The organism is Lysobacter sp. MMG2, from assembly GCF_016735495.2.
Taxonomy (GTDB): Bacteria; Pseudomonadota; Gammaproteobacteria; order Xanthomonadales; family Xanthomonadaceae; genus Lysobacter_J.
The window spans coordinates 1,252,951-1,366,051 of sequence record NZ_JAERQY020000001.1; the positions used below are offsets into that span (position 1 = coordinate 1,252,951).

Consider the following 113,101-nt stretch of genomic DNA (forward strand, 5'->3'; position numbering starts at 1 on the left):
GTGGTTCGCGTCGGAGGCGCGCGCGTTCATGCCTGCGTCGTCCGGCGCAACGCGCGCAGGCGCGGCCACAGCGCGCGCTTGGCGGCGGCGTTGCCGCGCAATGCGGAGACGTCGCCGACCATCCGTGCGAGCGTTGCTTCATCGACACCGGCCGCGGCACGCATCAGGGCCTGCATCAGCCGGTCTGCGGTGCGGGGCGCGGAACGCGACGCCGGGCGTTCCTCGCGCGCGAGCAGCGCCGCCGCTTCGCGCATGGCACCGCCACCGCGCGGAGAATCGGCCAAAGGTTCTTCGGGCCGCGATTCCGCCGCACGCGCCTCGGGTGAGGCGACGGACCACACGGCATGGCCCATGGCGTGCAGCCATTCGCGTTGCTCGGCGGTCCACAGCTCGCTCATGGCGCCGCCTCGACGGCCGGTCGGCGGATGCGTCGGAAGATCGCATAACCCGGCCCGGACAACGCATACAGCGCGCCGATCGCCAGCAGCACGCGCGGCGGATCGATCGCGATGCCGACGACCACCGCCAGCACCACGACGATGGCGAGGAACGGCACGCGATCGTGGCGCGGACCGCCGCCCTTGAAGCTGAAGTAACGCAGGCGACTGACCATCAGCAGGCCGGCGGTGATGGTCACGCCGAGCGCGAGGTAGCGCAGTTGTTCGCCGCTGTAGCCCAGGTCGTGGCACGTCCATACGAAGCTGGCGACCAGGCCCGCCGCGGCTGGACTGGCCAGGCCGATGAACCAGCGCTTGTCGACCTGCCCCACCTGCGAGTTGAAGCGCGCCAGCCGCAATGCGGCGCACGCGGCGTAGAGGAATGCCGCCACCCAGCCGATCTTGCCGGGGATCGCGCCGTCCAGCCGCATCTCCTGCAAGGCCCAGTGGTACATCACCAGCGCCGGGGCGAGGCCGAAGCTGACCAGGTCGGCCAGCGAGTCGTACTGCACGCCGAACTCGCTCTGCGTGTTGGTCAGGCGCGCCACGCGTCCGTCCAGCCCGTCGAGGATGCCCGCCACGAACACCGCGATGCAGGCGTCGTCGAACCGCCCCTGGGTCGCGGCGATGATCGCGTAGAAGCCGGCGAACAGGCCGCCGGTGGTGAACAGGTTGGGCAGCAGGTAGATCCCGCGGCCGCGCGGTCGCGGGGGCTGTTGCGTGTCGTCCATGTGGGGGGCTGTCGGCATCTCGGATGGGGCGAGGGGGCTCTCGCGGCGGACCGCGACAGGAAAGTGTAAGACGATCGGCCCTTCGACCGGCACCTTCATGCGGCGACGGGTGCCGGAACACAACGAGACCGCCTCCACATATGCGTACACTCCCGGAGGCGGGCGCTTGCCTGGGGCCCGGCGCGGTGCTGCAATCGCGCCATTCCCCCGCCCGACCGAGCCCGGAGCCCCGCATGTCCAAGACGTTCCGCCTGTTGCCCGGCCTCGTGGCCGGCCTGAGCCTGCTCCTCGCCACCCCGGCCTTCGCTGCCAAGGTCTATCAGTGGAAGGACGAGAAGGGCGTCACCCACTACTCCGACGCACCGCCGCCGGGCCAGGACATCAAGGGTCGCAACCTCGCCACCAAGGACGGCACCGCGCCGGCCGCTCAGCCGGCAGCCAAGCCGGTGGCCGCCAATGCCAACTGCACCAACGCCCGCAGCAACCTGTCGGTGCTCCAGGGCGGTGGCCAGGTCGGCATCGACGAGGACAAGGACGGCAAGCCCGACCGCAGCCTCAACGACAGCGAACGCGCCAACCGCACCGCGCTGGCCGAAGCCCAGATCAAGACCTATTGCGAGAGCACGGCCGTCTCCAGCGGCAGCTGATCCGCAGCGCATACCGTCGAAGCCGGCCCCCTCGCGGGCCGGCTTCGTCGTTTCCGGGCCTCCGGCCGGGCCGGCCATGCATGGCAGAATGGCCGCTTCCCTCACGTTCGAAAGCCCCGCCGATGCGCCTGTCGCAGTTCCACCTCCACACCAGCAAGGAAACCCCCGCCGAGGCCGAAATCGTCAGCCACAAGCTGATGCTCAAGGCCGGCATGATCCGCAAGCTCGCCGCCGGCCTGTACACCTGGTCGCCGCTGGGCCTGCGCGTGCTGCGCAAGGTCGAACGCGCCGTGCGCGAGGAAATGAACGCCGCGGGCGCGATCGAGGTGCTGATGCCGGCGGTGCAGCCCAAGGAACTGTGGGAAGAAACCGGCCGCTGGGAGAAGTTCGGCGGCCAGCTTTTGAAGATGCAGGACCGCAAGGAAGCCTGGTACTGCTACGGCCCCACGCACGAGGAAGTCATCACCGACTTCGCGCGCAACGAGCTGTCCAGCTACAAGCAGCTGCCGGTCAACTTCTACCAGATCCAGACCAAGTTCCGCGACGAGATCCGCCCGCGCTTCGGCGTGATGCGCGCGCGCGAGTTCCTGATGAAGGACTCGTACTCCTTCCACGTCAGCGACGAGGACCTGGGCCGCGAGTACAAGAACATGTACGACACCTACGGCCGCATCTTCACGCGCCTGGGGCTGAAGTTCCGCGCGGTATCGGCCGACAGCGGCGCGATCGGCGGCGCGGTGTCGCACGAGTTCCAGGTGCTCGCCGATTCGGGCGAGGACGCGATCTTCTTCTCCGACGGTTCCGACTACGCCGCCAACGTCGAGCTGGCCGAAGCAATCTCGCCCGGCCCGCGCGCCGCGGCGGGCGAAGCGATGCGCAAGGTCGACACGCCGCACCAGAAGACCTGCGAGGACGTCGCCGCGCTGATGGGCATCACGCTCGATCGCACGGTCAAGTCGGTGGCCGTCATGGGCTCCGACGCCGAAGGCACCGCGCAGTTCGTGCTGGCGCTGGTGCGCGGCGACCACGCGGTCAACGAGGTCAAGCTGGGCAAGATCGAAGGCCTGGCCGGTTATCGCCTGGCGTCGGAAGCCGAGATCCTCGAACACCTCGGCAGCGAGCCCGGTTTCCTCGGCCCGGTGCAGCCGAAGAAGGCCATCCGCATCATCGCCGACCGCAGCGTCGCGGCGATGGCCGACTTCGTCGTCGGCGCGAACGAAAAGGGCTTCCACCTGGCCGGCGTGAACTGGGGCCGCGACCTGCCCGAAGCCGACGTCGTGGCCGACATCCGCAATGTCGTGGAAGGCGATCCCTCGCCCGACGGCCGCGGCACGCTGGCGATCGCGCGCGGCATCGAGGTGGGCCACGTGTTCCAGCTCGGCAGCAAGTACGCCGAAGCACTCAAGCTCACCGTGCTCGATTCCAACGGCAAGGCCACCACGCCGGTGATGGGCTGCTACGGCATCGGCGTGTCGCGGATAGTGGCAGCGGCGATCGAGCAGAACCACGACGAGAACGGCATCGTCTGGCCGGAGGCGATGGCGCCCTGGCAGGCGGTGGTGTGCGTGATCAACCCGAAGAACGACGCCGCCGTGGCCGAGGCCGCGCAGGCGCTCTATCGCGACCTCAATGCCGCCGGCATCGAGACCGCGCTGGACGACCGCGGCCTGCGCCCGGGCGCGATGTTCGCCGACATGGAATTGATCGGCATCCCGCACCGCGTCGTGGTTTCCGAACGCGGTCTGGCGGCGGGCACGTTCGAATACCGCCACCGCCTCGCCACCGAGGCGGAAAACCTCGACCGCGCGGGCGTGTTCGCGAAGTTCGGGAAGTAATCGCCGCCCGCGATACTCAAACCCCTCTCCCCCTGCGGGAGAGGGAAAGCCGCGCAGCGGCGAGGGAGAGGGGACGGCTTTTCGCGCAGCGCCACCGCCCTTTTTGGCGCTTGGCGCCAGCCCCTCTCCGCTCTGCACTCCCTTCGGTCGCCGCAACGGGAAAGGGACACGACACGCCCCGCATTTACGCCGCGCGAGTCCGGCGACTATCATCGGGAAAACCCGCCGATTATCGACTTCGATAATCCTCCCGATAATCCGCCGAAAATCCCCGCCACCCCGGAGGCCTCATGTCGATCAACCTCGAATCCCTGTCGGCGAAGGAACTCGACGCGCTCATCAACCAGGCCAAGAAGCGCAAGACCACGCTGAGCAAGCGCAAGCCGATCGCGGTGGTTCGCAAGAAGCTCACGCAGCTGGCCAAGGCCGAAGGCTATTCCATCGCCGAGTTGTTCGGTGGCTCGGCACCGGCCGAACGCAAGCCGGCCAAGGCCGCCAAGGCGCCGTCGCGCAAGGCCGGCAAGAGCACCGGCAAGGTCGCGCCGAAGTATCGCAATCCCGCCAATCCGTCCGAAACCTGGGCTGGCCGCGGCAAACCGCCGCGCTGGATGGCGGCGCAGATCAGCGCGGGGAAGAAAATCGAGGATTTCCTGATCCGCTGATCGCAGGATCCGGTTCGAAACCGAAAACCCCGGGCGACCGGGGTTTTTTCATGGTCACGCGAAAGCGGCCAAACCCCTCAGAGGTTCCGCCGCGACGGCAGCAGCAGGTTGCCGAACAGCAGGCCGGCGATGAGCGCCAGCAGGATGTTGAGCACAGCCAGCAGTGCCGCCTGGCCGGCGTCGATGTCCTGCTGCTGGATCAGCGTCAGCAAGCCGCGCAGGCTCACGCTGCCGGGCACCAGCATGATGATGCCGGGCACGCGCAGGATCGCGCCGGGCCGGTTCCACCAGCGCGCGTAGGCGTTGCCGGCGGCCGTCAGCACCAGCGCCGCGAGGAAGATGCCCGCCGGATTGCCGAACGCCTGCCCGCCGTAACGCGAGATGAGGTATCCGCTGGCGGCGGCGGCCATCACCTTGGGATAGTCGCGCCGGTGCGCGCGGAACAGCACCGCGAAGGCGAACGCCGCCAGTACCAGCGCGCCCCACTCCACCCATTCCGGCTGCGGGCGCGAAGCGCGCACCTGCGCATGCAGGCCGATCAGGTCCGCCAGATACAGCGCGATCACCGTGCCGATGGCGAGCTTGAGCACCGTCGTCAACGCACCGGCGAATCGCGCCGTGCCCGACACCAGGTGCTGGCTGGTGAGTTCGTTCACCGCATTCGTCAGCGCCATGCCGGGCAGCAGCACGATCAGCGAGGCGATGATCACCGTGTTCTGGTTCAACGGTGCCACGAACGAAGCCACCAGCAAGGTCACGGTCGCGGCGAACATCGCCGTCACCGCTTCCAGCGCTTCCTTGAAGCGCGGATGCGTCTCCGACCATTGCACCAGCACGCCGATCAGCAATCCGTTGACGCCGGCCACGCCGATGTCGAGCCAGGGCAGTCGCAACAGGCCGGCGATGCCCGTCGCCGCCAGCCCGTAGGCCGCCACCTGCATGGCGCGGAAACGTCGCGTCGGCGGTCTGTCGAGCGCGCTCATCTGCGCATGCGCCTCGGCAAGGCCCAGCCGGCCGGCCATCACGTCCTCGGCGATGCGATCGGTTTCGGCCAGCCGGTACAGGTCGTTCTCGCCGGGCGGCAGACGGATCACGCGCGTGGTGTCGCTCTCGCCCGGAGGACGTTGCGGATCGGCGAAGGTGAGGATCAGGCCGGTCGGGTTCGACCAGGGTTCGCACTCCAGCCGCAGGCGCTGCGCGACCGCGCTGATCGCGCCCTCCAGGCGCTGCGCGGTGGTGCCGTAGGCGTGCAGGCGCTCGGCCAGCTCGATCACGAAGTTGATGCGTGCGGCGTAGCTGGCGGCGCTCAGGGGCGGCGGATTCGACATGCGCGAAGCATCGCATGCGGCCGCGCCGCTTGGCAGCGGGCGGCGCCTTCGCGTGGCTTTCGCAGCGGTCGCGATACGGAGGCTGTTATCCTCGCCGCAGCTTCCAGGGCCCGCTGATGACGGAAACGACCGCGCACCCGCCGCAGATCGACGCCGATGGCCGGGCGCCGTCGCGGTTGCGGCTGTCCGGCTCGTGGACGCTGGACTTCGCCGGGGACATCGGCGCCGCGCTCAAGTCGGTGCCCGCCGGGGTCGATGCGATCGACGCCACCGGCGTGGAGCGGCTGGACTCGGTCGGCGTGCTGCAGTTGCTGCGCTTCGCCCGGCGCAACGATCTGGACTTCGACGTGCTCACCTTCCACGAGTCCCACCAGGCGCTGGTGTCGGCGATCGAGGACGTGGCCGACGACCGCCCGCGCAAGAAACGCGAATACGGCGTGAGCGCCGCGCTCGCGCGCCTGGGCCGCGCGGTGCACAACAACTGGAAGGAAGCGCTGGCGCTGATCGGGTTCCTCGGCGAGACGCAGGTCAAGCTGCTGCGCATGTTCAAGGAACCCGGTCGCTTCCGCCCCACCGCGACCGTCTTCCACATGGAGCAGGTCGGCCTGGATGCCGTGCCGCTGGTGGCGCTGCTGTGTTTCCTGGTGGGCGCGGTGGTGGCGTTCCTGGGCGCGAACATCCTGCGCGACTTCGGCGCGGAAATCTTCGTCGTCGAGCTGGTGAGCATTTCGTTCCTGCGCGAGTTCGCGGTGCTGCTCACCGCCATCGTGCTGGCCGGCCGCACCGCAAGCGCGTTCACCGCGCAGATCGGTGCGATGGTCAGCCGCGAGGAAGTGGACGCGATCCGCACGCTGGGCATGGACCCGATCGACCTGCTGGTCATTCCGCGCATGCTCGCACTGCTGGTGATGTTGCCGCTGCTGACGTTCATCGCGATGGTGTTCGGACTGCTCGGCGGACTCACCGTCGGTGCGTACAGCCTCGATATCCCGCCGCAGCAGTACCTGGCGCGCATGCACGAGACGATGGAACTTCGGCACTTCCTCGTCGGGCTGGCGAAGGCGCCGGTGTTCGCGCTGCTGATCAGCCTGATCGGTTGCCTGGAAGGTTTGCAGGTGGAAGGCACCGCGCAGTCGGTCGGCGAACGCACGACCTCCAGCGTGGTGCAGTCGATCTCGATGGTGATCATCCTCGACGCCTTCTTCGCGATCTGGTTCATGGAGATGAACGTTTGAACGCGCTGCATCCCCGCTGCCCCAAGCGCGACGAGGAGCAGCCGATCGTGCGCGTGCGCGGCCTGGTGAACCGCTTCGGCGAACAGATCGTGCACGACGGCGTGGACCTGGACGTAAGGCCCGGCGAGATCCTGGGCGTCGTCGGCGGCTCGGGCACGGGCAAGTCGGTGTTGATGCGCGCGATCCTCGGCCTGCGCGAACCGCAGGCGGGCGAGATCGAAGTGCTCGGACTGAACGCACTGAGCGACGATGCCGACCAGCGCCGCGCGATCGAACGCAATACCGGCGTGCTGTTCCAGGACGGCGCGCTGTTCTCCTCGCTCACCGTCGGCGAGAACGTGCAGGTACCGCTGAAGGAATACCACGGCGACCTGCCCGATTCGCTGCGTTACGAACTGGCCCTGCTGAAGGTGAAGCTGGCCGGGTTACCTGCCGATGCGCTGAACAAGCTGCCCTCGCAGCTCTCCGGCGGCATGCGCAAGCGCGCCGGACTGGCGCGTGCGCTGGCGCTGGATCCGCCGCTGCTGTTCCTGGACGAGCCCACCGCCGGCCTGGACCCCATCGGCGCGGCGGCGTTCGACCGCCTGATCCGCACCCTGCAGCAGGCGCTGGGGCTGACGGTGTTCCTGATCACACACGATCTCGACACCCTTTACGCTATCTGTGACCGCGTCGCTGTGCTGGCCGACCGCAAGGTGATCGTCTGCGCGCCCATCGACGAGGTCGAACGTTTCGACCACCCGTGGGTGCAGGAGTATTTCCACGGTCCGCGTGCACGAGCTGCACGCACCACCCGCGAAGCGACGAGCTGAAGTCATGGAAACCCGGGCCAATTACGTCCTCATCGGCGCCTTCACCATCCTGGTCACGCTGCTCCTGCTGCTGTTCGCGCTGTGGGCGGCGAAGTACTCCTCGGAAAAGGAATGGCGCACCTATGCCGTGCTGTTCAACGAACCGGTGACGGGCCTGACCGAAGGCAGCTCGGTTCAATACAACGGCATCTCCGTGGGCACGGTGCAGAAGCTGAGCCTGGCGCCCGACGACCCGCGCCGGGTGATCGCGCTGCTGCGCCTGCAGGCCAATGCGCCGGTCAAGACCGACACGCGCGCCAAGCTGTCGATCCAGGGCATCACCGGCAGCCCCTTCATCCAGCTCACCGGCGGCAGCCCGGGCAATCCGTTGCTGGCCGATTCGGACCGCCGCGAAGTGCCGGTGATCCAGACCGAAGCCTCGGCGCTGCAGAACATCGCCGACACCGCCAACCGCCTGGTCGCCCGACTCGATCAGGTGCTCAGCGACGAGAACGTAAAACGCGTGTCCAACACGCTGGCGAACGTGGAATCGATGACGGCCTCCATCGCCGGCCAGCGCGAGGACCTGCGCGCGCTCATCGTCAACGCGCGCAAGTCCAGCGAGCAGCTGTCGGCCACGCTCGACAACACCAACCGCGCGGTGCAAAGCGTGGATCGCGAACTCGTCGCCAAGCTGCCGGGGCTGATCGCCAAGCTCGACAGCACGCTTACGCGACTGGATTCGGCGGCCGGCAACGCCAACGGCGTGCTCACCGACAACCGCGCCGCCATCAACAGCTTCGCCAACGAAGGCCTGGCGCAGCTCGGCCCGACGCTGGCCGAACTGCGCTCGCTGGTGCGCGACCTGCGCCGGATCAGCGACCGCCTCGACGGCAACCCGACGCGCTACCTGCTCGGTCGCGACGGCCCCAAGGAATTCGAACCCGAATGATTCCGCGCGCCGAAATGACGACGAACGCACGCACGTCCCGACACCACTCCCGCGTCCTGCTGGCCGCGACCCTGCTGCTGACGCTCGCCGGCTGCTCGATCCTGAGCGACAAGCCCAAGAGCACCAGCACCATCTACGCACCCGAACCCAAGGTGCAGGCCGATCCGGCCTGGCCGAAGGTGGACTGGCAGCTGGTGATCGCCCCGCCCATCGCGGCGCGCATCGTCGACAGCCTGCGCATGGCGGTTCGACCCACGCCGGGCGAGCTGCAGGTCTACCGGGGCGCACAGTGGGCGCGCCCGCCGTCGGACATGCTGGTGGACACGGTGCTGCGCGCGCTGGAGGACTCCGGCCGCATCCAAGGCGTCGCGCGCCAGGGTGCCGGCGTGGCGTCCGACTTCAAGCTGCTGTTCGAAGTACGCCGTTTCGAGTCCGATTACGCGCAGGGCGCGGTGCCGTCGGCGACGATCGAGGTCAGCGCCAAGCTGCTGCACGTGCGCGAACAGAAGGTCGCCGCTTCGAAGGTGTTCGTGCAGGCCACGCCAGCGGCGAGCACGGGCGTGGCCGATGTCGCGCAGGCGTTCGAACAGGCGCTGTCGACCGTCGGCCACGACATCGCCGGCTGGACGCTGGTGAGCGGCGAAGCCTACCGCCGCACGCTGCCACCGCCCGCGAAGGGTTGAGTCACGCGGGAAAGATTCGCCGGAACGTCAGGTTGACGCGCGGCCCGATGGGTCGCGCCGTGCGCGGCAGCGCGTGCCGGTAATGGCGCTGAGTCGTTCCCGACATCACCAGCAGGCTGCCGTGCGGCAGGTCGATCGCCAGTTTGCGCGACGGATCGTCGCGATGCTTCAGCGAGAACCGGCGCGTCGCGCCCAGGCTGACCGAGGCGATCACAGGCGTGGGCCCGAGTTCGGGCTCGCTGTCGCTGTGCCATCCCATGGCGTCGTCGCCGTTGCGGTACAGGTTCGCCAGCACGCTGTTGAAGGGCGTGCCCAGGTCGTGTTGCAGACGCTCGCGCACAGGGCGCAGCGCATCGGGCCACGGGCGTGGCTCGAACAAGGTGCCCGAATAGCGGTAGCGCGCCTGGGGGTCGCCGATCCAGCAGCTCCGCCGCGGCGAATCGACCTCCCGGCCGAACAGGCGGATGCGGTGGACCTCCCACGGCACCTGTCGCATCAGCGCGGCCAGCAGCGCGTCCGCGTCGGCGGGACTCATCCAGTGGGAATCCAGGCGGACCTCCCCATCGGGCAGGGGGAACGCAGACAGGACCATACGGCAAGCTAACACGGCGTATCCCGTCGGCGGCTGATTTGGCGCCGGCCCCGCAAACCCGCGACAATCCATGTCGAATTCAGCCAGCCGCTGTACGCCAGCCCGTCCCGGAGTGCCCCCGCATGAGCCAACCTGATCAGTCCGCCGTCGAACGCGACGTGATGGAGTACGACGTCGTCACCGTGGGCGCAGGTCCCGCCGGTCTGTCGTTCGCGATCCGCCTCAAGCAGCTCAATCCCGACATCTCGGTGTGCGTGATCGAGAAGGCCTCGACCATCGGCGCGCAGATCCTCTCCGGCGCCGTCATCGAACCGGCGCCGCTGGACGCCCTGCTCCCCGGCTGGCGCGACAATCCGCCGCCGATCTGCGTTCCCGCCAAGCACGACGAGTTCTGGTTGCTCACGCACAAGGGTCACCACCGCCTGCCGATCCCGCCTGGCATGCACAACCACGGCAATTTCATCGTCAGCCTGGGCGCGATGTGCGCCTGGCTGGCGCCGCAGGCCGAAGCGCTGGGCGTGGAGATCTACCCCGGCTTCGCCGCCGCCGAAACGCTGCACGATGACAACGGCGCCGTCGTCGGCGTGCGCATCGGCGACATGGGCGTGGCGAAGGACGGTTCGCACAAGCCGGGCTACACCGCCGGCATCGACATCCGCGCCAAGGTCACCGTGCTGGCCGAAGGCGCACGCGGCCATCTCACCAAGCGCCTGATCAAGCAGTTCAAGCTCGACGAAGGCAAGGATCCGCAGGGCTACTCCATCGGCATCAAGGAACTGTGGCAGGTGCCGGAAGACCGCGTGACGCCGGGCAAGATCGTGCACAGCTTCGGCTGGCCGGCGGACAACCAGATCTACGGCGGCGGTTTCCTGTACCACCTGGACAAGGGCCGCATCGCGCTGGGTTATGTCAGCGGCCTGGATTACAAGGATCCGGAATACAAGCCGTGGGAAGCCTTCCAGCAATGGAAGAACCACCCGCTGTTCGAGCCGCTGCTGGAAGGCGGCAGCATCCTCTCCGCCGGCGCGCGCGCGATCGTCACCGGCGGCTGGCAGTCGCTGCCCAACTGCGAGATGCCCGGCGCGCTGCTGATCGGCGACACCGCCGGCCTGCTCAACGTGCCCAAGATCAAGGGCACGCACCAGGCGATCCGCTCCGGCATGCTCGCCGCCGAGCACCTGGCCGCTTCGCAGCTGTCGCCGCAGGGCTTCGACGCGAAGCTGCGCGGATCGGAGGCGATGGCCGAACTGAAGAAGGTGCGCAACATCAAGCCGGGCTTCAAGCGCGGCCTGTGGTTCGGCATCCTCAACTCGGCGTGGGAAACGATGACCATGGGCCTGTCGCCGTGGACGCTGAAGAACAAGGCCGACTGGAACTCGCTCGACAAGATCGGCGACCACGAAACGCCCAGGCGCGACTACATCGACCGCAAGCTCGCCCCGCGCGATCGCCTGCAGGGCGTGTACTACGCCGCCACCGAGCACGATGAAGACCAGCCGGTGCACCTGAAGGTTCGCGACACGTCCATCTGCGTGACGCGCTGCGCCGAGGAGTACGACAACCCCTGCACGCGCTTCTGCCCGGCCGGCGTGTACGAGATCGTGCAGGACGAGGCCGGCAAGCGCCTGCAGATCAACGCGGCCAACTGCGTGCACTGCAAGACGTGCGACATCAAGGATCCCTACGAGATCATCGACTGGGTGACGCCGGAAGGCGGCTCGGGGCCGAACTACCAGAACCTCTGAGTGTTGCGTTTGCGCCGGATGCCGAGGCGTCCGGCGCTTGGTTGCCCCGCCAATCCGGTGCGGTCAGTAACGCGGCTGCCGGTGCCAGCGCCAGGCGGTCTCGACGATCTCCGCCACGTCGGTATAACGCGGCGCCCATCCGAGTTCGCGCTGCGTTTTCGCGCTGCTGGCCACCAGGCGGTCGGGGTCGCCCGCACGACGCGGCGCCAGGTCGTAGGGAATCTCGCTTCCGACCACGTCCGACGCCGCGCGGATCATCTCCAGCACGCTGAACCCGCTGCCGTTGCCGAGGTTGAAGGCATGTGCGCCTTCGTGGGTCGCCATGAACGCCAGCGCTCGCGAATGCGCGTCGGCCAGGTCGTCGACATGCACGTAGTCGCGCACGCACGTTCCGTCGGGCGTCGCATAGTCGTTGCCGAAAACCTTGAGCGACGGCCCCTTCCCTGTTGCAGCACGCAGCATGTTCGGGATCAGGTGCGTTTCGGGCTCATGCGATTCACCGATGTCGCCCTGCGGTGATGCACCGGCGGCATTGAAATAGCGCAGCGCCACCGAACGCAGGCCGTAGGCGCGTCCGGCGTCTTCCAGGATGCGCTCCACCATGAGCTTGCTCGCGCCATACGGATTGATGGGCTGCCGGGGATGCGATTCGTCGATCAGATCGGATTCGGGAACGCCGAACACGGCGGCCGTGGACGAGAACACCAGCTTGCCGACGCCGGCTTCGTGCATCGCCTGCAACAGATTGAGCGTGCCGGCGACGTTGTTCTCGTAGTACGCGTACGGCTGCGTCATGGACTCACCCACCAGCGAGCGCGCGCAGAAATGCATGACGGCATCGAAGCGGTGCTGCGCGAACAGCGCGCGCAGGTCGTCGCGTTCCAGCAGATCGCCCTGGACGAAGGGCGCATCGCCGACGGCCTCGCGATGGCCCGTGGAGAGATTGTCGAAGACGACCGGCTCGATACCGTCGCGCGACAGGCGGCGCACCATGTGCGAGCCGATGTAGCCCGCGCCGCCACACACCAGAACCTTCATCGATGCTTACACCTTTGCGATCGAGAAGCTCACGCCGGTCTTCTCGCGAAGTTCGTCCTCGCTCACGCCCGGCGCGAGCTCCACCAGCGTCAGGCCCTGCTCGGTCACGTCCATCACCGCCAGATCGCTGATGATGCGGTTGACCACGCCGACGCCGGTCAGCGGCAGCGTGCATTCGGGCAGGATCTTGTGCTCGCCGCTCTTGGCGGTGTGCTCCATCAGCACCACCACGCGCTTCACGCCGGCGACCAGGTCCATCGCGCCGCCCATGCCCTTGACCATCTTGCCGGGGACCATCCAGTTGGCGAGATCGCCCCGGTCGGTCACCTGCATCGCGCCGAGGATCGCCAGGTCGATGTGGCCGCCGCGGATCATCGCGAAGGAATCGTGGCTGCCGAAGTAGCTGGCGCCGGCACGCGCGGTGACGGTCTGCTTGCCGGCGTTGATGAGGTCGGCGTCCACTTCGGCTTCCGTCGGGAACGGGCCGATGCCGAGCAGGCCGTTCTCGCTCTGCAGCCACACGTCCATTCCGTCCGGAATGAAGTTGGCCACCAGCGTCGGCAGGCCGATGCCGAGGTTGACGTATGCGCCGTCGGTGAGTTCCTGCGCGGCGCGCTGCGCCATCTGGTCGCGGGTCCAAGCCATGTCGTTCTTCCTGTATTCGATGGGGTCAGGCGGCGCGCACGGTGCGCTGTTCGATGCGCTTCTCGGGCGAGGCGTTGACGACGATGCGGTCGACGTAGATGCCCGGCAGGTGGACGTGGTCGGGATCGATGTCGCCGATCTCCACCAGTTCCTCCACCTCGGCCACGCAGATCGCGCCGGCCATCGCGCAGGCGGGATTGAAGTTGCGCGCGGTCTTGCGGAACACCAGGTTGCCGGCCTTGTCGGCCTTCCACGCCTTGACCAGCGAGACGTCGGCCTTGAGCGCGGTTTCCATCACGTAATGGTGGCCGTCGAACTCGCGCGTTTCCTTGCCCTCGGCCACCACCGTACCGTAGCCGGTGCGGGTGAAGAAGGCGGGAATCCCCGCGCCGCCTGCGCGCAGGCGTTCGGCCAGTGTGCCTTGCGGATTGAATTCGAGTTCGAGTTCGCCGGAGAGGAACTGGCGCTCGAATTCCTTGTTCTCGCCGACGTAGGACGAAATCATCTTCTTGATCTGCCGGGTCTCCAACAGCAGGCCCAGGCCGAAGCCATCCACGCCGGCGTTGTTGGAGATGGCGGTGAGCCCCTTGGCGCCGCTGTCGCGCAGCGCGGCGATCAACGCCTCGGGAATGCCGCACAGGCCGAAGCCGCCGACCGCGAGGGTCTGTCCGTCGGCGACGATGCCGTCGAGCGCCGCCTTCGCACTGGGGAAAACCTTGTTCTTGCCGTTTTGCGTCGCGGCCATGACGGGCTCCATTCGGGATCTGCGCAATGGGCCGGAGTTTACCGTGGCGATGGCCACCTCCCCCACCGTACGTTCGGGCATGCCGGCGGGCCTGTGCGGCGGGTCGCGACCGCAGGCCGCGGCAGCGTCTAGACTCCATGGCCATGACCCGAATCGCCCTCGTGACCGCCATCGCCGCCGCCGGCCTCGACGACGACCTGGCGCCGCTGCTGGACGCCTGCGCGCGCGCCGGCCTGGCCACGCAGGTACGCGCCTGGGACGACCCTACCGTCGGCTGGGGTCGCTTCGACGCGGCGATCCTGCGTTCGCCCTGGGATTACATGACGCGGCTGGGAGAGTTTCTCGACTGGTGCGAGCACGCCTCCACGCGCACGCGACTGCTCAATCCGTTGCCGGTGGTGAAGTGGAACACCGACAAGCACTACCTGGCCGAGCTCGCCGCGCGCGGCGTGCCGGTGGTGCCGACCGTGTTCGTCGAACCGGAGACGGAGCCGCTGCCCGCATTGCAGGCGTTCCTCGCAGCGCATTCCGATACGCAGGAATTTGTCGTGAAGCCGAGCGTGGGTGCGGGCTCGAAGGATGCGCAGCGCTATGCGCGCACGCAAGAGTTCGCCGCGGCCAATCACCTCGCGCGGCTGCTCGATGCCGAACGCAGTGCGATGCTGCAGCCCTATCTGGACGCGGTGGACGAACACGGCGAGACCGCGCTGATCTACTTCGCCGGCGAGTTCAGCCACGCCATCCGCAAGGGGCCGTTGCTGCGGGCCGACGAGGGCCCGACGCCGCATCTTTTCGCCGCCGAAGCGATCACGCCACGCACGCCGTCGCAGGAGGAGATGTCACTGGCCGGACACGTGCTCGCCGCCGCCCGCGATGCACTGCAGCTGCACGAGGCACCGCTCTACGCGCGTGTGGACCTAATCGGTGATCGCGACGGCCGGCCGTGCCTGCTCGAACTGGAGCTGTGCGAGCCGTCGCTGTTCTTCGCCCATGCGGCGGGCAGCGCGGATCGGTTCGCGGCGCTGCTGGCGAAGACACTGGAACGCGCGCCGGCCTGAGCACGGCGCGCGCGAAGGACGCTCCGGTCAGGAGCGCCCGTACACGTCTTCCAGGCGGACGATGTCGTCCTCGCCCAGGTAACTGCCCGACTGCACTTCGATGAGTTCCACCGGCTCCGTGCCGCGGTTGCGCAGGCGGTGCACGCTGCCCAGCGGGATGTAGGTGCTCTCGTTTTCGTGCAGGTCGAACACGCGGTCATCGCACGTGACCTCGGCCACGCCGGACACGACGATCCAGTGCTCGGCGCGCTTGTGGTGCTTCTGCAGGCTCAGCGCCGCACCCGGCTTCACGACGATGCGCTTGACCTGGAAGCGCTCGCCCATGTCGATGGAGTCGTAGCTGCCCCACGGACGGTAGACCTTGCGGTGGAACAGGTGCTCCTGGCGACCGGCCGCCTTCAGGTGATCGACCACCGTCTTGACGTCCTGCACCCGGTCCTTGCGCGCGACGAGCGTCGCGTCGGGCGTGTCGATGATCACAAGGTCTTCCACGCCGATGGTCGCGATCATGCGGCGCTCGGAAGCGCGCACGAGGCTGCCCTTGGTGTCGACGGAGATGACATCGCCTTCATGGCGGTTGTCGTCGTCGTCGCGCTGGGCGACCGCCCACAGCGACGACCACGAACCGATGTCGCTCCAGCCGCAGCTCACCGGGACGACCGCGGCGCGCTCGGTCTTCTCCATCACCGCGTAGTCGATGGAGTCGTTGGGGTTGGACGCGAACGCGTCCTTGCCGACGCGGATGAAATCCAGGTCCTGTGCGGCCGAGGCGTAAGCGGTGCGGGTCGCCTCCAGTACCGCCGGCGCATGGCGCGCCAGTTCGTCCAGGTAGGCGCTGGCCTTGAACAGGAACATGCCGGAGTTCCAGGCATAGGTGCCTTCGGCGACGTAGCGTTCGGCGGTGGCCTGGTCGGGCTTTTCGACGAAGCGCTGCACGCGGTAACCGTCCGCGCTCAGCGAATCGCCGCGCAGGATGTAGCCGTAGCCGGTCTCGGCATAGTCGGGCGTGATGCCGAAGGTCACCAGCCAACCTTCCGAGGCCAGACCGGTCGCCGCCGCGACGGCGGTGCGGAACGCGTTCTCGTCCTCGATCAGGTGATCGGCCGGCATCACCAGCAGCGCGCCGTCCGGATCGGTCGACAGCACGTGCAGCGCGGCCAACGCGATCGCCGGGGCGGTGTTGCGCGCCACGGGCTCGAGCAGGATGCCGCCACTGGGGATCGCCACCTCCTGCAACTGCTCACCGATCATGAAGCGATGGTCTTCGCTGCACACGGTGACCGGCGGCTGCGCGTCCGGCAGCTTGCTGGCACGGATCACGGTCTCCTGGTACAGCGAGTGGTCGCCGATCAACCGGAGGAACTGCTTGGGCTGGTTCTGACGCGAGAGTGGCCAAAGGCGAGAACCGCTTCCGCCACTGAGAACTACGGGGTGAAGCATCCTGGCTCCGGGAACTTCTAGTTAAACGGGACGCCAAGAATACCGGAGCGCATCCATCGCGGCTGAACCGGGAAGCCCCGGCAAGTCCGGGCCGCCCCGGGGTCAGGCCCCACCATCCGCCTGCGTAGGGAACCCTCGCTGGGCTAGAATCGGCGGTTCTCGGCCGCCCATCGGCCGCGCAACCATAGGAACCCCCGCACGATGAAGATTCTCGTCGGCTACAAGCGCGTGGTGGACTTCAATGTCCGCATCCAGGTCAAGCCGGACGGCTCCGGCGTGGTCACCGACGGCGTCAAGCTGTCGGCCAACCCGTTCGATGAAATCGCCCTGGAAGAGGCCCTGCGCCTGCGCGACAAGGGCATCGCGACCGAGGTCGTGGTCGCCACGATCGCTCCCGCCGACGCCCAGGCCCACCTGCGCAACGGCCTGGCCATGGGCGCCAACCGCGCCATCCACGTGGTCGCCGACGGCCCGATCCAGTCGCTGACCGCCGCCCGCGCCCTGCTCAAGCTGATCGAGAAGGAGCAGCCGGACCTGGTGATCCTGGGCAAGCAGGCCATCGACGACGACGCCAACCAGACCGGCCAGATGCTGGCCACGCTGTGGGGCCGACCGCAGGCGACGTTCGCTTCCAAGCTCGAGATCGCCAGCGGCAAGGCCACGGTGACGCGCGAAGTCGACGCCGGCCTGGAAACGCTGGAAGTCGACCTGCCGGCCGTGGTCACCACCGACCTGCGCCTGAACGAGCCGCGCTTCATCAAGCTGCCCGACATCATGAAGGCCAAGAGCAAGCCGCTGGAGAGCATCCCGTTCGCCGACCTCGGCGTGGACACCGGCGACACCCTCAAGACGACCCACTACGCCGCGCCGGCCAAGCGCAGCAAGGGCGTGATGGTGAAGGACGCGGCCGAACTGGTCGCCGCACTCAAGCAGAAGGGGCTCCTGTAATGAGCAAGGTTCTGATCGTCGCCGAACACCTGGACGGCAAGCTCAATGCCTCCACCGCCAAGTGCGTCTCCGCCGCCCAGGCACTGAAGCCCGACTCCATCGACATCCTGGTGCTGGCCGCCGATCCGGCCGCCGTCGCCAGCAATGCCGCGCAGATCGCCGGCGTCGGCAAGGTGCTCACCGTCGCCAACGCCGCCAACGCGAACGCCATCGCGCAGGTGCTGGCGCCGCAGGTGGCGAAGGTCGCCTCCGGCTACAGCCACGTCTTCGGCCCCAGCACCACCTTCGGCAAGGACCTGATGCCGTGCGTCGCCGCCCTGCTGGGCGTGGCGCAGGTGTCGGACGTGATGGCCGTGGAAGGCAGCCACGTCTTCAAGCGCCCGATCTACGCCGGCAACGCGATCATCACCGTCGAGGCACCGTCGGATCACACCGTGGTCGCCACCGTGCGCACGGCCTCCTGGCCGGAAGCGGCCAAGGGCGGCAGCGCCGCCGTCGAAGCCGTCTCCGTCGACGCCACGCTGCCCACGCACACCCGCTACGTCGGCCTGGCCGCCGGCAAGTCGGACCGTCCGGACCTGCAGAGCGCCAAGCGCGTCGTCTCCGGCGGCCGCGGCGTCGGTTCGGCCGACAATTTCAAGGTGATCTACGCGTTGGCCGACAAGCTCGGCGCCGCTGTCGGCGCCTCGCGCGCCGCGGTCGATGCCGGCTACGTGCCCAACGAACTGCAGGTCGGCCAGACCGGCAAGATCATCGCGCCGGAGCTGTACATCGCCGTCGGCATCAGCGGCGCGATCCAGCACCTGACCGGCATCAAGGACGCCGGCACCATCGTCGCGATCAACAAGGACGGCGATGCGCCGATCTTCGAGATCGCCGACATCGGGCTGGTGGGCGATCTGTTCGCCCTTCTGCCGGACTTCGAGAAGGCACTGGGCTGAGCCCGCGCCCCCCTTCAACGTTCGACCATTGCAGGACGCATGCAATCGCCTTCCCTCGCCGGTAACTCAACGCCCACCGTTTCCGTGGTTTCGCCGGTGTACGGCTGCCGCGGGTGCCTGGAAGAGCTGGTCGATTCCGTGGCCGCGCAACTGCGCGGTACCGTCGACGATTTCGAGGTGATCCTCGTCGACGACGCCAGCCCGGACCAGGCATGGTCGCGCATCCAGGAACTCGCGACGACGCGCCCGTGGCTGCGAGGCCTGCGCCTGGCCCGCAATTTCGGTCAGCATTCGGCGATCTCCGCGGGCATCGAGCACGCGACGGGCGAGTGGGTCGTGGTGATGGACTGCGATCTGCAGGATCCACCCGCGGCGATTCCGGACCTGTACCGCAAGGCGACCTCCGAGAATTTCGACGTCGTCTTCGTGCAGCGTCAGAACCGCAAGGACAGCTGGAGCAAGCGCCTGTCGTCGTGGGGCTTCTTCCGGCTGCTGACCTGGCTGACCGGCTCGCAGCAGGACGCAAGCACCGCGAACTTCGGCATCTTCCGCCGCCCGGTGATCGACGCGGTGTGCCGCATGCCGGAACGGGACCGCTCCTTCCCGCTCATGGTGAAGTGGGCCGGCTTCCGCCACGGGCTGCTTCCGGTCGAGCACGCACCGCGTGCCGAAGGACGCAGCACGTACACCCTGCGCAAACTGCTGCGCCTGGCGACCAACATCACCCTGGGCTATTCGGAAAAGCCGCTGAAGCTGGTCGCCTTCGCCGGCATCCTGTGCTCGCTGGTGTCGTTCTTCATGGTGGCACTGGCGGTGGCACGCTGGATCGACGGCGACATGGCCGTGGCCGGCTACACCTCGGTGATCGCATCGATCTGGCTCGTCGGGGGCATGCTGCTCTTCAGCCTGGGCGTGGTGGGCCTGTACGTGGGCCAGGTGTTCCGCAACGTGCAGGGGCGCCCGTACTACATCCTCGCCGAGGACACCCGTCGATGAGCGCCACCGTCATCGAACATGCCGGTGGCCGCGCCGAAGTGCGCCTGACGCCCTGGGACGAACGCGCGCTGGGCATGCGGACCGCCGAGATCGTACGTCTGGAGGTTTCGGACGATCCGGCCGGGCGCCCGCTCATCGAAGAGGTTGAGCGCTGGGGCCGTGAGAACGGTGTCCGTTACCTGTTCGGCCGCGTGGACGCGGCAGCGCCATCGGCGAAGAAGGCCGTGCTCGATGCCGGCTTCGCGATCGTGGAATGTTCGATCGCACTGTCCCGCGCCGGCTTCGCCGGACTGCCGCCGGTGCCCGCGCGCATGCGACCCGCGTTGCGTCCGGCGGAAGAGGCCGACATCGGCGAACTCGAACGCATCGCGCGCGACGACTTCAATCACGGCCGCTTCCTGGAAGATCCCGCCATCGACCCCGCCCTCGCGGCGGCACGCACCGCGAACTGGATCGGAGACCTCGTCCGCCAGCGCCTCGCCTATGCGGCCACGTCGAACGGCAAGCTCATCGGCTTCCATGCCGAACGCGTCAGCGCCGACGGTCGTCATGCCGACCTGATCCTGACCGGCGCCACCGGACGCTATGCCATCATGGCAATGCCACTGTGGATTACCGCGCTGGAGTCCCTTTCCGCGCGCGGCGTGCAGGACTGCTCGACGCTCATCTCCGCCGCCAACACCGGCATCGTGAACCTGTACGCCAGGCTCGGATTCCGGTTCGACACCACTCTTTTCGGATTCAGGAAGTACCTATGAACGACAACACCGACCGCGTCGTCCAGGCGTTCTCCAGCGTGCTCGGCATTCCCGCCGATCGCATCACCGACGACCTGCGCTACGCCACGATCCCGGAGTGGGATTCGATCGCGCACATGTCCGTCATCGCGGCGCTGGAAGATGCCTTCGGCGTGATGATCGACATGGACGACGTCATCGACATGAGCTCCGTCGGCAAGGCGCGCGAGATCCTCGCCAAGTACGGCGCCGCGGCCTGACATGTCGCTGAAGGACCAGGTCATCGTGGTGACGGGCGCATCGCGCGGCATCGGCCGTGCGATCGCCCTGCATTGCGCTGGTCAAGGCGCGCAGCTGGTCCTCGTCGCGCGCGACGCGGATGCACTGCAAGGCGTGGCGGACGAATGCCTTGCCGCGGGCGGACCGGAACCGCATTGCGCTTCCCTCGACCTGACTCGCGACGACGGCATCCCGGCGCTGTTCCAGGATCTGTTCGCGCGTTACCGCAAGCTCGACGGGCTGGTGAACAACGCCGGCATCCTGCACGAAGGCGTGCTCGGCATGATCCGCCCCGACGACATCGACCGCGTGCTCGCGGTCAACGTCAAGGCGCCGCTGATGCTGATGCAGTACGCCGCGCGCCTGATGACGCGCAACAAGCGCGGGAGCATCGTCAACCTGGTTTCGATCATGGGCGTCCAGGGCGCGGCCGGCCTGACGCTGTACTCGGCGAGCAAGGCCGCGATGATCGGCGCGACGCTCTCCGCCTCGAAAGAACTCGCGCCACGCGGCATCCGCGTCAACGCGGTTTCTCCCGGCTTCATCGACACCGACATGACACGCGAGATGCCCGAGGCCGCGCACGCCGCACGCGTCGCGTCGATCGGCCTGGGCCGCGCAGGAACGCCTCAGGAAGTCGCGCAACTCGTCGCCTTCCTGCTCGACGATGCGTCGGCCTATGTCAGCGGGCAGGTCGTCGGCATCGACGGCCGCATGGTGGTCTGAGCGATGGCCTTCTGGGAACTGGAGCGGCAACGCGCCGACGCGATCGCGCTTGTCGATGCGCAGCGCTCGTGGACGTACGGCGAACTGGCGCGCCTGTCCGACAGTGCCGCGGCCGTGCTGGGACCGGGCCGAACGGTCGGTTTTCTGTGCATGCCCAGCACCGTCGACGCGGTTGCGCTGTACCTGGGCGCGCTGCGTTCGCGGCGGCATGTTCCGCTGCTCGTGCAGCCGGATGTCGATGCGACGCTGCTTGCCGCGCTGGTGGCGCATTACCGTCCCGACTGGCTCGCCCTTCCGGACGGCAGCGAAATGGCCGGCTACGCCGTGGCGCATCGCGGCGGTGGCCTGGTCGTCCTCGTCCGTGACGAACCGGTGCACGCGCAGGCACCGCATCCGGACCTTGCCCTGCTGCTGAGCACGTCCGGCAGCACCGGCTCGTCCAAGCTGGTGCGCCTGTCGTACGAAGGCCTCGCCTCCAACGCGCGCGCGATCGCGCAGTACCTCGCCCTGCGCGAGGACGACCGCGCGATCACGACGCTGCCGCTGGCCTACTCGTTCGGCATGTCGATCCTCAACAGCCATCTGGAAGTCGGCGGGTCCATCATCCTCACCGAGGAGAGCCTGGTCGGTCGCGGCTTCTGGGATCTTGCCCGCACGCACGGCGTCACGTCGCTCTCGGGCGTGCCCGCGACCTTCGAAATGCTGCGGCGCGTGGGGCTTGAGCGCTTCCAGCTCGATCGCCTGCGCATGCTCACGCAGGCCGGCGGCCGCCTGCGCGACGCGATGATCGAGACCTTCCTCGATTTGTGCGGGCGCATGGGGCTTGAGTTCTTCGTGATGTACGGGCAGACCGAGGCCGGCCCGCGCATCAGTTACGTGCCTGCCGCGCGGCTTCGCGAGAAGGTCGGCAGCATCGGCATCGCCATTCCCGGCGGCGAATTGCGCATCGACGCGGACACTGGCGAACTGATCTATCGCGGGCCGAACGTGATGCTGGGCTACGCGGAGGCGCGCGGCGATCTGGCGCTGGGCGATCAGGCGAACGGGGAGCTTCGCACCGGTGACCTCGCCCGCCGCGACGAGGACGGGTTCTTCCATCTCACCGGGCGCGCCAAGCGCTTCATCAAGGTGTCGGGCAACCGGGTGAACCTCGATGAAGTGGAATCCATGCTCTCCGCCGAGCTGCAGCGCCTGGTGGCGTGCTCCGGCCGCGACGATGACCTGGTCGTCTTCGTCCCGGGCGAGTCGCCCGTCGAGCCCACGCGCATCAAGCAATTGATCCAGCAGCGTTACAAGCTCTTTCCCGGGCATGTGCGGTCGGTGGCGTTGGACGCCCTGCCGCTGTTGCCGACCGGCAAGACCGACTATCAGGCGCTTCGCAGCATGAGCGAAGCCCAGGATGTACGAGCATGAGCGCCACTGAAGCGATCGCACCGCTGGAAGCGGACGTGTACGGCCTCGACCGGGAATCCAAACGGCGCTGGCTGCTGGACGGACTCAACGAACTGACGCGGCACCATCGCACGAACTGCCCCGAGTACGGCCGCATGGTCGATTCGCTTTGGCCGGCCTCGATCCAGGCGCAGGACCTCGAATCCGTGCCCTGGCTGCCTGTCCGGTTGTTCAAGATGCTGGACCTCAAGAGCGTTGCGCAGGAGGAAGTCTCGCGTACGCTCGTATCCAGCGGCACGACGGGAGCCGCGGTGTCGCGGATCTTCCTCGACGCCGACACCGCCCGCTCGCAAACGCGCGCGCTGACCCGGATCTTCGCCGAGTTCGCCGGCAACAAGCGCATGCCCATGCTCGTCGTGGACGACGACAGCTTCCTGCGCGATCGCACGCGGTTCAACGCGCGCGCCGCCGGCATCCTCGGCTTCGCCAATTTCGGTCGCGACCACAAGTACCTGCTCGACGAACAGCTCCGGCCCGACTGGGACGCACTGCAGGCCTGGCTGGAGCGCCATCCCGACCAGCCGGTGTTCCTGTTCGGCTTCACGTACATCGTGTGGCAATCGCTGGTGATGGCCGCACGACGCGACGGCCGCCGCTTCCGCCTTCCGCATGGCAGCCTGCTGGTGCATGGCGGCGGCTGGAAGAAGATGGAGGAAGCCAAGGTGGACAACGCCGCGTTCAAGGCGGCCCTGCATGACGTCCTGGGCCTGGAGCGCGTGCACAACTACTACGGCATGGTCGAGCAGGTCGGCTCGGTGTTCTTCGAGTGCGAACACGGCCACCTGCACTCACCGGCCTATGCGGACGTGATCGTTCGCAGCACGGACGACCTGACTCCCGTGCCCAATGGAACGTCTGGTGTGATCCAGGTGCTGAGCCTGCTGCCGCGCAGCTACCCCGGGCATAGCCTCCTGACGGAGGACCTGGGCGTCGTGCATGGCGAGGACGATTGCCCTTGCGGACGCAAGGGCAAGCATTTCGGCGTGCTGGGCCGCCTGAAGAACGTGGAAGTACGCGGTTGCAGCGATACCCGGACGGTTCCCACGCCATGACGACGTTCCTGTTCTCCAGTTCGGCCGACCCCGACCTTTCGGCGCAGCTCAAGCGGCTGCGGACGCTGGGCACGCTGCAGCCGTTCTCGCACGCCGCCACGGAGTTCGTCGGCGATTTCTCGCGGCGTGTGCTCAAGCTCCCGCAGCTTCGCGCGCACCCGGAACTGGCGACGCTCGCGCACTGGTTCCGCCCGGCCGGTATCGCTCATCTTGAGCGGCGCGCGTCCGCGGTCGAAGGCAACCGCATCCTCGCGCGCGGCCTCGTGTTCCATCTGGCTCCGGCCAACGTCGACGTGCTGTTCGCCTACGCCTGGCTGATGTCGGTGCTGTCCGGCAACGCCAACGTCGCGCGCCTGTCGCAGAAGCCCAGCGCGCAGCGCGACGCCCTGATCGGCATCCTCGGCGCGATGCGCGAGGAGGGCCTGCACGCGGAGGTCCTCGACCGGACGATCCTGCTCACCTATCCGCACGACGCCGCGATCACCGCGCAGCTTTCCTCGCACTGCCACGCACGCATCGTCTGGGGCGGGGACAGCACGGTTCGCACCATCCGCGCGATACCGCTGCCGCCGCTTGCCGTGGAGCTTGCGTTCCCGGACCGCTTCGGCGTCGCTGCGATTTCCGCGGCCGCGCTGGACGCGGTCGGCGAAGACGATCTGCAACCGCTCGCGCGGCGTTTCGCCAACGACATCCTGTGGTTCGGCCAGCAGGCATGCTCGTCGCCGCGCTGCCTGTACTGGATCGGCGATCACGAGACGATCGCGCGCGCCAAGTCCCGCCTATGGCGCGCGGTGCGTGAGGATTCGGCGCGCTTCGAGGACGAGGCCGCCGCGCTGATGAGTCGCGTGACCGATGCGCACCTGCTGGCCGCTCTGGGGCACGCCGAGACCATCGACGGCGGCTTTGCGTCTTTTCCGATCCGTCTGCAGGCCGCACATTCGGACGGCGATGTTCGCGAGCTCCAGTCCGGCAACGGGCTGGTCGTGGAAGTGGAACTGCCGTCGCTGGCCGACATGGGCGCGCAGCTCGACGATCGCGATCAGACCCTGGTGCAGTTCGGCTTCGACTCCGCCGACATCGACGCCCTGCTCGCGCAACTGCGCGGCCGCGCCATCGACCGCGTCGTGCCCTTCGGCCGCGCGCTCGACTTCCATCATGTCTGGGATGGCACCGACCTGTTCAGCGTCCTGCGCCGACAGGTGACGCTCGCCAGCGTCTGAGCCATCCGCAACCCAACGCGAGACGAACATGACCCTCTCTGCCTTCAAAGCCTATGACATCCGCGGCCGCGTGCCGGATGAACTCAACGAAGACATGGCGACCCGCATCGGCGTGGCGCTCGCGGGAATGCTCGATCCCGGTCGCATCGTGGTGGGCCGCGACGTGCGTCTGAGCAGCGTCCCGATCCAGACCGCGCTCATCGACGGACTTCGCGCCACGGGCCGCGATGTGCTCGACATCGGGGAATGCGGCACGGAAGAGGTGTATTTCCAGACCGATCATCTGGACGCGGCAGGCGGCGTCATGGTGACCGCCAGCCACAACCCGATCGACTACAACGGCATGAAGCTGGTGCGCGAGGAGGCCAAGCCCATCAGCGGCGACTCGGGCCTGTTCGCGATCCGTGACTCGGTGTGGACGCTTACGGTTCCCACCGACCGCAACGCCGGTGCGCGCCTCCCGCATCCGGACAAGTCGGCGTTCATCTCGCACCTGCTCGGCTATATCGATACCGCCGCGCTGCGTCCGCTGAAGATCGTGACGAATGCGGGCAATGGCGGCGCCGGTGCGATCGTGGACCTGCTTGCGCCGCACCTGCCGTTCGAGTTCGTGCGGGTGTTCCACGAACCGGACGGTCGCTTCCCCAACGGCATCCCGAATCCGCTGCTTCCGCAGAACCGCCAGGCCACCATGGACGCCGTGATCGCAAGTGGCGCGGACCTGGGACTGGCCTGGGACGGCGACTTCGACCGCTGCTTCTTCTTCGATCATCGCGGCCGTTTCATCGAGGGTTACTACCTGGTCGGCCTGCTGGCCCAGACCATCCTGCGCCGCAATCCGGGCGCCAAGGTGATCCACGATCCGCGGCTGACCTGGAACACGATCGAGATGGTCAACCAAGCCGGTGGCATCCCCGTGCTCAGCAAGACCGGCCATGCCTTCATCAAGGAACGCATGCGGACCGAGAACGCCGTGTACGGCGGCGAGATGAGCGCGCACCACTACTTCCGCGACTTCGCCTATGCGGATTCGGGAATGATCCCGTGGCTGCTCATCGCCGAATTGATCTCGACCAGTGGGACCTCGCTCGCCGATCTGGTGGAGGAACGCATGCGCCGTTTCCCGTGCAGCGGCGAAATCAACTTCAGGGTCGCCGATTCGCGCGAGGCCATCGCCCGGGTGATGGACCATTACCTGCCGAGGAACCCCGTGCTGGACTACACCGACGGCACCAGCGCGGACTTCGGCGATTGGCGTTTCAACCTGCGCAGTTCGAACACCGAGCCGCTGCTGCGCCTCAACGTCGAAACGCGTGGCGACGCCGCGCTGCTTGAGCGGCAGACGGCCGAACTGTCGGCACTCATCGGCACGCCGGATGCAGGCCACTAGCGCCGTCCGCACGCCGGTCCCAGAATCGCCCGGGCCGGGCACAGCCCCAGGGGCCGCCCGCCCACAGAACCAGGAAATACCGTGAGCTATGTCTTCATCGCCCTGACGATCCTGCTGACCGTGTACGGTCAGATCGTCCTGAAATGGCAGGTTGGCCTGAATCCGACGGCGACCATCGAGAACTTGACGCTGCGTCCGATCCTGACGCTGTTGTTGAATCCATGGGTCATCAGCGCCTTTGCCGCGGCGTTCGGCGCATCGCTGTGCTGGATGGCCGCCATCAGCCGATTGCCGCTGAGCAAGGCGTATCCTTTCACCGCCCTGAGTTTCCCGCTGGTGGCGCTGCTGGCCGCCTGGCTGTTCCACGAGAATTTCGACATGCACAAGGTCGGCGGCACTGCGCTGGTGATCGCCGGTGTCATCGTTCTTTCACGATCAGGAATCTAGACGTGGCACAGATCACCCATGGCGTTCGTTCGGTACTCTCCTCGGCCGTCGTCTACGATCTGACCCAGCGGATACTGGGTGCCGAACGCAGTCGCCGCATCCTGGTCCGCGATTACATCCGGCCCGAGCAGAGCGACCTCGTGTTCGACATCGGCTGCGGCACGGCCGAAATGCTGCGCCACCTGCCCGAGCACGTTCGCTACATCGGCTTCGACCTGTCGCAGGACTATATCGACGCAGCGCGCCGGCGCTTCGGTGATCGCGGCAGCTTCGAGTGCATCGACGTCGCCGACTACCAGGACACTGCGCACGACGGCGGCGCCGACATTGCCCTGGCCATCGGCCTGCTGCACCACCTCGACGACGATCGTGCGGCCGCCCTGATGCGGACGGCCTGGAACAAGCTGCGCCCGGGCGGCCGACTCATCACCATCGACGGCACCCTCGTCCCGGACCAGTCCGGCATGGCACGCACGATCATCCTCAAGGACCGAGGGCAGAACATCCGCGAACCCGGGCAGTACACGTCCCTTGCGACGCAAGTGTTCGGCTCGGTGAAGACGACCGTGCGGCATGACATGCTCTACGTGCCTTACACCCACTGCATCCTCGAATGCACGCGCTGAACGCAGCGCCCCAGGAAACCCGGAGCTTCCAGTGATTCCGTTCAACAAGCCCTACATGACGGGCCGCGAGCTGTCGAACATCGCCCAGGCGCACACCAATGGCCATCTGTCGGGCGATGGGATCTTCACCAAGCGCTGCAACCAGTGGCTGGAGCAGCACACCGGGGCCCGCCGCGCGCTGCTCACGCACTCGTGCACCGCGGCGCTGGAGATGGCAGCCCTGCTCCTGGACCTGGAGCCCGGCGACGAAGTGATCATGCCGTCCTTCACGTTCGTTTCGACCGCCAACGCCTTCGTGTTGCGGGGCGCCATACCGGTGTTCGTCGACATCCGGCCGGACACGCTCAACCTCGATGAGCGCCTGATCGAAGCCGCGATCACGCCGCGCACGAAAGCCATTTGCGTCGTGCACTACGCCGGTGTCGCGTGCGAGATGGACGCCATCATGGACATCGCCCGTCGTCATGGCCTGCACGTCGTGGAAGACGCCGCACAGGGCATCTACTCCACCTACAAGGGACGACCGCTGGGCGCGATCGGCGAACTTGGCGCGATGAGCTTCCACGAGACGAAGAACATCATCTCGGGCGAAGGCGGCGCGCTGATCGTTCGCGACGAGACGTTCGCCGAGCGTGCCGAGATCATCCGCGAGAAGGGCACCAACCGCAGCAAGTTCTTCCGCGGCCAGGTCGACAAGTACACCTGGGTCGACAAGGGTTCTTCCTACCTGCCGAGCGAACTCATCGCCGCGTTCCTGGCCGCGCAGATGGACGAGGGCGACGAGATCACCCGTCGCCGCATCGCCATCTGGGATCGCTACCACGCCTGGGCCGAACGCCACGAGGCCGATGGCCTGCTGCGCCGCCCGATCGTTCCGGAGCATTGCGGGCACAACGCGCACATGTACTACCTGCTGATGCCGAGCCTGGAGCACCGCACGCGCTTCATGGCGCGGATGAAGGAGTCCGGCGTGGGCACGGTGTTCCACTACATCCCGCTGCACAGCGCACCGACCGGCCTTCAGTGCGGCCGTGCCCATGGCGAGTTGCCGGTGACCGACACGACCAGCGATCGTCTGGTGCGGCTGCCCCTTTGGGTGGGACTGGAACCGCAGCTCGATCGCGTCCTGGAAGCGGCGGACGAAGCGCTGGGCGTCATGCTCGGCGCCTGATCGCCGCAGGCATTCGGGGCAGACGAAAAAAGGCGGCCGGTGACGGCCGCCTTTTCTTTTCTCAAGGCCTGGGCGGCTTGCCCGCGACCGGGCCGCGACGCTGCAACTGGATGCCGTACAGGCGAAGTTCGCTGGAGCCGTCGGTGAGGACGCGGAACTCCAGATCCGAAGCATCTTCTGGCAGGTCGAATGGCAGTGTGATGCGCTGTCGTCCCGCGCGCTTCGCCGAACCGGTCACCCGCACATCCGAACCCGCCTTTGCAGAGACGTCCAGCGTCGCCACTCCAGGCCCCGCCTGACCCAGCACCTCGATATCGAACGTCGCGGCGTACTGGCCCTGCTCAAGGCGAATGTAGGGTCCGAAATGAAGGAAGCCAGGCTGCCCCTTGGTCGCCAGGACACTGGCACTTCCGACCTGGAGCAGTTCGCCAACCGTGTGCAGCGATGTCGTCGAGGGCGTCAACAAGCGGGGACGCCGCACTTCGTCGTCCCATAAAGGGAGCGTCTCGGCAAAGTTCCTGGCGTACACGAGAACGTTGAAGTCGCCAAACCTGCGGATGCGCACAGGCTCGCCCGCGAGGGATGCAAGCAGGGGAAGATTGAGTTCCGCCAACTCGTCGTCCTTCAAGGCCAGGAACGTCTCGCCAGACCACGCCTTGGGCCGGTACCAGTTCTCCGACGCGAGGTGCAGCATCGGACGGGGTAGACCGTCGGCGAACCTGATCTGTCGTATGCGGACGTTTCCACCACTGAGCACAGTAGGCGCACCTGCGTTCCAGTACGTGGCATAGCCGTAGCGTAGCCCGTCAGCCTGAAGCGCTCGGACGAGCTCGGTATGCGCCGTAACCGGTCGTTTGGTGGTGGGGTGCGAAAGGATATTGGAGGGCAGGACGGCGCTGGTCATCAACACCAGCGAAACCATCAACGCCGCGAAGCGATACAGCGGAGAAGCATCAGGGCTGAAAATCCTGATGAACACCACCAGGAGTCCGAATGCGAGGGAAGGCACGAGGTAGCGTGCGGCCGCCTCCGGGGTCACCATGCTAGGAATGGTTGTCGTGCATTGGAGAAAGAAGAACAACGCACAAGAGAAGGCCGTGAACGAGGCGATGAAACGCAGCCCCGGGTTCCGATCCCGCAAACAGGCGATTACTCCCACGACGATGAGTACGAGCGCGGTGATGCCCGCGAGCATCCTGATCGCCTGGTAGGCCCCTTCAAGGCTGAGTATCGATCCACCTGGGCTGGGCACGGCGCCGAGGATGTCGAGCAATCCCTGCAGCGTGAACTTGAGATTGCGGACCATGTCCGAGAACGGCAGCCACTTGGCCAAGCCGACGTCGAAGACGTTGTTGACGTGGCCGATCGTGACTGCATGGAGGATCGCGCCCAGCAATCCGCTCACGAGAACCAGGGCCACGAGCCAGAGCGCGCGTTTGGTGTCTGCGTCCCAGCGCAACTCCTGCGTCCAGGCACGATGGACGAGCGTTGCCCCAATCGCGGCCATCAACGGCAGCGCATACGATGCCGCCGCGCGCTGCGCGTTGCTCCAGAAGGCCAGCGTCATGATGACGCCCATCAACGCGCCCCAGAGCCACAGCTTGCGGCCTTGCGCGTGCAAGAAACGCCAGGCCAGGAAAAGCATGAAGCAGGCAAGGTAGAAGACGACTCCGTACCCACCCTGGCCGTAGAACTGCTCCGCGATCTGCCATGAGATCCCGCTGGCAAACACTGCGATGCACAGCAGCCGCACCCAACGCGACGGATTGGCGATTCCTACCGCGAGCCACATGCCCGACAAGACCAGCAACGACGTCAGCGCACCCGAGATTGCATGGAGCGAGAACCCGTTGGACGCGAACGGAAGGAACGGGAGGATGAACAGTTGTCCGAAGACAACCATCAGATCGCCATTAACATAAGTCCAGTCAGGCGGAAAGAACGAGCGGCTCTCGTACATTTCCTGCGCGAGCAGGTTCTTCGTCCCCGCATCCGAGTTGAAGTCCTGGACATACCCCAGAAAAACGAAGTCGAAGAGCAGCAGCAGGTTGCATGCAACGACCAAGAGCAGGGCAACTTTGGAACAACGCACCATCAGGCCGTCGCGTCCGGACCAACTCATCCAGGAGTTGCCTTCACCGTTCATGTACCCCCCCCATGTTTCGATCTCGCTTCCCCATTGCCAGTTCAGGCTTCGTTTCGATACATCCACTCGAGCGTATCCCGCAACGGAATCTGCGGCAGCGGCCCGATCGCGCGTGCAAGTCGCCCGGCGTCGCCCCGCAAGCGCTTGACCTCGTTCGCGCGGACGAACGCGGGGTTGACCCTCACGTCCATGCGATGACCGCTGATCGACTCCATCAACGCGATGACCTCGCGCAATGAATACTCCTGCCCGGAACAGACGTTGAAGACGTCGTCCGCCGTCGCGCTTTCCGTCAGGCGCGTGTAGATCTCGGCCACGCCTCTCACGTCGTAGAAGTCCCTGGAGACGTCCAGGTTCCCCAGTTCGATGTGATCGGCCTTGCGCTTGAAATGCGAGACGATCTTCGGGATGAGGAACTTGTCCGACTGGCCGACACCGGTGTAGTTGAACGGCCGGGTGATCGTGATCGGCAGTTGCGAACGCCACAAGTTCGCCATGAACTCCATCGCCAGCTTGCTCACCGCATAGTCGTTCTGCGGCGCAGGGGCGACCTGCTCATCGACGCTGCCTTCGGCGTTGCCATAGACGTTCGCGCTGCTGGCGAGCAGCACACGACGCGGCTTGTGCTCGCTGGCGGCCAGCCCTTCCAGCAGGTTGCGGGTGCCCACGACGTTGACGCGGTAGATCTCGTCCGCGTCGCCGTGTGCGACGAATGAGATCGCCGCGAGGTGGACCACGACGTCCGGCCGGGCCTGCGCCGCAGCCGAAAGCGTCGCATCCCGATCCAGGAGGTTTACGGCTTCCCCTTCGCCGCCGCCGTGCGACCAGGCCGCGACGCGGTAACCGGCGCGCTCGAGCGAAGCACGGACGTAACGCCCCGTGAAGCCCTCGGCGCCCGTCAGCAGCGCGATGGGAGCCCGATCAGAAGGAGAAGCCACGCTCGTTCCTAGCCAGGTCGGCACGGACCATCATTTCGCACAGTTCCTCAAGCGAGGTGCGCGGCTCCCAACCCAGCTTCTCCTTGGCCTTGGACGGATCGCCGATCAGCAGGTCCACTTCGGCCGGTCGATGGAACTTCGGGTTGATGCGCATGACGACCTTGCCGGTCGCCGTATCGAGCGCCGTTTCATCCTGGTCCCGGCCACGGAACTCGACATCGATTCCCGCTCCCTTGAACGCCATGCGCACGAAGTCGCGGACGGTCTCGGTGCGATTGGTCGCCAGCACGAAGGTGTCCGGCTCGTCCACCTGCAGCATCCGCCACATCCCTTCGACGTACTCCTTCGCGAAGCCCCAGTCGCGCTTGGCGTCGAGGTTCCCCAGCTCAAGGCAGTCGAGCATGCCGAGCTTGATCTTGGCCACCGAGTCGGTGATCTTGCGGGTAACGAACTCGCGACCACGCAGCGGACTCTCGTGATTGAAGAGAATGCCGCTGGTGCCGAAGATGTCGTAGCTCTCGCGGTAGTTCACCGTGATCCAGTGCGCGTAGAGCTTGGCCACGCCGTACGGGCTGCGCGGGTAGAACGGCGTGTCCTCGCGCTGGGGTACGGCCTGCACCTTTCCGAACATTTCGGAAGTCGAGGCCTGATAGAAGCGGATCTTCGGATTAACCAGACGGATCGCCTCAAGCAGGTGCAGCGCGCCGACGCCCGTGATCTGCGCGGTCGTACCGGGCTGGTCGAAGCTGACCCCGACGAAGCTCTGCGCGGCGAGGTTGTAGATCTCGTCCGGCTGCACGCGCTGCACCAGCGCGATGCTGGAACCCAGGTCGGTCAGGTCGTACTCGACCAGATGGAGATTGGGATGCCCGCTGACGCCCAACTCGTCGATGCGCCAGAAGTTGACGGAGCTGGTTCGCCGATACGTGCCGTAGACGGTGTACCCCTTCTCCAGCAGCAGTTGTGCGAGATAGGCACCGTCCTGACCGGTGATCCCCGTGATGATTGCCTTCATGGCCATTCCCGTTAGTTAAGTAAATCTTCCAAAAACCAAGCGCGGCATCATACTTCGTCCGCGACGACGATACCTGGGCAAGCCCGCGCGCCAACCTTCTCTTGGAGCAGGACGCCGCGATCGCGCAGACGGGCGAGCGCCTCGTGCTGCCAGGCGCCGCGTTCAGCTTCGCCGAGCCAGCACACGATCACGTCGCCCCTTTGGACCTCGAGGACGTCGTCCCGGAGCGAATCGACGGGAAGACCAAGCAACGACGTGGCCAGTTCGCGAGCGTAGCGGTAGCGCCGTTCTTCCTGTCGAACATTCACCAGCTCGGTACGCCAACCGGGACGAGGATCGGCAAGAGCCTCACGCGCCCATTGCGCGAACTCGGCCCAGCCAGCGCTGCCTTCGTGCGGCGCACCGCTTACGTCGATGATCCATTGCCGCGCAGGCTGACGCGCAGGGAACGTGTTGGCCGCGGCCTCTGCGATTGCGATCAGGTCAGGTTCGCTCGCCCGATCAACGTGAGCGCCGATCTGCCTGACCATCGCAAGCTCGCCATCGAGTTGCCTGTCGTAGAATTCCTCAATGCGCTGGTGATACAGCTCGGCGCATGCCCTGGGAGCATGGATGTCCGCGATGATCCTGGCGCCATTGCGTCCAAGATCCTTGCGCAATGCCTCCTCACCCCACAGACGCTCCAACGCGCTGACAAGATCGGCATCCGCGAATTCGTCATCGATTACGACGACGGCCTCACGAGGCAGGTCCGCCATCGAACCGTTGGCATTGACGATGGTCGCCAGCCCGTAATTCATGCAGTCGTACACTGCCGCGGAAGTTTCGCCACGCGAAAGCGTGCGCAACTGGACCGCAACGTCAGCCGCAGCCAGGTAGGCCTGGTACATCTCAGTATCAGCCCAGCCGGTGATGCGTACCTGCCCGCCGAGGCGCCGCTCGTCGATCGCATGTTGCAGGCGCACACCGTACTCGCCCGTGGCGTTCTCGCCGACGAACAACAACTGCGACTTCGCCTGACGGCTCAGGGCAGATGCGGCCCATGCGTCGAGGATGCGCGCGCTCAGTTTCGTGGCAGCGACGTGACCGAAGCTGCACACAACGAAGTCGTCGCGATCGATACCCAATAGCGCGCGTGCCTGCTCTCTGTCGATCTTCGCCGGTGGATCCCGCAGGAGCGGGATCTCTGCCCATTGCTCACTGGTTCCCGGCCCATACCAGGTATCGGCAAGGCGCTTGGCATAGCGTGAATGCACAATCATGCCGACGTTGCCCGTGAGCACGTCGAAGTTGCATGGGTACTTGTAAACCATGTCGCTGATGTCGACCGACGACGCATTGTCGACCAGCGCGGGGTAACCGTGGGATTGGTAAAGCTGCCGCATCCAGATCGCTGGTGATCCCGCGATCGCCGCCAGATGCGCGCGAATGCCGCTGAGGAAGAAATCATGCAGCACGACCACGCCCGGGTACGTCTCCATTAGATCGAACATGTGCGCATGGAACTGCGAATTGCCGACCTGGTAGACGATCCGCTCGTAGTCCCCGTGGTGCTCAACGAACCATTCCACGCTGCGCACCTCTGCGCACGCGCTGACCTGGGGCGCGACGAACCCGTCCTGCGCCACGATGACGTCGATCTCGTAGAAGCGCGACAGCTCGGGCATGAGTTCCGCGCTGTAGTTCGCGATCCCGCTCCGCTCTGGCGGCAGCGGGGTAAGGAGTGCCATGCGTGGACGCCGTGCGGGAACGGCAACCGATGCCTGTTCCGACGCAGCGATGCGCCGAGCGGATTCTTCGAACGCCCCAAGGGCGCGACGCGCGCTTTCCTGCCAGGAGAATCGCTGCGCCTGTTCGTACCCATGGCCGACGAGATCGGCGCGGAATGCTTCGTTCGTCAGCACCTCGAACATCTTGGCCGTCATCGCCTGGTCGGAGCGCGGATTGAAAAGCGCATCGCGCCGTCCCACTACTTCGGGAAGGCTCGATGCATCCGCCGCGATCACGGGCGTGCCGCAATGCATCGCCTCAAGCACCGGCAGGCCGAATCCCTCATGGATGGAGGGAAACACGAACGCCTTGCTGAGGTTGTAGAGCGCAACGAGTTCGTCGTCGGACACGAAGCCTGTCAGGACGAGTTCGGATTCCTCCAGCCCTGCCGAGCGTGCGATTGCATGCAGCGTCTGCCGGCTGTCGTCCGTCACGGAGCACACGACAGCCAACTGGTGCGCGCGGCGGACATCGGGCGGGAGGGCCGCGAAGGCACGAATGAGCCCCTCGATGTTCTTCCGGTAATCGATCCCGCCGGTGTACATCACGAAGGGACGCACCAAGCCAAGCTTGCTGCGAAGTGCCAGCTCCGCTTCCGCGCTCACCTCGATGCGGCGGAACCGGTCATCGGCGGCAGAGGAAATGTTGACCACGGCGTCGGACGGAAACTCCAGGTACTCCACCGCCTCCTGCCGCGCGGATTCGGAAATCGCCAGCAGCAGGTTGGCACGCTTGAGCTGGTCGATCTTGGACAGGTACCAGGTCGCAGACGCCGGGTCCGACAGGTACTTCTCGCGATGGATGTACGGAATCAGGTCGTACAGCGTGGGGGCCACCGGGGTTCGCCCGGAGAATCGGCCGATGCTGGTGACGGCTGCGTCGCTCATGCCTTCGAAAAGGCTGGTGACATGCACGAAGTCGGGCTTGAGCCCCGTCAGGAAACACTCCCGGAGGATCTCATCGGCCACGCGACGCGCGGGCGAGAGGTGGCCGCCAGAAGGGTGCCACACGCGGATCGCATCCGATGGCAGCAGGCCGCTGAATGCTTCGCGGAGCGGCTCGATGCTGTCGGCCAGCGCGCCGTTGAGAGCGATGAGGATCTCGTGATCGCCTGCCTGCCCGGCCATCGCCTGGGCGAGTGACAGCGAGTAACGTCCGATCCCGCGGAACCGGCTGACACTCTGCGCACCCTGCAAATCGATCACGACCCTCATCACGCCGCTCCCTTTCTCGAAGCCTCACGCAAGGCATGCAAGAACTGCTGACCGCGGACGGAGAGGACTTCATCGGCCTTCACCGGCTCGCTGCTGGCCGCGACGAGCGTCTGCATCCGCGCGGTTTGCTCCCAGGCCCTGAGGCGCGCGTCCGCGCTCGGGACGAGTCCCACGATAAAACCCCTCAGTGCCGGTCGACGGTTGATCGGGCCGGCGACGGCGACGAAGAACGGGCTTGCGCCCCGCTTCACCCCTCTTTTCGCCGCGCCCACGAATTTGGCTGGCGAGCGAAACAGCATGCGCAACACGCGTCCAGTGAAACGGATCGGCCACGTCACTCGCCACGACAAGCTGCTCGCCATCAGGGCCACCTGATGTTGACCCTGCTGCGCTTCCAGTTCCCAACGATGCGCCTGCTCGCGCAGGTTGGCGATGGTTTCGTGTGACTGCTTCCACTCCCGCGCAAGCCACTGTCCCTGGGCAAGCTGTTCCTTGAGCAGTTCATCGAGCCGGTTGCGCGCGCTTTCGACGTTTTCAAGGTCACGCCGAAGACCCGCCACGTTCGACTCGGAAGCGGCCAGCTCGTTGCTCCACTTGCGCTCCTGCTCGGCCCATTGCTCGCGCCACCGCGCGCCAAAGGCGGACGTCGCCGTGCCGCTCAACGACACGCCATCGAACACGTTCGGCGGCACTGCGAATGCCGCGACGAGTTCGGGGTGCTCGGAGGAAACGTAGAAGCGGTTGAGGCCGTCGAAGTAGACGAACTCGTACCCCTTCTCGACAAGGATGGGATCCCACTCGTGGTGGTTTTCCACCTTCGTCATCGGCAGCGTGCTCTCCACGACGACGACCCAGGGCCGCACGGGCGATTCGCGCCAGCTGCGCAGCACCGAGGTCTCGGCGCCCTCGACATCCACCTTCAACCAGTGCACGTCACCGGGGGCACGCGCGAGCACTTCGTCGAGCGTAATGGAGGGCACGACGGTTTCGATGACTTCGAACTTGCTGGAGTGGCGCTCGGCCAGTGTTGGATCCAGCGTGCTCAGACCGGTCTTGGGCATCTCGTAGAACGAGAGCGTGCCCGGCGTGTTGGAGACGGCCGCATGGATGACCACTTCGTCCGGACGTGCAGCGCGCAGCTGCTGCGCGTACGTGGTGGCCGCGTCCACATGGATTCCCCGCCAGCCCTGTTCGTAGAACATGCGGCTGACCGAGTCCTCGTCGGGGCTCTGCGCGCCGATGTCGATGTAGGAGCCGTGCTCGACATGGCCGAGGGCCCGCCAGAGCATGACGTCTTCGAAGTTCTGAGCGTAGGAAATCAGTCGGGTCATGGATGAGATGTGGAAGTCGTGGGCGCGGGGGCGGAAAAGTCCGGCCTCATTCGCGCGAGTTCGCGCTCGACCCGGCGCCGCCGATGTCGAAGCGTGCATCTAGCCAGTTGCTGCCGATGAACGTCGGCGACGAAACGTTCATCACGTCGAAAACGAGCAGGTTGTCGACCCACTCGTAGTTGTTCACCAGGTGGGTGTCCGTGCTCACCAGCGCCGGCGAGACGGAGTAGGAGCCCGGACCCAGCGTGCAGGTGAAGTTCATCGCGAACTCCACCGTGTCGCCCGCCTTGAGTCCAGAGCGCACCTGTCCGGTGTGCCAGGTGTTGGTGCCCCACACCACGTGCCCCTGCCGGTCGCGGAGCATGTACCCCAGGACGAGCTGCGGGACATCGCCGTGGATCTCCGCGCGCAGGCGCAAGTTCAGGCGCTGGCCGACCGTCGCCATCGACACCTCGCTGCCGGTGTCCGCATCGAACAGGCGCAGATCGACGATGCGCGCCTCGCCGGTTCCGCTGCGGGTCTGCAGCCAGCCCGCCTCGTGGCGAACCTGTTCGATGGAGCCGGCTTCGTTTTCCTTCTCGGCGATCATCGCGTTGTAGAAATCGACCACCTCGTCGGGCGCACCGTCCTTCACGACCCGTCCCTTGTCGAGCAGGATCACCCGGTCGCACAAGGTGCGCACGTCGCCCATGCTGTGGGTCACCAGCAGGATCGAAACGCCCTGGTCGCGATAGGAACGGATGCGATCGAAGCTCTTGTGCTGGAAGTAGCTGTCGCCGACAGACAAGGCTTCGTCGACGATCAGCAGGTCCGGCTTGAAGGCCGTGGCCACGCTGAATGCCACGCGCATCTGCATGCCGCTGGAATAGGTGCGCACGGGCTCGTCGAAGTACTCGCCGATCTCGGCGAAGGCTTCGATGTCCGGCATGGCTTCGGCGATCTGCGCCCGGCTGTATCCCATCAGGCCGGCCGAATGGAAGGCGTTCTCGCGGCCGGTGAGGTCCGGGTTGAATCCCATGCCAAGTTCGAGGATCGCGGCGATGCGACCGCCGGTGGCAACACTTCCCTCGGTCGGTCGGGTCGTGCCGGTGATGAGCTTGAGCAGCGTGCTCTTCCCCGCTCCGTTCTGGCCGACGATGCCGACCGTCTGTCCGGCTTCCACCGCGAAGTCGATGCCGCGCAGGACCCAATGCTCCTCGGCAGGCCGGACCGGAGCGCCGAACCACGAAGCTGCGCGCAGCCACTCGCTGCGCCAGCGGCGATAGGCCTTGCCCAGGCCCCGGGCTTCAAGCACACCGCTCATAGCGCGTCCACGATTTCAGGGCTGGCGCGACGGAACACGACCAGCGAGACGACAAGCAACGCGATGATCCCCACGCAAAGCCACAGCAGCTCCCTCCACAGCGGAGCGGTGCCGAAAACCAGCACGTTCTGGTAGCTGGCCACCAGCGGATACAGCGGGTTGAGCTTGAACCAGAACTGGAACTTCTGCGGCATGATATTCGTCACGTAGACGATGGGCGTCAGCCAGAACAACGCCTGCAGCACTACAGGCACCACCTGCCCGATGTCGCGCATGAACACGTTCATCACGCCAAGGATCAGTCCGAGCCCCATCGAAAGGGCGAGCGTGATCAGGATCAGCAGGGGCAGCCACACGATGTGGTAGCCCGGGAAGTGGCCGAGCACGGCGAACACCAGCAGGATCGCCGCCAGCAGCAATACATTGGTGACGAGCATGGTGCCCGCCGCGATGAGCGGAAGGCAGATGCGCGGAAACGCCATCTTCTTCATCAGGTTGCCGCTGTCGATGAACAGCGAAAGGCAACGCGTGACCGTCTCCGTGAAGAGCGTCCAGCAAAGCATGCCCGCCATCAGGTACAGCGCGTAGGCGTACTTGTTATCGATGCCGGGAAGCTTGGCGGCGAGCACTTCGGAAAGGATCGTCGCAAAGATCAGCACCTGCGCGAGCGGGTGGATGACCATCCACAGCCCACCCAGCTTGCTGCGGATGAAACGCGAGCGCAGGTCGTTACGGATGGAGGACAGGACAAAGAAGCGATAGCGCCATGCGGCGAGCAGCATGTCCATGTCACTTACCCGCGAATTGCGAAGCAGCAGGCTGGTTCATCGCGCGCTTGTGTCCAGCGCCCGGTCGATGTCGTTACGCAGATCGATCTCATCCTCCACGCCCACACTCAAACGCACCAGATTGTCGGTGATGCCCAGCGCCGCGCGGCGTTCGGCCGGGACGGAGGCGTGCGTCATGATCGCGGGATGGTTGATCAGGCTTTCAACGCCGCCCAGGGATTCGGCCACGGCGAACAGCTCGCAGCGCTCCATCATGCGGCGTGCAGCGGCTTCGCCGCCCTTGACGTAGATGCTCACCATGCCACCGAAACCGTGCATCTGACGCTTGGCCAGTTCGTGCTGCGGGTGCGCGGCCAGGCCCGGATAGATCGCCTTCTCGATCGCCGGATGCGTCTGCAGCCATTCCGCCAGGGCCTGCGCGTTCTCGCAGTGCGCCTTCATGCGCAGGTGCAGCGTCTTCAGGCCGCGCAGGGCGAGGAAGCTGTCGAACGGGCCCTGCACGCCGCCGATGGCGTTCTGCAGGAAGGTCATGCGATCGGCGATCTCGGCGTCGTCGCCCACCACCGCCATGCCGCCGACGATGTCGGAGTGGCCGTTGAGGTACTTGGTCGCCGAGTGCATGACGATGTGCGCGCCCAGTTCCAGCGGGCGCTGCAGGATCGGCGAACAGAAGGTGTTGTCGACCACGACGATCAGGCCGCGCTTGCGGGCGATCGCGGCGATCTGCGCGATGTCCACCAGCTTCAGCAGCGGATTGGTCGGCGTTTCGATCCAGACCATCTTCGTTTCAGGGCGGATCGCCGCTTCGAACGCGGCTGCGTCGCTCAGGTCGACCCAGCTGAAGTCCAGGCCGGCGGAGCGGCGGCGGACGCGCTCGAACAACCGGTAGGTGCCGCCGTATACGTCGTCCATCGCGATGACGTGGCTGCCGGAATCCAGCAGTTCCAGGATCGTCGACGTCGCCGCCAGACCGGAGGCGAACGCGAAGCCGCGGGTGCCGCCTTCCAGGCCGGCGACGCAGCGCTCGTACGCGAAACGGGTGGGGTTGTGACTGCGCGAGTACTCGAAACCCTGATGCACGCCCGGGCTGCTCTGGGCATACGTCGAGGTGGCGTAGATCGGGGTCATCACCGCGCCCGTGGTCGGGTCCGGGGACTGTCCAGCGTGAATCGCGAGGGTACCTAGACCGGGCTTCTTCGCCCCGCCTTCGGCATGTCGTTCAGTCATTACGTCCTTCCAATTCCGCTAGCATGGGCGGCCGACGATTCTAGCACCGCACATGAGCCCTCCCAGGCGTTTGCCCTCGGATTTCAGCCGCAGTGCAGCTTATCCGCTGTTCGCGTTCGATCCGGCCGAAAACCGGGGCTGGGTGCTTCATTTCGAAGCAGATGACTACCGCCGGGCGAGCTTCCTCGACCGGCGCTCGCTGGGCCGCAGGGACGTCTCCGGCTGGACCGTCGACCGGGCCGAACTGGAAGCCGCGCTGGCCCGGACCGCGCCCCTGCGCGACGTGCACTGGCTGTTCCACATCGGCCACTGCGGCTCCTCGCTGGTGAGCCGACTGCTGGACCTGGTGCCCGGCGTGCTCGGCTTGCGCGAACCCCTGCCCCTGCTCACCCTCGCCCACGGCCGCGAGGATCCGGTGGTCACCGCCTGGGAAGCGCCTGTGCTGGCGTCGCTGGCGCGCGGCTTCGCCGACAGCACCGCGGTGATCGTCAAACCCACCAGCGTGGTCACGACCCTCGCCGATCGCCTGCTGCCCACCACCGGCCGCGCATGCCTGCTGTGGGTGGACCTGCGGACCTGGCTGGCGACCATGCTCCGCGACGCGCAGTTGATCGAAGGTGTGCTTTCGACCGAGCCCCTGCGCCTGGCCGGACAACCGGATCTGCCGGCGGCGGAGAGCGATGGCGCCCGCCTGGCCCGTGCCTGGCTGGTCGAGCAGCTGCGCTGGCGGCAACTGGCCGCCGAGCCCGAGCTGTCGGGCCGCCTGATCGACCTGGATTTCGCCGACGTGCTGCTCGATCCGGCGCCGACCGTCGCTCGACTGGCGGCCCACTACGGTCTGCAGGTGCCGGCGGACTGGACGCAGCGCATCAAATCGTCGGAGCTGCTCAGCCGGTATTCGAAGGACGGCGGCGCGCATTTCGACGCCAGCGCGCGACGTCGCGAACTCGCCGTTTCCGCACAGAAACATGCCGATGGCATCGGCGATGGCCTGGCGTGGGCGCAGGCCGCGCTCGCCGAAAGCGGACACGCCGACCTCGCCGCACGACTGCAACCGCGCGGCTGATCAGGCCAGGAACGTCGTCATCGCGTAACGCGTGCCGCGCTCGACCGGCCGCACTTCGTGCAGCAAAGAACACGAGAACACCAGCGCCGCGCCGGTGGGTGGGGAAAACAGGTGCGGGCCGAACTCCGGATAGCGGAATTCGCCGCCGACGTACTCGCCCTGGTTGAGGTTCACTGACAGGGCGAAGCGGCGATAGGCCACGTCGGGCGTTTCGTTGTCGCGATGCGCGCGGAAGTAACCCGCGTCTTCCGGATACGCCAGCAGCTTGAACGGATCGCGCCGGCGCACTTCGAAGTTGAACGCGCGCGCGATCTCCGGCAGCGCGCGGCGCAGCAGGCGCTCGTGCATGCGCGCCTCCAGCTGGGGGTCGCGCGGATTCACTTCGCGGCGTTGCTTGATGTCCGGATCGACCTGCAAGCGCTGTTGGCCGTCCTGCAGCACCAGCACCGCCGAAACGTCACCGCCGCCGCAGTCCACTTCCAGGTGGCGGATCAATGCCGCGCACAGCTCCGGTTCGAACACGCCGGGAATCTGCAGGACCGGCGCGATGGCGAGCGTGCGCTCGCCCGGCAGCGGCGCGACTACGCTCGCGATCTGCGGCGGCGCGTGGAGCGGCAACGGATGCGACGCCAGCAGCCGCAGGTTCGCATCGGCCTGCCAGAGCAGGCCCGCGCCGACTCCCGCGCACCAGCGGGCATCGGCGGAAAACGCGTGCCAACCGGCGGGCGCACCCTCCGTCACTTCCGCACCGACACACAGCGCCGTCACGCCCGCGGGAGGCGACGGAAGATGCGCGGCGGCCTGCGCGTCGACGGGCGTCGCCAGCCACAGCGGTGCGCCCGCGAATTCGGCGTGCAGCGTTCGACCGGAACCGTCGGCGGCGCGCAGGCGCACGTCGGGGAGGCGATCGCCCGGCAGCCAGTGCGCGGACGCCGCGGCGTTCATTACTGCACGCGCCTGCGCAGGTAGTTGAGCAGGTCGATGCGCGTGATCAGGCCGATGAACTTCTCGCCATCCACCACGATCGCCACGTGCCCGCGATCGAACACCGGCAGCAGCGACTCGATCGGCGAACGCACATCGATCTTGTCGAGCTTGCTCACCATCGCGGTCGACACCGGATCACGGAAGCGCGCTTCGTCGCCGTACACATGCAGGAGCACGTCGCTTTCATCGACGATGCCGACGATGACGTCGCCGTCCATCACCGGGAGCTGCGAGACGTCGTAGAGCTTCATGCGCTGGTAGGCGGTGACCAGAAGATCGTTCGGACCGACCACCACCGTGTCGCGCTGCGAGAACGGGCGCAGGATCAGGTCGCGCAGGTCGCCGGTGGGCTGGCGCGCGAGGAAGCCGTTGTCGAGCATCCAGAAGTCGTTGTACATCTTCGACAGGTACTTGTTGCCCGTGTCGCAGACGAAGACGAGCACCTTCTTCGGCGTCGTCTGCTCACGGCAGTACTTCAGCGCCGCGGCGAGCAGCGTGCCGGTGGACGAACCGCCGAGGATGCCTTCCTTCTCCAGCAGCTCACGCGCGGTGAGGAAGCTTTCCTTGTCGCTGATCGCATAGGCCTTCTTCACGCGGGTGAAGTCGGAGATCGGCGGCAGGAAATCCTCGCCGATGCCCTCGACCATCCAGCTGGCCGACTTGTCCGACAGCGTGCCGCGGTTGATGTACTCCTCCAGGATCGAACCGACCGGATCGGCGAGGATCAACTCGGTGTGCGGCGACTTCTCGGCGAAGCAGCGCGACAGGCCGGTCATGGTGCCCGAGCTGCCGCAACCGAACACGATCGCGTCGACGCCGCCGGCGTCGGCCATCTGCGCGAGGATTTCCGGGCCGGTGCCGAATTCGTGTGCGGCCGGATTGTCCGGGTTGCCGAACTGGTTGATGAAGTACGCACCGGGCGTTTCGCGCGCCAGTCGCTCGGCGAGGTCCTGGTAGTAGTCCGGATGGCCCTTGGCCACGTCCGAGCGCGTGAGCACGACCTGCGCACCCATCGCCTTGAGGTTGAAGATCTTCTCGCGGCTCATCTTGTCGGGCACGACCAGGATCAGCTTGTAGCCTTTCTGCTGCGCGACCAGCGCCAGGCCGATGCCGGTGTTGCCTGCCGTGCCTTCCACGAGCGTGTCGCCGGGGCGGATCTTTCCGGCCTTTTCCGCGGCTTCGATCATCGACAGGCCGATGCGGTCCTTGATGGAGCCGCCGGGGTTCTGCGATTCGAGCTTGAGGTAAAGCTCGCACACGCCGGTGTCCAGGCGCTGCGCCTTGATGACCGGCGTGTCGCCGATCAGTTCGAGTACGGATTGATGGATGCTCATCGGGGCAGTTTAAGAGCCCCGGGCGAATGGCGGGAATAGGCCGCAGGCATCAGCCCATGACGCGGTCGTGCTTGCGCGGCGCCGGCAGACGTGCGGGGGCAGGCGCCCATGGGTGGGCGCCGTGCGGAGTCAGGCGGGATCCTTCGCACCGGGGCGGCTGCTGGAGGCAGCCGCCCCGGTTCCGGGAGACGCGGGCGGAGAGACCGACGAGGAAGTCGCCGCCCGCGGCGAGGAAGTGGGTGGGCGTCAGTGGTGTTGCAGATCGTACATGCGGACCAGGCGGTCCTTCGCAGCCAGCTTTTCGCGCTTCATCTGCGCCAGCGTGATGTCGTCGATGGGGAGCACGCCCAGTTCGGCGTCCATCACCTTCTTGTCGAGATCCTTGTGGCGCTGGTAGAGCTGCTTGAACTCCGGGTTGGACTTCATCAGCGCGTCGATCTCTGGCTGCGGTCGTTCTTCGAACATGTAATGCCTCCTTCAGCGGGTAGGGAAGCCCGGACGCAGGGTCCGAGCCCGTGCAGAAGGCCCCGCAGACAAAAACGCCCCGGTCGTCAGACCAGGGCGTTGCGCGGGGTCATGGAGGAGCAGGTCACCGGCGCCGGCTTCACAAGGACCGGCCCCGGTCTGGCGTGGGGCGGCGGGGTCCTGCGAGAGGGGCGTTGACGTCATCGACCGTGCTCATCGCCGAGCGGAAAACAGGCCGCTCGGGTATTTGACCCTACTCCTCCCTCCCCCGGTCGGCAAGGGAGAAGAAGGCGGGATGTGAGCACGGTCCCGAAGGTCGCGACGAGCGGGAGGCGGCCGTGGCCGCGCCCCCCGCGGACTCAGCGTAACTACTTGTTTTACTTGGACTGAACGAGGACTTCGGTGCGATCAGTCTTGCCACTCTTGCCGCTGACCTGGACCTTGCCCTGGGGCCAGCCACCGGCCACCAGCGCGTCGCGGACGGCCTCGGCACGACGCTGGGCGAGCTTGGCGTCGACCGCCGTCACGTCGACCCGCACGCCCGGCGACGAGGACGCGTCGGCATAGGCCGCCAACGTCTTCACGGTCGTCTGCGCGCCGTCGCTGAGGCTGGCCTTGCCGGCACCGAAGCTGCCCTTGGCCAGGGCGAAAACCTCGCCCCGGTTGTCCCGCTTTGCGGCGGGCAGCTTGCCGCCGGTGACCAGTTCGGCCTCCTCGCGGGCAAGCTTGGCTTCGCGCTCGCGCGCGGCATTCAGGCGGGCGGCCTGCGCACCGGCAACGCCCTTCAGCGCGGTCTCGACGTCCTGCAGCGATGCCGCGTCGGCCTCGCTCTGCACGCGCAGGCGCTCGGCTTCCTCGGCCTGCATCTGCGCCTGTAGGCGCAGGCGTTCGCTCTCGGCCCGGGCGCGGGCGGCGTCCTGCTGGCTGGCTTCGACCAGCAGTTCGCTGCGCTCGCGATCCAGGCGATCGAGTTCGCGCTGCATCGACTGGCTGCGCGCGGCGGCTTCGGCGATCTGCACGCGCCGCTCGGCGACGTAGAGCGCGCCGGGGCGGTCGCGCTTGGCGGCCTGGTCCAGCGTCGTCACGGCCTGTCGTGCCTGCAGGCGTTCGTAGGCGGCGAAGGTGTTCATGGACGGGTCGGCGTCCAGCACGGTCAGCCGCTGCGACAGGCGCGTGGCATCGGGATTGTCGGCGGCGAAGGCCGGCGCGGCGGCGACGAGCGCGGCCAGCGCGGCCGGAAGGATGAGGCGGCGAAGGTTCACGGCTGGCCCTCCGTCTGCAGGCGGCGGCGCAACTCGGCGACTTCCGCGCGACGCTGGTTGAGTTCGGCGGTGGCCAGCGCTTCGCGGCTCCTGGCGTAGGCCAGGTCCGCGTCGGCCGCCGCCGCGAGGGCGAGGCGGCGGGCGTCGTCCTCGTCGCCGGAGCTCATCGCGGCCTGGGCCTGGGACAGGCCATTGCGGGCCACGCCCAGCTCCTGCGGCGCGTACTGGTCCGCGTCGGCACCCTCGGCGCGGGTCACGGCCTGGCGGGCCGCCGACAGCTCGCCGGTCGGCGGGGGCACGGAGGCGCAGGAGGAGAGTACGGAAGCGAGAACTGCAGCCAGCAGAGGTATTCGAATTTGTGCGAAGCTTGGGCGCATTGGGGAGGCCGTGCCTGTGGTAGACGCCCGGCCATTGTCGTAAAGCCGCCGCCGAGCTTGCAACGGGCACGACGGTGTAAGAAAAGGGGTTGCTTGCATGGACATCGGCTATTTCCTGAAGCTGATGACGGAAAAGAACGCGTCGGACATGTTTTTGACCACCGGCGCGCCGGTTTACATCAAGGTCGAAGGCAAGCTCTATCCCCTGGGCAATACCGGCCTGCCGCCGGGCATGGTCAAGAAGATCGCATACTCGTTGATGGACGAGGGGCAAGTTCCGCTGTTCGAGCGTGACCTCGAACTGAACATGGCGCTTGCCCTGCCCGAAGCCGGCCGCTTCCGCATCAACGTGTTCAAGCAGCGCGGCGAGGTCGGCATGGTGATCCGCGCCATCCGCAGCGTGATCCCGTCGATCGAGGAACTGCAACTGCCGCAGGTGCTGAAGGACATCATCATGGCCCCGCGCGGCCTGGTGCTGATCGTCGGCTCCACCGGTTCGGGCAAGTCGACCACGCTCGCGTCGATGATCGACTACCGCAACAGCAACATCTCGGGTCACATCCTCACCATCGAGGACCCGATCGAATACCTGCACAAGCACAAGAAGTCGATCGTGAACCAGCGCGAAGTCGGCCTGGACACGCACGCCTTCCACAACGCGCTGAAGAACGCGATGCGCGAGGCGCCGGACGTCATCCTGATCGGCGAAATCCTCGACGCCACTACGATGGAAGCGGCCATCGCGTTCGCCGAAACCGGCCACTTGTGCCTGGCGACGCTGCACTCCAACAACGCCGACCAGACGCTGGAGCGCATCCTCAACTTCTTCCCGGAAGCGGCGCACAAGAACGTGCTGATGAACCTGGCGCTGAACCTGCGCGCGGTGGTCAGCCAGCGACTGGTGATCGGCACCGACGGGCGCCGCCTGCCGGCCGCGGAAGTGCTGATCAACACGCCGCACATCCGCGACCTCATGCGCCGCGGCCAGGTGCACGAGATCAAGCAGGCGATGGAGGAAACGCTGGAGGAAGGCATGGAGTCCTTCGACCAGTGCCTGTTCCGCCTGCACAAGGAAGGCAAGATCGACATGGAAGAGGCCCTGAAGGCCGCCGACTCGCGCGAAGGCCTGGCGCTCAAGTTCCGCCTCTCCGAAGGCTCCAGCGGCGAGCACGATCCGTACGCGGACATCTACGACGCCGCGACGCAGTGATGGCTCTGGGCTCCTCTCCCTGCGGGAGAGGGGCCGGCAAACGAAGACGCGCCCTCAACCCACCGCGGGCGCGTCGGGCTGCTTCTCCGGCCGTGCCGCGTCGAACGCCGGCAATGCGAGGCAGGCCTTCTCGATGCGCATGATCGTTGGATACAGCGACAGATCGACTGCGAAACGGCGCGCGTTGTACACCTGCGGCACCAGACAGCAATCGGCCAGCGTGGGCGAATTGCCCTCGCAGAACGCCCCGGTCGAAGGGTGATCCGCCAGCATCGCCTCCAGTGCGGCGAACCCCTCCTTGATCCAATGCTGCACCCAGGCGTCGCGTTCGGGCTGCGGCACGTGCCAGCCGCGATCGAAGTGCTGCAGGACGCGCAGGTTGTTGAGCGGATGAATGTCGCAGGCCACCACCTGTGCGAGCGCACGCACGCGCTGGCGATCGCGCGCCGCGGCCGGCAACAAAGGCGGTTCCGGCCAGGTTTCGTCCAGGTATTCCAGGATCGCGACCGACTGCCGCATGATCCGGTCGCCATGTTGCAGCACCGGCACCAGCTCCTGCGGATTCACCTGGTGGAACGCGGGCGAATGCTGCTCGCCGCCGTCGCGGACCAGGTGCACGGGCACGGTCTCGTACGGCAGCGATTTCAGGTTCAACCCGATGCGCACGCGGTACGCCGCGCTGGAGCGCCAGTACGAATACAGCCGCAGATGCTCAGCCGCCATGCCCATCCCCCACAGACGCCGCGCGTCCGTCTGTGCGCGGCGGGATCGCCGCGCACGTTGCCTGATTCAGGCGTTGCCGCCCTTCTCGATTCGCTGCTCGATCGCCCCGAACACGCTCTGGCCATCGCGAGACAGCATCTCGATGCGCACCGTGTCGCCGAAGCTCATGAACGGCGTGATCGGCTTGCCGGTCTCCAGCGTCTCCACCGTGCGCTTCTCGGCGAAGCACGACGCGCCCAGCGAGGTGTCTTCGTTGGCGACGGTGCCGGAGCCGACGATGGTGCCGGCCGACAGCGGACGCGTCTTCGCCGCGTGCGCGACGAGCTGGGCGAAGTCGAACTGCATGTCCACGCCCGCTTCCGGCGCGCCGAACCATTCACCGTTGATGTGCGTGGTCAGCGCCAGGTGCACCTTGCTGTCCTTCCACGCGTCACCGAGCTCATCCGGCGTGACGAACACCGGGCTCAGCGCCGAACGCGGCTTGGACTGCAGGAAGCCGAACCCCTTCGCCAGTTCGTTCGGAATCAGATTGCGCAGCGAGACGTCGTTGACCAGCCCGACCAGCTGGATGTGCGAGGCGGCCTGCTCGGGCGTCGCGGCCATCGGCACGTCGTCGGTGACGATGACGACTTCGGCCTCCAGGTCGATGCCGTACTCCTCGCTCGGCACGCGCACCGGGTCGCGCGGACCGTAGAAGCCGGCGCTCACGGCCTGGTACATGAGCGGGTCGGTGTAGAAGCTCTCCGGCACTTCGGCACCGCGTGCGCGGCGCACGCGCTCCACATGCGGAAGGTAAGCCGAGCCGTCGACGAACTCGTAGGCGCGCGGAAGCGGTGCAGCCAATGCGCTCATGTCGAGATCGAACGCACCCTCGACGTTGCCGTCGTTGAGCGCCTCGTACAGCGCGTTGAGGCGCGGCGCGGTGTTCGACCAGTCTTCCAGCGCGCGCTGCAGCGTGTCGGCAATGCCGGCGGCGCGCACGCCGCGCGCGAGATCGCGCGAGACCACGATCAGCGTGCCGTCGCGGCCGCCTTCCTTCAGTGAACCAAGCTTCATCGAAACTCCCGGATTCCAGCGCTGCCGCGCGATGGTTTCAATTGTAACGACTGCGCGCGACGTGGCGAGACATCAACCAGAACGCAAAGCGAGGGCGCATTCTGACAGCGCCTCTGGAACGCCGCAGCCCCACGGCGCGCGGCCGATTCCGGTGCGCGCAGGATCGCACACGAATCACAGGCAACAAAAAACCCGCCTTGCGGCGGGTTTCTTGTTTTGTCTGGCAGCCCCGGAAGGATTCGAACCTCCGAATGTCTGAGTCAGAGTCAGATGCCTTACCGCTTGGCGACGGGGCTATGGGACAGATTGTAACCCAAAAACGATTAGCGCTTGGAGAACTGCGTAGCGCGGCGGGCCTTGTGCAGACCGACCTTCTTACGCTCGACTTCACGCGCGTCGCGGGTCATGAAGCCGGCCTTGCGCAGCTCGGACTTCAGGGTTTCGTCGTACTCGACCAGCGCGCGGGCGATGCCCAGGCGGATCGCACCGGCCTGACCGGTGATGCCGCCGCCGGCGACGGTGACGACGACGTCGAACTTGTCGGTCGACTGGGTGAGTTCGAGCGGCTGGCGCACGATCATGCGCGCGGTTTCGCGACCGAAGAACTCATCCAGCGGACGCTGGTTGACGGTGATGTTGCCAGCGCCCTTGCGCAGGAAAACGCGGGCGGTGGAGGACTTGCGGCGGCCGGTGCCGTAGTTCTGCTGGAGTGCCATGGGATGTCTCTAAGAAGGGGTCCGAATCAGAAGTCCAGCGGCTGCGGCTGCTGGGCGGCGTGCGGGTGCTCGGAGCCCTTGTAGACCTTGAGCTTGCGGTACATGGCGCGGCCGAGCGGATTCTTCGGCAGCATGCCCTTCACGGCGATCTCGATGACGCGCTCGGGATGGCGCTCAAGCGCCTGGGCGAGGGTCTCGGTCTTGAGGTTGCCGATATAGCCGGTGAAGCGGTGGTATTCCTTGTCCTGCAGCTTCTTGCCGGTAACGACGATCTTCTCGGCGTTGATGACGACCAGGTAGTCGCCCGTGTCGACGTGCGGGGTGAACACCGGCTTGTGCTTGCCGCGCAGACGGCGGGCGAGCTCGGAAGCGAGGCGGCCGAGGGTCTTGCCTTCGGCGTCTACGACGTACCAGTCACGCTGGACGGTCTCGTTCTTGGCGGTAAAAGTCTTCATGACTGGTCTTTTATGGTGTTCCGGTCGGGCTGATTCCGTGAGGGTTTCCGGCAAGGCCGGACCGGCGGAATTTCGCCACGCGTTGTCGAGGGGGTAAAACGAAGAGGCGGAATGATAGCCGGCCGGGCCGGCCGCCGCAAGTCGACCGCCCCGGGCCGCTAGAATCGCCGGATGCCGCCCGCCACCCCGTCGCCCCGTCCCGCCGTGCCTGACCCGCTGGTGGCCCTGGCCGACCGTTGCGTGCAGTGCGGCCTGTGCCTGCCGGCCTGCCCCACGTATGGGGAGGCCCGGATCGAAGCCGAATCACCGCGCGGCCGCATCGCCCTGGCGCGTGCGTGGGCGTTGGAGGCGGTGGAAGAGACCCCGGCCGGCGAGGCGCACCTGGACCACTGCCTGGGCTGCCGCAGCTGCGAGGCGGTTTGCCCGGCCGGCGTCCGCTACGGTGCCCTGCTCGTCGAAGCCCGTACCCGCCAGCGCAAGCGCCGCCCCGCGGGCCTGCGCCAGCACGCGATCGAGGCCCTGGCGGCCCGCCCGACCCTGCTGACCTTGATATTGCGCGTTTACGGCCTGCTGCACCCGCTCCTGCCCGCGGCCTGGCGCCCGCTTCCGGCGCCGCCACCTCGCCCGTCCCGACAAGCCGCACCTGCCCCGTTCCCCGGCGACACCGCTCTCTTTGTCGGTTGCGCCGCCGACGCCTATGAATCCGAGGTGCGCGCGGCGGTGTCCCGCTGCCTTGCCCAGCTGGGGATACAGGTGAGCACGCCGGCCGGCCAGGGTTGCTGCGGCAGCCTGCACGCGCATGCCGGCAACGCGACCGGGGCCGCGGCGCTCCGCCAGCAGAACCTGCGCGCCTTCGCATCCGCCCGGACCGTCCTCACTTTCGCCAGCGGCTGCCATGAAGCCGTGGCCGAAGCGATGCCCGCTTCGACGCGCACCGTCGATGCGGTGGCGTTCCTCGCCGAGCAGCTCGCCGCACGCGCCGGCACCTGGCAATGGCGCACCGGCCGGGAGCGCATCGCCCTGCACCTGCCGTGCACCCAACGCAACGTCGTGCGTTCGGCGCCTTCGTTGCGCGCGCTGCTGTCCACGGTGCCGGAGCTGGAGGTGGTCGAACTCGACGCCAACCTCGGCTGCTGCGGCGCATCGGGCACGCAGATGCTCGAAGACCCCGAGCGTGCCGCGTCCTTCCGCGCGCCCCTGCTGCGTCAACTCGCCGAGAGCGGCGCGACGCGGCTGCTCAGCGCGAACCTGGGCTGCCGGCTCCATCTCGCCAACGGCACGCGGATCCCGGTGCAGCATCCGCTGGTGTTCCTGGCCGAACGACTGGAGACCGTCCCTTCACCGCGTCCTCCTTCCGGCGACGCGTAAACTTCCGCCATGGACACGTCTCGCCAGCTCACCCCGCTCGACCGATTCCTTTCCGACACCCAGCGCGCGCTGGACACCGTGTTCGGCGCGCCCGGCGCGGAGCGCCCGAACCCCGCCCGCGACGTCGCCCAGATCGAACTCGACGAGGACGAGCGCCGCCACGCCAGCGGCCTGATGCGCATCAACCACGTCGGCGAGGTCTGCGCGCAGGCGCTGTATTGCGGCCAGGCCGCAGTGGCGCGAGACGAGACGACGCGCGCGCACCTGCTCGCCGCGGCGCAGGAGGAAACCGACCACCTGGCCTGGTGCGCCGACCGCCTGCGCGAACTCGACAGCCGCCCCAGCCTCCTCAATCCGCTCTGGTACACCGGCAGCTTCGCCATCGGCGCGCTCGCCGGCCTGCGCGGCGACGGCTGGAACCTGGGCTTCGTGGTGGAAACAGAGCGCCAGGTCGAGGCGCACATCGACGAGCACCTGGATTCGCTGCCCGCCGCCGACGCACGCAGCCGCGCGATCCTGGAAGTGATGAAGGCCGACGAGGCCCGCCACGCCGATCACGCCGAAGCCGCCGGCGCGCGCATCCTGCCGCCGCCGGTGCCGTCGCTGATGGCGGCGGCGTCGAAGGTGATGAAGGCAGTGGCGTACAGGTTGTAGTTCGGGGTTCGGGTCCGGGAATGGAGCAACAAAAAGGCCCGCAGTGCGGGCCTTTTTGCTTTCGTTCCTGGCTCTTCGCTCGTGCGAATCCCCAATCCCAAATCACGAATCCCGGCTTCAGTCAGCCAGATTGCGCCCGTGATAGAGCTCCTCGATCTCCCGCCGCAGGCGCGCTTCGATCTTCATGCGCTCCTTGAACGACAGGTTCTTGGCCTTCTCCTCGAACAGGTACGTGTCGAGGTCGAACTCCTTCAGGTGCATCTTCGTGTGGAAGATGTTTTCCTGGTAGACGTTCACGTCGAGCATCTCGTAGCGCGACTTGATGTTCTTGGCCAGGTAGTCCTGGATCGAGTTGATCTTGTGGTCGATGTAGTGCTTCTTGCCCTTGATGTCGCGGGTGAAGCCGCGCACCCGGTAATCCATGATGACGATGTCGGATTCCAGGCTTTCGATCAGGTAATTCAGGGCCTTCAGCGGCGAAATCACGCCGCAGGTCGCCACGTCGATGTCGGCGCGGAAGGTCGCGATGCCGTTGTCCGGATGCGTCTCCGGATACGTGTGCACCGTGATGTGCGACTTGTCCATGTGTGCGACGACCGCGTCGGAGATGATCTCCTTGCCGGCGTCCTTCTTGTCGATCACCGGCTCCTCGGAAATGAGGATCGTCACCGACGCGCCCTGCGGGTCGTAGTCCTGGCGGGCGATATTGAGGATGTTCGCGCCGATGATCTCGGCGACATCCGTCAGGATCTGGGTCAGGCGGTCGGCGTTGTACGCCTCGTCGATGTATTCGATGTAGCGACGACGCTCGTCCTCCGACGCCGCGAAGCAGACGTCGTAAATATTGAACGAGAGGGCCTTGGTGAGGTTGTTGAAACCTTGCAACCTCAGGCGAGGCAACGGCTTGACCACGGCAGTGAGATCCCGGTAGGGCGGCGGAGGGCCGCGATTATGAGGCACAAAGCCCCCCGGGGGAACGCGCCCGACCCGCGAGGCCATGCACGACGGCTCCCGGAGAAAGGGGCTGAATCGGATTGCCGTCACAGGTTAGAGTTCAGGGAGGGTGACGCGGTAGGGCGGATATTTGCCCAACGCGTTACTTCAGCCTAAGCTCGACCGATCACATAACCTTCACGCCCATGTCCGCAAACCCGGCTGCAACCTCATCTGTCATGCGTCGCACCAACAGCCCGCTGCTGCCGGACGGTGCAACCATTGAACGCTTCCTGGCCCACTGCCACCGCCGCCGCTACCCCTCGCGGACCGACGTGTTCCGCCCGGGCGACCCGGCGAGCACGCTGTACTACATCGTGTCCGGCTCGGTTTCGATAATCACCGAGGAGGAAGACGGCCGTGAGCTGGTGCTGGGCTACTTCGGCCCGGGCGAGTTCGTCGGCGAGCTGGGCCTGTTCATCGCCAGCGACCAGCGCGAAGTCATCCTGCGCACCCGCAGCACCTGCGAGCTGGCCGAGATCGGCCACGAGCGCCTCTACGACCTGCTGCTGACCCGCCTGTCGCTGGACGCGCCCAAGCTGCTGTACGCCATCGGCGCGCAGATTTCCCGGCGTTTGCTCGATACCAGTAGGAAAGCCGGCCGCCTAGCATTCCTCGACGTCACCGACCGCATCGTCCGCGCCCTGCACGACCTGGCCAAAGAGCCCGAGGCCATGAGCCATCCGCAGGGCACCCAGATCCGCGTCTCGCGCCAGGAGCTCTCGCGCCTGGTGGGCTGCTCGCGCGAAATGGCCGGCCGCGTCCTCAAGAAGCTGCAGGCCGACGGCAAGCTGCACGCGCGCGGCAAAACGGTCGTCCTCTACGGCACCCGCTGACGCGCGTGGGCCGTGCCACCGCACCCGACGAGGCCGCGACGCCAAGGGTGCGGTCGGCCGAACTGGGCGACGCCAGTGACGTCGCCCGGCTGCTCGGGGTGCTGGGTTACCCCTGCACCCGCGACGAGGCCGCCGAACGCATCGCCGTGGTCCGCCACGACCCGCGCCAGCATCTGCTGATCGCCGAAATCGACGGCGACGCCTGCGGCCTGATCTCGCTCTACACGCTCTACTCGGTCGTCCACGGCTGCGAACTGGCCCGCATCACGGGCCTGGTGGTGCTGCCCGAACGCCAGGGCGCCGGCGTGGGCCGCCGGCTGCTGAAGGAGGTCGAGGCGATCTCGCGCCGCTGCGGCGTGCGCCGCATCGAAGTGACCAGCAACGCCAGCCGCACCGACGCGCATGCGTTCTACCGCCAGTGCGGCTATCTCGACGGCTCGATGCGCTTCGTCAAGGCGCTCGGCGACTGACTCACCATTCCAGGGGGGAATGACCATGCAATGCCCGAAGTGCGACTCGACGATGCAGCCGCTCGACATTCCGTCCTCGCGTTCGCTGCGCTGCACGCAATGCCAGGGGCTGTGGGTGTCCGTGGGCGAGGAACGCGAACTGCACGCGCACGCCGACGGCGTGGACACCGGCGACATCGTCGTCGGCCAGCGCTACAACCAGATCGACCGCATCACCTGCCCCAGCTGCCCGGACTGCCAGCTCATCCGCATGGTCGACGCCGCGCAGCCGCACATCTGGTTCGAGAGCTGCGGCGTCTGCTTCGGCCGCTTCTACGATGCCGGCGAACTGCGCGACAGCGCCGAGCACACCGTGATGGAATTCATCCGCGACCTGGACGCGCCCGAGCGCGTCTGAGTCGCGCGGCGGTCAGCCCTTCACGGGCTCGCCGCCGCGATCCTTGCAACCCCAGTTGAGGATCGGCGTGCCCGGCGGCAACACGCGCCGGAACATCGCCACGCGCCGACGCTTGGGATTGACCACCACGGGCTTGCGCGCGGCCTTGAGCAGCGGCAAGTCAGCGCTGCTATCGGAGTAGGCGGCCGCGATCTGGTCGTAGCCGGCATCCCAGATCATCCGCATCTTGTTCTGGTGATGGCAGTGCTCGACGGTGACCATGCCGCCCAGGAACGGCCCGCTGATGCTGCCGATCACCGGCAGATCCTCGTGCGCGACGAAGTCCAGGATCGCCCGCGCCAGTTCCGGCGACGCGCCGGTGGCGATGATCACGCGATCGCCGGCATCGCGGTGCTTCTGCAGCACCTTCAGCGCGATCGGCAGCAGGCGCGCGCGGATGTCCTTCGCGTGCGTGCGCACGTAGTGGTCGATCAGCCGGTCCATGTCGTGACGCCGGTGCGTGCCGATGGTGGCGATCCACAGGTACACGGAGATCGCGCTGCGGCGCGTCGGCAGCCAGGCGATCATCGGCAGCAGCAGCGGCGACAACGCGATCGACGCGGCCACGCGCGCCCAGTGGCGCTTGATCAGCCACAGCACCAGGTGGCTGCCCGAATCGCCATCGTAGAGCGTGTGATCGAAGTCGAACACGACCAGCGGCGCGTACGGCCGCTCGCCGCCCCTGCCCTCGCCCGCCGGCGCGACGGCCGCCGCGCCCGGCAGGTGCTCGACCCGCGCGCCCTCGACCCCCATGTTTCCGGCCGGCGCGTTCATGTGGCGAACAGGCGTTGCAGCGCGGCGCCGGGCTCGGCTTCGCGCATGAAGGATTCGCCGACCAGGAACGTCTGCACGCCGGCCTCGCGCATCTTCGCCACGTCCGCCTGCGTGGCGATGCCGCTCTCCGTCACCAACGTGCGGTCGCGCGGCACGGCGTCGCGCAGCGCGAGCGTGGTGTCCAGCGAAACCTCGAACGTGCGCAGGTTGCGGTTGTTCACGCCGATCAGTTCGCAGTCGGTCTGCAGCGCGCGCTCGAGTTCGTCGATGTCGTGCACTTCCACCAGCACGTCCATGCCCAGTTCCATCGCCAGATTCGCCATCTCCACCATCGGGCCGTCTTCCAGCGCGGCGACGATCAGCAGGATGGCGTCGGCGCCGATCACCCGCGCCTCGTACACCTGGTACGGATCGATGGTGAAGTCCTTGCGCAGCACCGGCAGCGAGCACGCACCGCGCGCCTCGCCCAGGTAGAGGTTGCTGCCCTGGAAGAAGTCCACGTCGGTCAGCACCGACAGGCACGCCGCGCCGCCTTCTTCGTAGCTGCGCGCGATCTGCGCCGGGTTGAAGTCCTTGCGGATCAGGCCCTTCGACGGGCTGGCCTTCTTCACCTCGGCGATCACCGCCGCTTCGTTCGCGGCGTGCTTGCGGCGGATCGCCTCGACGAAGCCGCGCGTGGGCGGTTGCTGCAGCGCGCGCACGCGCATGTCGTCCAGCGGCCGCACGCGGCTGCGCTGCTGGATCTCCTCGGCCTTGCGGGCCAGGATGGTGTTGAGGATGTCGCTCATTCGTCGTGCTTGGGTGTCGTGTTCGGCTTGCCGTAGGCGCGTTCGACCTTGGCCACGCGCAGTTCGTAATGTTCGTACCAGTGCACGCGGCCATGGGCACGCGTGGCGGCGTGTTCGGCGTGCTGGCGCCACGCCGCGATGGAGGCTTCGCTGTCCCAGTACGAGACGGTGATACCGAAGCCGTCCGCGCCGCGCGTGGATTCCACGCCCAGATACCCGGGTTGCGATGCGGCCAGTTCGACCATGCGCTGCGCCGCCTCGCCGTAACCGGCGTCGTCTTCGCCATTGCGGCGCGACGAGAAGATCACCGCGTAGTACGGCGGCGACGGCAGCCGGGCGAACGCATCGTTCGTCATGCGCCCACCGCTTCGCCGGCCAGTTCGCGCGTGGTCGCGACGAACTCCTCCAGCTTGTGTTTCGCCGCGCCGGAGGCCAGCGCCGCACGTGCGCGCTCGATGCCTTCGGCGATGCTGTCGGCTACGCCGGCGGCGTAGATCGCCGCGCCGGCGTTGAGTGCAACGATCTCGCGCGGCAGGCCGGCTTCATTGTTCAGCGCCTGCATCAGCAGGACCTTGGATTCGGCCGCGTCGTTGACGCGCAAGTTGCGGCTGGCGGCCATGGCGATGCCGAAGTCTTCCGGGTGCACTTCGTACTCGCGCACCACGCCGTCGCGCAGTTCACCCACCAGGCTGCCGGCGCCGAGCGAAAGCTCGTCCATGCCGTCGCGGCCCCACACCACCAGCGCACGTTCCGCACCCAGCTCCTGCAGCACGCGCACCTGGATGCCGACCAGGTCCGGATGGAACACGCCCATCAGGATGCTCGGCGCGCCGGCCGGATTGGTGAGCGGGCCGAGGATGTTGAAGATCGTGCGCACGCTCATCTCGCGGCGCACCGGCGCGACCACCTTCATCGCCGGATGATGCACCGGCGCGAACATGAAGCCGATGCCGCAGCGCTCGATGCAGCGCGCCACCTGCTCCGGCTGGAGCTCGATCGCCGCGCCCAGCGCTTCCAGCGCATCGGCGCTGCCGGACTTGGACGAGACGCTGCGATTGCCATGCTTGGCGACCTTCGCGCCCGCGGCGGCCACCACGAACATGCTCGCCGTGGAAATATTGAACGTGTGCGCGCCGTCGCCGCCGGTGCCGACGATGTCGACCAGGTTCGCCCGATCGGCCACGTCGACCGGACGCGCGAACTCGCGCAGCACGGTCGCCGCGCCGGCGATCTCGCCGACGGTCTCCTTCTTCACGCGCAGGCCCGTGAGGATCGCCGCGGTCATCGTCGGCGACACCTCGCCGCGCATGATCATGCGCATCAGCTCGACCATCTCGTCGTGGAAGATCTCACGGTGCTCGATGGTGCGCTGGAGGGCTTCTTGCGGAGTGATGGGCATGGGGGCGGAGGATTCGGGCGTCGGGGCGGGCGCGGATGCGGGGAAACCGGAACGATATCAGCTGCGGACGTGGCTTCGTTCCTTCGTGCCGCTCCGGGCCGCAGCAGGTCACCGTTCCAGGAAATTCTTCAGCAGCGCGTGGCCGTGTTCGGTGAGGATGGATTCGGGGTGGAACTGCACGCCTTCCACCGGGTGCTCGCGGTGGCGCAGGCCCATGATCTCGTCGAATTCCACCCGGCCGTCGGCGCCGTCGTCCTCGGTCCAGGCGGTGATCTCCAGGCAGTCGGGCAAGGTTTCCCGCGACACGACCAGCGAGTGGTAGCGCGTGGCCTCATAGCCGTCGGGCAGGCCGGCGAACACGCCCCGGCCTTCGTGGCGGATGCGCGAGGTCTTGCCGTGCATGATCCGTTTGGCGCGCACCACATCGCCGCCGTAGGCCTGGCCCAGGCTCTGGTGGCCCAGGCACACGCCGAACACGGGAATGCGCGGGCCGAGTTCGCGGATCACGTCCACCGACACGCCCGCCTCGTTGGGCGTGCACGGGCCGGGCGAGACGACGATCCGCTCGGGGGCGAGCGCCTCGATCTGGGCGACGCTCAGCTCGTCGTTGCGGACCACCTTCACCTCTGCCCCGAGCGCCTGCAGGTACTGCACGAGGTTGTAGGTGAAGCTGTCGTAGTTATCGATCATCAACAGCATCGGTGCGGGCTCGGGATTCGTCGGGGCACGGTGGCGAAGACGCGATTATCCCGCGCGGCGGCGGGCCGGCGGGAGCGTCGGGAAGGAGATGCGGCGGGGTGGAGCGCGGCGGCGTGGGCCGGCGGTGGATCAGTGCGTGGGGCGGGAAACACTCGGCAGTTCCTCGGACGACGGGGACGGGCGGACGGTAGCCAACGGCCACCATCGCCAACCCTGGTCGGCTTTGCGGAACTGCGGGAAGGAACGCACGGACATGGCCCTACTGTAGCGGCTCCACGCGCCCGACGCGACCGCCGTACCTCAGGCGGCGGGCCACCAGACCTGCACCCGCAGCCCGGGCGCACGGTCGAGCAGTTCGATCCGTCCGCCGTGCCGGTGCACGATCGCCCGCACGAGGCTCAAGCCCAGGCCGCTGCCCGGCGTGCCGCGATGCGATTCCAGGCGCTGGAAGCGGTCGAACACCCGTTCGCGGTCGGCTTCGGGAATGCCCGGCCCTTCGTCGTCGATGCACAACACCACGCCGCCGGGCCCCGCCTGCAACGACAGTGCGACTTCGCTGCCGGCCGGTGCGTACTTCAGCGCGTTGTCGAGCAGGTTCACCAGCATCTGGAAGAGCTGGTCGCGGTCGCCATGCACGCTTGCCGGTTCCAGCGAGGTGCGCAGGCGCACGCTGCGTTCGGCGCCGATGGGCGTGTACAGCTCGGCCGCATCGGCGGCCAGTGCGGACAGGTCCAGCACGGGACCGCTGCCCGCCGGCGGCTGGGCTTCGATGCGTGCAAGCCTCAGCAGCGCGCCGAAGGTGGTGAGCAGCTGGTCGGTCTCCTGCACGGCGCCGTCGAGTGCGGCGCGCTCCGGCGGCGTTGCGCCGGGCCGGTGGCGCAGATCCTCCAGGCGATTGCGCAATCGCGTGAGCGGCGTGCGCAGGTCGTGTGCGATGTGGTCGGTGGCGTGGCGCACACCGCCGAGCAGATCCTCGATCCGGTCGAGCATCGCGTTGAAGCGGCGACCGAGGCGATCGAACGCATCGCCGCTGCCGTCCAGCGGCACGCGCAGCCCGAGCTCGCCGCCGCCCACGCGCGCGGCGGTGAGGTCCAGGCTGCTCAGGCGTCGCGATACCCAGCGCGAAGTGAACCAACCCACTAGCACGCCCAGCGACGCGGCCACCGCCAGCGCCACCAGCGCCGTGCGCAGCATCAGATGCAGGAAACGGTCCTGCGATTGCAGGCGCAGCCCCGTGAGCAGCGTCTCGCCTCCCGGCAGCGGTTGCAGTTGCGCCAGCACGCGCATCGAATGCGCGCCATCGCCCGGTGCGTCCGGATCCGCATGTTCGAATGTCGTCCAGCGTGCGCCTTTCGTGGCGCTCATCGCGGACACGTCGCCGATCTCGGCCTTGCCGTTGGCCGCGATCAACGCGTACACCGCATCCGGATCGTCCGGCGCATCGAGCCGGTCGCGCAGTTCCTGCGCCAGCGCCGCGCGTCCGCCATCGCGATACAGCTGCATCAACCCGGCGGCGTCGGTACGCACCAGCTCGCGCGCGTCCTGCAGCAGCAGCGTCGATACCGCCACATACACGCCTGCGCCCAGCAGCACGAACGCCAGCAGGAACGAACCCGCCACCGCCAGGGCGAGCCGCGTGCTGGTGGAACGCAGCGGGCGGCTCATTCGCCCAGCCGGTAGCCGGCGCCGCGCACCGTGTGCAGCAGCGGGCGTTCGAATCCGTGGTCGATCTTCTGCCGCAGCCGGCTGATGTGCACGTCGATGACGTTGGTCTGCGGATCGAAATGGTAGTCCCACACCGCTTCCAGCAGCATCGTGCGCGTGACCACGCGGCCGGCCTGGCGCATCAGGTATTCGAGCAGGCGAAACTCGCGGGGCTGCAATTCGATGCGCTTGCCGTTGCGGCGCGCATCGCGGGCGAGCAGGTCCAGCTCCAGATCGTTCACCTGCAACCGCGTCGGCTCGCGCTGCGCATCGTCGCGATGACGACGCACGATGCTGTCCACGCGCGCGCTCAGTTCGGAATACGCGAACGGTTTGACGAGGTAATCGTCGGCGCCGGCACGCAATCCCTCGACGCGGTGATCGACTGCACCCAGCGCGGTGAGCAGCAGCAGCGGCGTGCGATTGCCTGCGCCGCGCAGCGTCTGCAGCAGGACCAGGCCGTCCAGTCCCGGCAGCATGCGGTCCAGGACGATCGCGTCGAAGGTCTCGGTGGTCGCCAGGAACAGGCCCTGCTTGCCGTCGCCGGCATGGTCGACGGTGTGCCCGTCCTCGCGCAGGCCCTTGTCGATGAAGGCGGCGGTGTGGGGATCGTCTTCGATCAGCAGGACGCGCATGGCAACTCCGGACGGCTGAAAAAGGATACCCCGCCGGTGCGCACCGACGGGGTATCCGCCCGCGTTGCGCGGGCTCCGGGGATCGTCAGCGCTCAGCTCTTCTTGGCGTCGCTCTTGGTGGAAGCCGGGGCAGCCTCGGCCTTCTTGGCATGCTTGTGCTTGGAGACCGTGGTCTTGGCCGGCGCGGCCGGCGCAGTGGCCGGCGGAGCGGCCAGCGCGGAACCGGCCAGCGCGGTCAGGGCAACGGCGAACAGGGACTTGCGCAGGTTCATGGGTGACTCCTTGGATAAGACGGGGATGACTTGGACGAGGGTTTCAACTCGGGCGGGGACTCGCTTCCCGACCGCAGGAACAGATTGCGCGCGCAGGGTTCTCCGCAGGATTTCCGGCGGATTAACTATCGGTAATGTTCGGGAGCGGTTTTGGAGGGCGGCGTTGGCGTGCTTCGCACACGCAGGCGCCCTTCGAACACGCAGGCGTCATTCCCGCGAAGGCGGGAATCCAACCGTCAGTGCATCACGCCTTCCGGAGAGCGAAGAAGGTCGGGGCGTTGGATCCCCGCCTTCGCGGGGATGACGGCTTCAAACGCGGAGTCTGGCGACACTCTCACGCTGCCCCGCTGCCCCGACGCAACGGCACCGGCGCCGTGGCGATGCGCGCCTTCAGATCGCTCATCGTGCCGGGCAGCACCACCAGGTAGGTGATCAACTGCTCGGCCAGTTCCAGCAGCAGTTCCGCGGTGGCCTTGTCGATCGTCGCCTCGTCCTCGAACTGTCGCCCGAACGTCCCGCCCGGCGCGAGCAGTTGCGCGACGTCCTGCAGCGGACGCGACAGGTCCACGTCCTGCTGCAGCGCTTCGAGCTTGCGCGAGAGCGACAGGTCGCCCTTGTCTTCGGCGAGCATGCGCGCGGCCAGTCCGCCCAGCAGGTGGCGCACGACCAGCGAACTGGCGCCCCACTCGGCGCGGTTGTAGAGCTTCAGCGCCGACTCGTAACTGCGCGCCAGCGGCGCCGCCAGCGACTGCAGATGATCCACCCCCGCCATCGCCTCCCGCCCGCCCGGGCCGGGATGGCAGAACAGGCCGGCGTCCTTGCGGGTGCCGTCGCTCTCCAGCAGCTGGATGAAGAGCACCTCGCGTTCGCAACGCGCACATTCCAGCTCGCTCGCCGCCACTTGCCGGCCGTGTTCCTGCCAGGTGCTCGCCTCGAACACCGCCTCTTTGAGGCAATGGGGGCAGAGCATCTCGACCGTGCGAGGGAAGGTGTTCGAGAAACGGGACTGGACGAGAGCATCGTGGACCAGTTGCATGGCCGCCTCCTCTTCCCGCGGCGCTGCATCGCCGCCGTAGTCCGCAGTGAATACCGCCGTTTGTGAATAAAACGTTGTGGCGGCGCGCATGCGGTCACGCGCGTGCGAGATGAAGGCGGCGTGGAGGCGGCTTTACGCGATCCTCGTCACAGTCCGCGTGCGGCCTGCGCCACCGCGCGAAACAGGGCCCGGCCCTTGTTCATCGTTTCTTCCCACTCCATCGCCGGATCGGAGTCGTAGACGATGCCCGCGCCGGCCTGCACGTACAGGCGCCCGTCCTGGATGACGGCGGTGCGGATCGCGATGGCGGTGTCGGCATCGCCGCTGCGGCCGGGCTCGCCCCAGCCGAGGTAACCGATGGAACCGGCGTAGACGTTGCGCTTGATGGGCTCCAGTTCGCGGATCACTTCCAGCGCGCGGATCTTCGGCGCACCGCTGACGGTGCCGGCCGGGAACGTCGCGCGCAGCACGTCGGCGTAACTCAGGCCCGGCTTCAACGTGCCGGTGACCTCGCTGACGATGTGCATGACGTGGCTGTAGCGTTCGATCACGAACTGCTCGCCCACTTCCACCGTGCCGGCCTCGGACACACGACCGACGTCGTTGCGGCCCAGGTCGATCAGCATCAAGTGCTCGGCGCGTTCCTTCGGATCGGCCAGCAGCTCGGCTTCCAGCGCGGCGTCCTGCTCGGGCGTTTCGCCGCGCGGGCGGGTGCCGGCGATGGGGCGCACGGTGACATGGCCGTCCTGCAGGCGTACCAGGATCTCCGGCGAAGAGCCCACCACCTGCGTGCCGCCGACATCGAGGTAGTACATGTACGGCGACGGATTCAGCGCACGCAGCGCGCGGTAGACATCCACCGGACGCGCCTTGAAAGGCACCGACAGGCGCTGGCTCAACACGACCTGGAAGATGTCGCCGGCGCGGATGTATTCCTTCGATTTCTCCACCGCGTCGATGAAGCCCTCGCGGGTGAAGCCGGACACGAAATCGCCCTCGTCCAGCAGGCGGCCTTCCAGCGTTTCCGGATAGCCCGGCCCGCCCTGGCGCAGTCGGTGCACGAGTTCGTCCAGGCGGCGGTTCGCGCGCGCCATCGACCGCGGCTCCGACGGGTCGGCGTGGACGATCAGGTACAGCCGGCCCTTGAGGTTGTCGAACACCGCCAGCTCATCGCTCTGCATCAACAGGATGTCGGGCGTGCCGAGTTCGTCGGGCTTGTCGCTGCCGGCAAGCCGGGGCTCGATGTACTGGATGCACTCGAAGCCGAACCAGCCCACCAGCCCGCCGGTGAAGCCCGGCAGCCCCGGGATGTTGGGCACGCTGTGCATGGCGCGCAGGCGTTCGACTTCGGCGAAGGGATCGTCGACGAGGCGGCTTTCGATCAGCTCGCCGTCCTCGGTCACGAACAGCGTGTGCCCGGCGAACGCGTACACGCGCCGCGCCGGCAGGCCGATGATCGAATAGCGGCCGAAGCGCTCGCCGCCTTCGACCGACTCGAACAGATAGGTGTGCGGGCCGTCGGCAAGCTTGAGGTAGACCGACAGCGGCGTGTCGAGGTCGCTCAGGACCTCGCGCACGACGGGAACGAGGGTGTGGCCGTCAGCGGTCTGCGGCTGGAAGGGATCGTTGGACACGCAGCATTTCCTTGGAAGTCGACGAGAGGTGGGCAATGGCGGGCAGTCGCCATCGCCAACCCGCGCCGGCGCGGAAATGCGGGATCGTCCTGGAGGGTGCGGGCTCGCGGCTCATCACCCGTACTGTACCGGCTCAGCGCAGCGGCAGGCGAGCCGTCGCCAGCAGCGGACAGTGTTCGGGCAGATGCATGCGCAGCCGCGCCGGCACGCAGGCGATCTCGAAACGCCGTGCCTGCACGGGCTCGCCGTCGAGGTTGAGGGCCATCGGCGTTTCGGCTTCGATGACGAGCGCGCGCATGCGGGCGCGCTCGCCCACGCGCTCCAGTGCCGCGCCGCGGCCTTCGCGCACGAGCGTGCCGACGGTGGTGGCCAGCTCGCCGGAGAGTTCGGGAATCACCGTCAGGTCGAGCAGGCCGTCGTCGATGCGCGCGTCCGGGCACAGGACCTGCCCGCCGCCGGCCTGGCGTCCGTTGCCCACGCCCAGTGCGATCAGTGCGCCGCGCCAGTCGAAGCCGTCCGCGTGCAGGTGCGCCACGATCGGTTCGATGCGGCCCACGCGCGCGATGCCCGTGACCAGATAGGCCAGGCCGCCGAGCAGCTTCTTCAGGCCGTCGTCGGTCTCCACGGTGACTTCGGTGCCGAAGCCGCCGCTGGCGAGGTTGGCGCACCAGTGGCGTTCGCCGTCGGCCGCCACACGCAACAGGTCGATCGCGTGGGGCGTGGTGCCGCGTATCAGTCGCAGGGCGTCGAGCGGTTCCTGCGGGATCGTCGCGGCAGTGGCGAAATCGTTCGCCGTGCCCAACGGCACGAGGCCGAGGGCGGGCAAGGCGTCGGCGTCTTCATCGCGATCGGCGAGCGCCGCGGCCACTTCGCCCAGCGTGCCGTCGCCGCCCGCGGCGATGACGCACGATGCGCCGTCGGCCAGGGCTTCATCGACGTGGCGCTTCGCATCGCCCCGCTCCCAGCTCACGCGCACGTCGAGCGCGACGCCGGCTTCGCGCATCGAGGCGACCGCCTCGCGCAACGCGTCGTCGGCCGCGGATTTTCCGTTGAGGAGCAAGCGCCAGTGATCGGCCATCGCGTCTGTGTTCGGGGACCAGCGCGCAGGCTACGCAATGCGGGCGCGAGCGGTCGTGAACATGCGATCTGCGTGCACGCGTGCGAAATCCCGGGACGCGTCACATCTCCGTCATCGAAGATCGGGAGAATCAGAGTCCATCTTCAAGGACGACGGGCGGAGGCGGGATTGCCTCCAAGTATTCCGCGGCAGGCCAGCGATGGCCTGCCGTTTTGCTTTGCGAAGATCAGCGCAAATCGGTATCGGCCACGACCACGCCGTCTTCGTCCGCGCACAGCCAGTCGCCCGCGCGGATGCGTACGCCGCCGAATTCCACGTCCACGTCGCGCTCGCCCGCGCCGAGCTTGTCGGTCTTGCGCGGGCAGGTGCCCAGCGCCTTCACGCCCAGGTCGATCACGCCAATGGCGTCGCTGTCGCGGATCACGCCGAACACCACCACGCCGGCCCAGTTGTTCTCCGCGGCCTTGGCGGCGAGCAGGTCGCCGAGCATCGCGCGGCGCGTGGAGCCGCCGCCGTCGATCACCAGCACGCGGCCCTGCCCCGGTTCCTCGACGGCTTCGCGAACACGCGAGTTGTCCTCGAATGCCTTGACCGTGCTGACCACGCCGTTGAACGCGATCCGGCCGCCGAAATCCATCAGCGGCAGATCGACGACGCGCACCTGCGCGTCGTGCAGGTCACACAGGTCGCAGGTCTTCATCCGCGCACCTTCGTCACGGCGTCCTTCATTCGCTTGATGACGTCGGCATAGTCGGAGGCATTGAAGATCGCCGAGCCGGCGACGAAGGTGTCGGCGCCCGCCGCGGCGATTTCGGCGATGTTGTCGGCCTTCACGCCGCCGTCGATCTCCAGGCGGATCGGCTTGCCGGTGGCGTTGATCTTCTCGCGCACGCGGCGCAGCTTCTCCAGCGCGGAGGGAATGAAGCTCTGGCCGCCGAAGCCGGGGTTGACCGACATCAGCAGCACCATGTCCAGCTCCTCCAGCACCCAGTCCAGCACGTCGATCGGCGTGGCGGGATTGAGCACGAGCCCGGCCTGGCAGCCGTGCGACTTGATGAGCTGGATCGTGCGGTGCACGTGCGCGCTGGCTTCGGGGTGGAAGCTGATCAGCGTGGCGCCGGCCTTGGCGAAGTCGGGCACAATGCGGTCCACCGGTTCGACCATCAGGTGCACGTCGATCGGCGCGGTGACGCCGTGCTTGCGCAGCGCCTCGCACACCATCGGGCCGATGGTCAGGTTGGGGACGTAGTGGTTGTCCATCACGTCGAAGTGCACCCAGTCGGCACCGGCCTTGAGGACGTTGTCGACCTCCTCGCCGAGCTTGGCGAAGTTGGCCGAGAGGATGGACGGGGCGATGACCGTGGATTGCATGAGGGAAGTCTCGGGAGCGGGGAGAACGGTGGAGCGGACGCTATCGACCACGACGCATCGTCTTGATGCGGTCGTAGGCCTGGTTGATCTCGCGCGCCTTGAGCTCGGCGTGCTCGCGCAGTTCGGCCGCGGCGCCGGCCATGCGGTCGGGGTGGTACTGGGCGATCAGGCGCCGGTAGGCCTGGTCGACCTCGGCATCGGTCGCATCCGACGTCAGGCCCAGCGCGGCATACGGGTTGTCCCGGCGCAGCTTGAACCAGTCGGTGTCGAAGGCATGGCCGATCAGCAGCCCGACCAGGGCCCCGAACAGCGGGTTGGTGCGGAACAGGGCGGCGCCCGCGAAGAAGCCGAGCAGCTTGCCGTACCAGCGTTTCATCGTCCTCCCGCGGGGTCGCGGCCGCCTGTTTAGGTCCATCGACAGTGTACCTGCACGCCGCCGCCGGCCGGCGTACACTGGCCGGCCCTGTCGCGCACGCGCGCGAGGCAAGGCGAGCGTCAGGCGGGGACTCCATGCACCCATCGGGGATTCCTGCGTTGTCCACGACCCTGCTCCAGTCCGACCTTCCCGGCCTCCACCTGCGCCATCGCGGCAAGGTCCGCGACGTATTCGACCTGCCCGCCGACCGACTGCCCGCCGGCGCCGGCGAATGCCTGTTGATGGTCGCCACCGACCGGCTCTCGGCCTTCGACGTGGTGCTGCCCGACCCGATCCCCGGCAAGGGCGAGATGCTCTGCCAGATCAGCAACTTCTGGTTCGGCAAGACCGAGCACATCATCCGCAACCACCTCACCGGCATCGACGTCGCTTCGGTCCTGCCGCAGGGCGTGGACGCCGCGCTGTACGGCAAGCGCGCGGTGGTGACCAAGCGCCTGAAGCCCGTGCCGGTGGAATGCATCGCGCGCGGCTACCTCATCGGCAGCGGCTGGAAGGACTACCAGCGCACCGGTCGCGTCAGCGGCATCGCCCTGCCCGACGGCCTGCGCCAGGCCGAGCAACTCGCCGAGCCGATCTTCACCCCGTCGACCAAGGCCGCCGTCGGCGACCATGACGAGAACATCGACTTCGACACCGCCGTGCGCACGGTCGGCGCAGACCTGGCCGAACAGGTGCGCGACGCGACGTTGCGCCTGTACAAGTTCGCCCGCGATTTCGCGGCCGAGCGCGGGATCATCCTGGCCGACACCAAGTTCGAGTTTGGCCTGGATGCCGACGGCCGCCTGTACGTGATGGACGAGATGCTCACGCCGGACTCCTCGCGCTACTGGCCGGCCGATCAGTACGAAGTCGGCACCAGCCCGCCGAGCTACGACAAGCAGTTCGTGCGCGACTACCTGGAAACGCTGGACTGGAACAAGACGCCGCCGGGCCCGAACCTGCCGGCCGAGGTCATCGATCGCACGCGCGCGAAGTACGCCGAAGCGTTGATGAAGCTGGCGGGGATTTCGGTCGATTGAGCCCATGAAGGAGCCGCCGATCTGCGAAGAGGCGGCACTGAGGGATCTGATCGCGGCGGCGTTCGGCGAGCGTCCGGATCCGCCGACGATCACGCTGCGCGGAAGCAATGCGCTGGACGACTACGGGCCGCCTGCGCCGTGGGATGCGGCGCTCGACACGCCCGACGCGGCGTATCTCGAGGAAAACTGCTGGGGACAGCACCACCTCGACCCGGCGTCCTGGCGGCACTACCTGCCGATCCTCATGCGCCACGCGCTGGATCGATTCCGGGATCACGCTCCGTCGCCATCCACCGACACGCTGCTCTTCTCGCTGAGGCCGCCGGATCGCGTTCCTCCGCGATTCGCGACGCTCTCGCCCGAACAGGAGGCTGCGGTGTTGCAGTTCCTCGACCTGCTGGCCTTCGACCCCCGTTCGACGTACACGGACGATGCGATGACGGCACTGGAGGAATACTGGGCACCGGGCGCCACCTATCGCTGAGGCATCCATGACCCCCGGCTACCTCTACCTCGCCATCGCGATCGCCGCCGAGGTCATCGCCACCAGCGCGCTCAAGGCCTCGAACGGCTTCACCCGACCCGGGCCCTCGCTGGTCGTCGCCGCCGGCTACGCGATCGCCTTCTACTTCCTCTCGCTCGTGCTCAGGACCGTGCCGGTCGGCGTGGCCTACGCGATCTGGTCGGGCGCCGGCATCGTCCTGATCGCCCTGATCGGCTGGGTCGTCCTTAAGCAGCCGCTGGACCTGCCCGCCCTGGCCGGGATCGGCCTCATTGTCGCCGGCGTGGCGGTGATCCAGTTATTCTCAAGGTCCTCCGCGCACTGAGCGCGGACGTCCATGGGCCTTGGGAGGGGTCGCCATGAACACCGCCACCGAATCGCACTCGTCCGTCGAACGCCCCATCGACCGCTGGTTCGCCCACTACTCGGCCGACCATCGCAATGCCACCAACCAGATGATCCATGTGATCTGCGTGCCCGCGATCCTGTGGAGCGTGATCGCGCTGCTGTGGTGCATCCCCGCACCGGGCACGTGGTTCAGCGCCGGCTTCTGGGCCGGCGCGGCGATGCTGGCCACCGTACTGTTCTACTACCGCGCCTCGCGCATGCTCGGCCTGGCCATGCTGGTGATGTACGTGCTGATGGGCCTGCTCACCAAGTGGATCCACGACAGCTTCGGCACCGCGACGCTGCTGTGGTTGGCCGTCGGCGTGTTCGTGGTGGCGTGGATCGGACAGTTCATCGGCCACAGCAAGCGCTTCGAGAACAAGCGCCCCAGCTTCCTCACCGACCTGACCTATCTGCTCATCGGTCCGGCGTGGGTGCTGTCCAAGCTGCTGCGCAAGGCCGGCATCCGCTACTGAGGCCAGGTCAGAGCCGGTAGTCCGCCGGCCCGACGAGGTCCACGCCGCACTCCAGGCCTTCGAGCCAGTCGAGGAAGCTCGCCATTTCCTCGCCGCGCATCGGCAGCCCGTGCTGCGGCACGATCATCGCAGGCGCAAGTTCGCGCACCATCCGCGCCCACAGGCGCGTGACGCGATTGGACGCCATGTAGCGCCGATGGAAGCCTTCCATGCGCGGCACGTGCGCGTGGAAGTCGGTGACGAACGCATACGGCGTGCGGCTGGGCACCATCGAGGCGCCGACGTCGCCTGAAAACAGGATCCGGCTGATCGGATCGAAGAAGCTGAAATTCCCCACCGAATGCATGAAGTGCGCCGGCAACGCGCGCACGAAGCTGTCGCCCATCGGGATGCGACCGCCTTCGTCGGGCAGCAGCAGGTAGCGGTCGCTTCCGGTATTGCGAAGGTAGCCCGGCACCACGTGCGGCACGAAACGGCCCCACAGCTTCGAGCACACCACGGTGGTGTTGGTGTAGAGCAGCCACTTGTCGACCGAACCGATGATGTCCGGGTCCTGGTGGGAACACAGCAACCAGGTCACATCGGTCGGCGCGACGAACTCGCCCATCGCCAGGATCAGCGGGTTGTAGAGCAGCGCACCGCCGGGATCCAGAAGCGCGTTGTGGGCGCCGTGCTGGATCAGGAACTGGTTGGCCTGTACGCCGTCGTCGCCGCGCACCAGATCGCTGAAGGCGATGCAACGGTGGCCGGGCTGGTCGAAAAGAATGGTCGCCATCGCGCCCCCAAAAACAACGGGACTCTAATGACGGCCGGAACCGAAGGTTTGAGGTGGATCAATTCTCGCCAAACGCGTGCGATGCCGGAGCAGCAGGCGCCGCTCCGGCATGCCCGTCAGCGGGTCACTCGCACTTGAGCATCGCGGCGGTTTGCGCGAACTGGTCGTTCGCGGCCTTGCACGACGGGACCAGGCTGGCCTTGTCGGGCGTGGCTTCCCACTGCGCCTTCGACTGGTCCAGCATCTGCTGGAACTGGGCCGCCGCCGCCTCGCCGCCCGACTTGGCCACGCAGGCCTTCACGCGGTTGATGTAGTCCTCGCACTCGGCGGGCAGGCCGGTGTTGGCGGGTGCAGCGGCGGCGGGGGCAGGCGTGGCGGTGGGGTTGGCGGCGTTGGTGTCTTCCTTCTTCGCGCAGGCGGTCAGCGCGAGGCCGCACATCAAGGTGATCAGCAGGTGCTTCATGGATTCTCCCGGGAGTGATGGAAATGCAGGACCGCCTGCGTGGCGTCGAACGACGGCGCAGACGACCCGCTTCACAGGCTGTGCGTGCCCGCCCCGCCCCTCCATCAGAGTCGTCTGGAAATTCCGCATGCGAAGCTGAAATACTCGCAGCGCGAAAGCGCTCTCCCCCGCCGCACGAACCTCCGTCGGCGCACCTCCCCAGCCCCCCATGCCCGCCCGCGATCTCATCCTGGTCCTCATCGTCGTCCTGTCCTGGGCGGTGAACTTCCTCACCTCCGCGCTGGCGATGCGCGAGATCCCGCCGTTCCTGTTCACCGCGCTGCGTTTCGCGCTGCTCGCGCTGCCGCTCATGTGGCTGGTCAAGCGACCGGCGCCGGGGCAGTGGCCGCGCCTGCTGGCGGTGTGCCTGTGCATCGGCGTGCTGCATTTCGGGTTGAGCTTCACCGCGCTGAAGCTGGCCGGCGACCTCTCCTCGCCCGCGATCGTCATGCAGAGCTACGTGCCGATGACCACGCTGCTGGCGTGGTGGTGGCTGGGCGAGCGCTTCGCATGGCGCACGGGATTGGCGATCGCGATCAGCTTCGCCGGCGTGCTGGTGCTGGGGTTCGATCCGATGGTGCTCGACCATCCGATGTCGCTGCTGCTGATGCTGGTGTCGGCGGCGTTCCTGGCCATCGGCACGGTGCTGATGAAGGGCCTGCGCGACATGGACGTCTACAGCCAGCAGGGCTGGACGGCGGTGTTCAGCGTGCTGCCGTTGCTGGCGATCAGTGCCTGGCTGGAGCCGGGCGCGCTGGCGCGATTGCCGGAGGTGAGCTGGGTCGCGTGGACGGGCGCGGCTTACGCCGCGTTCGTGTCCTCGCTGCTCGGGCACGGTCTGTACTACGTGCTGGTGCAGCGTTACCCGGTCGCACAGGTCACGCCGTGGCTGCTGCTGGTGCCGGTACTGGCGATCGGGCTCGGCATCGCGTTCTGGGGCGACCGGCCCGGCCCGCGGCTGTTGCTGGGCGGCGTGATGGTGCTGGGCGGCGTGCTGCTGATCGCACTGCGCGCACTGCGCCGCCAGCGGCCCGCGCCGGCGGCGGAAGAGATCTGACGCGCTTGCGGGAGCGGCGATGCGCCGAGCGCGCATCCGCACCGACGGCACGTAGAATCCGCTTCAAGGACGGAACCGATATCGCACGCCAATGACTGGACCCGCTCGACACCGCAAAGGCCCGCTTCTTGCGGCCACGCTGTGCACCCTCGCCTTCGCACTCGCGTTGCCGACGTCGGCAATCGCGGCCACCACCTGCCCGCTGGCGGCCGCGCAGGCACCTGCATCGCCATCGCAGGCACCGCTGGCGCCCGAGGACCGAACCTGCCTGATCGATGCGCGCGCGCTTGGCGCGAAGCCGGTGCTTTATGACCTGCGCAGCCGGAGCGACTACGCGTCCTTCCACATCCCCGACGCGCAACACGCCAGCGTGGCCGAAGTGTCCCGCCTGCTTCGCGACCGTCCCGGCGCGGTCGTGCTTTACGACGGCGGCAAGTTCCGCTCCGACGCCTTCCTGCTGTGCAAGCGCCTGCGCGATGAAGGCCTGAAGAATTTCAGGATCATCGACGGCGGCATCGCCGCGTGGGCGCAGGTGCAGCGTCGTGCGGAACGACTGGAAGTGAGCCGCCTGTCCGATGCGGAAGTATCGGCCGCGCTGTCGGACCGCAACGTTTCCGCGGTCGCGCTGAGCGACGGCTATGCCCCGGTGCTGTCCGAACACCGGATCCGGCAGGCCACCAAAGGCTCGACCGGAAGGAAGGTCCTGATCGCGGACACCTTCATCCCGAGCGCACGGCTGGAAGCGTCACTGGATGGCAAAGGCGGGCCGGTGCTGTACTGGACCGGCGACCGCGATCGACTCGTCGCCCTGATCCATACGCACCTGCGCCAGGACCAGAAGCGGACCGCCGGTCCCGCGCAGTCAACCGCCTGCAGCGCGCTGTGATGACGGCGGCCGGCCCGGCAGGCGCATTTCGGCCGGGACGGGACTCGCCCTGAACACCCAGTCGGCGTAACGCAGCGCGTTCTCGAAGTCCGCGTCATCCGGATCGAAGCCGGAGACCTTCAGCGGGACGCGTTCGGACAACGAGTGGACGCCCACGATGGCCCCCTGCTCCAGCACCAGGCCCCACTCCGCCTTGCCGGTCAGGGGGTCGGCGTAGATCTTGCGCAGGTGGCGCTGGTTGCGGCCCATGCGACGGTCGAGCAACAACTCTTCGAGCGTGCGCGGATAAGCACGCGGCATCCCGGCATCGCGATAGCGGATGATCGCGCGCCTGAACTCGTCGCCGATGCGCAGCAGCTCGGCCTCGTTGGAACGGACCCGGTCGATGTGCTGGATGCTTGCCAGCGCCAGCGCCGAGACCGCCATCAACGCCAGCAGGAACAGCAGGAACAGGTAGGCGAATCCCGACTGCCGTCGCACGGTCACAGTTCCGCGTAAGCCACGCCATCGGGCGTTGCGCCCTGCGCACCGCTGCGGACGTCGACGATGCCATCGACCTCGCCTTCGGGATCGTCCACCAGCACCCAGCTCTGCGCGCTTTCGCTGACCGGATCCATCGGCACGCCCTTGAGGTAATTGGCTTCCACCAACGCCTGCAGCGATTCGGGATAGACGCCCTTGTCCTCGTAATACCGGTCCAGGCTCGCGCGCAGGATGCGCAGGTTTTCCTTGAGCGCGGTCAGGCGGGCCGTCTGCACCGACGCCTGGTAGCGCGGCATGGCAATCGTCACCAGCGCGGCGATGATCGCCATCACCACCAGCAGTTCGATCAGGCTGAATCCACGTCGACGCGAAGCATCCATCGCTCACCAGTCCTTGTAGGCAACACCGTTGAGACCGACGCCGTCGGAAAGACTGTGCACGTCGAACACGTCATCGCCGGGAGCCGGATCGTCGGGAGGACTGTCGTAACTGCGCAGGCCCCAGGTGTCCTCCGGCGATGCTTCGCTTCCCGCGTAGAACGGGTCGCGCGGCAAACGCCGCAGGAAGTACAGCTGTTTGCGCTCCGGCGTGCTCACGTCCTCCACGCCTTCCACCAGCACCGTGAGGTCCGGCGGATAGCCGCTGGCGCCGCTTTCGACCTCGACCCTGCCCTGCTCGGCCGCGCGCTTGTAGCGATCGATCGCACCGCGGATCTGCGCCAGCGCGGTGCGCAGCTCGGCCTCGCGGTAGCGCTGCGTCGCCATGCGCGCCGCCGGCACCGCGATGAGCAGCAGCACCGCCATGATGGCGAGCGACGCCATCAGTTCGATGAAGCTGAAACCCGCGGCGCGGCGCCGGCTCATCGGACCTTGATCGCGACGCCGGCGGTGCGCGCAGGCCCGACCTGTTCCGGCGCGGGCGTGGCCGACAGCACGCGCACGTCGGTGCGGTCGGCCGCGGCCAGCGCCTTGAAGTTGATCTGCAGCAACGTGCCCTGGCCCGATACCGCCGTGCCCTGACGGGTCGCGGTGGCGACGATCTTTCCGTCCGACAGGTTCACCTGCTGCGTCAGCGTGCTCTGGCCGCCGCCCTGCGACATGAACATGCCTTCCTCGATGCCGACCACCTGCAGCACCTTGGGATCGAAACCGATCAGCACGGGGAGCTGCTCGATCGCCTTCAACGCGCTGATGTTGAGCACCGCCGTGAACTGTTCGCCGGCGCGCACCTCGCCGGGCACTGCCCAGTCCAGCAGGACGTTGGACGAAGGCGGCAAGGGCTGCGCCTGCGCGGGCGCATCGGACGGCAGCGCCGACGGAACGGCGGCGCCCGGTGACGCCGCGCCCGCGCCGGTCGGCGCCGTCGCGGCAGGCGCCTGGGCTTCCGGCTCGGCCGGCGGCGGCGCGCCATTGCGGCCACGCAGATACGAAGCCGTGCCGCTCTCGAACTCCATCTCGTCCAGCCCGGCATGACGCACGCCACGGACCAGGCGCGGCCGGATCGACAGCACGATCTCGGTGTTCTGAACGTCGTCCTTCTGCGTGCCGAAGATGCGGTTGAGGATCGGGAAGCGCGAGATGAACGGCCAGCCGTTGGCGACCTGTCGATCCTCCTTGTTGATCAGGCCGGCGAGGATCTGCATCTCGCCGTCCTTCAGGCGCAGCACGGTCTGCGCGTTGCGCGTGCCGATCTGGTAGGACAGCGTGCCCGACTTGGTCACGATCTCGCGCACCAGGTTGCTGACCTCCAGGCTCACCTTGATCGAAACCTCGTCGCCGGCATAGACGGCGGGCTCGACCTCGAGCTTCAGGCCCACGTCCACGTAGTTGACCGTTTCCGACACGAAGCCCGTCGAAGTGGACGTGGAGGTGATCACCGGCACCTTGTCGCCGATGAGGATGCTCGCCTTCTCCTTGCTCTTCACGCGGATCTTCGGATTGGCGAGGATCTTCGCGTCCGAGCGTTCGTCGTGCAGCTTCACCGTGGCATTGGGCACGGTGGCGAAGATCGAATCGGAGTTGAGGTTGCGCAGCTGGCTGATCGGCAATGCGGTGTTGGTCTGCCCCGGCCCGACCACGGAGAACGCGATCTCGTCCGGCAGGCTGATGCCCATGTCGAGCAGCGAAGAGCGCTTGACCTCCAGCACTTCCACATCGAGCACCACCTCCGGTTCGCCAATGTCCTGCAGCGCGACCAGGCGTTCGGCCAGGCGGATGGCGTCCGGGCTGTCGCGCATCACCAGCATGTTGAGCTTCTCGTCGACGACGAGGTTCTCGCTCTTGAGGATGGTCTTGAGCGTTTCCGCCACGGTCTTGGCCTGCGCATTGGCCAGGTAGAACGTGCGGATGTTGAGCTGGCGGTAATCGCTGATCTTCTGCGGCGTGCGCGGAAAGACCATCACCGAGTTGTTGTTGAGCGGCCGCGTTTCCAGGTTCGTCGACAGGCCGATCATGCGGATGGCCTCGTCCAGCGGCGTCTTGCGCAGGAACACGGTGACTTTCAGGTCCGGGCGGATGTCCTGGTCGTAGACGAAGTTGATGCCCGACGCGTTGGACAGCACTTCGAACGCGGTCTTCACCGGCACATCGCGGAACTCGAGCGTGACGGGCTTGCGGAACTGCTCGCCGAGGGTGTCCTCCCGGGCCTTCTTGCTCGCCACCGCGGTGCGGATGCGGTCCAGGCTGTTCTGCGCGCGCAGGTTGTCCGGCGCTTCGGCCAGCACGTCGCGCACGCGCTCCTCGGCCTGGTCCAGCTCACCGGCGGCAATCAGCTCGTCGATCTTCATCAACTCTTCGTTGTGCCGACGCATCGCCGCCAGGCGACGCAGCCATTCCTGCGCCGCGCTGTTGCCGGGCTCGATCTGCAGGATGGTCTGATACGCGCCCTCGGCCTGCGCGAAATTGCCCTGCTGGCGCGCGCGCTCGCCGTCGCGGAACAGGGTCTCCAGGGCAAGGCGCTTCTTGAACAGATACTGCTGGCGGTAGCGCACATCGTGGGGACTGGCCGCGGAGACGGCCTCGTACTGGGCGACCGCCTGCACGTAGTCGCCGTCCTCGAACAAGCGGTCGGCCTTGCGGAACTGTCCCGCCGCGCCACAGCCGGCCAGCAGCACGGCGGCCGCCAGCACCAGCATTCCCCGCGCGCGACGCGCATAACGTGTGTGCATCCTTACCTCGATCATTCCAGCAGCGCGGGGTCGCTCACGGCATAGCGCCGCGATTCCCCCGTGGGCATATAGGTGAAGTTGGCGAAGCCGCCGCCGATCTCGTCGAAGCGGTACAGGTCTTCGACCATCTCGGTGCGCTTGAGCGTGTAGCTGGTGTCGTTCCATTCCACGAACACGTGGGGCACCGACCCGGACTGCATCCAGCCCAGCACTTTCAGGTCGGCCGGCGCGGCGGCAACGGGGGCCGCAGGCGCAGCTGGCGCGGGTACGGGTGTCGGCGGCGCGGCGTCAGCCGCGAACAACGCAGCGGGGAACGCATCGCTCTCGCGCTCCTGCACCGTGGGCAGTTCGGACTTGCGTTGCGCGCGCGCGATCGGGGCCGTCGTCGTGCGCACCGGCGCCGCTTCCACCGTCGTGGTGTCGGCCGGCGACTCGCCGCCGAACAGCGCCAGCGCCGCCAGGACGATCGACGAATACGCCATTGGCCGGAAGTAGCGCTTCACGGCGCCTGATCTCCCTCGCTTGCCGGCGTGGTCAGCGCGACGGCGACCTGCAGCTCCGCGGTGACCAGCGGATCGCCGGGCTGCTCGCGTTCCAGGCGCAGTCGGGCGATGTAGAGCGAGCGGTCCGAGGCCTGCAATGCCGCCAGCGCCTTGGCGATCTCGCTCCACGGCGCCTTGAGCGTGAACACCGCCGTCTGCCGCACGAAGCCCGCGTCGTCGACGTTCTCGAACTTGAAGCGGATCTGCTCCGGCGCCACTGCCGCCGAGCTGAGGGCATCGAGGATGCGGCGGTTGATGTGGAAACGCTGCGAGAGCTCCGGCAACGGCAGGGCATCGTCGGGAGCCTGCTGGGCGATCGCTTGCGGTGCGGCGCGAAGCGCTTCCAGGCGTGCGCTCAGGGCCTGCTCGGTACGGTGCAAACGCAGGGCGTCCAGCGCGAGCGAGAGCATCAGGCCCAGCGCGACGACGGCTCCGGCCACCGCCAACACGAACACCGCACCGTGGCGAAGGTAGCCACGGTTGAGCGCCCACACCAGTTTCCGCGGGTCTACTGCGCCCATCGCGCGCTCACTTCGAAATGGATGCCGCCGTTCTTGCGCTCCAGCAACAGCAGCCGCACGTCGTGCAGCCCGTGCCCGCGCGCCTGCAATGCCTCCGCGTAGGCGTTCGCTTCGGCCGAATCGCCGGCATGTCCGGTGATGCGGATCGCGGCGGTGGTTGCGTTGACGTCCACGCCCAGCAGGCGCACCGCGCCCTTGGCGGGAACGATCTCCTGCAGCAGCTTCACCCAGTCGCGATTGAGCAGCGCGATCTGCGACTGGAGCTGACGCACCTGTGTCGCACTGCGCTGTTCGCTCGGCGGAGCGCGACGCGGAGTCGCCGCCGGGCGGCGCTGCATCGCTTTGTCCAGTTGCCGTTCGCGATGCTGCAATCGTGCGTCCACGCCGGAGCGCGCATAAGCGAGCACGCCGATTGTCAGCACGACGCATGCGAGCAGAGCGCACGCCAGGGCACCCGGCCGCTGCGCCCCCAGGCGCCATTCGATCCGCGGCAGAAGACTCATGCGCATGCGGCCACCAGTGCATGACCGGCCGATGCCGGCGCATCGCCTTGAACGGGCAACAGCGTGCCGGCGAACGCGTCCGGCGGCGCGGCCGAACCCAGCCAATGCAACGCGTTGTCGTCGGCAAACGCGAAACGCTTGCGCGACAGCCACAGCGTCGCATCAGCCAGCCCGTGCCCCTGCGCGGACAGGGTTTCCACCTGCACCAGCCGGCCCCGCTCCAGGGTGATGCCGGTGATGCCGTCGTCCTCGGCATATGCGAGCAGCGCGCTCGCCGTCGATGCGAGCGTGCCACCGTAGCGCCGCAGCACCGGCACCACGCTGGCGACCGTGGACTGCACGCGGCCGCCGCCGGTCTGCAGCGCGTTGCGCACGGTTTCGACCAGCGCGCGCGGATAGGCGACCGCGGGCACCGGCTGCCCGTAAGCGGGCCAGTCGATCTCGACGTGGTGCGAGGTGTCGCTTACTTCGTGTCCGGCGAACATCGCCATCACCGATGCGCGGATCGACGCGCCGGTGAAACAGTCCGACACCCACGGCGCGACGAGGAAGCGGCACAGCCGCGCCGACAGCACCAGGCGCACCGTGCCGATCGCCTTGAAGTGCGTCGACAGCGTCTGCACGATGCGCGCCCACTCCGCCGCATCGGGTTCGCCACCGCCGTGCTCGCCGGCGATCGCGCCGCCCGCGTCGCCGGGTCGCAGGGCGACCCACGTGGTGCTGGCGACGTAGAGGTGGATGGGAGGGCTTGGCACGACGATTACTCCGCGAAGGTGACGCGGTTGACTTCGGCCAGGGTGGTGTCGCCCCGGAAGAACAGATCCAGCGCGACCGCACGCAGACTTCCGCCGCCTTGTCGCGCTGCGGCCGCGCGCAATGCGGTCACGGGCGCCTTGGTGGCCACCAGCTCGCGCAGCGTGTCGTTCATCACCAGGTACTCGGCGACCACGCGGCGGCCCTTGTAACCGGTGCCACGGCAATGGCCGCAGCCGCGCCCGCAGCGCAACGGCTTGCCGACCAGTTCACCAGCGTCCAGCCCGGACATCGCCAGCGTTTCCGCATCGGGCTGATAGGCGTGCGCGCACTCGGTGCAGTTCACGCGCAGCAGGCGCTGCGCCCACACGCCCACCAGCGCGGACGCCATGCTGTACGGGTCCACGCCCATGTGCAGCAGTCGCCCGACCACGTCGAACACGTTGTTCGCATGCACGGTGGTGAGCACCAGGTGGCCGGTCAGCGCCGCCTGCACGGCGATCTGCGCCGTGTCCTCGTCGCGGATTTCGCCCACCATGATTTTGTCCGGGTCGTGACGCAGGATCGAACGCAGACCGCGCGCGAACGTCAGTCCCTTCTTCTCGTTGACCGGAATCTGCAGCACGCCCGGCAGCTGGTACTCCACCGGGTCTTCGATGGTGATGATGTTCTCGTGGCCGCTGTTGATCTCGTCGATGGCGGCGTACAGCGTGGTGGTCTTGCCCGAGCCGGTCGGGCCGGTCACCAGCACCATGCCGTAGGGCTGGGCGACCAGCCTGCGCAGCGTCGAAAGCGCATCGGGCGCCAGGTCCAGGTCGGCCAACTGCAGCATCTGGTCGCGACTGCCCGTCAGCGTGCTGCGGTCGAGCAGACGCAGCACGGCGTCCTCGCCGTGGATGCTGGGCATGATCGACACACGAAAGTCCACCTGCCCGTCGCGCACCTTGACGCGGAAGCGGCCGTCCTGCGGCACGCGCCGCTCGGCGATGTCGAGCTCGGACATCACCTTGATGCGCGAAATGATCCGCTGCGCGGTGTCCGCGCCGCTGACGTCCGACACCGGCACCAGCACGCCGTCGATGCGGAACTTCACGCTCATGCCCACGGGCGTGGACTTGAGGTGGATGTCCGAAGCTTCCTGTTTGAGCGCGTCGTACAGGATGGAGCTGACCACGCGCACGACCGGGCTGGCGTCGGCCTCGATCTTCTCCAGCGACAGCAGCTCGTCTTCGCCGACGGCATCGACGGTGCCCAGGCCGCCGACGCTGCCTTCGGTCGCACGCACCGTCTGCTCGGCCTGGGCCAGGTACGCGCGCAGTTCGTCCAGATGCGCCAGCCGCAGGGCGCAAGGCTCGCGGATCGCGGACTGCGCCCATTGCACGGTGTCTTCCGCGAACGGATCGGCCAGCACCAGGCTCAGCCCGCGCTGCGGATCGCGCAGCACCACGCAATCGCGACGCGCGCATTCCACGTAGGCGGCGACGTCGAAGTCCGGCGTGGCCGCGTACAACTCCACGGACGGCATCGGCTCGACGCCGGACAACTCGCCCAGCAGCACGGTGAACATCGCAGCGTCCAGCGCGAGTTCGTCCTGCAGCATCGGCAGCCACGACTGTCCGGCCGTCAGCGCGCGCGTGCGCACGTCGCGCACCTGGTCGACGCGCAGTTCCGGCCGCGGCGGAGTGACGTCCACGTTCACCGGCCCACGCTCCCCACCAGATCGAAGATCGGCGAATACATCATCAGCACGATCGCGCCGATCACCAGGCCGATGACCGACATCAGCAACGGTTCGAACAGACGCGAGAAGGTATCGACCTTGCGGTCCAGCGCGATGTCCAGGAAGTTGGCGAGCTTGCCGCTCATCTCCGCCAGCGCGCCGCCGCGCTCGCCCACGCGCAGCAGGCTTTCGGCGATCGGCGGTATCAGGCTGGTGCCGGCCAGGGATTCGGTGAACATCTGGCCCGCGCGCAGTCGCGTGATGGCCAGCGCGAGTTCGTCCGACTGCGCAGGCGTAACGATGCCGCGCGCCATGTCCATCGCCTGCACGAGCGGGATGCCGCTGTCGAGCAGCAGCGCCAGCGTGCGGTACAGGCGCGACAGGCCCATGGTGACGAAGATGTCGGACAGGACCGGAACGCGCGTCGCCTGCGCCAGCGCCGCGCGACGTCCGCGCTCGGTCGCCACCAGCCACGCGCAGCCCGCGGCGGCGGCGGCCAGCAATGCACCCGACAGCACCGGGTGTTGCTGGATGAACTCGCCCACCCGCAGCAGCACGGCCGTCGCGCCGCCGGCCGGACGCCCGCTGCCCTCCAGGATCACGCTGAACTTGGGCAGCACGTAGGCGACCAGGAACAGGATCACCGCGCCGCCCACGCCCATCAGCAGTAGCGGATAGATGGCGCTGGCCGCGACCTTGCGCTTGATCTGGTTGATCTTGGCGTCGTAGGCGAGATAGCGGTCCAGCGTGTCCGCCAGACCGCCGCTGGTTTCGCTGGCCGCGACGCCGGCGATCAGCACCGGCGGAAACAACAGGCCTTCGCGCGCCATCGCCTGCGACAGCGGGACGCCTTCGCGCAGGCCGCCGAGCAGACGGCCCAGCACCTGCCGGAAGCCGGCGTTGGCTTCCTTGCGTTCCAGTGCCTCCATGGCCTCGACCACGTTGAGGCCCGCGCGCAACAGCGTCAGCAGTTCCTGCAGGAAGACCGTGGGGGAATACGACACCCGCGCCGGTGCACGCCGTTCCATCACCGGCTCGATGCGCAACACGCGCCCGCCCATGCGCAGCGCCTTGGCGGTGGCGGCGCCGATCGAATCCGCCTCCACGTCCAGCCACTGCGACTGCCCAGCGATGGAAACCAACACCCGATGCTTCACGAACCGACCTTCATTGGCGCGTCCTTCGGACGCCTATGCCCCTGCCTGGCGACCACCGCCGCGCGTGCCATGGCACGCATCACGGCGGGCCCGCCGGATGCCGTGCCTGTACCCGCGCAACGATGGTTCCCCCCGTTCCGTCATTCCCGTGATCCGCGTCCGGCATCCCCATCGCCGTTGTCGCGACCCACGTTTCCCCTTGCTCTTGTTGTGGTTGGCCTTCCCTTAGCCTTCGCTATCGACACCGATGTCGGCGTCATCGCCTTCGCCGCCCGGTCGTCCGTCCTTGCCGTACGAAAACAGGTCGTAGTCCCCCGACGTGCCCGGCACGCGGTACACGTACGCATTCCCCCACGGATCGGGCGGCACGCGGCCTTGCAGGTAAGGACCGTTCCACTTCTTCTCGCCTTCCGGACGCGTCGTCAGCGACGACAGGCCCAGCTCCGATGATGGGAAGTGGCCCGTATCGAGCCAGTAGGCGTCGATCGCCTTGCGCAGCGCATCGATCTGCCCGAGCGCAGCGGTGCGCTCGGACTTGCCGATCTGCTGGAAGTAGCGCGGCGCGACATAGGCCACCAGCACGCCGATGATCACCACCACTACCAGCAGTTCCAGCAGCGTGAAGCCCGCCGCTGCACGGCGCATTCCCTTGCCCATCACCATCCCCTCAAGATCCACGACAACGGCGGCTGCTGGCTGCCCAGATCGGTCTGGCCGACCAGGATGATGTCCTGGCTGCTGACCACCGATTCGTTCTGGTCGACCGCGCCGTAGGTCAGTGCCCCCCAGAGCACTGTGAAGCCAGGTGCCTTGTCCACGATCGCGAACACACCCCCCACGCGTGGGCCGATGTTAGTCAACACGGGGCGGTAGCGGTAGGTCCACAAACCGGTCAACCAGTCACGCTTCTTGCTCACCAGCTGGTAGCTGGTGATCGCCAGGCCCATGTTGATGTCGAAGTCCTGGTTGACCACGGTGCCGTTGACGGGCGCGGCCGAGACGCCGATGTAGTCCGGATCGACGCTCACCGCCTTGCCGACGGTCACCGTGATGGGCTGGTCGCCGTCGCGCACCTTGTCGTGCACGGCCACCACCGTCACCGACTGCGGCGTGGACCAGTTGGCCGGCGTGAACACCAGCTCGCGCGGCATGACATAGGCCTCGCTTGCGTCGTTGACGCTGACCGGCACCGTGACTTCCGCCGTCGGCGCACGCCCCAGGCTCACCGCGATGCTGCCGGTGTCCTTGCCTTCGCGCAGGTTCATGCTCGTTCGCGGCGTGGCGACGATCGTGCCCTGCTGCGCGGGCGACGGCACCACCACCTTGCCCGGCGCATAGGCGCGGCCCATGCCCTTGTCGTCGTAGATCACGCCGTAGATCGAGTACACGCCCGGCGGCACACCCGCGGTGTTCCAGGCGTAGGTGCCCGAATGCGTACCTGCGTCCTGGCGCAGGCCGTCGACGATCCGCGTGCCGGCGTAACCCGAGCCGGCGGCGTCGTAATACAACGCCACGGTCGGTTCGATCGCCGGACCGCTGCCTTCCCAGGCGATCACCGGGCTGCCGTCGCGTGCATCGACCAGCGTCGCCGGCTTGGACAGCGCGATGGTCGGCGCGACGTAGGTGCCGGTGCTGACGAACAACGTCATCGTCGGCGACCACGCACTCGCGGCACCGGATGCGTCTTCCGCGCGCACACGCCAGTAATGCGTGGCCTTGTCCGCCAGCGCGCCGCTGGACTGCCAGCTCAGGCCGGTGACCAGACCGCTCGATACCAGCGCCTGCAACGCGCTGTCGCGATAGACCTCGAAGCGGTAGCGCAGCAGGTCGCCGTCCGGATCGGTCGCGGGATGCGACTCGAAGGTCGGATGCAGGGTCGAGACCCATGCACCGGCACCCGGGTTGGCCGGCACCGGCGTGCCCGGCGCTTCGTTGACCGCGTTCATGCGGAACTCGCCGCCGGCCCATGCGCTTTCCGTGCGACCGTCGCTGGCCTTCACGCGCCAGAAGTAGCGCGTGTTCTCGACCAGTTCCGACGCCGTCCAGCGCGTCGTGCCGTCGCTGCCGGCGGCGATCGCATCGGACGCGCGGCGGTTGGAGGAATCGAACGTGCTGACCGTGTCGATCTCGAAGCGGTAGGTCAGCGCATCACCGTCGACGTCGTTCGCATTGGCGGCCACCAGCATCGCGTTGCCCGCGGTGGTGACGTCCACGCCGTTGACCGGGCTGACCGGCGACGGCTCGGACGGCGCCGCATTGCCGGTGTGCACGGTGAACGGACGCAGCGGCGTCATCGTCTGCGCGCCGTGCTCGTCGGTGGCGATCGCACGCCAGTAGTACGTCGCGTGGTTGGCCAACGGCACCTGCACGGTCCAGGACGTCGTGCCGCTCGCATCCGGCGCCAGGCCGGCCACGGCGTCGTGGCGCTGCGCCAGCGTGGCGTCGGTGAACACTTCGAACGCATACGTGATGGCATCACCATCGCGGTCCTGCGCATTGGTCAACGACAGGATCGGCGTCAGCGCATCGACTTCCGTACCGGCCGCCGGCGCGGTCAGGTTGAAGCTGTCCGGCGCATCGTTGAACAGATTGACGAAGAACGAGCCTTCCACCCAGGCGCTGTTGATGTCGCCCTCGGCGAGCGCCCGCGCGCGCCAGTAGTAGTGGCGGTTGTCGTCCAGGTCATCGGACGGCTGCCAGCCGGTCGGCTGACCGGAGACCGGGTTCTCGACCACGGTGCCTTCGCCGAGCTTCTCGGTCATCGCCGCGTCGGCGTACAGCTCGAAGTGCACGTTGCGCGTGGGATCGTTGCTCGCCTCGCCCGTCACCACCTGCAACTGCGGACGCAGCGCCGGCACTTCGGCACCGGCCAGCGGCGCGAACAGCACCGGAATCGCCGGGCCCGGCGGCGGTTCTTTCGATTCCACGCGGATCTTCGCCGAACGCGTGCCCGACAGACTGCCGTCGCTGGCGAGGTAGTTGATGAGGTAATCGCCCGCCTGCCCCACGGCCGGAACCCAGTCGAAAATGCCGAGGCCACCGCCCTGGTCGACGAAGGTCGCGCCCGTCGGCAACGGTTCGGCCGCCAACGTCACCGAGCGGCCCATCGGGCTGGAGGCTTCCACCAGGAAGCCTATCTGATCGCCTTCCTTCACCACGCGATCCGGGATGAACTGCAGCACCGGCGGCTTGGGATCGCTCGACAGCTCGTTGAACGCGACTTCATAGGTGCCCGGCGAGTTCACGTCGAACACGTTGAACCAGTACTCCCACTGCTTCGTATCGGCGTTCTTGGTCTTCGACAGCCACACGTTCTCGACCGCCATCGCCTTGGCGTCGGCGCGCATCACCGGGCCCAGCGCCTTCTGCCCGCGGTACGGGTCCGGCTTGCGCACGTAGAAGAAGCCCTGCGTCGGCGGCAGCGTCAGTCGATAACCGCCACCGGCCGCGACCAGGCCGGCCTCGTTGGAACGGTCGGTGACTTCGCTATCCGGACCGGCCGACTCGTAGACCTTGAGCGCGGTGCCGTCGAGCGCCAGGAAGTCGCGCACGAAGTCGCGCCCCGGCAGGTCCACGCGCACGTCGCGCAGCAGCAGGTGCGCATTGGTCGCCTGCAACAGCGAGGTCAGCGCGCCGCCCAGTTCGTCGGAATGCGTGAAAGTCGCCGTGAAGTCGACGAACTTGCCGGCGATGTTGCTCTCCATCTGCCAGCGGCCCATCTTGCTGCTGCTGGACGCAATGTCGCCGAAGTTGATCAGCAGCGAATTGCTTGCCGGCAGGTCCTGCACGTAGCTGCCGATGATGACGAAGCTGATCGGCAGGCCCTGCGCGTTCTCGATGATGCGCGGCTGCGCCGAGTTGATCTTCAGTTCCTTCGCCGCGGCCATGCCCGAGTTCTTCACGCGCACGCCCAGCGTGTACGGTTCCGGCGCCTCGATCTCGGCGGTCATCGGATCGTCCGCGATCACGTCGCGGGTCAGGAAGTAGTCCAGCGTCAGCGACGGCAGCGGCTTGACCGTGATCGCGTCCGGGTTCAACTCCAGCACGTGCGTCTCGGTGCCGAAGCGGTAGCGCAACGTCGCGCCCACCAGGTAGCGCTTGCCGAACGGCGTGGTCCCGGCCGCACCGGGCGCCGGGATCAGCATCCAGTTCACCGACGCCGTGGTGCTGCCCGCGACCTGTCCGCTGCCGGTGGTGTTGTCGATGTTCTGCTTCTGCGTCTGGCGCAGGAAGAACTTCGCACTGAGGTCGTTGGGGTCCTGCGTGATCGGCACGGGAAGCCCGGTCTCATCGGTGACCTTCACCTCCACCAGCACTTCCGTCAGCGGCGTGACCGGCAGCGAGTTGGTGATCCGAAGCTCGGCGTCGAACGCCTGCCGCTCCAGCGTCAGCTCCTGCTTGATCTCGATCTTGACGCGCGCGCATACGGTCTCCTGTGCGTGCGCGGGTGCGCATGCAAGCAGGCCAAGCCACAACGCCAACGCGCCCCAGGCGCCCATCCGTGTTGTCTGCACGTGTTCCTTCCCCTGAACAGCTACTTCCGTGATTGCATAGGGCAGCCTTGCCAAGACCACCTTCCCCCTGCTCGGCTTCCATCCCGCCGAGTTGCCTCTGACACCGTCTTCACCGGCGACACACCTCATCCCCGCCGAGTCCCTGTGCCTGTCAGCGTCTTGGTGAAGTCGCCCCAAAAAGCCGGCTATCCCCCTGAACGTCCGGATCTCATTGACTCTTCCAATGTGGCTAACGTGGACTCGAGCGGAGACCCCGCCGCAAGCGCAACGGCCGACTCCAATGCCGACCCAGCCTTGGAGTCGCCGACCATTCTGAAAATGATCGCCGCGTAAGCGAGTCGCTGAGCCTCATGCATGGGAAACACCTGGCGGTATTCGCGAGGAACGTCCGAGAGGAACTCCGCGACCGCCAACTGCGAGGGAAACAGGCGAAGGAACGGAAGAGCCAGGCCCTCGATAGCAGCGCGCAGGTCCTCGCTCAAGCGGTCATCGGGCGCATGGCCCGAATCCTCGGCGGTCACGCTCCACCACTTGTCCTTGTGGTCCGGGCTCAACATGCCCAGACGGCTTCCTACGCAGCAGTCAACGATCTTCGGATTCTTTGGGTCTGGGCGGTTGGCAAACATGGAGATCACACCCGGGATATGGACTCCACAGTTCATCGTGAAATCCAGGGCGGACGCATTGCTCCATTGACTGCGCTGTAAGTCGACTATGTACGAAATGCAGCCTTCCTTCCGCTCATACACATAGCGCCGCTTCTTGAAACCATGCACAGCCAGGACCGGAGTGATTCCGGCCTTAATAATTTGATCAAACCTGGTATCGAGATTCATATCAGTAGTAAACAACTCGTCCACGCTTGCCGGTCGCACGTTCGTATGCGTCAAGTTGCTGCCGTCCAGCTCGACGGCCACTAGGCGTGTTCGGCTTGAGTTCGATAGGCCGACCGGACCTGTCCAGTGCATCGGGAACAACCTTCTTTCCGGTCTTCGGATCGACCAAATGCTGCGGCTCAGACTGCCATCCTTCCTTGGCTTTAACCTTGTCGGCGAACTCGCGGTGCTTCTGCCGACCGTTTGCCGCGGCATCCCGAACCTTCGGATTCCGCGAGCCCTTGCCCTTGCACATTACGTTATGTGCAAGGACTCCATCTTCGCCAACGTAGAACGTGTGGGAATCGGCTACTTCCAGGTTGTAGACCGCAACCGTCTCTTTCCGCTGTTCTACGCGCAGTATCCCGACAGTGGCCAGCTTGCCGTCTGGCCCCTTCACATCGAGCTGCCCTCCCGCCAGCAGCAGCTGAGCTGCGCGCCAGCCGTCGGGAGTATGCAACGGGTGACCGCCCGTCACTTCAAGTTGCTTACCCGAGCTCAACCACAGCGTCACGATCGTCTGCTCGTGATGCGACAGGATCAGGTTGGTGACTTCCTCAACCTGTGTCTCTTCCGCCCATTCCGAGTAGGCCAGGACTTTGTCCCCTGGCCGCAGGTCCTCGATCCGCCTCAGCCCTCCGGGCGTCGCGACTTCGGTGGCGCCGGGGAAACTGTTGAACAGACTGTTCCATAGACCCTGCACACCACCCCAAAGCGCAGCGAGCTTCTTGCACGGAATCGGAACCAGGCTCCAGAGGCAATCCTTGAGGCAGTCCGTTACATCGATGTCGCAGGGGTTGTTGATCAGGTCCGAAACGCCATCCACGACGGCACATTCGACCAGGCAGGTAGCGTACCGCCCGGCCGCGGCCCTTGCCGCGTTCCAGCCAATCGGCACCAGCATGAACGCCTCGCCCGTCGGGTCGATCCGATTGGTTGGCGAGTGCCCTGTGTATGCATAGAAGTTCGGACCGCCATCGAACCCGATGGGATCCTCAGTGATGTAACGACCAACCTCAGCCTCGTAATAGCGTCGCTGGTTGTAATGCAGCGAAGTCTCGGCATCGAAGTATTGCCCCGGAAAACGCCACGGCTGCGTGATCTGGGCTCCTGCCGCGATCTTCGCCGTACCGAATGCGGTGTAGTCGTTGGCGGACCATACGATTCCGCCTTCACGGTTGGTGACGCGCCAGGGCGTGCCAAGGTGGTCGTTATGGTAGTAGTAGTAGTCGCCGTCGGCCCGCTGAAACAGCGGATAGGTCGAATAAGTGCCACTCGGATCCCATCCGTAGCCGCGAATGACGCTGCCATCTGCAGCCACTTCGGCAAGCAGGCCTTCCTCTGCCTGAAGGAAAAGCGTCTTACCCGGGATCGAGCCGGCTCGATCGACAAACACCTCCTTTGCCAGGCGATTGTCGAAGGGGTCGTACGCGTAAGTGGCGACCAGTGCATTGGCGCCGTCGCGAACTTCGACCAGGCGGTTGAAGCCATCGTAGACATAGCGGGTTGTCCGGAATGGCTCACTCAGCCGCGCATCGACCTTCCGGATGAGATTGCCGGCGCTGTCGTAGTCATAGCTGACATCACCGCGGCGCTGGAGACGATTGGCGTCGTCGTACTCCCAAGTGCCCGATATCGTGCTTTGTTGCTCACGATTACCGGCCTTGTCTATGACATACGTCTCGCTGCCCCCCCCGATGAACTGCGCATCAGTCTTGACCAGGCGAACGGCCTCGTCGTACTCGAACTGCGTGATCTTGCCGTCTGTCTCTCGACTGCCCAGCTCACGCAGCTTTCCGAATCGATTTTCCAGCTCGAACAAAGTGGCCTGACTCGGACTCTTCACGCGCAGCCGCGTGAGACCGAGAAGCCCATCCCGCTCCATCTCTTGAACCGTGCCACCGGGCAGCACTACTTTCTTCGGCGCGAGCCAGCTCCACTCGGTGACACTGATCGACCCCTCGCCAGGAATCTCGACCCGGCTCAGCTGGTCGTTCTTGTCGTACGAGTACGTCAGCGTGATCCCGTCCGGGCCTGTGTAGGTCTTTACCTGGTCGTTCGCGTAGTAGGTGTAACGACGGCTAAGGCTTACCCCATCGACCTGAACTGTCTCGCCGAGCAGGCGGTCCGCGTCGTCATATTCCAGAACGCTGCTGGCACGGCCCGTCGTCCAGCCGCTCAGGTTTCCGGCTGCATCCCATTGATAGGAGTGCGCCCCTTGCAATGAACCGTCAGTGCCAAACGCTTGGCTTTGCTCAAGACGTTGTGCTGCATCATGCTGATACTTGACCGTGACACCGTTGGGGCGATGCATCTCGACCAGGTTTCCGGCATCGTCGTAGACGTAGCGAGTCGTCTGGTCGAGCGCGTTGGTTTCGCTAACCAGAAGGCCACGGCCGTCGTAGGCCATCCGTGTGACCTTCTGCCTCGGGTTAGTGAAGCTCACCAAGTTGTTGCGATGGTCATACCCGAACTTAACCGTCGCGCCGATTTCACTGATCGCCGACACCATTCGACCGAGCCCGTCATACTCGAACGACCGGGTGTGCCCATTGGGGTCGGTTTGCGTCCGGACGCGACCAACAGCGTCATAGGTCCAACCGATGGTCAGAGAGTCGTCTGGAAGCACCTCGGTCTGCAGCGAGGGTCGCTTCCGGTCGTCGTATCGAAACAGCCTCTGAAAGGTGGGATACGTGATCTTTCCCGGTTGCCGTCCACCCCGATCGGCGCCATCGCCCTCGACATAATCGAGCAGCGTCTCGTAGTTCTCGCCATCTTTGAGCTTTGTCAGCCGCCCGAACGCGTCATATGAGAACCCCGCGGTCTGCCCGATCGGGTCGCTCGATGCGGAGAGGCGACCCGCAACATCGAAGCGATCGCTGTATGTCTCGCCATAGTGGTTGGCGATGCTGGATTCGCGCCCGGCGGCGTCATAACCGATTCGCGTGATCTTTCCCCGCGCGTCGGTGATGGTCAGCGGAAGGTCCGTTCGGTCATATGTGTAGGTGACCGTGTGTTGGTTCGGGTCCGTCTCCGTCAACAGGTTGCCGTGGACGTCGTAGGTATACGCCCACTGATGATTAAGCGGATTCGTCGCCTTGGTCAGGTTGCCTTGGCTGTCGTACTCATACGTCCACCGCTTTCCCTCACCATCGAGCACTTCGCTGACATTGCCGTTATCGTCGCGCGTCATGCGCACTTCGGTGTCGACGTCGGTAGACCCGTCAGGATTCGATCCGCCCTTGCGCCGGATCAGCTCGGCTTCGCCTCGCGCGTTGTAGACGTACTCTGTGACCTGCTCTTCCGGTCGACCTGCGGCTGCCTTGACGTCGAGCAGATTGCCGCGACCGTCCCAGCGGTTGCGCCAGATCGTGCCGGCTTCGTCGGTGAATTCACGGACGTCGGTGGAGCCCGCCTCATAGGCGTAGCTCTTCGAAGTCCCGTCGGCGTACGCGATCCGGGTAACTTCGTCGAAGTTGTCCCGCTGGATCTGCGTACTGCCGTTGCGCTCATCGATGTAGGTTATCGAGCGGCCGCTTCCCGTCGAGGTCATCAGCGCTTTGCCATTGGCCTCGCGAGTGACAGGGCGACCTTCCTGGTCGAAACGGAAGGTCTCGATCTTGCGGCCGCCCTCAGTCTGGGGGTACCTGACCGTGATGCTGAACTCTTTCTTCAGCTTGTCGTAGCCGTAGTCGAACTCCGTGAGGCCTCCGTCGGGCGCCTTGACTCGGCCCATGCGCGCGGTGACCCCATATCCGATCTCGGTGACGCGACCTTCTGCGTCGGTCACCTTGGTGACCTTGCGGCGCGTGTCGACGAGCAGCATCGCCGCGCTTGAGGCGCGTGCACCGATGGGCGCGCCGGACCCGCCGCTATCTGGCGCACCGAACGATCCGTTGTAGTCGTAGGCCGGCGAATCGAGCGAGCCGTAGTCGAACGAAGTCGTGTTGCCGCGCGCGTCGACGACATTACGAAGGCGGCCGTCGCCGTCGTACTGGTACTTCACGCGACGGATGCTGCCGTCCAGCGGCGTGTGGTCGCGCACTTCGGTAATGAAGTCCGCGCTGCCGTTGGAGTACAGCAACGTGAAGACGGTACGACCGTTGTCGTCCAGGATCCGCTCGACCTGTCCGTGGCTGCCGTACTGGAACCACACCCTGACGTTGTTTCGATCGCCGTAGCTGGTGATGCGGCCGATGTTGTCGTATTCGATCCAGGATCCGCTGCGGTCGATCCACCGGAAACCGTTGACCAGGGTGGTGGGCGTACCGCCGGCCCCGGGCTTTCCGGGCGCAGGATGCGCGTCGGCACCATTGCTCGCCGGCAACACCGGCACCGACTGCGGACGCACGACGAAGCGCGGATGCTTGCTGCTCACCCACGAAGTGCCGTCGGTACTGCGGCTGAAACCCACACCATTGCGTGCAACGAACTCGGCGGCGTGGGGGTCGGGCACCGGCCGTCCCTCCAGATCGCGCCCGAAGAACGGATCGTTCGGAATGCGCGTCTGCTGGACTTCGTTCTCCGGATTGCCGATGGCGATGGCACTGCCTGAACTGGCGGTGTTATCGCAACTGCTGACGCCGTCGACCACCGTGCAACTGAAGAAGGCGCCCATCGAGGGGTACATCGCCTTGTTGTACGAAGGACGCCCCAGGCCCGACCATTGGCGATTGAACACCCACTGCTTGCCGTCGTAGTCGCGGTTGATGCGCACGTAGCCGCCGGGCACCTTCACGCTCAGGTCGTCCTGCTCAATGAAGAAATCGCCGTTGCGATTGCCAAGCCCCATCCAGCCATTGCTGCCAAGCGGGAACTGCGTCTGCGCATGAGCGCTGAACGTCGCGACAAACAACACCAGCGTCGCCAGCAACTTGCGGCCCAGATTCGTGAGCATCCCTTCTTTCCCTTCCATCGTTCGTTCGCGCCCACGCGCGGGCGTCTGCATCCAGCGGGGCGGCATCATTCGCCGCCCTCCTTGTCGTCGTTGCCACCGGGGTTGTCGCAATCGCCGGAGCCCTTGGCGCACAGCGGTACGCCCGGTATGCCGCCGTAACCCGGGCCACCGGAGCCACCCCAACCACCGCCGCCCACACCGCCTCCGCCCGGGCTTGGCGCAGGCGTTCCCACCGGGCATGCGCTGCGGTCGACGTAGAACCAGTTGGCGGCGGAACCGCAGTTCTCACTCATCACGCCGTTGGCGCAGACGTAGCGACAGCTCACCGGATAGCGGACTGTGTAGGTGTAGCAACCCGGTGTGCCGCTGACGCTGCCGCCCGGGGCGGTGCTCGAGCCGTTGCCGCCGGTGCCGGTTCCAGCATCGATGCCGCCGGGGCCGTCGCCACCACCAGAGCCGCCATCGTCGCCGCCGTCGTCTCCACCACCGCCGTCGCCACCACCGCCGGCACCGCCACCGTAGTAGCCATACGGACGCAGCGCGATCACGCGATACGGCAGACGCACGCGCTGCTTGGCTTCCAGGCTCGTCGGCGGCTGCACCAGGAACTCGAAGCGGTAGTACTGATCGGCGCCCGGCGGGCGAGCCACCACGTTGTCGGCGCGAATCAGGCCATAGTTGGTCAGCACCAGCTCGCCCTGGAACACTTCGCCCGGCGCCATCTTCGGCAGGTTGATGCTGGTGGGCTGCATGACCACCACCGGCGCGGGAACGTCGGTTTCAAACGTCGCGTTGAGCGTGATCTCGTAACGGTCCTCGATGGTGATTTCGCGCACCGACCATTCGACCTGGATCAGGCTGTATTCCAGGAACACCGACTGGTTCACCGTCAGGCCCGGCTTGACCGAGACGCGGCCGCCGGCTTCCTGGTGGTTCTGCGCGCTGGCCTTGAAGCGGTAGCTGCCGGCCGGCAGGTTCTGGAAATAGGCCTCGCCGTAGGCGTCCGTCCGCAGTTCGAAGCTCTGGCTGACCACCGCCTCGTTCTGCAGGAAGATGCGCGCGCCCGCCAGGCCCGGGATCAGGTTGCCGTTCTTGTCGCGCGTGGCGGTGTAGATGTCGGACGCCTTGAACAGCAGGCTGCCGATGCCCGACTGCGTGACCGAGACGAACACGTTGACGGTCTCGGCCGGCAGGTTGGCGCCGGAGACTCGCAGCACGAACTCGTGGATGCCTTCGGCGACGTTGGCGTCCGGTGCGACGTTGACGTCGACCGTGCGCTTCTCGCCGACGCCGATACTGCCCAGCGCGCGGCCCGAGGCCAGCGTGATCCAGGCCGGCGCCGCGTTGCCGCTCTTGTCGAGCAGGTCCACGACCACCTCGCTCATCGCGACGAAGCCCTTGTTCTCGAACACGACCTGCTCGAGCGCCGTCTGTCCGCGCGCAAGGCCCGCTTCGACGTAGTTCGGCGTGGCGTACAGCGCCGGCTTGGCCTCGGTCAGCGTGTAGTCGACGTTGAGCAGCGCCAGCGGCGTCGCGCCGGAGCCATCGCTCACCACCGCCAGCACCACGCGCCCGCTCGGCGCGGTCGTGTTGTCGCCCGACACGCTCACCGGCAGGGAAAGGTCCTGCTTGGGCGCGATGCTGATCGGATCCGGCAGCAGCACCTTGATGCCCGCCGCCAGCGTGCCACTGGGCTGGTATTCCGGCGCGTAGATCACGCGCAGGTTGCTGGCCTGCGAACCGGTGCCCGAACGCGCGCGGAAGTCGATGCGATAGGCGTAGTTGCGCGGCACCGTCAGCTTGAACGGCGTCGGCGTGATCTGGATGCGGTTGATCGTGAAGCTGGCGTGCTCCGGACGGTCGGTCATGTCCGGATGGATCGCGCCCACGCGGTAGCGACCGGCGTCGGTCAGCGTCGGCTTGAAGACGTAGCGGAAGCCGCCTTCCGCGTCGGTCATCACGTCGGTCAGGCGCTCGAAGCCTTCCTGGTTCAACGCGATCTTCAACGGTGCGTTGGGCACCGGCGCCTGCGAGGCGCGATCGACGGCGCGGCCGCGGATCGTGATATCGCCGGTGCCGAAGGAGACCACCGGATCGACGGAGGTGATCTCGCCGGAGTACGGCGTTTCCACCAGATCCACCGCGCGTTCGCTGCCCATGCCCGGGATCGCCACTTCTTCGGCCTGGCCGGTGCTGTAACGCAGCTTGTCGACCTCCAGCTTCAGGCGCACGCGATCGGGCGCGCTTGCGGGCACGGGCATCTGGAACACGTCGGACACGTAGCGCTGGCCCGGTGCGATGCGCGCCACCGTCTGACCCTGCGCCAGCGTGATCACGCCCGCGCCCGTGGCCTGGCGGTACGGCACTGTGCTGAGCAGGTTGCCGTCGTTGTCCATCAGCTTCAGGCGAAGCTCGTTGGAGGCGTCGCGACCGGAGTTGCGCGCGGTGAGCAGTTCGACTTCGACGTCGGAGGTGTTCTCCACCGTCAGGCGCACCTTGCCGGTGGCGCCGCGCGTGAAGCCTTCCGCATCCAGTCCGACGACGAGCGCGCTGTCGACCACCGACGCCTGCTGATCGCGGCCGATGCGCATGCGCTCGCCTTCGCTGGCTTCGTTCTCCAGCAGCAGCGTCAGTGCGGCCGGATTCGGCAGGTCCGGATAACCGCCCACCACCAGCGGCACCACCTTGGTGGCGTTGCCGCCCAGGGCGAAGGCTTCCGAGCGGAACTCGCGCGCACCGACCTTCGCCACGACCTTGGCCACGTTGAGCGCCGCCGACGACAGGTTGGTCACCTGCACGTTGAGGCGGTTCATCACGTTGCGCTTGAGCGGCAGGCCACCGACCACCTGCAGCGAGGCGTTCGGCAGGAGGATCTCGCGCGCCATGCGCACGCCGTTGGCGTCGACGGCTTCCACCGTGTAGCGGCGCTCGCCGCCGGTGTAGCCGGTGTCGGTGAGCGTGGTCGCGGTGATCGGCTGCGTCGTGAGCTTGAAGCGCGCTTCGCCTTCACCGACGTAGACGTCGTAGCCCGTCGCGCCGCTGCCGTTCGGCGTCCAGGCCAGCACCGGCAATGCGGTGCCGAGCTGATCGACGTGCAGCGTCTTGACCGGCAGCAGGCTGAAGTTGAGGTAGACCGAGTTGGAGATCGCCGATTCGTTGCCGGCCGCGTCGAGCGCGGTCACGACGTAGGCGTGTTCGTCCTGCGACGGCACCGCATCCACCACCTGCGTGGTCTTGATGTTCTGCTTGAGCGGCGTCAGGCCGGCGACCGAGGTGATCGTCGCCGTCGCCGCGCGGTACAGGCGATAGCTTGCCGGCGCGGTGCCGACCGGCGGCTGCCACGTCGCCAGCACGCCCTGCGGAATCAGGCTCAGCGCGAGGTTCTGCGGTGCGCCCGGTGCGGTGCGGCTGGTGGTGACCTGCGCGACGGACGACTGGCCGCTCAGCGTTTCCTGGCCGTTGGAGGTGCGCACCGATGCGACGGTGTAGCGATACAGGCCATCGATCGTCGTGCTGTCGGTCGTCTGCGCCTGCGTGGCACGGACGCGCTCGACCAGCGCCGGTTCGCCCGGTGCCTGGCGGTAGATCTGGTAAGCCGTCGCGCCTTCGACCGCCTGCCACTGCAGGCGCACCTGGCCCGCCGGCAGCGCCGATGCGGTGACACCGAGCGGTACGTTCAGCGCCGGCAACTCGCCCTGATAGACCTGGGCTTCGTTGGCGGCGGTGACGCGGCTGGACGTATTGCCCAGTGCGTCCTCGGACTGGTGGCTCAGGCTCAGCAGTTCCGGCGAAGCCTGACCGGCATCGGCCGGCAGCTCGAAGCGCACGCGCCAGGTCTGTGCATCGATGCGCTCCGGCGCACCGGTCGCGACCGGCGTGCGGCCATTGCCGGAAAGCTGGTAGCGCACCACCGGTGTCTTGCCGGCAGGCAGCGCCTCGCTGAAGTTCAGCGTCGCGGTGATCTCGCGATCGGCATCGGCCTTGATCGGCGCCTGCGGATCCAGCGCGATCTGCACCAGCTCCGGCCCGACGGTGTCGATGCGCAGCGAACCGCCCTCGCGCACGTCCACGCCACGGTTGCCGACCAGGTCGCGCGCCGAGAACAGCACGTTGGCCACGCCGCTGCCCGCACCGGAGGCCAGCGTCAGCGTGCCTTCGTAATGCGTGTCGTCGCGCTTGATCAGGTCCACCGGAACCGGCAGGCCGCCTTCGGGCACGATGCTGAAGTACGGCGTGCCGACGAGCGGCTCGCTCACGGTGACGCGCAAGTCCACGCGGCCCTGGCCGTAGGTCTGGGTGTTGGCGTCGTAGGCACCTTGCGGCGTGTATTCCACGCGCTCGGCGGCCGGCGGCGTGCGGTCGATGGTGGCGTTGGCGATGTTGGTCGGCGCGCTCGGCGTGCCGGCCGCATTCACCGCGACCACGCGGTAGAAGTACTGGCCGTCCGCCGCCGGTGCGTCCTCGTAGGCGATGGCCGAGGCGGTGAGTCGAACCAGCTTCTGCGCTTCGCCGATGGCGGCGAACTCGTTGCCTGCGCGGTAGATCTCGTGCGCGACGACGTTGGTGTCGCTGGCCGCGGCCCAGGTCAGGCGGATCTTTCCGCCCGTCATCGGCGCGGCCGCAAGGCCCGATGGCGCCGACGGGACGGTCACGTCCAGCGTCACTCTCACCACTGCGGACAGCGCGCTGGTGCCGTGCTGGTCAGTCGCGGTGGCGCGCAGCTGGTTCTCGCCCGGGACCAGGGTCACCGGCGCGGCGAAGCGGCCATCGCTGCCGGCGGTCACGGCGTCGCCCGCGGCGACGTCGTTGATCAGCACCTGCACGCTGCTGCCCGCCTTCGCATTGCCGGACACGGTCAGGGCCGCGTTGCGCGTGACCAGGCCGTTGGCGGGCTGCGTCAGCGTCGGCGCCGCAGGCGGCGCATGCGCGACGGTGATCGAATACGTCACCGTGTTCTGGTTGGCCAGCGAGTCGAACGCGCGCAGCGCCAGCGCATGCACGCCGTTGGCGACATTGGCAAGGTCGAGCAGCGCGGTGTACTGGCTGGTGCCCGTCGCGGTGGCGACGACCACGCCGTCGAGCAGCAACTCGATGCGCGAAATCGCGCTGCGGTCGCTCGCGGTGAGGGCGAGCGTGCTGTTGCCAGTGAAGGTCATGCCATCGGCCAGTGCGATGCCGTTGGCCTTGATGTTGCCCAGCTGCGGGCCTTCGACGTCCGGCACCGGCGCGCCGTGCGAGACGGTCACGGTGATGCTGTGTTCGGCCACGCGGCCGGCTTCGTCGGTGGCGATCGCCTTGAGCACGTAGTTGCCGTCGGACACGCTGTCGGTGTTCCAGGCGTACGCATACGGCGCGGTGGTGTCGGTGGCGAGCACCGTCGTGTCGCGCAGGATCTGCACCTGGCGAACGCCGGAGACGTCGCTTGCGTTGACTTCGATGTCGACCGATTCGCTGATCAGGCTGCCCGCGGCGGGATTGGCGATGGCCACCTGCGGCGGCTGCGTGTCGATGAGCACGCCGCCGGCGAGCGTCGCCGTGACGACGGCGCCGGTAGGATCGCGGAACTGCGCGTGCAGCGTCTTGCGACCGTCGCCGGCGGAAACGTCGAACTCCACGTTCGCGCGGCCGTCGGTGAGCGGCTGGAAGGCCACGCCGGTGAACGCGTTGTTCTCGGCGAGGCGGAACTCGGTGGCATTCACGCACGACAGTTCCAGCGCGATGCGGCGCTGTTCGAAGTACGTCGCCGGCGCGGCAAGCCGCACGGTCGGATTGATGAGCGGCACGGCCGTGAGGAAGCTGGCGTAGTTCACGCCGGCCGAAACGGCGTCGCCCTGTCCGGCGGGATTGCCGGCGGCGTCGCGCGGCCCGGTCGAATGTCCCCACCAGTTGCCGGTTGCCTGGACCGGCGTCGTCGGCCAGCGATTGACGACGGCCTGTTCGCGATTGCCGGCGAACTGCGTGGACCCGATCGTGGGCGCGCTGTTGCGTTCCACATCCAGGCCAACGCCGTTACGCAAGAAGCTGGAGCCGGTGATCGCGGGCGACGCACCTTCGAGCAGGCGCAGGCCGTTCGTGTTGTCCGTCACCTGCAGGTATTTCAGCGTCGGACTCACACCGCGCAGCGTGAACGCGGCGCGGCCCTCGTCGCCACCGGCGTAGCGGATGCGCAGGTCCTCGAACGTGAGCGCGCCAAAGGCCTGCGCCGATTTCTCGATGCGCACGCCCTGCCAGTCGCCCGCGGCCGGAACGCCCTGGCCGGTGCCGGCCTGTCCGCCGACGCTGTCGTCCTTGTCGCTGGTCAGCGCCACGCCCTTGCCGGCCGCAAGCTTGTCGCGCACGACCAGTTGCGCGTCGTCACCGAACTTCACCACCACGCCGTCGCCCAGCGTGAGGTCCGCGGCGCCGGTCGTCCACGGCATGCAGGCCAACAAGGCCATGCACACGGTGCCGATGGCGCGCCGCGAACCACGACGCAACTTCCTGCTGGTGTGTTCGGATTGACTCATGGTGACCGCACGTCCCTGCCTGCGTTGTTTCCAGCTGCCGATGCCGGTTGCTTCAACCCTTGAAGCCGATCTCGCTCAATGCCTCGTAAGGCAGGTCGAACGATTTGCCGCTGTCGGTGATGAGCCTCGCGCGCGCGCCGCCGTGCAGCGCCACGGTCACCTCCACCTTTTCCACGCGCTCGTTCTGCGCAAGTCGCGAGAGCTTCTCGCGCAGCGCTTCGTCTTCCAGCGCGGCGATGACGACGGTGTAGGTGGTGGTGGCCTGCAACGTGCTCGATCCACGTGGCAGCGTCACGGAGACCTGCGCGGTTCCCGCTGCCGTGGTTCCGGTGATGGCGGGGCTGATCGCCTCGCTGGGCGTTCCGGACGCCGGCACGATGCGCAACTGCACCGTGTTGCCGACGGGCACGTTGGTGGTCTCGAATCCGACCACCACCGGACCGGTCGTGGTGTCCGGCAGGTTCACGTCGTTGGTGCCCGTGGGAACCGCCGCGACGGCCTGGCCGGCGACGGAGGAAATACGCAACGCCGGCGCATTGGCGATGAACACCGGGCCGATGTCGCCGCGCACGTAGGTGGGCTGCGACGTGCCGTTGTAGGTGACCGATTCGCCTTCGATGCGGATGCGACCTTCGGAGCCGCCGTAGACGCTCCTGCCGTCGTAGCCGCAGTACTGGCGCCGGTTGCCGTTGTAGTTGATGCAGCCGCCGGACGCATAGACCGTGCCGTTGCCTGCGACGGTGGTTGCGACCAGTCGGATCGCGCCGCCGGAACCGCCCGCGCCCTGACCGCCGGCACCGGTGCCTCCATGTCCTGCACCATCGCCGCCCGTCGCGTCGACGCTGCCGGTAATCCTCAGCGTGCCCGACGACGCGATCAGGATCGCGCCACCACCGCCGCCGCCGCCGGAACCGGGATAGTTGGTGCCGCCCCGGCCACCACCGCCGCCGGAACCACCCACCAGCGGCTGCAGCAGCGTCGAGCCGTACGAGAGGCCCGCGGGACCGTAGTTCGCGGCGCACTGGTGCGTGGTGTAGTACTTGTAGGCGTTGTTGGCGTAGCCGCCGCCCGTGCCGACGTACTTGTAGTAGCCACCCGCGGGCGTGCAGCCGTCGCCGCCTTCGATACCGCCCGGACCACCGCCCGGCCCGAGTCCGGCACCACCGCGGATGATCTCCACGCGTTGCTGCGCATCGCCGCCGCCGCCGCGACCACCGCGGAAGCCGCCCGGGCCACCCTCGCCCGGCAAGGCGTCATCGGCCTGGGCGCCATTGCCGTAAGTGCCGGTCGGCTTTCCATCCTCGCCGCGCACGTCGATCGTGCCGGCGATGGTCACATCACCGCTGGCCAGGATGTACACCGGCGTGTTGGCGGCATTGCGCTTGAACTTGACGCTGACGCCGACGGGAATGTTGATGGTGGTGTAGTTGAGGATGCCCGACGGCGGCAGCTGGATCTCGGTGCTGGCCGTCGGATTGAGCACGCCGTCGGCACCGGTGCTGCCGCTGTCGAACGCGGCCCATGCCGTCGGCGCGAAGAGCGCCGCGACGAGCGCCATCGCCAACGACGCCTGCGTCGGCGCGCGGAACTGCTGATTCATGGGGTAGCTCCTGTTACGCGCATGCGATGCGGCGGCTTGCGGGTGTCGGGTGGTGATCTCGGCCATGGTCTGCTCAGCCCTTGAACCCGATCGCGCTCAGCGCGGCGTACGGCATCTCGAACGTCTGTCCGCTGCCGGTGATCAACTTCGCGCGCGCACCGCCTTCCAGCGCGACGGTCACTTCGACCTTCTCGACGCGTTCGTTCTGCGCCAGGCGCGACAACCGTTCGCTGAGCGCTTCGTCCTGCAGCGAGGCGACGGTGACCGTGTAGGTCGTCGTGGCCTGCAATGCGCTGGGCCCCTGCGGCAGCGTCACCGACGCGTCGGCCGTGGCCGCCGCGGTGCTTCCGACAAGCGCGCCACTGACCGCCGCGCTGGGCGTGCCGTAAGCGGGCACGACGCGCAACTGGATCGTGTTGCCCAGCGGCACGTTGGTGGTTTCGAACGCCACCACCACCGGGCCTGTCGTGGACGCCGGCAGCGTCACGTCGTTGGTGCCGGTCGGCACCGCCGGCACGGCCTGGCCGGCCACGGAGGAAATGCGCAGCGAAGGCACACTGGTGAGGAACACTGCGCCGATCTCGCCGCGAACGTAGGCCGGCGAGGACGTACCGCTGTAGGTGATGGACTCGCCTTCGATGCGGATGCGCCCTTCGGAGCCGCCCCACTCGTCGCTGCGTCCGGTGGCACCGCATCGCTGGCGTCGCGCATTGTTGTAGTTGATGCAGCCGCCCGCAGCGAGAAGCGAGCCCGTACCGGCCACCGTCGTGGCGATCAGTCGGATGCCGCCGCCCGAACCGCCCGCACCCTGACCGCCGACGCCCGTGCCGGTGACACCACCGCCGTCGCCACCGGTCGCGTCGACGCTACCGGTGACGCGCAATGTTCCAGAGGAGGCGATCAGCACGGCACCACCGCCGCCACCGCCGCCCGAGCCGGGATAGTTGGTGCCGCCGCGCCCACCACCACCGCCTGAGCCGCCCACCATGGGCTGCATGAGCGCCGAGCCGTAGGGGTCGGCTGCGGGCGTGGTCATCGTGCAGTGATACATGTAGACCTTGAGCGCCTTGCTCGCGTAAGCACCACCAATGCCGGCGTACTTGTAGTGACCCGTGGTGGCGTTGCAGCCATCGGCTCCCTCGACACCACCCGCACCACCACCCGGCCCCAGGCCACCACCGCCGCGGATGATCGCCGCACGCTGCTGCGTGTCGTCGCGTCCACCGCGTCCGCCTTCGAAGCCGCCGGGACCGCCTTCGCCGGGAATGCCGTCGTCGCCCTGCGCGCCGTCGCCGTAGGTGCCCGCGTGCTTCGCATCCGCGCCGCGGACGTCGATCGTGCCGGCGATGGTCACGTCACCCGACGCCAGGATGTACACCGGCGTGTTCGCGGCATTGCGCTTGAACTTGACGGTGACACCGGTCGGGATGTTGACCGTCGTGTAGTTGAGGATGCCCGACGGCGGCAACTCGATCTCGGTGTTGACCGTCGGATTCAGGACCCCGTCGGCGCCGGTGCTTCCGCTGTTGAAAGCGGCCCAGGACGTCGGCGCGAAGAGCGCCACGACGAGCGCAGTCGCCAACGATGCGCGCGTCGGCAGTCGGAGAGGCTGATTCATGGTGTAGCTCCTTGAACGGGTATGCGTTGCGTCGTGCTGGGATGAGATGTCGCCCGCGGCATGCGGCGCGGACCGGGCATCGCGGCAATGCGCGTCGCGCATGCCGCATGGGCCGCCGGATTCGTGGGCGCTTGAACGGTGCAGGGTCATGGGCCGGCCACCACGGTGAGGGTGTTGGCCACGCTCGGTGTCGCGGACGTCACGCCACCGGGCACCTTCAGCTGCAGCACGCGCTGCCCCGTCGTCGCGCCCGCGGCGATGTGCACGGTGACCTTCAACTGTTCGCCCGTTGCGTCCTGCGACCACACCGGCGCGCCGACCTGCGTGAATCCGTCGGCCGGAGTGAAGACCGCACCAGTGACGCCGGCGAGGTCGCGGCCACGCACGGTCAACGTCACGGTCTCGCCCGTGTTGAGCACGATCGGCGAAACCGAATCCATCGACGGCACGCGTCCGATGCCGAACGAGGCCAACGCGCCGGACTGCCAGACGACCTCACCGCTGCTCGTGCGCAGGCGCAGGCGGCGCGAGCCCAGGGCCGCGTCCTGCGCGACGCTGACCGGAACATCGAGTTCGGTGCCCGACGCATTGGCCGACACCGTGCCGAACAGGATGCCGGCGCTCGGCACGGCTTCCACCGACGTCACCTGTCCCAGATCGACGCCATGGATGCGCAGCGTGTCGGAGACGCCCTGCAGCCAGCCATCGGCCGACTTGCCGCGCGCCACACTGCCCACCAGCAGGCCGACGGTGTTCGCGGTCGGCATCAGGTCGACCGGCTGCGGCGGCAACGGCTCTTCGATCACCATCACGCCCACGGTCGGTGCGATCAACGCACCGTCGTAGGTCTGGCTCTGGCCCGCGCCGACGCGCACTCCGACCGCCGGCGACATGATCGCCGGGTAGGCAGGACCGGTCTGCGCGGCCAGCACCACCGTGTTCGCAGGCGACGCTTCGGCAGCGGAATCGCCGGCGGCCGTCGTCACGATCAACTTGCGCGGGCCCGTGGTGGCCGCAGCGTCCACCTGCACGGCGAAGGCCAGCGTGTTGCCGCCGTCGCTCGCGGTGAACGGACGGATCACGGTGATGCCCGCGGCCGGCACGAAGCGCACGTCGACCACGTTGTCGAGGTAACGGCCACGCACGGTCAGCGTCTGCGCCGTGCCGCCCAGTGTCAGCACCTGCGGCGCGATGGATTCGACCATCGGCGGCGGCGTGGACACGAGGAACGCACCGTCGTTGACGTTGGCAAAGGCCATCGGGCCTGCCGGCGTGGCGAGCACCAGGCGGCGCAGGCCGAGCACCGCGTCGGCGGCCACGGTCACCGGGAAGGTCAGCTCGCTGCCATCGCCCGCGACGGTCGGCGTGCCCACCGTGAGTCCCGTCGCCGGCACGAACGACACCGCGTTGACGTCCTGCAATCCCTGTCCCTGCACCTTCACCGTGACGGTCGAACCCACGATGCCGGTGCGCGGCGTCACGCCGGTGGCGCTGGCGCCCACGACCACGCCCAGGTGCTGCATCAGCACCGGCACGATCTGCTGCGGATCCGGTGCGCGTTCGCCCACGCTCACGCCGACCAGCGGCGCGGTCCACGCATACGTGGACTCGATGGCGCCCACCACGTGCAGCGTGTTGGCGCTGGTGGCGTCGGCCGGACTGGTGCCGGTGACGCTGGACACCTGCATGGCCCGCGAACCCAGCGCGGCAGTGGAACCGACATGCACCATGGCCGTCAGCTCCGTGCCGTCGGCATTGATCACCGGCTGCGCGTCGATCTCGATGTCGCTGCCCGGCGTGACGCTCAGCTTCGCGTCACGCAGGTTGCGACCGCGCACGACCATGGACACCGTCGAGTTGCGGGTGACGGTGATCGGCGAGATCGAGTCGATCCTGGGCAGGCCCGCCGCCAGGTACACGGTCCCGCTGGCCGCGTTGGCGAACGCGAGCAGCGAACCATTGTTGTCGCGCACGACCACACGCCTCGGGCCGCTCTCGGCATCGCCGGTCGTCGTCACCGGCACGCTCAGGGACGTTCCATCCGGCGACACCGTTGCGGCGCCCAGCGTGAGTCCGTCCGCAGGCACGATCGAAACCAGCGAGCCTGCGGGGATCGCGGCGCCGAGGATCTGCAGGTTCTGCGTCGTGCCCGCGGTCCAGCCATTGGGAACGACGTCGCCCAGCACCGCACCGACGCCCACGCCAACGAGGCTGTTGGGCTTGGTCTCGCGTGTTTCGCCGCCCACCGGACCACCGGCGACGGTGACACCCACCGGCGGGGCGTAACTGGTGTTGATGCCACGGAAATCAGGCGTGATGAAGATCGGCGTCGAGCTGTTGCCCAGCGTGGCCGACTGCGCGATCAGCGTGACCGAACCCTGCACCAGCGGCGTGATCGTCACGCGCGCGGTGAGCTGGCCCGCGGCGATGGTGAGCGATGCCGGAGTGACCGTGGCCTTGGCCGGATCGGACACCGAGAAGTTGATGGTGTGGTCGCGGATATCCGCCTTGGACAGACGCAGCGTGATGTCGTGCGCCTTGTTGTCCGGCGGCATCGCGATCGGCGTCGGTTCGAAACTCACCGTCGGCGGCACCGGCATCTGCACGGTGAGGTTCACCGAGTTCGACAGCAGCGGCGGACTGCCGCCGGCCGGATGCGGATTGCGCACCTGCAGCGGCAGCACCGCGGCGGCGCTCTGGTTCGGGAGCGTGGCGCGCAGTTCGCCGCCACTTACGTACTGCGTCGGAAGTCCGGCCGAGTTGACCAGCACTTCCGACTGCGCGCTGAAGTTGCGCCCGGTGACGACGATTTCCGAAACGCCCACGCCCGCGATCACGGTCGCGGGCACGATCTGCGTCACCGCCGGGATCGGCGGCGTCACGGTGAGTGCATTGGGCAACACGAGTTCGCCGGCGTCCACGCGCAGCGACAGCGCGGCGGGCCCCAGCGCCGCATCGGCATTGGCCTTGAGCTGGAAGCTCAAGCGCGACGAGGAGCCGCCGCTGATCGGCGTCACCGTCAGGCCGCTGTTGTCGACCGCCCCTGCCGCAAAGCCATCCAGGCGCACGCCATCGACCGCCACGGACACGGTCTGTCCCTGTTCGATGGTGGCCGGCGTGATCTGCGATACCGCAGGCGAGCGGCCCACCGAAACGGTGCCGCTACGCACCACGTACGGAATGCCCGACAGGTTCCACTTGACGCTGCCGACGATGTCACCGGCCGGCACTTCGATGCCGTTGACATCGTTTCCGCTGGCCTTGTTGCCGACACCGGAGGGCGAAGCCGCCAGGTCGATGCTGATCGCAGGGCCCTGGCTGTTGCGGATGTCCAGGTAGTTCAGCACCGGCGAAGCACCGTTCACCACCAGGCCGCGTCCGTGCTCGAAACGTACATGCTCAAGACGCGTGGTGGCGGTGGCGCCCGGTCCGAACGTCCAGGTGCCGTAGTCGCCGGCGGCCGGCGCCTGTCCGCGCAGTGTCTTGACGGAAAGCACGCGGATCGGCTGCGTCACGGTGCCGAGCGCGCGGAGGCTGCCCGCCTGCACGTTCACGCTCGCACCGGCTTCCATGTACACCGTTACGCCCGCGTCGATGGTGAGCGTCGCGGCGCTCTGCACCAGCAGGTTGCCCGACACCACGTACGGACTGTTGGCAAGCGTCCAGCGCGCATCGGTGGCGATGGAACCGCTCACCGCCGTCTCGGCGCGGGAGTTCGGAGCGAAGGCGAGCGACAGCGTCGCCATCATGAGCAGCACAAGCAGTCGCCAGAGCGGAACGGCACGCGCCGGCCCCGCGCCTTGCGTCATCTCGACGAAGTCACGGGTTCCGGACGCACGCGCACGCGCGCAGCCTGGCCTCTCAGGACAGAGCGGCATGGTGGATTGGGCTCGAGTGCGCGATCAGCGACGAGGCGCGCGCGAACGCGACGCTTCGTTGCCGAGCGGAATGCTGTGGTATTCGGAAGCGACGATACGGGCCTGATCGAGGCGCTGGGACCAGCGCAAGGCCGCACTACACCAGGCGCCGAGGGCGCCGGACTGCTGAAAATCCATTCATTCCCCCTAAATCCGTTTATTCCGGCATGCGCCCGGAAACCCCTTCCCTGGCGTTGCGGGTCCGATCATAAACAGGGCTCGATCGGTTTTGCAATCCACTGCAAACGATCAGGATGATCCTCGTCACAAATTCGGAACGCGAGCCATCCGGCCGCGCTCGCGCGACGGACTGCATCCGCCAGCGGCGATGCAGTACGCGTTCCCGACATCGCCAAGAAGCAGCCACTGGCGGCATGCGAACGAGCAACGCGTGCGAGATCGCAACGCGTTCGGCCTTCAATTCCTGTGAGGCAGCGGGCGCTTGCACACGCACGCGGCGCAGATCCGTCAGCTTTCTTCGGGTCGCGGCTGGAACATCTGCGCACGCGGATGGAACCTGCGCGGCGCGTAACCGAAATCGCGCTGCGCCGGTGCGATGTCGAACGTGAGATCGCTGCGCATGCGGCGCACCGCGGCTTCGCCGAGCCCGGTGCCGCGTCCGCTCAGCTGCGCGGCGAACAGCGCGGCACTGAACAACGGCGAAGGCAATTCGACCAGCTTCGGCGGCGGCGTCAGCGAGGCGAGCACGCGCGCCACCATGTCGCGGTAGCTCAGCGTCTCGCCGCCCGGCAATGCGTAGGTACGTCCATGTGTGGCCGCCTGCGATGCGCAGGCAAAGGCCGCCGATGCAAGATCGTCCGCATGCACCGGCTGACGCAGGCCGTTCGCACCGCGCGGCAGCGGGAAATAACCCCAGCGCTGCGCAAGCTGTGCGATGCGTGTGAGCGTGGCATCGCGACCGGCTCCGTAAATGAGCGTGGGCCGAAGCAAGGTCGCCGCCGCATCGCGCTTGTGCGCGGTGGACAGGACGAGCTCCTCGCCTTCGCGCAGGCGACGCGCGACATCGCGCTCGGCCGCATCCGCCGAACCGCGCTTCACCTCCACGCTGGTGGAACCGAAGGCGATCACGCGCGGGCACTCGATCGCGCTGCCCGCGAACCACTGTGCGAAGCCGTCCAGCGGCCCGCAACTGAAGATGGCGTCCACGCGTGCGGGCACGGCCGGCATCGCGTCGAGTTCGCCGCGCAACCAGTGCAGGCCGGGCTCGTCGGTGTGCATGCCGCGCGAGAGCGCCGTGACGCGCCAGCCATCGCCCAGGAGCATGCCCAGCAGTGGAAAGCCGATCTGTCCGGTCGCGCCGAACACCAGTGCATGCCGCATCGTTCAGTCCACTCTTGTCATCGGGGGCAGCGTCATGCGCAACCATATCCAGCCGGCGAGCGCCGACACGAGCGAGGCCAGCAACACGCCCAGCACGGCCGCGTCGTAGAGGTGCGGATCGCGATAGGCGAGCGAAGCGATGAACAGGCTCATCGTGAAACCGATGCCGCACATCAGCCCGAGGCCGAGCATCGCGCGCAAGCCCATGCCGTCCGGGAACCGCGCCCAGCCCAGCGCGCGCATCAGCATCGCCGCGCCGACGATGCCCACCGGCTTGCCGACCACCAGGCCAAGCAGCACGCCCATCGGCAACGGTGCGAACACGTCGTCCAGTGCCATGCCTTCCAGCACGAGCCCTGCGTTGACGAAGGCGAACAACGGCAGGATCGCGTACGCGACCCACGGATGCAGCGCGTGCTCTAGCGACTCCAGCGGTGAACGCGCGACGCCTTCGCGCGAACCGTGCGGCACCATCAACCCGGTGACCACGCCGGCCAGCGTCGCGTGCACTCCGGACTTGAGCACGCACACCCACAGCACCGTGCCCAGCATCAGGTACGGCGCCAGGCGCCTGACGCCACGCCGATTGAGCAGCCACATGCCGGCGATCGCCGCGGCCGCCCACACCAGCGCCGTCGTCGACAATCCGTGCGAATAGAACAGCGCGATGATGACGATGGCGATGAGATCGTCGACCACCGCGATCGTCGACAGCAACAGCTTCATGCCCGTTGGCACGCGCGAGCCGAGCAGCGCGAGCACGCCGAGCGCGAAGGCGATGTCCGTCGCCGTGGGCACGCCCCAGCCGCGCAGCGCCTGCGCATCGCCGCGGTTCAACGCGAAGAACAGCAACGCCGGAACGACGACACCGGCGGTCGCGCACACCATCGGCAACACCAGCTGCGAGCGACTGGCGAGCTGTCCGCTGAGCGCCTCGCGCTTGATCTCCAGCGCGACCAGCAGGAAGAACACGGCCATCAGGCCGTCGTTGATCCACAGCAACAGCGGCTTGGCGATGTCGAACGCGCCGATGCGCACTTCCACGGGCAGTTGCCGGAACGCCTCGTACGCCGGCGACAGCGGCGAGTTGGCCGCGGCCATCGCCAACACCGCGGCGGCGATCAGGACGATGCCGCCGGCCGCCTCCAGGCGGAAGAACTCCCGCAGCGCGCGCACGCCGCGCGGAGACGGTGTGATCGGCCCGGAGGCGGAAGGAGGAAGGGTCTGCGTCATCGGCCCAGTATATCGGCCGCGATGCGCGGCCCCGTCAGTACATGGTCAGCAGTTCGAACGCGACCCACGCGAAGAACGCGATCAACAGGCCCGCGCCCTCGCCCTTGCTAATGTGCAGGTCGCCGCGCAGCATCGGGTAGAGCATCAGCGCGAACACGCCGGCCGCGGGCAGTTCGAACATCACGAACGATTCGGGCAGCGCCATGGAGCCTCCGATCGCCGCCATGCCGCCGATCACCACGAGCAGGTTGAACAGGCTCGAACCGATCACATGGCCCACCACGATGTCGCCATGCCCCTTGCGCGCGGCGGAGATGGCGGCGGCCATTTCCGGCAGCGCGGTGCCGATGGCCACCGGCAGCAGGCCGGTGAGCAGTGGCGCCATGCCGATGCCCTCGCCGATCGTCGGTGCACTGCGCACGATCATGCGCGAGCCGAAGTAGAGCAGCACCGCCGCGATCGCGAAGCGGATGATGTTGAGCCACAGATCGGTGCTGGTGCGTGCGAAGGCGGCGATCGCATCTTGCAATTCGGGCGATTCACGACGCGTGCGCGCTGCGGCGAACATCACCACCGCCACGAAGGCCACGAGCAGGAGCATGCCCTCGATCCGCGACAGCCTGCCGTCGAAACCCAGCACGATGGTCAGCAGCGTGCCGAGCAGCAACACCAGCAGCAGCGGCGAGAGTGCGCGCCAGCGCACGGTCAGCGGCGCGACCAGCGCGGCCGCGCCGAGCGTCAGGCCGAAGTTGGCGACGTTGCTGCCCACCGCGTTGCCCAGCGCCAGCGCGGGCTGATGGCGCACGACTGCCTGCAGGTTGACCGCCAGCTCCGGCAGCGACGTGCCGAAGGCGACCAGCACCAATCCGGCAACGAAGGGCGAGGCCCCCAGGCGCTGGGCCAGCCCCGACGCGCCCTTCACGATCGAGTCGCCCCCCAGTGCCAGCAGCACCAGCCCCAGTACGAACCAGCCAATGGCCTCGAGCATCGTGTCCCCCTCCACGTCTCACTCCCTCGATTCTAAGCCCGGGCCGCCCTGCCGCGCCCAGCACCGTGTCTCAGGAGCAACCTTCCACATAGTCCACCTGCGGCGGCTCGCCGATTCGCCACGTGGTGACGCGGCCCGACGCATCGGTCTCGAACAGCACCACGCCCGCGCCTCCGTCCGGATTGGGAACGCGCAGGTACTTCCCGCCCTCGACGTATTTGTGGTTCTGCACCTGCACGTGCCCTGCGTACAGTTGCTCGATCTGCTGCGTGCTCATGCCCACGCGCCCGCCGCCGGGCGCCTCGATGTCCTCGGCGTTGACGTCCATGCGCACGAAGCGCTGGTCTTCGAACATGAAGGCGATGCGGTAGCCGCGTTGCGTGCGCGGTTGCGGCATGAGGTAGTAGCAGCCCTGCGGCGTGTCGGGCTTCATGCCGCCCAGTTCACGGCCCCAGGCCATGCGCAGTTGTTCTTCGGTCGAGCCGAACGGCGCGGGGCCGAAGCCCGCGAAGCCGATCACACCGGGGGCCGGCATGGCGCCGTTGGCGGCGCCGGGCGGCGGCGGCGGCGTTCCGCTGGACGGTTGCGAGGCCGGCTCCACCGCCGGCGCGGGCGTGGCGACGTCCGGCGTGCGTGCAGGCCCGCGGTCACCGCAGGCCGACAGCACCAGGAGCAAGGCCGTCGCAGTCGCCACCCTCATCACGCACGCTCCATGCACGGCACCGGGCCGGTCGGGCAGCCTAGCTCCGCACCGCGTTAACGCAACGCAAACGCGCCCGCTCAGGCCTTCGCGTCGAAGTGCTTCTTCAGCCCGGCCCAGCACGCCTGGTAATCGCGCTGGCGATGCGCGGCATCGAGGGCCTGCTTCGTCGGACGGATCACCGCGCGCGTCTCGAACATGAAGGCCATCGTGTCCTGGACCACGTCCGGCTTGGACAGATCGGCCGCACTGGCCTTCTCGAACGTCGCCGCGTCCGGACCGTGGCCGGTCATGGAGTTGTGCAGCGACGCACCGCCCGGCACGAAGCCTTCGGCCTTGGCGTCATAGGCGCCGTGCACCAGGCCCATGAACTCGCTGGCGATGTTGCGGTGGAACCACGGCGGGCGGAACGTGTCCTGCGCGACCAGCCAGCGCGGCGGGAAGATCACGAAATCCAGGTTGCTCGTGCCCGCCGTGTCGCTGGGCGAATGCAGCACGAGGAAGATCGACGGATCGGGGTGGTCGTAGCTGATCGATCCGATGGTGTTGAAGTGGCGCAGGTCGTACTTGGACGGCGCGTAGTTGCCGTGCCAGGCGACCACGTCGATCGGCGAGTGACCGATGTGCGCGCGCCACAGGTGGCCCTGGAATTTGGCGATCAGCTCGAAGTCGCCTTCGACATCTTCGTAGGCCGCGTTCGGCGTGAGGAAATCACGCGGGTTCGCCAGCCCGTTGGAGCCGATCGGCCCCAGGTCCGGCAGGCGAAGCATCGCGCCGAAGTTCTCGCACACGTAGCCGCGCGCCTCGCCGTCGGGCAGCGTCACCGCGAAGCGGATGCCGCGCGGGATCACCGCGATTTCCTGCGGCTCCACGTCGAGCACGCCCAGTTCGGTCTCGATGTGCAGGCGGCCCTGCTGCGGCACGATCAGCAGCTCGCCGTCGGCGTCGTAGAACCAGCGGCCCTGCATGTCGCGATTGGCGGCATACAGGTGGATGCCCACGCCGCCCTGCGCAGCGGGCGAACCGTTGCCGGCCATGGTGAACAGACCGTCGACGAAATCCGCGCCGCCAGCGGGCATCGGCATCGGGCTCCAGCGCAGCTGGTCGGGCGAGACCGGCGCGTCGCCGAAGTCATTGTGGAAATGCGCCTGCGCGTAGGCTTCAAATGCGCCGTGCATCGCGGCGGGGCGGATGCGATACAACCAGCTGCGGCGGTTCGCATGGCGCGGCGCGGTGAACGCGGTGCCCGAGACCTGTTCCGCATAGAGCCCGTGCGCTACGCGCTGTGGCGAGTTGCGCCCGACCGGCAGCGCGCCGGCCACCGCCTCCGTCGCGAACTCGTTGCCGAAACCGGATTGGTAGCCGTTGCTGGTGATGGTCATGTCGGAGCCTTTTAAGCCCCTCTCCCATCGGGAGAGGGGTTGGGGTGAGGGGCGGCGGAGCGGCATGCGTTCCAGATCGCTTCGATGACAGCGTCGGTCTGCTGCAGCACTTCGTTGTCCCAGAAGCGAAACACCGTGAAGCCTTGCGATTCGATGAAACGGGTGCGGGTCAAATCTGTCTGGTACGAATGCTGCGAGCCGTCAAGCTCGATGACAAGCATCGCGGTCAAGCAGACGAAGTCCACGACATAGGGAGGAATCGGATACTGGCGCCGGAACTTGAAACCGGGAAGCTGGTTGTTTCGCAGCCCTCGCCAGATCACGCGCTGGGCATCCGTGGCCGACGCTCGGAGGGATCGCGCCCTGCGCAACGTGTCCGTCGGCAATTTCGCCCTCTGACGGTCTTCCATGCTCCACCCCTCACCCCAACCCCTCTCCCGTCGGGAGAGGGGCTTCAAAGCACTTACTTACAGCACGCCGCGCCGCATCTGATCGCGCTCGATGCTCTCGAACAGCGCCTGGAAGTTGCCTTCGCCGAAGCCTTCGTTGCCCTTGCGCTGGATGATCTCGAAGAAGATCGGGCCGATCGCGTTCTGGGTGAAGATCTGCAGCAGCTTGCGCTGGTGGGTTTCCGGATCGGCGTCGATCAGGATCTTGTTCTTCTGCAGGCGCGGCACGTCCTCGCCGTGGTTGGGCACGCGTTGGTCGACCACGTCGAAATACGTGTCCGGCGTGTCGAGGAACGCCACGCCTTGCTCGCGCATCGCCTCGACGGTGTCGTAGATATTGTCGGTGAAGCAGGCGATGTGCTGGATGCCCTCGCCCTTGTAGGCGTCGAGGTATTCGTTGATCTGCGACTTGGGATCGTTCGACTCGTTGAGCGGGATGCGCACGATGCCGTCCGGCGCGGTCATCGCCTTGGACACCAGACCCGTCTTCACGCCCTTGATGTCGAAGTAGCGGATCTCGCGGAAGTTGAACAGACGCTCGTAGTAGTCCGACCACTTCTGCATGTTGCCGAAGTACAGGTTGTGCGTGAGGTGGTCGATGAAGGTCAGGCCGAAGCCCTTCGGATCCGCCTCGGCGCCCTGCACCGGCAGGTAGTCGCCTTCGTAGATGGAGCCGTTGTCGCCGTAGCGGTCGACCAGGTACAGCATGCAGTCGCCGATGCCCTTCACCACGGGCGCGGCGACCGCGCGGCTGGCGGCCTTGTCGGTGATGGCTTCGCCGCCGTTGCCGACCACGGTGTCGAACACCTTCTGCGCGGATTCCTTGAAGCGGATCGCGAAGCCGCAGGCGCTGGGGCCGTGCTTGGCGGCGAAGTCGGCCGCGAAGCTGTCCGGGTCCTCGTTGACCAGGAAGTTCACGCCACCCTGGCGGTAGACCGTGATCGGCCGGGTCTTGTGGCGCAGCACGGCGGTGAAGCCGAGCTTGCGGAAATAGTCGTGCAGGGCCTCGCCCTGACCCGCCGGGGCGGCAAACTCGACGAACTCGAAGCCGTCGATGCCGAGCGGGTTCTCGAACGTGGTGACCTGCATGCCGAGGTTGGGCTGCGCATTCATGGCATTGTTCTCTGATGGCGGCCCGGCTGATGGGGGACGGACTTCCGGCCCGGGCCAATTCGGAAACGACTTTTATAGTTTCACCTGAAACCATAATCAAGGCATACCGCACCATGAATGCGCGCGACCCCGGATTTCCCAGGCTGGGCCAGACCCTGCCCGCCCACGCCCAGCTGGACCTGGAGCACTTCCTGCCCTACCGGCTGTCGGTGCTCAGCAACCGCGTCAGCGGCACGATCGCGCGCATCTACACCGAGCGCTTCCAGCTCAGCATCACCGAATGGCGGGTCATGGCGGTGCTGGGGCGCTACCCGGGCCTGTCGGCCAACGAGGTGGCCCAGCGCACGGCCATGGACAAGGTGGCGGTTAGCCGCGCCGTCGCGCGCCTGCTCGAAGCCGGTCGGCTGGATCGCGAAATCCACGGCGACGACCGGCGCCGGTCGGTGCTGAAGCTGTCCGAGGGCGGCTACAGGATCTACGACGAGGTCGCGCCGCTGGCGCTGGCCTTCGAGCGCAGGCTGCTGGAGGGCATCGACGACGCCGAGCGCGCCGCGCTGTTCCGCCTGCTGGACCGGCTGGATGAGCTGGAGCTGCAGGCGGAAACCCAGTCGGGCTAGAGGCGCGCGACTGACGCGTCGCGCCGCCTCAGGCGTGCACGATGGCGTTCACGCGCCATGCGGGGAATTCGGAGCCGACCGTCGGCGGATCGATCCAGCCGCACGCCACCAGGCCGTCGTCGCTGCCGGCCTCGCACAGATAGACCGCGACTGCGCCGCGCTGCTGTTCGGTGCGCACCAACGCCCAGCCGGCGGGCAGCGTGCGTTCGTCGCGCAGGTACTCCGCTTCCACGTACGGGGTTGCGTTCGCCTCCAGGATCTCGCGTCCGGCCGATGACGCCAGCGCGGTCACCGTCGCGATTTCCGCGTGCAACTGCGGCGGCACCGGCGGGCGTTCGATCACGAGCCCATGGCCTTCCAGCCGTGCCGCGATCGCCTCCGGCACCG

The 113,101-nt window shown here is 67.3% G+C and carries 105 protein-coding genes, 1 tRNA gene and 1 pseudogene (2 of these 107 running past the window's edge); 36 read left to right on the plus strand and 71 right to left on the minus strand.

Annotated features, from left to right (window positions below):
• The 3 genes in view from rimI to pssA are tightly spaced (each overlapping or abutting the next) and all read right to left on the minus strand, a layout consistent with a single transcriptional unit that may run on beyond the window.
• A protein-coding gene (rimI, locus tag JI752_RS05635; RefSeq protein ID WP_216960418.1) for a ribosomal protein S18-alanine N-acetyltransferase crosses the window boundary here: on the minus strand, positions 1-30 show its start. The gene continues 465 nt to the left of window position 1, outside the view; only the first 30 of its 495 coding nucleotides appear in the window; it begins with the start codon at positions 28-30; the stop codon falls past the left edge of the window.
• Positions 27-398: a hypothetical protein gene (locus tag JI752_RS05640; RefSeq protein WP_216960422.1), complete on the minus strand. Its 372-nt coding sequence runs from the start codon at positions 396-398 to the stop codon at positions 27-29. Before JI752_RS05640 ends, rimI begins: the two co-directional genes overlap by 4 nt.
• The gene (gene pssA / locus JI752_RS05645) at positions 395-1,168 is read right to left on the minus strand and encodes a CDP-diacylglycerol--serine O-phosphatidyltransferase (protein ID WP_216960425.1); all 774 of its coding nucleotides are present in this window, start codon (positions 1,166-1,168) and stop codon (positions 395-397) included. The genes JI752_RS05640 and pssA overlap by 4 nt, the downstream gene beginning before the upstream one ends.
• Positions 1,169-1,401: 233 nt before the next feature.
• Here pssA and JI752_RS05650 point away from each other — a divergent pair, with 233 nt between their 5' ends.
• The 3 genes and pseudogenes from JI752_RS05650 to JI752_RS05660 all read left to right on the plus strand — a co-directional run.
• Positions 1,402-1,815, plus strand: coding sequence for a DUF4124 domain-containing protein (locus tag JI752_RS05650; protein WP_216960428.1), 414 nt, complete (start codon positions 1,402-1,404; stop codon positions 1,813-1,815).
• Positions 1,816-1,937: 122 nt separating this feature from the next.
• Positions 1,938-3,650: a proline--tRNA ligase gene (locus JI752_RS05655; RefSeq protein ID WP_216960431.1), complete on the plus strand. Its 1,713-nt coding sequence runs from the start codon at positions 1,938-1,940 to the stop codon at positions 3,648-3,650.
• Between the two features lie 290 nt (positions 3,651-3,940).
• Positions 3,941-4,306, plus strand: a pseudogene (locus JI752_RS05660) (H-NS histone family protein); the annotation flags it as partial.
• A gap of 83 nt (positions 4,307-4,389) precedes the next feature.
• Here JI752_RS05660 and JI752_RS05665 read toward each other — a convergent pair.
• Entirely contained in the window at positions 4,390-5,640 is a 1,251-nt protein-coding gene (locus tag JI752_RS05665) for a threonine/serine exporter family protein (protein ID WP_216960436.1), read from the minus strand.
• Positions 5,641-5,756: 116 nt separating this feature from the next.
• Here JI752_RS05665 and JI752_RS05670 point away from each other — a divergent pair, with 116 nt between their 5' ends.
• From JI752_RS05670 to JI752_RS05685, 4 genes are read left to right on the plus strand one after another with little or no spacing between them, the layout of a single operon-like run.
• Positions 5,757-6,875, plus strand: coding sequence for an MlaE family lipid ABC transporter permease subunit (locus tag JI752_RS05670; protein WP_216960439.1), 1,119 nt, complete (start codon positions 5,757-5,759; stop codon positions 6,873-6,875).
• On the plus strand, positions 6,872-7,687 hold the full coding sequence (locus JI752_RS05675) for an ABC transporter ATP-binding protein (RefSeq protein ID WP_216960442.1): 816 nt from the start codon (positions 6,872-6,874) through the stop codon (positions 7,685-7,687). The genes JI752_RS05670 and JI752_RS05675 overlap by 4 nt, the downstream gene beginning before the upstream one ends.
• 4 nt (positions 7,688-7,691) lie before the next feature.
• A complete protein-coding gene (locus JI752_RS05680; protein WP_216960445.1) occupies positions 7,692-8,618 on the plus strand; it encodes an MlaD family protein in 927 nt (308 codons plus the stop codon).
• On the plus strand, positions 8,615-9,301 hold the full coding sequence (locus tag JI752_RS05685; protein WP_254200194.1) for an ABC-type transport auxiliary lipoprotein family protein: 687 nt from the start codon (positions 8,615-8,617) through the stop codon (positions 9,299-9,301). Before JI752_RS05680 ends, JI752_RS05685 begins: the two co-directional genes overlap by 4 nt.
• A gap of 1 nt (position 9,302) precedes the next feature.
• On the opposite strand, the gene JI752_RS05690 is transcribed toward JI752_RS05685, so the two are convergent.
• Positions 9,303-9,893, minus strand: a complete 591-nt coding sequence (locus tag JI752_RS05690; protein ID WP_216960448.1) for an alpha-ketoglutarate-dependent dioxygenase AlkB — start codon at positions 9,891-9,893, stop codon at positions 9,303-9,305.
• A 122-nt stretch (positions 9,894-10,015) separates the two neighbouring features.
• Between JI752_RS05690 and JI752_RS05695 the strand changes: the two genes are divergently transcribed.
• Positions 10,016-11,638, plus strand: a complete 1,623-nt coding sequence (locus JI752_RS05695) for an electron transfer flavoprotein-ubiquinone oxidoreductase (RefSeq protein WP_216960451.1) — start codon at positions 10,016-10,018, stop codon at positions 11,636-11,638.
• A 63-nt stretch (positions 11,639-11,701) separates the two neighbouring features.
• Here the strand turns inward: JI752_RS05695 and galE are convergent, their stop codons facing one another.
• Genes galE through JI752_RS05710 form a run of 3 tightly spaced genes read right to left on the minus strand, consistent with a single transcriptional unit; the run spans position 11,702 to position 14,066 of the window.
• Complete coding sequence (gene galE / locus JI752_RS05700; RefSeq protein WP_216960454.1) at positions 11,702-12,676, minus strand: UDP-glucose 4-epimerase GalE; 975 nt, start codon at positions 12,674-12,676, stop codon at positions 11,702-11,704.
• Between the two features lie 6 nt (positions 12,677-12,682).
• Positions 12,683-13,321 carry a CoA transferase subunit B gene (locus JI752_RS05705; RefSeq protein ID WP_216960456.1) on the minus strand — a complete coding sequence of 213 codons (639 nt, stop codon included), beginning with the start codon at positions 13,319-13,321 and terminating at the stop codon, positions 12,683-12,685.
• 25 nt (positions 13,322-13,346) lie between these two features.
• On the minus strand, positions 13,347-14,066 hold the full coding sequence (locus JI752_RS05710; RefSeq protein ID WP_254200196.1) for a CoA transferase subunit A: 720 nt from the start codon (positions 14,064-14,066) through the stop codon (positions 13,347-13,349).
• A gap of 143 nt (positions 14,067-14,209) precedes the next feature.
• Here JI752_RS05710 and JI752_RS05715 point away from each other — a divergent pair, with 143 nt between their 5' ends.
• On the plus strand, positions 14,210-15,124 hold the full coding sequence (locus JI752_RS05715) for a hypothetical protein (RefSeq protein WP_216960461.1): 915 nt from the start codon (positions 14,210-14,212) through the stop codon (positions 15,122-15,124).
• Between the two features lie 27 nt (positions 15,125-15,151).
• On the opposite strand, the gene JI752_RS05720 is transcribed toward JI752_RS05715, so the two are convergent.
• A complete protein-coding gene (locus JI752_RS05720) occupies positions 15,152-16,564 on the minus strand; it encodes a mannose-1-phosphate guanylyltransferase/mannose-6-phosphate isomerase (protein ID WP_216960464.1) in 1,413 nt (470 codons plus the stop codon).
• 201 nt (positions 16,565-16,765) lie between these two features.
• Here JI752_RS05720 and JI752_RS05725 point away from each other — a divergent pair, with 201 nt between their 5' ends.
• The 13 genes from JI752_RS05725 (at position 16,766) to rffA (ending at position 28,549) form a co-directional block, all read left to right on the plus strand.
• Positions 16,766-17,512, plus strand: a complete 747-nt coding sequence (locus tag JI752_RS05725) for an electron transfer flavoprotein subunit beta/FixA family protein (protein WP_216960467.1) — start codon at positions 16,766-16,768, stop codon at positions 17,510-17,512.
• Positions 17,512-18,453, plus strand: a complete 942-nt coding sequence (locus JI752_RS05730) for an electron transfer flavoprotein subunit alpha/FixB family protein (RefSeq protein ID WP_216960470.1) — start codon at positions 17,512-17,514, stop codon at positions 18,451-18,453. Before JI752_RS05725 ends, JI752_RS05730 begins: the two co-directional genes overlap by 1 nt.
• A 39-nt stretch (positions 18,454-18,492) precedes the next feature.
• A complete protein-coding gene (locus tag JI752_RS05735) occupies positions 18,493-19,449 on the plus strand; it encodes a glycosyltransferase family 2 protein (protein WP_216960472.1) in 957 nt (318 codons plus the stop codon).
• Entirely contained in the window at positions 19,446-20,207 is a 762-nt protein-coding gene (locus JI752_RS05740) for a GNAT family protein (protein WP_216960475.1), read from the plus strand. Before JI752_RS05735 ends, JI752_RS05740 begins: the two co-directional genes overlap by 4 nt.
• Positions 20,204-20,446 (plus strand): acyl carrier protein, encoded by a 243-nt coding sequence (locus JI752_RS05745; RefSeq protein ID WP_216960478.1) that lies wholly within the window; start codon positions 20,204-20,206, stop codon positions 20,444-20,446. Before JI752_RS05740 ends, JI752_RS05745 begins: the two co-directional genes overlap by 4 nt.
• 1 nt (position 20,447) lies before the next feature.
• The gene (locus JI752_RS05750; protein ID WP_216960481.1) at positions 20,448-21,191 is read left to right on the plus strand and encodes an SDR family NAD(P)-dependent oxidoreductase; all 744 of its coding nucleotides are present in this window, start codon (positions 20,448-20,450) and stop codon (positions 21,189-21,191) included.
• Positions 21,192-21,194: 3 nt separating this feature from the next.
• Positions 21,195-22,604: an AMP-binding protein gene (locus JI752_RS05755; protein WP_216960484.1), complete on the plus strand. Its 1,410-nt coding sequence runs from the start codon at positions 21,195-21,197 to the stop codon at positions 22,602-22,604.
• Positions 22,601-23,695 carry an acyl-protein synthetase gene (locus tag JI752_RS05760; protein ID WP_216960487.1) on the plus strand — a complete coding sequence of 365 codons (1,095 nt, stop codon included), beginning with the start codon at positions 22,601-22,603 and terminating at the stop codon, positions 23,693-23,695. The genes JI752_RS05755 and JI752_RS05760 overlap by 4 nt, the downstream gene beginning before the upstream one ends.
• Positions 23,692-24,915 (plus strand): acyl-CoA reductase, encoded by a 1,224-nt coding sequence (locus JI752_RS05765; RefSeq protein WP_216960489.1) that lies wholly within the window; start codon positions 23,692-23,694, stop codon positions 24,913-24,915. Before JI752_RS05760 ends, JI752_RS05765 begins: the two co-directional genes overlap by 4 nt.
• A 28-nt stretch (positions 24,916-24,943) precedes the next feature.
• Entirely contained in the window at positions 24,944-26,305 is a 1,362-nt protein-coding gene (locus JI752_RS05770) for a phosphomannomutase (RefSeq protein WP_216960492.1), read from the plus strand.
• A gap of 81 nt (positions 26,306-26,386) precedes the next feature.
• Positions 26,387-26,752: an EamA family transporter gene (locus JI752_RS05775; protein WP_216960496.1), complete on the plus strand. Its 366-nt coding sequence runs from the start codon at positions 26,387-26,389 to the stop codon at positions 26,750-26,752.
• Between the two features lie 2 nt (positions 26,753-26,754).
• Positions 26,755-27,378 (plus strand): class I SAM-dependent methyltransferase, encoded by a 624-nt coding sequence (locus JI752_RS05780; RefSeq protein WP_216960498.1) that lies wholly within the window; start codon positions 26,755-26,757, stop codon positions 27,376-27,378.
• Between the two features lie 31 nt (positions 27,379-27,409).
• Positions 27,410-28,549, plus strand: a complete 1,140-nt coding sequence (gene rffA, locus JI752_RS05785; protein ID WP_216960502.1) for a dTDP-4-amino-4,6-dideoxygalactose transaminase — start codon at positions 27,410-27,412, stop codon at positions 28,547-28,549.
• A gap of 61 nt (positions 28,550-28,610) precedes the next feature.
• Here the strand turns inward: rffA and JI752_RS05790 are convergent, their stop codons facing one another.
• The 8 genes from JI752_RS05790 to JI752_RS05825 are packed head-to-tail and all read right to left on the minus strand — an operon-like array spanning position 28,611 to position 40,281.
• Entirely contained in the window at positions 28,611-30,695 is a 2,085-nt protein-coding gene (locus tag JI752_RS05790; protein WP_216960505.1) for a hypothetical protein, read from the minus strand.
• A gap of 41 nt (positions 30,696-30,736) precedes the next feature.
• A complete protein-coding gene (locus JI752_RS05795) occupies positions 30,737-31,633 on the minus strand; it encodes an NAD-dependent epimerase/dehydratase family protein (protein ID WP_216960508.1) in 897 nt (298 codons plus the stop codon).
• The gene (gene gmd / locus JI752_RS05800) at positions 31,617-32,648 is read right to left on the minus strand and encodes a GDP-mannose 4,6-dehydratase (protein WP_216960510.1); all 1,032 of its coding nucleotides are present in this window, start codon (positions 32,646-32,648) and stop codon (positions 31,617-31,619) included. Before gmd ends, JI752_RS05795 begins: the two co-directional genes overlap by 17 nt.
• 47 nt (positions 32,649-32,695) lie before the next feature.
• Positions 32,696-35,632 carry a glycosyltransferase gene (locus JI752_RS05805; protein WP_216960513.1) on the minus strand — a complete coding sequence of 979 codons (2,937 nt, stop codon included), beginning with the start codon at positions 35,630-35,632 and terminating at the stop codon, positions 32,696-32,698.
• Positions 35,632-36,963, minus strand: a complete 1,332-nt coding sequence (locus JI752_RS05810) for an FkbM family methyltransferase (protein WP_216960516.1) — start codon at positions 36,961-36,963, stop codon at positions 35,632-35,634. The genes JI752_RS05805 and JI752_RS05810 overlap by 1 nt, the downstream gene beginning before the upstream one ends.
• 46 nt (positions 36,964-37,009) lie before the next feature.
• Complete coding sequence (locus tag JI752_RS05815; RefSeq protein WP_216960519.1) at positions 37,010-38,266, minus strand: ABC transporter ATP-binding protein; 1,257 nt, start codon at positions 38,264-38,266, stop codon at positions 37,010-37,012.
• Entirely contained in the window at positions 38,263-39,054 is a 792-nt protein-coding gene (locus tag JI752_RS05820; protein WP_254200198.1) for an ABC transporter permease, read from the minus strand. Before JI752_RS05820 ends, JI752_RS05815 begins: the two co-directional genes overlap by 4 nt.
• A 36-nt stretch (positions 39,055-39,090) precedes the next feature.
• Entirely contained in the window at positions 39,091-40,281 is a 1,191-nt protein-coding gene (locus tag JI752_RS05825; protein WP_216960522.1) for a cystathionine gamma-synthase, read from the minus strand.
• Positions 40,282-40,333: 52 nt separating this feature from the next.
• On the opposite strand from JI752_RS05825, the gene JI752_RS05830 reads away from it, so the two are divergent.
• A complete protein-coding gene (locus JI752_RS05830) occupies positions 40,334-41,347 on the plus strand; it encodes a hypothetical protein (protein ID WP_216960524.1) in 1,014 nt (337 codons plus the stop codon).
• Here the strand turns inward: JI752_RS05830 and JI752_RS05835 are convergent, their stop codons facing one another.
• The 5 genes from JI752_RS05835 to JI752_RS05855 form a co-directional block, all read right to left on the minus strand.
• On the minus strand, positions 41,348-42,292 hold the full coding sequence (locus JI752_RS05835) for a 2OG-Fe(II) oxygenase (RefSeq protein ID WP_216960527.1): 945 nt from the start codon (positions 42,290-42,292) through the stop codon (positions 41,348-41,350).
• On the minus strand, positions 42,292-43,668 hold the full coding sequence (locus JI752_RS05840; RefSeq protein WP_216960530.1) for a pyridoxal-phosphate dependent enzyme: 1,377 nt from the start codon (positions 43,666-43,668) through the stop codon (positions 42,292-42,294). Before JI752_RS05840 ends, JI752_RS05835 begins: the two co-directional genes overlap by 1 nt.
• Before the next feature lie 246 nt (positions 43,669-43,914).
• Complete coding sequence (locus JI752_RS05845) at positions 43,915-44,133, minus strand: YdcH family protein (RefSeq protein WP_216960532.1); 219 nt, start codon at positions 44,131-44,133, stop codon at positions 43,915-43,917.
• Between the two features lie 377 nt (positions 44,134-44,510).
• Positions 44,511-45,395, minus strand: coding sequence for a hypothetical protein (locus JI752_RS05850; RefSeq protein WP_216960534.1), 885 nt, complete (start codon positions 45,393-45,395; stop codon positions 44,511-44,513).
• A complete protein-coding gene (locus JI752_RS05855) occupies positions 45,392-45,694 on the minus strand; it encodes a DUF4398 domain-containing protein (RefSeq protein ID WP_342316945.1) in 303 nt (100 codons plus the stop codon). The genes JI752_RS05850 and JI752_RS05855 overlap by 4 nt, the downstream gene beginning before the upstream one ends.
• Before the next feature lie 175 nt (positions 45,695-45,869).
• Here JI752_RS05855 and JI752_RS05860 point away from each other — a divergent pair, with 175 nt between their 5' ends.
• Positions 45,870-46,982 (plus strand): PilT/PilU family type 4a pilus ATPase, encoded by a 1,113-nt coding sequence (locus JI752_RS05860; RefSeq protein ID WP_216960540.1) that lies wholly within the window; start codon positions 45,870-45,872, stop codon positions 46,980-46,982.
• Positions 46,983-47,036: 54 nt separating this feature from the next.
• On the opposite strand, the gene maiA is transcribed toward JI752_RS05860, so the two are convergent.
• From maiA to rplM, 5 genes are all read right to left on the minus strand, one after another.
• Positions 47,037-47,705: a maleylacetoacetate isomerase gene (maiA, locus tag JI752_RS05865; protein WP_216960543.1), complete on the minus strand. Its 669-nt coding sequence runs from the start codon at positions 47,703-47,705 to the stop codon at positions 47,037-47,039.
• Positions 47,706-47,771: 66 nt separating this feature from the next.
• Positions 47,772-48,761: a fumarylacetoacetate hydrolase family protein gene (locus tag JI752_RS05870; RefSeq protein ID WP_216960546.1), complete on the minus strand. Its 990-nt coding sequence runs from the start codon at positions 48,759-48,761 to the stop codon at positions 47,772-47,774.
• A gap of 221 nt (positions 48,762-48,982) precedes the next feature.
• Positions 48,983-49,057: transfer RNA gene (locus JI752_RS05875), tRNA-Gln, on the minus strand.
• A gap of 27 nt (positions 49,058-49,084) precedes the next feature.
• Positions 49,085-49,477, minus strand: coding sequence for a 30S ribosomal protein S9 (rpsI, locus tag JI752_RS05880; protein ID WP_216960549.1), 393 nt, complete (start codon positions 49,475-49,477; stop codon positions 49,085-49,087).
• 26 nt (positions 49,478-49,503) lie between these two features.
• The gene (rplM, locus tag JI752_RS05885) at positions 49,504-49,932 is read right to left on the minus strand and encodes a 50S ribosomal protein L13 (protein WP_216960552.1); all 429 of its coding nucleotides are present in this window, start codon (positions 49,930-49,932) and stop codon (positions 49,504-49,506) included.
• Positions 49,933-50,103: 171 nt separating this feature from the next.
• On the opposite strand from rplM, the gene JI752_RS05890 reads away from it, so the two are divergent.
• Together JI752_RS05890 and coq7 are read left to right on the plus strand one after the other, a co-directional pair.
• Complete coding sequence (locus JI752_RS05890; RefSeq protein WP_216960556.1) at positions 50,104-51,300, plus strand: (Fe-S)-binding protein; 1,197 nt, start codon at positions 50,104-50,106, stop codon at positions 51,298-51,300.
• A 9-nt stretch (positions 51,301-51,309) separates the two neighbouring features.
• Complete coding sequence (coq7, locus tag JI752_RS05895) at positions 51,310-51,954, plus strand: 2-polyprenyl-3-methyl-6-methoxy-1,4-benzoquinone monooxygenase (RefSeq protein WP_216960558.1); 645 nt, start codon at positions 51,310-51,312, stop codon at positions 51,952-51,954.
• A 117-nt stretch (positions 51,955-52,071) separates the two neighbouring features.
• Here the strand turns inward: coq7 and speD are convergent, their stop codons facing one another.
• Positions 52,072-52,866 (minus strand): adenosylmethionine decarboxylase, encoded by a 795-nt coding sequence (gene speD, locus JI752_RS05900; protein ID WP_216960561.1) that lies wholly within the window; start codon positions 52,864-52,866, stop codon positions 52,072-52,074.
• A 260-nt stretch (positions 52,867-53,126) separates the two neighbouring features.
• On the opposite strand from speD, the gene crp reads away from it, so the two are divergent.
• From crp to JI752_RS05915, 3 genes are read left to right on the plus strand one after another with little or no spacing between them, the layout of a single operon-like run.
• Positions 53,127-53,783 carry a cAMP-activated global transcriptional regulator CRP gene (gene crp, locus JI752_RS05905; RefSeq protein ID WP_232338648.1) on the plus strand — a complete coding sequence of 219 codons (657 nt, stop codon included), beginning with the start codon at positions 53,127-53,129 and terminating at the stop codon, positions 53,781-53,783.
• A 5-nt stretch (positions 53,784-53,788) separates the two neighbouring features.
• A complete protein-coding gene (locus tag JI752_RS05910; RefSeq protein ID WP_216960573.1) occupies positions 53,789-54,253 on the plus strand; it encodes a GNAT family N-acetyltransferase in 465 nt (154 codons plus the stop codon).
• Positions 54,254-54,272: 19 nt separating this feature from the next.
• Positions 54,273-54,650, plus strand: coding sequence for a zf-TFIIB domain-containing protein (locus tag JI752_RS05915; RefSeq protein ID WP_216960575.1), 378 nt, complete (start codon positions 54,273-54,275; stop codon positions 54,648-54,650).
• 12 nt (positions 54,651-54,662) lie between these two features.
• Here JI752_RS05915 and JI752_RS05920 read toward each other — a convergent pair whose 3' ends face one another.
• The 14 genes from JI752_RS05920 to JI752_RS05985 form a co-directional block, all read right to left on the minus strand.
• Positions 54,663-55,463, minus strand: a complete 801-nt coding sequence (locus JI752_RS05920; protein ID WP_254200200.1) for a haloacid dehalogenase-like hydrolase — start codon at positions 55,461-55,463, stop codon at positions 54,663-54,665.
• The gene (trpC, locus tag JI752_RS05925; RefSeq protein WP_216960577.1) at positions 55,460-56,251 is read right to left on the minus strand and encodes an indole-3-glycerol phosphate synthase TrpC; all 792 of its coding nucleotides are present in this window, start codon (positions 56,249-56,251) and stop codon (positions 55,460-55,462) included. The genes JI752_RS05920 and trpC overlap by 4 nt, the downstream gene beginning before the upstream one ends.
• A complete protein-coding gene (locus JI752_RS05930; RefSeq protein WP_216960579.1) occupies positions 56,248-56,607 on the minus strand; it encodes an antibiotic biosynthesis monooxygenase in 360 nt (119 codons plus the stop codon). Before JI752_RS05930 ends, trpC begins: the two co-directional genes overlap by 4 nt.
• On the minus strand, positions 56,604-57,650 hold the full coding sequence (gene trpD, locus JI752_RS05935) for an anthranilate phosphoribosyltransferase (protein ID WP_216960582.1): 1,047 nt from the start codon (positions 57,648-57,650) through the stop codon (positions 56,604-56,606). Before trpD ends, JI752_RS05930 begins: the two co-directional genes overlap by 4 nt.
• Positions 57,651-57,758: 108 nt before the next feature.
• The gene (locus JI752_RS05940; protein WP_216960584.1) at positions 57,759-58,349 is read right to left on the minus strand and encodes an aminodeoxychorismate/anthranilate synthase component II; all 591 of its coding nucleotides are present in this window, start codon (positions 58,347-58,349) and stop codon (positions 57,759-57,761) included.
• 300 nt (positions 58,350-58,649) lie between these two features.
• Entirely contained in the window at positions 58,650-60,014 is a 1,365-nt protein-coding gene (locus JI752_RS05945) for a sensor histidine kinase (RefSeq protein ID WP_216960587.1), read from the minus strand.
• Positions 60,011-60,688 carry a response regulator transcription factor gene (locus JI752_RS05950; protein WP_216960590.1) on the minus strand — a complete coding sequence of 226 codons (678 nt, stop codon included), beginning with the start codon at positions 60,686-60,688 and terminating at the stop codon, positions 60,011-60,013. The genes JI752_RS05945 and JI752_RS05950 overlap by 4 nt, the downstream gene beginning before the upstream one ends.
• Positions 60,689-60,780: 92 nt before the next feature.
• Positions 60,781-60,960 (minus strand): hypothetical protein, encoded by a 180-nt coding sequence (locus JI752_RS05955; RefSeq protein ID WP_216960592.1) that lies wholly within the window; start codon positions 60,958-60,960, stop codon positions 60,781-60,783.
• Between the two features lie 334 nt (positions 60,961-61,294).
• A complete protein-coding gene (locus tag JI752_RS05960) occupies positions 61,295-61,996 on the minus strand; it encodes a hypothetical protein (protein ID WP_216960595.1) in 702 nt (233 codons plus the stop codon).
• Positions 61,997-62,142: 146 nt separating this feature from the next.
• Positions 62,143-63,630, minus strand: a complete 1,488-nt coding sequence (trpE, locus tag JI752_RS05965; protein ID WP_216960639.1) for an anthranilate synthase component I — start codon at positions 63,628-63,630, stop codon at positions 62,143-62,145.
• A gap of 133 nt (positions 63,631-63,763) precedes the next feature.
• Positions 63,764-64,708, minus strand: coding sequence for a lipid kinase YegS (yegS, locus tag JI752_RS05970; RefSeq protein WP_216960658.1), 945 nt, complete (start codon positions 64,706-64,708; stop codon positions 63,764-63,766).
• Between the two features lie 226 nt (positions 64,709-64,934).
• A complete protein-coding gene (rraA, locus tag JI752_RS05975; protein ID WP_216960661.1) occupies positions 64,935-65,408 on the minus strand; it encodes a ribonuclease E activity regulator RraA in 474 nt (157 codons plus the stop codon).
• Positions 65,405-66,079 carry a ribulose-phosphate 3-epimerase gene (gene rpe, locus JI752_RS05980; RefSeq protein ID WP_216960664.1) on the minus strand — a complete coding sequence of 225 codons (675 nt, stop codon included), beginning with the start codon at positions 66,077-66,079 and terminating at the stop codon, positions 65,405-65,407. Before rpe ends, rraA begins: the two co-directional genes overlap by 4 nt.
• Before the next feature lie 40 nt (positions 66,080-66,119).
• Complete coding sequence (locus tag JI752_RS05985) at positions 66,120-66,455, minus strand: DnaJ domain-containing protein (protein ID WP_216960667.1); 336 nt, start codon at positions 66,453-66,455, stop codon at positions 66,120-66,122.
• Positions 66,456-66,613: 158 nt separating this feature from the next.
• On the opposite strand from JI752_RS05985, the gene JI752_RS05990 reads away from it, so the two are divergent.
• Genes JI752_RS05990 through JI752_RS06005 form a run of 4 tightly spaced genes read left to right on the plus strand, consistent with a single transcriptional unit; the run spans position 66,614 to position 68,899 of the window.
• Entirely contained in the window at positions 66,614-67,534 is a 921-nt protein-coding gene (locus tag JI752_RS05990) for a phosphoribosylaminoimidazolesuccinocarboxamide synthase (protein ID WP_216960669.1), read from the plus strand.
• Between the two features lie 4 nt (positions 67,535-67,538).
• Complete coding sequence (locus JI752_RS05995) at positions 67,539-68,018, plus strand: DUF6714 family protein (RefSeq protein WP_216960672.1); 480 nt, start codon at positions 67,539-67,541, stop codon at positions 68,016-68,018.
• Positions 68,019-68,025: 7 nt separating this feature from the next.
• On the plus strand, positions 68,026-68,361 hold the full coding sequence (locus JI752_RS06000; RefSeq protein ID WP_216960675.1) for a multidrug efflux SMR transporter: 336 nt from the start codon (positions 68,026-68,028) through the stop codon (positions 68,359-68,361).
• 34 nt (positions 68,362-68,395) lie between these two features.
• Entirely contained in the window at positions 68,396-68,899 is a 504-nt protein-coding gene (locus JI752_RS06005) for an Mpo1-like protein (protein ID WP_216960688.1), read from the plus strand.
• A 7-nt stretch (positions 68,900-68,906) separates the two neighbouring features.
• On the opposite strand, the gene JI752_RS06010 is transcribed toward JI752_RS06005, so the two are convergent.
• Both JI752_RS06010 and JI752_RS06015 read right to left on the minus strand, forming a co-directional pair.
• Positions 68,907-69,674: an MBL fold metallo-hydrolase gene (locus JI752_RS06010; protein WP_216960691.1), complete on the minus strand. Its 768-nt coding sequence runs from the start codon at positions 69,672-69,674 to the stop codon at positions 68,907-68,909.
• Between the two features lie 124 nt (positions 69,675-69,798).
• Complete coding sequence (locus tag JI752_RS06015) at positions 69,799-70,137, minus strand: DUF5339 family protein (RefSeq protein ID WP_216960694.1); 339 nt, start codon at positions 70,135-70,137, stop codon at positions 69,799-69,801.
• A gap of 208 nt (positions 70,138-70,345) precedes the next feature.
• Here JI752_RS06015 and JI752_RS06020 point away from each other — a divergent pair, with 208 nt between their 5' ends.
• Together JI752_RS06020 and JI752_RS06025 are read left to right on the plus strand one after the other, a co-directional pair.
• Positions 70,346-71,233, plus strand: coding sequence for an EamA family transporter (locus JI752_RS06020; protein ID WP_216960696.1), 888 nt, complete (start codon positions 70,346-70,348; stop codon positions 71,231-71,233).
• Between the two features lie 91 nt (positions 71,234-71,324).
• Positions 71,325-72,119, plus strand: coding sequence for a rhodanese-like domain-containing protein (locus JI752_RS06025; RefSeq protein WP_216960699.1), 795 nt, complete (start codon positions 71,325-71,327; stop codon positions 72,117-72,119).
• On the opposite strand, the gene JI752_RS06030 is transcribed toward JI752_RS06025, so the two are convergent.
• From JI752_RS06030 to hppD, 26 genes are all read right to left on the minus strand, one after another.
• A complete protein-coding gene (locus JI752_RS06030) occupies positions 72,096-72,599 on the minus strand; it encodes a hypothetical protein (protein ID WP_216960702.1) in 504 nt (167 codons plus the stop codon). The two genes, JI752_RS06025 and JI752_RS06030, sit on opposite strands and share 24 nt — an antisense overlap.
• Before the next feature lie 2 nt (positions 72,600-72,601).
• Positions 72,602-72,982: a type II secretion system protein gene (locus JI752_RS06035; RefSeq protein WP_216960705.1), complete on the minus strand. Its 381-nt coding sequence runs from the start codon at positions 72,980-72,982 to the stop codon at positions 72,602-72,604.
• 3 nt (positions 72,983-72,985) lie between these two features.
• The gene (locus JI752_RS06040; RefSeq protein WP_216960708.1) at positions 72,986-73,465 is read right to left on the minus strand and encodes a type II secretion system protein; all 480 of its coding nucleotides are present in this window, start codon (positions 73,463-73,465) and stop codon (positions 72,986-72,988) included.
• Positions 73,462-75,768 carry a secretin N-terminal domain-containing protein gene (locus JI752_RS06045; protein ID WP_216960711.1) on the minus strand — a complete coding sequence of 769 codons (2,307 nt, stop codon included), beginning with the start codon at positions 75,766-75,768 and terminating at the stop codon, positions 73,462-73,464. The genes JI752_RS06040 and JI752_RS06045 overlap by 4 nt, the downstream gene beginning before the upstream one ends.
• An 11-nt stretch (positions 75,769-75,779) precedes the next feature.
• Entirely contained in the window at positions 75,780-76,271 is a 492-nt protein-coding gene (locus JI752_RS06050) for a hypothetical protein (protein WP_216960714.1), read from the minus strand.
• Positions 76,268-76,831 (minus strand): hypothetical protein, encoded by a 564-nt coding sequence (locus JI752_RS06055; protein ID WP_216960717.1) that lies wholly within the window; start codon positions 76,829-76,831, stop codon positions 76,268-76,270. The genes JI752_RS06050 and JI752_RS06055 overlap by 4 nt, the downstream gene beginning before the upstream one ends.
• Entirely contained in the window at positions 76,819-77,334 is a 516-nt protein-coding gene (locus JI752_RS06060; protein ID WP_216960719.1) for a hypothetical protein, read from the minus strand. The genes JI752_RS06055 and JI752_RS06060 overlap by 13 nt, the downstream gene beginning before the upstream one ends.
• A complete protein-coding gene (locus tag JI752_RS06065; protein ID WP_216960722.1) occupies positions 77,331-78,089 on the minus strand; it encodes a hypothetical protein in 759 nt (252 codons plus the stop codon). Before JI752_RS06065 ends, JI752_RS06060 begins: the two co-directional genes overlap by 4 nt.
• A gap of 5 nt (positions 78,090-78,094) precedes the next feature.
• A complete protein-coding gene (locus JI752_RS06070; protein WP_342316926.1) occupies positions 78,095-79,786 on the minus strand; it encodes a GspE/PulE family protein in 1,692 nt (563 codons plus the stop codon).
• Positions 79,783-80,949: a type II secretion system F family protein gene (locus JI752_RS06075; protein WP_216960725.1), complete on the minus strand. Its 1,167-nt coding sequence runs from the start codon at positions 80,947-80,949 to the stop codon at positions 79,783-79,785. The genes JI752_RS06070 and JI752_RS06075 overlap by 4 nt, the downstream gene beginning before the upstream one ends.
• A 240-nt stretch (positions 80,950-81,189) precedes the next feature.
• On the minus strand, positions 81,190-81,621 hold the full coding sequence (gspG, locus tag JI752_RS06080; protein ID WP_216960727.1) for a type II secretion system major pseudopilin GspG: 432 nt from the start codon (positions 81,619-81,621) through the stop codon (positions 81,190-81,192).
• Entirely contained in the window at positions 81,621-85,463 is a 3,843-nt protein-coding gene (locus JI752_RS06085; RefSeq protein WP_216960729.1) for a hypothetical protein, read from the minus strand. Before JI752_RS06085 ends, gspG begins: the two co-directional genes overlap by 1 nt.
• 200 nt (positions 85,464-85,663) lie before the next feature.
• A complete protein-coding gene (locus tag JI752_RS06090; protein ID WP_216960732.1) occupies positions 85,664-86,338 on the minus strand; it encodes a DUF4304 domain-containing protein in 675 nt (224 codons plus the stop codon).
• Positions 86,316-91,319 (minus strand): RHS repeat-associated core domain-containing protein, encoded by a 5,004-nt coding sequence (locus tag JI752_RS06095; protein WP_216960735.1) that lies wholly within the window; start codon positions 91,317-91,319, stop codon positions 86,316-86,318. The genes JI752_RS06090 and JI752_RS06095 overlap by 23 nt, the downstream gene beginning before the upstream one ends.
• Positions 91,316-97,756, minus strand: a complete 6,441-nt coding sequence (locus JI752_RS19415) for an Ig-like domain-containing protein (RefSeq protein WP_216960740.1) — start codon at positions 97,754-97,756, stop codon at positions 91,316-91,318. The genes JI752_RS06095 and JI752_RS19415 overlap by 4 nt, the downstream gene beginning before the upstream one ends.
• A 52-nt stretch (positions 97,757-97,808) precedes the next feature.
• Positions 97,809-99,356 (minus strand): hypothetical protein, encoded by a 1,548-nt coding sequence (locus tag JI752_RS06105; protein WP_216960743.1) that lies wholly within the window; start codon positions 99,354-99,356, stop codon positions 97,809-97,811.
• 73 nt (positions 99,357-99,429) lie between these two features.
• Positions 99,430-100,974, minus strand: a complete 1,545-nt coding sequence (locus tag JI752_RS19420) for a hypothetical protein (RefSeq protein WP_216960745.1) — start codon at positions 100,972-100,974, stop codon at positions 99,430-99,432.
• 146 nt (positions 100,975-101,120) lie between these two features.
• Positions 101,121-104,783 (minus strand): hypothetical protein, encoded by a 3,663-nt coding sequence (locus tag JI752_RS06115; RefSeq protein ID WP_216960748.1) that lies wholly within the window; start codon positions 104,781-104,783, stop codon positions 101,121-101,123.
• A 93-nt stretch (positions 104,784-104,876) separates the two neighbouring features.
• On the minus strand, positions 104,877-105,029 hold the full coding sequence (locus JI752_RS06120; protein WP_216960751.1) for a hypothetical protein: 153 nt from the start codon (positions 105,027-105,029) through the stop codon (positions 104,877-104,879).
• A gap of 330 nt (positions 105,030-105,359) precedes the next feature.
• Entirely contained in the window at positions 105,360-106,232 is an 873-nt protein-coding gene (locus JI752_RS06125) for a nucleoside-diphosphate sugar epimerase (protein ID WP_216960753.1), read from the minus strand.
• A 3-nt stretch (positions 106,233-106,235) separates the two neighbouring features.
• Positions 106,236-107,465, minus strand: a complete 1,230-nt coding sequence (nhaA, locus tag JI752_RS06130; RefSeq protein ID WP_216960756.1) for a Na+/H+ antiporter NhaA — start codon at positions 107,463-107,465, stop codon at positions 106,236-106,238.
• Positions 107,466-107,499: 34 nt separating this feature from the next.
• Entirely contained in the window at positions 107,500-108,453 is a 954-nt protein-coding gene (locus JI752_RS06135) for a calcium/sodium antiporter (RefSeq protein WP_216960759.1), read from the minus strand.
• A 70-nt stretch (positions 108,454-108,523) separates the two neighbouring features.
• The gene (locus JI752_RS06140) at positions 108,524-109,153 is read right to left on the minus strand and encodes a hypothetical protein (protein ID WP_216960762.1); all 630 of its coding nucleotides are present in this window, start codon (positions 109,151-109,153) and stop codon (positions 108,524-108,526) included.
• A gap of 80 nt (positions 109,154-109,233) precedes the next feature.
• Positions 109,234-110,535, minus strand: a complete 1,302-nt coding sequence (hmgA, locus tag JI752_RS06145; RefSeq protein ID WP_216960764.1) for a homogentisate 1,2-dioxygenase — start codon at positions 110,533-110,535, stop codon at positions 109,234-109,236.
• 11 nt (positions 110,536-110,546) lie between these two features.
• A complete protein-coding gene (locus tag JI752_RS06150; RefSeq protein ID WP_216960767.1) occupies positions 110,547-110,945 on the minus strand; it encodes a DUF559 domain-containing protein in 399 nt (132 codons plus the stop codon).
• A gap of 57 nt (positions 110,946-111,002) precedes the next feature.
• Positions 111,003-112,097 carry a 4-hydroxyphenylpyruvate dioxygenase gene (gene hppD, locus JI752_RS06155; RefSeq protein ID WP_216960769.1) on the minus strand — a complete coding sequence of 365 codons (1,095 nt, stop codon included), beginning with the start codon at positions 112,095-112,097 and terminating at the stop codon, positions 111,003-111,005.
• Positions 112,098-112,210: 113 nt separating this feature from the next.
• Here hppD and JI752_RS06160 point away from each other — a divergent pair, with 113 nt between their 5' ends.
• The gene (locus JI752_RS06160; RefSeq protein ID WP_216960772.1) at positions 112,211-112,714 is read left to right on the plus strand and encodes a MarR family winged helix-turn-helix transcriptional regulator; all 504 of its coding nucleotides are present in this window, start codon (positions 112,211-112,213) and stop codon (positions 112,712-112,714) included.
• 28 nt (positions 112,715-112,742) lie between these two features.
• Here the strand turns inward: JI752_RS06160 and JI752_RS06165 are convergent, their stop codons facing one another.
• Positions 112,743-113,101: the final stretch of a M14 family metallopeptidase gene (locus JI752_RS06165; protein ID WP_216960775.1), read on the minus strand. 1,150 nt of this gene lie beyond the right edge of the window; only the last 359 of its 1,509 coding nucleotides appear in the window; the start codon falls outside the window, past its right edge; it ends in the stop codon at positions 112,743-112,745.

What these genes read in the sequence shown, in the direction of transcription:
- JI752_RS05640 (WP_216960422.1), bottom strand. Translation starts at nt 398, where the DNA reads ATGAGCGAGCTGTGGACCGCCGAGCAACGCGAATGGCTGCACGCCATG.
- pssA (WP_216960425.1), bottom strand. Translation starts at nt 1,168, where the DNA reads ATGGACGACACGCAACAGCCCCCGCGACCGCGCGGCCGCGGGATCTAC.
- JI752_RS05650 (WP_216960428.1), top strand. Translation starts at nt 1,402, where the DNA reads ATGTCCAAGACGTTCCGCCTGTTGCCCGGCCTCGTGGCCGGCCTGAGC.
- JI752_RS05655 (WP_216960431.1), top strand. Translation starts at nt 1,938, where the DNA reads ATGCGCCTGTCGCAGTTCCACCTCCACACCAGCAAGGAAACCCCCGCC.
- JI752_RS05665 (WP_216960436.1), bottom strand. Translation starts at nt 5,640, where the DNA reads ATGTCGAATCCGCCGCCCCTGAGCGCCGCCAGCTACGCCGCACGCATC.
- JI752_RS05670 (WP_216960439.1), top strand. Translation starts at nt 5,757, where the DNA reads ATGACGGAAACGACCGCGCACCCGCCGCAGATCGACGCCGATGGCCGG.
- JI752_RS05680 (WP_216960445.1), top strand. Translation starts at nt 7,692, where the DNA reads ATGGAAACCCGGGCCAATTACGTCCTCATCGGCGCCTTCACCATCCTG.
- JI752_RS05685 (WP_254200194.1), top strand. Translation starts at nt 8,615, where the DNA reads ATGATTCCGCGCGCCGAAATGACGACGAACGCACGCACGTCCCGACAC.
- JI752_RS05690 (WP_216960448.1), bottom strand. Translation starts at nt 9,893, where the DNA reads ATGGTCCTGTCTGCGTTCCCCCTGCCCGATGGGGAGGTCCGCCTGGAT.
- JI752_RS05695 (WP_216960451.1), top strand. Translation starts at nt 10,016, where the DNA reads ATGAGCCAACCTGATCAGTCCGCCGTCGAACGCGACGTGATGGAGTAC.
- galE (WP_216960454.1), bottom strand. Translation starts at nt 12,676, where the DNA reads ATGAAGGTTCTGGTGTGTGGCGGCGCGGGCTACATCGGCTCGCACATG.
- JI752_RS05705 (WP_216960456.1), bottom strand. Translation starts at nt 13,321, where the DNA reads ATGGCTTGGACCCGCGACCAGATGGCGCAGCGCGCCGCGCAGGAACTC.
- JI752_RS05710 (WP_254200196.1), bottom strand. Translation starts at nt 14,066, where the DNA reads ATGGCCGCGACGCAAAACGGCAAGAACAAGGTTTTCCCCAGTGCGAAG.
- JI752_RS05715 (WP_216960461.1), top strand. Translation starts at nt 14,210, where the DNA reads ATGACCCGAATCGCCCTCGTGACCGCCATCGCCGCCGCCGGCCTCGAC.
- JI752_RS05720 (WP_216960464.1), bottom strand. Translation starts at nt 16,564, where the DNA reads ATGCTTCACCCCGTAGTTCTCAGTGGCGGAAGCGGTTCTCGCCTTTGG.
- JI752_RS05725 (WP_216960467.1), top strand. Translation starts at nt 16,766, where the DNA reads ATGAAGATTCTCGTCGGCTACAAGCGCGTGGTGGACTTCAATGTCCGC.
- JI752_RS05730 (WP_216960470.1), top strand. Translation starts at nt 17,512, where the DNA reads ATGAGCAAGGTTCTGATCGTCGCCGAACACCTGGACGGCAAGCTCAAT.
- JI752_RS05735 (WP_216960472.1), top strand. Translation starts at nt 18,493, where the DNA reads ATGCAATCGCCTTCCCTCGCCGGTAACTCAACGCCCACCGTTTCCGTG.
- JI752_RS05740 (WP_216960475.1), top strand. Translation starts at nt 19,446, where the DNA reads ATGAGCGCCACCGTCATCGAACATGCCGGTGGCCGCGCCGAAGTGCGC.
- JI752_RS05745 (WP_216960478.1), top strand. Translation starts at nt 20,204, where the DNA reads ATGAACGACAACACCGACCGCGTCGTCCAGGCGTTCTCCAGCGTGCTC.
- JI752_RS05750 (WP_216960481.1), top strand. Translation starts at nt 20,448, where the DNA reads ATGTCGCTGAAGGACCAGGTCATCGTGGTGACGGGCGCATCGCGCGGC.
- JI752_RS05755 (WP_216960484.1), top strand. Translation starts at nt 21,195, where the DNA reads ATGGCCTTCTGGGAACTGGAGCGGCAACGCGCCGACGCGATCGCGCTT.
- JI752_RS05760 (WP_216960487.1), top strand. Translation starts at nt 22,601, where the DNA reads ATGAGCGCCACTGAAGCGATCGCACCGCTGGAAGCGGACGTGTACGGC.
- JI752_RS05765 (WP_216960489.1), top strand. Translation starts at nt 23,692, where the DNA reads ATGACGACGTTCCTGTTCTCCAGTTCGGCCGACCCCGACCTTTCGGCG.
- JI752_RS05770 (WP_216960492.1), top strand. Translation starts at nt 24,944, where the DNA reads ATGACCCTCTCTGCCTTCAAAGCCTATGACATCCGCGGCCGCGTGCCG.
- JI752_RS05790 (WP_216960505.1), bottom strand. Translation starts at nt 30,695, where the DNA reads ATGAACGGTGAAGGCAACTCCTGGATGAGTTGGTCCGGACGCGACGGC.
- gmd (WP_216960510.1), bottom strand. Translation starts at nt 32,648, where the DNA reads ATGAAGGCAATCATCACGGGGATCACCGGTCAGGACGGTGCCTATCTC.
- JI752_RS05805 (WP_216960513.1), bottom strand. Translation starts at nt 35,632, where the DNA reads ATGAGGGTCGTGATCGATTTGCAGGGTGCGCAGAGTGTCAGCCGGTTC.
- JI752_RS05810 (WP_216960516.1), bottom strand. Translation starts at nt 36,963, where the DNA reads ATGACCCGACTGATTTCCTACGCTCAGAACTTCGAAGACGTCATGCTC.
- JI752_RS05815 (WP_216960519.1), bottom strand. Translation starts at nt 38,266, where the DNA reads ATGAGCGGTGTGCTTGAAGCCCGGGGCCTGGGCAAGGCCTATCGCCGC.
- JI752_RS05820 (WP_254200198.1), bottom strand. Translation starts at nt 39,054, where the DNA reads ATGGACATGCTGCTCGCCGCATGGCGCTATCGCTTCTTTGTCCTGTCC.
- JI752_RS05825 (WP_216960522.1), bottom strand. Translation starts at nt 40,281, where the DNA reads ATGACTGAACGACATGCCGAAGGCGGGGCGAAGAAGCCCGGTCTAGGT.
- JI752_RS05830 (WP_216960524.1), top strand. Translation starts at nt 40,334, where the DNA reads ATGAGCCCTCCCAGGCGTTTGCCCTCGGATTTCAGCCGCAGTGCAGCT.
- JI752_RS05835 (WP_216960527.1), bottom strand. Translation starts at nt 42,292, where the DNA reads ATGAACGCCGCGGCGTCCGCGCACTGGCTGCCGGGCGATCGCCTCCCC.
- JI752_RS05840 (WP_216960530.1), bottom strand. Translation starts at nt 43,668, where the DNA reads ATGAGCATCCATCAATCCGTACTCGAACTGATCGGCGACACGCCGGTC.
- JI752_RS05845 (WP_216960532.1), bottom strand. Translation starts at nt 44,133, where the DNA reads ATGTTCGAAGAACGACCGCAGCCAGAGATCGACGCGCTGATGAAGTCC.
- JI752_RS05860 (WP_216960540.1), top strand. Translation starts at nt 45,870, where the DNA reads ATGGACATCGGCTATTTCCTGAAGCTGATGACGGAAAAGAACGCGTCG.
- maiA (WP_216960543.1), bottom strand. Translation starts at nt 47,705, where the DNA reads ATGGCGGCTGAGCATCTGCGGCTGTATTCGTACTGGCGCTCCAGCGCG.
- JI752_RS05870 (WP_216960546.1), bottom strand. Translation starts at nt 48,761, where the DNA reads ATGAAGCTTGGTTCACTGAAGGAAGGCGGCCGCGACGGCACGCTGATC.
- rpsI (WP_216960549.1), bottom strand. Translation starts at nt 49,477, where the DNA reads ATGGCACTCCAGCAGAACTACGGCACCGGCCGCCGCAAGTCCTCCACC.
- rplM (WP_216960552.1), bottom strand. Translation starts at nt 49,932, where the DNA reads ATGAAGACTTTTACCGCCAAGAACGAGACCGTCCAGCGTGACTGGTAC.
- JI752_RS05890 (WP_216960556.1), top strand. Translation starts at nt 50,104, where the DNA reads ATGCCGCCCGCCACCCCGTCGCCCCGTCCCGCCGTGCCTGACCCGCTG.
- coq7 (WP_216960558.1), top strand. Translation starts at nt 51,310, where the DNA reads ATGGACACGTCTCGCCAGCTCACCCCGCTCGACCGATTCCTTTCCGAC.
- crp (WP_232338648.1), top strand. Translation starts at nt 53,127, where the DNA reads ATGCGTCGCACCAACAGCCCGCTGCTGCCGGACGGTGCAACCATTGAA.
- JI752_RS05915 (WP_216960575.1), top strand. Translation starts at nt 54,273, where the DNA reads ATGACCATGCAATGCCCGAAGTGCGACTCGACGATGCAGCCGCTCGAC.
- JI752_RS05920 (WP_254200200.1), bottom strand. Translation starts at nt 55,463, where the DNA reads ATGAACGCGCCGGCCGGAAACATGGGGGTCGAGGGCGCGCGGGTCGAG.
- trpC (WP_216960577.1), bottom strand. Translation starts at nt 56,251, where the DNA reads ATGAGCGACATCCTCAACACCATCCTGGCCCGCAAGGCCGAGGAGATC.
- JI752_RS05930 (WP_216960579.1), bottom strand. Translation starts at nt 56,607, where the DNA reads ATGACGAACGATGCGTTCGCCCGGCTGCCGTCGCCGCCGTACTACGCG.
- trpD (WP_216960582.1), bottom strand. Translation starts at nt 57,650, where the DNA reads ATGCCCATCACTCCGCAAGAAGCCCTCCAGCGCACCATCGAGCACCGT.
- JI752_RS05940 (WP_216960584.1), bottom strand. Translation starts at nt 58,349, where the DNA reads ATGCTGTTGATGATCGATAACTACGACAGCTTCACCTACAACCTCGTG.
- JI752_RS05945 (WP_216960587.1), bottom strand. Translation starts at nt 60,014, where the DNA reads ATGAGCCGCCCGCTGCGTTCCACCAGCACGCGGCTCGCCCTGGCGGTG.
- JI752_RS05950 (WP_216960590.1), bottom strand. Translation starts at nt 60,688, where the DNA reads ATGCGCGTCCTGCTGATCGAAGACGATCCCCACACCGCCGCCTTCATC.
- JI752_RS05955 (WP_216960592.1), bottom strand. Translation starts at nt 60,960, where the DNA reads ATGAACCTGCGCAAGTCCCTGTTCGCCGTTGCCCTGACCGCGCTGGCC.
- JI752_RS05960 (WP_216960595.1), bottom strand. Translation starts at nt 61,996, where the DNA reads ATGCAACTGGTCCACGATGCTCTCGTCCAGTCCCGTTTCTCGAACACC.
- yegS (WP_216960658.1), bottom strand. Translation starts at nt 64,708, where the DNA reads ATGGCCGATCACTGGCGCTTGCTCCTCAACGGAAAATCCGCGGCCGAC.
- rraA (WP_216960661.1), bottom strand. Translation starts at nt 65,408, where the DNA reads ATGAAGACCTGCGACCTGTGTGACCTGCACGACGCGCAGGTGCGCGTC.
- rpe (WP_216960664.1), bottom strand. Translation starts at nt 66,079, where the DNA reads ATGCAATCCACGGTCATCGCCCCGTCCATCCTCTCGGCCAACTTCGCC.
- JI752_RS05985 (WP_216960667.1), bottom strand. Translation starts at nt 66,455, where the DNA reads ATGAAACGCTGGTACGGCAAGCTGCTCGGCTTCTTCGCGGGCGCCGCC.
- JI752_RS05995 (WP_216960672.1), top strand. Translation starts at nt 67,539, where the DNA reads ATGAAGGAGCCGCCGATCTGCGAAGAGGCGGCACTGAGGGATCTGATC.
- JI752_RS06000 (WP_216960675.1), top strand. Translation starts at nt 68,026, where the DNA reads ATGACCCCCGGCTACCTCTACCTCGCCATCGCGATCGCCGCCGAGGTC.
- JI752_RS06005 (WP_216960688.1), top strand. Translation starts at nt 68,396, where the DNA reads ATGAACACCGCCACCGAATCGCACTCGTCCGTCGAACGCCCCATCGAC.
- JI752_RS06010 (WP_216960691.1), bottom strand. Translation starts at nt 69,674, where the DNA reads ATGGCGACCATTCTTTTCGACCAGCCCGGCCACCGTTGCATCGCCTTC.
- JI752_RS06015 (WP_216960694.1), bottom strand. Translation starts at nt 70,137, where the DNA reads ATGAAGCACCTGCTGATCACCTTGATGTGCGGCCTCGCGCTGACCGCC.
- JI752_RS06020 (WP_216960696.1), top strand. Translation starts at nt 70,346, where the DNA reads ATGCCCGCCCGCGATCTCATCCTGGTCCTCATCGTCGTCCTGTCCTGG.
- JI752_RS06025 (WP_216960699.1), top strand. Translation starts at nt 71,325, where the DNA reads ATGACTGGACCCGCTCGACACCGCAAAGGCCCGCTTCTTGCGGCCACG.
- JI752_RS06035 (WP_216960705.1), bottom strand. Translation starts at nt 72,982, where the DNA reads ATGGATGCTTCGCGTCGACGTGGATTCAGCCTGATCGAACTGCTGGTG.
- JI752_RS06040 (WP_216960708.1), bottom strand. Translation starts at nt 73,465, where the DNA reads ATGAGCCGGCGCCGCGCCGCGGGTTTCAGCTTCATCGAACTGATGGCG.
- JI752_RS06045 (WP_216960711.1), bottom strand. Translation starts at nt 75,768, where the DNA reads ATGCACACACGTTATGCGCGTCGCGCGCGGGGAATGCTGGTGCTGGCG.
- JI752_RS06055 (WP_216960717.1), bottom strand. Translation starts at nt 76,831, where the DNA reads ATGGGCGCAGTAGACCCGCGGAAACTGGTGTGGGCGCTCAACCGTGGC.
- JI752_RS06060 (WP_216960719.1), bottom strand. Translation starts at nt 77,334, where the DNA reads ATGAGTCTTCTGCCGCGGATCGAATGGCGCCTGGGGGCGCAGCGGCCG.
- gspG (WP_216960727.1), bottom strand. Translation starts at nt 81,621, where the DNA reads ATGGGCAAGGGAATGCGCCGTGCAGCGGCGGGCTTCACGCTGCTGGAA.
- JI752_RS06085 (WP_216960729.1), bottom strand. Translation starts at nt 85,463, where the DNA reads ATGGGCGCCTGGGGCGCGTTGGCGTTGTGGCTTGGCCTGCTTGCATGC.
- JI752_RS06095 (WP_216960735.1), bottom strand. Translation starts at nt 91,319, where the DNA reads ATGATGCCGCCCCGCTGGATGCAGACGCCCGCGCGTGGGCGCGAACGA.
- JI752_RS19415 (WP_216960740.1), bottom strand. Translation starts at nt 97,756, where the DNA reads ATGAGTCAATCCGAACACACCAGCAGGAAGTTGCGTCGTGGTTCGCGG.
- JI752_RS06105 (WP_216960743.1), bottom strand. Translation starts at nt 99,356, where the DNA reads ATGAATCAGCAGTTCCGCGCGCCGACGCAGGCGTCGTTGGCGATGGCG.
- JI752_RS19420 (WP_216960745.1), bottom strand. Translation starts at nt 100,974, where the DNA reads ATGAATCAGCCTCTCCGACTGCCGACGCGCGCATCGTTGGCGACTGCG.
- JI752_RS06115 (WP_216960748.1), bottom strand. Translation starts at nt 104,783, where the DNA reads ATGACGCAAGGCGCGGGGCCGGCGCGTGCCGTTCCGCTCTGGCGACTG.
- JI752_RS06120 (WP_216960751.1), bottom strand. Translation starts at nt 105,029, where the DNA reads ATGGATTTTCAGCAGTCCGGCGCCCTCGGCGCCTGGTGTAGTGCGGCC.
- JI752_RS06125 (WP_216960753.1), bottom strand. Translation starts at nt 106,232, where the DNA reads ATGCGGCATGCACTGGTGTTCGGCGCGACCGGACAGATCGGCTTTCCA.
- nhaA (WP_216960756.1), bottom strand. Translation starts at nt 107,465, where the DNA reads ATGACGCAGACCCTTCCTCCTTCCGCCTCCGGGCCGATCACACCGTCT.
- JI752_RS06135 (WP_216960759.1), bottom strand. Translation starts at nt 108,453, where the DNA reads ATGCTCGAGGCCATTGGCTGGTTCGTACTGGGGCTGGTGCTGCTGGCA.
- JI752_RS06140 (WP_216960762.1), bottom strand. Translation starts at nt 109,153, where the DNA reads ATGAGGGTGGCGACTGCGACGGCCTTGCTCCTGGTGCTGTCGGCCTGC.
- hmgA (WP_216960764.1), bottom strand. Translation starts at nt 110,535, where the DNA reads ATGACCATCACCAGCAACGGCTACCAATCCGGTTTCGGCAACGAGTTC.
- JI752_RS06150 (WP_216960767.1), bottom strand. Translation starts at nt 110,945, where the DNA reads ATGGAAGACCGTCAGAGGGCGAAATTGCCGACGGACACGTTGCGCAGG.
- hppD (WP_216960769.1), bottom strand. Translation starts at nt 112,097, where the DNA reads ATGAATGCGCAGCCCAACCTCGGCATGCAGGTCACCACGTTCGAGAAC.
- JI752_RS06160 (WP_216960772.1), top strand. Translation starts at nt 112,211, where the DNA reads ATGAATGCGCGCGACCCCGGATTTCCCAGGCTGGGCCAGACCCTGCCC.